This is a genomic window from Mycobacterium sp. NGS50, assembly GCF_059812545.1.
Map to the genome: position 1 here is coordinate 1 of NZ_JCALCW010000015.1, position 114459 is coordinate 114459.

The window sequence follows — 114459 nt, forward strand, 5'->3', positions numbered from 1 at the left end:
CAAGAAGGGCGCTGACCCGAGTGCAGCTAAAACAGCTGCGTTACAGCTATAATGCAGCAATGGTTGCGGTCACGATTCGCGATGTTCCCGCGCTGGTCCGCGACGAGTTGGCCGCACGCGCCGCACGGTCAGGACAGTCACTGCAGGAATATCTGCGCGACCTGCTCGTCGCAACCGCGGATAAGCCGACCGTTACCGATGTCGTTGCTCGCGCCCGGGCGCGACTAAATGCCACTGACGCCGGTATGGTCGCCCAAGACATCCTGTCCGCCAAGGACGCCGACCACCGGTGAGCGGGCGCATCGTTTGCGACGCGTCCGTAGTGGCGGCGATGTTGTTGGACTCCGGGAGCCACGGCCAGTGGGCCGCCGCGCAACTCACCGACGCGGATCTATTCGCACCCGCGCTGTTGCCTTTTGAGTGCGCCAACGTCATCCGGCGACTTGAACTGGCCGGATCGACCAGCCCCGACCATGCCGGACAGGCGCATGCTGACCTGCTCGATCTGCAAATCAACTTGTGGCCATACGAGGTGCTGGCAGCCCGATGCCGGCAGCTGCGGGCCAATCTGTCCAGCTACGACGCCAGCTATGTGGCGCTGGCCGAGCTGCTGGCCGTGCCGTTGGCGACGTTGGATCGACGGATTGGACGCGCGCCCGGAGTCAGGTGCCAGATCCTGTGTCCCGACCCTGGGTGACGCTACGGCGCCGCCGTACCGATCGGCAGGACGAACCGCATCTGCGCGCCGTGCTCACGCGGCACGCACATCAAGTCGCCGCCGTGCGCGCGGGCCAGCGCCCGCGCGATGGGCAAACCCAGGCCGGCGCCGCCGTGATCGCGGGTACGTGCCGAGTCCAATCTGACCAGCCGCTCGAAGATGCGCTCAGCGTCGCCCGGCGGAATTCCGGGTCCGGTGTCGGTCACGGTCACTTCCACGCTGGCGTCGTCGCGGCGCTGCACAACGACGCTGATCCGCCCGCCGGCCGATGTACACCGACGGGCATTGTCCAGCAGGTTGGACAGGATCTGCGCCACCCGCGTCGGGTCGGCCCGGACCGCCAGCGCCGCCGGCCCGGTGTGTTCAATCACCAGCTGCGGTGCCAGCATCGTGGCGCGGTCCACTTCGACGTTGACGATCGCCGCCAAGTCGGTGTCCTTCATCTCCAGTGGCAGCCCGGCGTCGATGTAGCTCAACTCCAGCATGTCGGTGACCAGCCGGGTCGCCCGCCGCGCATCGGCCAGGAGCAAGGTGGCCCGCCGGTATTGGCGCAGTGCCGCCTCATCGGCTTCGTCCTGGTCCACGTTGCTGGCGACCTGTTCGGCAGCGGCTTGGATTCCGGCGATCGGGGTGCGCAATTCGTGGGCGGCGTCGGCGAGGAATCTCCGAGTGGCGGCCTCGGCACGTTGGGCGCCGGCGGCGGCACGCTGGGCGCGCTGTTCGGAATCCTCCAGCGCATCCAGCATGTCGTCGAATGCGCTGGCGGCACGGCCGAGTTCGGTTTCGGCATTGGCGGGCCGCAGCCGTCGACCTCGATCCCCGGTGGTGATGTCCTTGGCCAACCCCGTCAGGCGCTCCAATGGTCGCAGCGCGGCGCGGCTGACCGCGAGCAGCAACACCGCCGCCACAACCAGGGTGGCCAGGCCGGCGCCGATCATCAATTGGCGCAACTGCCGGATCGTTTCCCGAACCTCGGTGGTGTCGGCGACCAGGATGACCCGCCCGCCGCCGGCCAACGGGTGCACGACCACCGTGGCGGTGTCGTCCGGTTCCAGCGGCTGCGGATCCGTGATCTGGCCGGCGGTAGTGTCCTCTTCGATCGCCGGGTCGCCGTAGCTGGTGCCATCCGCGGTGACGACCAGTGCGCGCACGACGCCGCTGTTGAGCTGATCCGCCAACTGTTCTGGCGAAATATTGATGGCGGCAAGGGAATCCGCACGGGTGATGGCAGCCGCCAAGCGGTCATGCAGGTTCTGGTTCGCCTGGGCGCCCAGGCTGGTGTCGATGACGATGCCCAACGCCAACAACAGCACCGCCATGAGCCCGACCATCATCATCGTCACCCGGCGCTGCAGCGACGGCGTCGGAGTGGCCACGTCTCCGGCCATTGCCCTCATGGACGTTGTGGCCGTAGCCGGTAGCCGATGCCGCGGACCGTGTGCAGGATTCGGGGGCCGTGCGCCTCCAGCTTGTGCCGCAGTCCGCTGATGTGCACCTGCACCAGGTTGGGGTCGTAGGCGTCATATCCCCAGACCCCGTTGAGGATCTGGCCGGCGCTGACGATCCGGCCGCGCTGTTCGACGAGGTACACCAGCAACCTCAACTCGGTGGCCGTCAGCTCCAACGGCCGCCCGGCGCGGCTGGCCACCCCGGCATCGGCATCCAGCATCAGATCCCCGAACTGCACCACCGAGGGCAACCGGCCGCGCCTGCGCAGCACCGCACCCACCCGCGACAGCAGCTCGGCGAGTTCAAAGGGCTTGACCACGTAGTCATCGGCGCCGCCGTCCAGGCCGCGCAGCCGGTCGGGCAAACCGTCGCGGGCCGTCAGCAGCACAATCCCGGCGTCACCCCACTGCAGGATCACCTCGAGCAGGGTGAAGCCGTCGCGGCCCGGCAGCATCAGATCCAACACCACCAGATCCGGCCGGAACCCGTCGAGGACCTCCTCGAGCCCTTCTCCGTCGGGACGGGCGTCAGCCAGATAGCCGGCGTCGGTCAGCGCCTCGCTGACCATCTCGCGGATGGTCTCCGAGTCCTCCACCACCAGCACTCGCGGAGTGCCCACGCTGAACGCATCATCCGCCGGTCGGCCCCGCCGGTCGATCAGCCGCGGATCAGTCATGCTCCATTGTTAGCACTGCGGCGGCAGCATGGTCACGTTTGCGCATCTTCAGGTTGATTTCAAGTTCACTGGCTAATTTCCCCAGCGGACATGAATTCTCTTGCCGGGTAGCGGTTCTCATTCGGCCAACTGGAGAGGAGTTTAACCATGACGACACCGTTCGTAACGGCGCAGCCGGAAGCATTGGCCGCCACCGCCAGCCAGCTCGCCGGGGTCGGTTCAGCGTTGACCTCCGCCAACACCGCCGCGGCGGGCCCGACCACCGGGGTGATCCCGGCCGCCGCCGATCCGGTATCGGCGCTGACGGCGCTGCAGTTCACCGCCCATGCCCAGCTGTATCAGTCGGTCGCGGCGCAGGCGGCCGCGGTGCATGACCTGTTTGTCCAGACCCTGGGGACCAGCGCGGGTTCGTATGCGGCCACCGAGGCCGCCAACGTTCTCGCAGCCGGCTGAGCGATCGGAGCATCAATGGATTTCGCGGCGGTGCCACCGGAGATCAACTCCGCCCGGATGTACACCGGTCCGGGCTCGGCGCCGATGCTGGCCGCTGCCACCGCGTGGAACGGGCTCGCGGCCGAACTGCATGCGGCAGGTGCGGGCTACCAGTCGGCGATCTCGGAGCTCGCCACCGGATGGTCGGGCGCGTCGGCCGCGTCGATGACCGCGGCAACCCAGCCCTACGTCACGTGGATGTATACCGCGGCTGCCGCGGCCGAACAGACCGCGACCCGCGCCAAGGCCGCCGCGGCAGCCTATGAGGCGGCGTTCACCATGACCGTGCCACCGCCGGTCATCGCGGCCAACCGCACCCTCTTGCTGTCGCTGTTGGCCAGCAACATCCTGGGCCAGAACACCGGGGCCATCGCGGCCACCGAGGCGCACTATGCCGAGATGTGGGCCCAGGACGCCACAGCCATGTACGGCTACGCCGGCAGTGCCGCGGCGGCCTCGGCCCTGACCCCGTTCAGCGAGCCACCACAGACCACCAACCCGGCCGGATCGACCAGCCAGGCCGCCGCCGTCGGCCAGGCCACCGCCAGCGCGGCCGGCAGCCAGGTGCACAACGCGGTCACCCAGCTTGCAGCCGTGCCGAATGCGTTGCAGTCGCTGACGTCGCCGACGGTGGCCGCCGCGGGCTCGGCGGCGTTGCCGAACGCGCTGGCATCGTCGCTAGCGGCCGACCCTGCCCTGGCGATGGCCGCCGCGGGGCTGGCGTCGAGCCTGTTCGGCACATTCGTCATCGATTCGGCCGGCACGTTCGGGATCGACGCCATCGGCACCTTCGGGATCGACATGCTCGGTGTCGAGATGATCGAGACCGCCGAAGGCCTGGTGCCGCCGCTGTTCATGCCCTTCATGGCGTCGTCGGCCGCGCCGGTCGCGGCAGGACTGGGGGAAGCCGCGTCGATCGGCGCGTTGTCGGTGCCGCAGGCCTGGACGGTGGCCGCACCGTTGGCGATTCAGAACCTCAGTGCGACGTCCGCCATGGGTGCCGTTCCCGCGGTGGCCGCCGGGGAGGCGGCCGTCCCGTTCGCCGAGATGGCCACCGCGGGTGTGGCCGGGCGGGCGCTGGCCGGGGTCGTCGGGCGCGGCCGCGGCGTAACGGGCGGCCTGACGGCCAAACAACGTGCGGCCGCACCCAAACCGCCGCCGACCAGCCGCGTCCAGTCCATCGGCGCCGACCTGCGTGAGCTGGCCGAACTGCGTGATGCCGGGCTGCTCACCGAGGACGAATTCGTCGAGGAGAAGCGCCGGCTGCTCGGTCCGGCCGAATGACCTAGTCCCCCGCGCTGTCCGGGCCCTTGGCGGTCATCACCGCATAGGTCAGCAGGAACGTCGCCGCCGGAATGGTATTGACCGGTTTGTCGCGCACCCGCAGGTGTGCACCGACCGCCAGCGCGAAGTACAGCGTCAGCATCGCCGTCGTCAGCCGCGCCAGCGCCGGGAATCGGCTCGCGGCCAGCAGACCGACCACCGAGGCGGCTTTGGAGGCCGGCAGGACCCACCGGATGTTCGGTGGAACACCCAGCGTGTCAAGGCTTTTCTCGATATAGGGAATCGGGATGCCGCATGCCACCGCATCGCCGGCCTGAAAGGCGGCCAGCGCCGCGTAGGTCTTGTTCGATGTCAGGGCGCTCATGGTCCAACCTTACGGCTGCGCCGGCGGGTAGGCCGCGGGTGGTGACAGTTCCGGAGCGGCCTGATGGCGCGGTGGGCCCGCCAACGCGTCGTCGACGGGTTTACGGGCGTCGGCCTCTGCCTTGGCGACGGCCTGCGCGGTCGCCGGATCGGTTTCGGTGGAGAACCAGTCGGCGACGTCCTCGTCGTCGACGGCCGCCGGAGCGACGTCGTCGACCGGCGAGGGCTGATACCGGAAAACCCCGTCATCGCCGGGGGCCCCGAGCAGCTTGGTGAAACCCTGCAGCGCCGAACCGAAGTCGCTGGGCACCACCCACACCTTGTTGGCTTCGCCCTTGGCCATCTGCGGCAGCACCTGCAGATATTGGTAGGCCAGCATTTCCGGGGTCGGCCGGCCGGCCTTGATCGCGGCGAACGTTTTCTCGATGGCCTTGGCCTGCCCCTGGGCTTGCAGGTAGGCGGCGGCCCGCTCCCCCTGGGCCCGCAGGATCCGGGACTGTCGTTCGGCTTCGGCCGCCAGAATCGCGGCCTGCTTGGCGCCCTCGGCGGCCAGAATCTCGGCCTGCTTCTGTCCTTCGGCCTGCTTGATCGCCGACTCGCGCGAGCCCTCAGCGGTCAGGATCATCGCCCGCTTTTCCCGGTCGGCTTTCATCTGCTTTTCCATCGATGCCTGGATCGACGGCGGCGGGTCGATGCTGCGCAGCTCCACCCTCGCCACCCGCAGCCCCCAGCGGCCGGTGGCTTCGTCCAGCACGCCGCGCAGTTGGCTGTTGATCACCTCGCGCGAGGTCAGGGTCTGCTCCAGCGTCATGCCGCCGACCACGTTGCGCAGCGTGGTGGTGGCCAGCTGCTCGACGCCGACGATGTAGTTGCTGATCGCGTACACCGCCGCCTGCGGGTTGGTGACCTGGAAGTACACCACCGTGTCGATGTTGAGGGTCAGGTTGTCCTCGGTGATCACCGGCTGCGGCGGGAACGACACCACCCGCTCACGCAGGTCCACCCGGGCGCGCACCCGGTCGATGAACGGCACCAACAGCGTCAGCTGCCCGCTGACGGTGCGACTGTAGCGGCCCAGGCGCTCGATTACCGCGGCCTCGGCCTGCGGGATCAGGGCGATCGACTTGGCCACCACGATGACCGCGAAGATCACCAGGACGGCCAGGAACACCAGCCCGCCTGTGTATCCCTCCATGAGACCTCCTTCTGCTAGCTCTTCCAGACCACCGCGGTGGCGCCGTCGATCTGCATGACGGTCACCTGCTCACCGGGTTCGAAGACGTCGTCGTCGTTGAGCGGCCGCGCCGTCCAGACCTCACCGTCGACCTTGACCTGCCCCTCGTGCCGGGCGACCCGGTCCAGCACCAGCGCGCTTTTGCCCTCCAACGCGGCGATACCGGTGGCGGTGTCCACCGGCGGCGTCAGGCGTCGCCGCAGACCGGGCCGGACCAACAGCAGCAACAGCAGCGAAACCACCAGGAACACCGCCCCGTCGGCCCACGCCGGCCAGTCCAGCAACCAGCTCGTGCCGGATGCGGCGAGCGCGCCGCCGCTGAGCATCAGCAGGAACATGTCGCCGGTCAACACCTCGGCGCCGGCGAGCCCGAGTGCGGCAATCAGCCAGATCAGCGCGGCGGGCATGTCGCCAGCCTAGCGGGGCGATCGCAAGCGCGGCAGAGCCGGGCGCAGCGGGTCGACCCATCGGACCCGTGTCTGGCGGCCTGCTGACGGCTGCGCTATTAGACTGCGACGTCATGTGGTGCCCAAGCGGAACGCTGTCGGTGTGGGCAAACGCGTGGCTCGCCGGACAGGCCGCCCCCGACGATGTCCTCGACGCGTTAATGCATTGGGCGTTACGGCAATCGGTGACCGCCTACGACGCCGTTGCGGCCGGGAATTCCGGGTTGCCGTGGCCCGACGTGAACACTGCCGGGACGATGTCGCTGTTGCAGACCGTGCGCGCCGCGGCCGGCGGGCGCGCGGAGCCGACCATCAGTGTGGTGTTGCCGGTCCCCGGTGATGTACGTGGGCTGCCGGCGGGCACCCAGTTCGCCCAGGATGCGCTGGCCGCCGGTGAGGCGATCCTGGTCACCGGCCCGCGCGGCGCCGCGATCGGGCTGGTTCCCGAGTACGACGAGTCCGAGGCGTTGTCCTGGATCGTCTACGCCCTGTCGGATGTGCCGGTTCCGCAGCAGCACGACCTCGGCCAAGCCGAACACGACCTGCGTTCGGCGGTGCGCGCTGCGGCCGACGCACTGTCCGCGCTGGGCGCGATCGGCGACCGCGTGGCCGACCCGCGCACCCTTGTCGAACAGGTGCTGGAAACCACGGCGCACCACCCGGTTCCCGAGCATGCGCCGTCGCGCGCGGTGCGGGTGCTCAACACCGCCGCCCACGTCGATGCGATCATCACGGTCACCTCAGAACTCGAGCCCAGCGGTGTGCGGTCGCTGTCGGAGGCTCAGCTCGCCGGAAATGCGCTGCGGCCGTTGGCCGCGGTGGTCCGGTCCGCGCGACTGGCCGCCGTCGACGCGATCCTGCAGTCCGCCTGGCAGGTCTAGAGCAACTCAGCGCTCAGCCACACAGTGCGGCGGCCGGCAGGGTGCGCCGTTGACACCGAATCCGCAGCCCGGCACCGGGCTTGGCCCGCTGACACGCGAAGGCTCACGGCCGTACCGCAGCTCGTCGATCAGGTCACGGGCCAGCTCGGCGAACCGCCGGTCCGCGTTGGGCGTCGCCGCGCGCGCGAAAGCCATTCCTGCGGCCTGCGCCTGCGCCCGTAATTCGTGGTCGAGGTCCCATGCCACCTCGATGTGGTCGGCGACAAACCCGATCGGACAGACGATTACCGCCTGGGTCCCGTTGTCCGCCAACGTGGCGAGGTGCTCGGCGACGTCGGGCTCCAGCCACGGGATGCGCGGCGGGCCCGAGCGTGACTGCCACACCTGGTCGTATTCGGAATACCCGGCGGCGGCGGCGACCAGCCCCGCGGCGTAGCCGACTTGGCGGCTGTAAAGCTGTGGGCCGTAACGCTGGTCGGCGGCCACCGGAATCGAATGCGCGGTGAACACCAGCCGGGCATCTGTCGGCACCGTGGCGGCCGCGGCTGCGATGGCGTCGGCGAACATCTCCACCATCAGCGGGTGGTCGAAATACTGTCGCAGCTTCACCAGCTCGGGTGCGTTGGCGCCGGCCGCGCGGCGAGCCCGCTCGATGTCCTCAACGTATCGCGTACAGCTGGATTCGCCGCCCCATGCCGAGGTGGTGAAGACCGCAGCACGGCGAACCCCGTTGTCGCGCATGGCCGCAACCGTGTCTTCGACGTAGGGTTCCCAGTTGCGATTGCCGAAATAGACCGGCAGGTCCAGTTCGGCTCGTAACTGTTCGATCAGGGCGCGGTTGATCCCGTTGATCGGCGATACCCCGCCGAAATGCAGGTAGTGCTCGGCAACCGCATCGAGTCGCTCCGGGGGGATGCCGCGTCCTCGGGTGACGTTCTCCAGGAACGGCCGCACCTGCTCAGGCCCTTCGGGCCCGCCGAACGACAGCAGCAGGACGGCATCAAAGTGCACCGCACTTCCCTACAGCAGCTGGGTGTGGGCGCCGCCGTCGGCGTAGACGACGGTCCCGGTGGTGGCCGGCAGCCAGTCGGAGAGCAGCGCGCACACCGTTTTGGCGACCGGGGTGGGATCCTTCATGTCCCAGCCGACCGGGGCGCGCTGGTCCCAGCCCTCCTCGAGCAGCCGCATCTGGTCGCCTGCCTCTTCACCCAGCGCGCCGCCGACGATGGCGCTCATCGCCAGGGTCCGGATCGGTCCGGCCGCAACCAGATTGGAGCGCACCCCGAATTGGCCCGCCTCGCGCGCCACGAATCGGTTGACCGACTCCAATGCGCTCTTGGCCACCGTCATCCAGTTGTAGGCCGGCATGGCGCGGGTCGGGTCGAAGTCCATCCCGACGATCGACCCACCCGGGTTCATGACCGGCAGCGTCGCCTTGGCCAGCGAGGCATACGAGTAGGCCGAGATGTGGATGCCCTTGGCGATGTCCTCATACGGGGCGTCGAAGAATGGGTTGATTCCCATCCCGGTCTGCGGCATGAAGCCGATCGAGTGCACCACACCGTCGAGCTTGTTGCCCTCGCCGATCACCTCGGTGATCCGGGCCGCCAACGAGTCCAGGTGCTCGTTGTTCTGCACGTCGAGTTCCAGCAGCGGCGCCGGCTCCGGCAACCGGTCCGCGATGCGCTGGATCAGCCGCATCCGGTCAAAGCCGGTGAGCACCAGCTGCGCGCCGGCCTCCTGTGCCACCTTTGCGATGTGGAACGCGATCGAGGAGTCGGTGATGATCCCGGTGACCAGGATCCGCTTGCCGTCGAGAAAGCCTGCCATGAAATGTCCTTCGCTCTGTCTTTAGTGGCCCATGCCCATGCCGCCGTCGACCGGGATCACCGCGCCGGCGATGTAGCTGGCGTCCTCGGAGGCCAGGAAGCTGACCGCACCGGCGACCTCGGCGGCCGTGCCGACCCGCTTGGCCGGGATGAACTCCAGCGCGCCCGCCTGGATCCGCTCGTCTAAGGCGCGGGTCATCTCGGTGTCGATGTAGCCGGGCGCGACGACGTTCGCGGTCACACCGGCCTTGGACAGCTCCCGCGAGATCGAGCGGGCCATGCCGATCAGACCGGCCTTGGCGGCCGCATAGTTGGCCTGGTTGCCGATCCCCCAGGTGCCCGAGACCGAGCCGATGTAGATGATCCGGCCGAAGCGCTTGCGCTGCATGCTGCGCGACGCGCGCTGGGTCACCCGGAACGCGCCGGTGAGGTTGGCGTTGATGACCTCTTGGAAGCGCTCCTCGGTCATCCGCATCAGGAACGCGTCCTTGGAGATACCGGCGTTGGACACCAGCACCTCGACGGGCCCCTGGTGCTCCTCGATCTGGGTGAAAGCGCGGTCCACGGCGTCGTTGTCGGTGACGTCGCACTCGACGCCGAACAACCCGTCCGGCGCCCCGGATCCCCGGTGCGTGACCGCCACCTTGTGGCCGTCGGCGGCCAGTCGCTGGGCGATGGCCAGACCGATCCCCCGGTTTCCGCCGGTGACCAGCACGGATCGGGACACGAAGGCGGGCTTGCCGCCAGCGGCTACGTCAGTCACGGCGCTAAACCTATCAGTGCGTCGACCCCGCACCGGCCAGGCCCGTGTTCAGTTCGACATCAGGATCATGTATTGAGCCGTGATCTTCTGATGGGCATCCTTCAACTGGCTGCTGTCCACCTCGATGGCGTAGCGGTCACCCACCGCCATACACCAGAACTGCGCGCCCGACTGCAGGCAGCGGCTTTCGGGAAGCCCTTTCACGCCGTCCGCCGATTTGAAGCCCCCGGTCTTGACCTCGGCAACGAACGTGTCGCGGATGCGCTGCGCGCCCTGAGCATCGGCAGCGCGGTAGACGGTGGCGTTGCCCTTGGACATCAGGTCCGTGCCGGTGTCTTTGAACAGCGTGGCGGTGGCAGCCGGGTCGGACTGAAAAAGCAGGGCTGCGTGCGGCCCGTACACCTGGTTGTTGACCACCGCGCGGTGCTCACTGTTGTCCGGCAGCGTTCGCGCGAGCAGACCACTCGGGTCGGCAGGCAGCTTGGCGAGGTCCTGTGGCGGCGTCGGCTTGAAGCCGGCGATTGCCGACGCCTGCAGGTCAAGAGTCTTCGCTACCAACGCCGCCCCCGAATCGATACCGAGGGTAGTTTCCACGCGCTGCAACAGCACAAAGGGCCCGTTGGCGGTGATCGCCTGAACGGTGGTCCATCCGTTGGCGCCGTAGGTGACGGCCGGGGCATCAGGATGCCCGGGAATCGATGTCGACACCGGGTCGTCGTTGATGATGGTTTCCGGGTCCAGCGCGCGCGCCGAGAAGTCTGCGGCTGCCGCAGCCGCCGCGGCCGGGTCGGGAAATTCCATCACCGTGTTGAGCAGCGACGTGTCGTTCGGTGCGGCATTGGCGCGTTGTGTGCCGAAGCCGGTGATGAAGCCGTGCTCGCCGGCCGCTGCCGCGATCTTCTGATGCAGGACGAGGACGACCGCGCTGGCATCTTTGAGGAGCATGGCGGCCCGGCGATCCGACTGGGTGAGTTTCGGATCGGCTTCCCATGGCCCCACAACGTAATCGGCGAGGCGGGCCGCCTCGACGAGCGCACCCTTGGCATTTGACCCGGCCTCACCCAGGGGCGGCTGCGGCTTGGTCGGGTAGTTCCCGCTGTCGAGCTGGGAGAAGTCCACCGCCGCGGTGGCGGAGGTCTGGCTGGCGGTCGTCGGTGTGCCGTCCACCGCCGTGGTTCCGCAGCCCGCCAGTGTCAGCGCCGCGGTGGCCAGACCCACTGCCCGAGTGATCGCTCGTAAACCATACCTACCCGACGTTGCGCTGTTTGGGCATCCCATACGGTGACAATACGATACCCAGCGGACCTCGAATGTCACCTAATCCGGCAGGCGGCGGTTGATCAGCAGGGCCGCCAGCGCGGACAGTGCCAACACCAGCGAACCCAGCCGCAGCCAGCCTGTGGAGGCATCGCCGCGGATCGTCTCGAACCCGATCTGGTCTTGCAGCGTCGAGTACACGTCCTTGAGCTGCTCCAGGCTGGAGGCGGTGTAGAAGCTGCCGCCGGACAGATCGGCGATGCGCTTGAGCGAATCGTCGTCGACGGGGACCGGTTGGCGCTGGCCGTTGATCTCCACGTAGCCGTAGCGGGTGCCGAAGGAGATGGTGGACACCGGCACACCCTGATCCTTGGCGGTGCGTGCCGCGGTGAACGCGCCCTTGGGGTTGTCCGGGTTGGACGGCACGGTCTCCTTGCCGTCGGACTCCAACACGATCCGCGCCGGCGGCGGGGTGTCGCCGCCGCCGATCACCGCGCCCACGGTGGCGATCGCTTGCAAAGCGGTGAAAATGCCCTCGCCGGTCGCGGTGCGGTCGGCGAGTTGCAGCTTGTCGATGGCCGCTTTGGTCGCCTCCCGGTTGGTGGTCGGCGAGACCAGCACCGTCGCGGTGCCCGCATAGGCGATCAAGCCGAGGTTGATACCGGGGGTCAGCTCGTCGGCGAACTGCTTACCGGCCTCCTGCGCGGCGGCCAGCCGGCTGGGTTCGACATCGGTGGAGCGCATCGACTGCGACACATCGATCACCAGCATCACCACCGCACGGTTGCGTGGGATGCGCACGTCGTGCGTCGGGCCGGCCATCGCGACGGTGAACAGCACCAACGAGGCCAGCAGCAGGCCCGCGGCCAGGTGGCGCAGCCGGCTCGGCTGTTTCGGGGCAACGCTTTCCAGCAGCTCCATGTTGGCGAATCGCAGCATCCGCTTGTGGCGGGACGCCTGCACGACGATGTACAGCCCCGCCAGCGCGACGACGACCAGCAGGAACAGGAAGAACCACGCGTGGGCGAAACCGGTCAGCGTCATGGGCCCGAGCAGCGGCAGTGTCATAAAAGGCCTGTCTCTTCGGTACGGGTCAGGGTGCTCTCCGGGTCACTGGTGCCCTGCCAGCGCCCCGCGACGGCGGGATTCGACGAACCGGACGATGTCGGCGATCCAGTCCCGGTCGGTCCTCAGCGACAACAGGGGTGCGCCGCAGCTGCGCAGCGTGCGGGCCACATCGGAGCGGTGGGCCGCGGCGGCGGCGGCGAAGTCGTCGCGCAGTTGTCCGTCAATCGTGAACTCGCGGGTGACGCCGGATTCGGTGTCCTGCAGGATGACATCGCCGACGTCGGGCAACGCGACATCGCGCGGATCGAGCACCTCGATGCCCAGGACCTCGTGGCGGGCGGCGATCGCCCGCAGCGGGCGCATCCAGTTGATCGGACCCAGGAAGTCGCTGATCACCACCGCCATCCCGCGCCGACGCTCGGGCCGCCGCAGTGCGTCGATGGCCAGCGCCAGATCCCCGCGCACGCCCAACGGCGCCTTGGGCATGGTCGCGATGGTGCGCAACAGGGTCTGCTCATGCTGACGCCCGGAGCGGGCCGGAACGCGAACGATCCGTTCCCCGTTGGCGATCAGCGCACCCAGCCGGTTACCGCCGCCGCTGTTGAGGTAGGTGATCGCCGCCGCGGCCGCCACCGCCAGATCCCGCTTCTCGCAGCCGGTGGTGCCGAAGTCCAGGCTGGCCGACATGTCGACCACCAGCCAGGTTTCCAGCTCGCGGTCGGCGATCATCTGCCGCACGTGCGGATGGTTGGTCCGGGCGGTGACCGACCAGTCCATCCGGCGGACGTCGTCCCCGGGCTGGTAGATCCGCGACTCACCGGGTTCGGAACCGGGGCCGGGGATCAAGCCGAGGTGATCGCCGTGCAGCACGCCGTCGAGCTTGCGTTTGACGGTCAGCTCCAGGGTGCGCAGCGCGGCAGCGAGTTTGGGGTCGTTGATATCGCCGCGCAGCATCGACGGCGGACTCACGCCCGCCGGTTGAGTCCGGGTGCCTGGATCGGTCACCGAGCGCTAGCCGTGGCGACGGTGGGCATCGACGATCCTTGCTGCGGAACGGCATTCACCTGTGGCAGGGCCACCGTCTGCAGCACCCGGTTGATGACGACCTCCGGGGTGATCTCGTCGGCCAGCGCGTCGTAGGTGAGCACCAGTCGGTGCCGCAGCACGTCGGGGATGACCTCGATGACGTCCTGCGGAATCACGTAGTCACGCCCCCGCGCCAGCGCCAGCGCGCGTGAGGACGCGATGATGCCCAACGAGGCGCGCGGCGAGGCACCGTAGCCGATCCACGCCTTGACGTCGGGCATGCCGAACTGCTCCGGGTGCCGGGTGGCAGCGACCACCCGGACCACGTAGTCGACCAGCGCGTGGTGCACGAAGTTGTTGGCCGCACGCTCCTGCAACCGCAGCAGGTCTCCCGCCTGCAGGATCTGCTTGGGCTCCGGCGGCTTGACGCCCATCCGGTAGATGATCTCGCGCTCTTCCTCCGACGACGGGTAGTCGACGTTGATCTTGAACAGGAACCGGTCGCGCTGCGCCTCGGGCAGCGGGTAGACGCCTTCGTGCTCGATCGGGTTCTGGGTGGCCATCACCAGGAACGGGTTGGGCAGCGGGAACGTCTTGCCGCCGATGGACACCTTGCGTTCCTGCATGACCTCCAGCAGCGCCGACTGCACCTTGGCCGGGGCGCGGTTGATCTCGTCGGCGAGCAGGAAGTTGACCACCACCGGGCCCAGCTCGGTGTCGAACTCCTCCTTGCCCTGCCGGTAGATGCGGGTACCGATGATGTCGGTGGGCACCAGGTCCGGGGTGAACTGGATGCGGGCGAACGTCCCGCCGACCACCTTGGCGAAGGTCTCCACGGCAAGGGTCTTGGCCACGCCCGGCACACCCTCGAGCAGCACGTGGCCCTTGGCCAGCAGCCCGACCAGGATGCGTTCAACGAGCTGGTCCTGGCCCACGATGATCCGTTTGACCTCGAAGATGGCCCGCTCCAGGGCGTGCACATCGGCCGCCAGCCCGTTTCCAGCGGCGGCAGACGGCTCCCCTGCCGCGCGCGTCTCCGCGCCGGAGAAACCGCTGGCGCCCGCCGGCGCTCCCTCTGATGACGTCATGGACTACCCTCCACAAGCTCTATCGGACACAACTGCTGACACGACCGGCGGCCGCGGGGCAGCGGCGTGCCCTCGTTTCACTATTCCAGGCGACTGGGATTCCGTCGACGTGGCCTCCGACCCGCCGCTGCCCAGCCGCGCTCAGTACTCGATGATCCGGGTCAGGTACGGCGTCATACCGCCGGTTCGCACCGGAGAGACGACGACCTTGCCGGCGCTGCCGGAAGCTTCCAGCATCTGGCCGTTGCCCAGATACATGGTGACGTGCTGGCCGCCGCCGGGACCGTAGAAGATCAGGTCACCGCGGCGGGCCTGGTCCCGGGGAATGTGCCGCCCGGCGTTGTACTGGTCGCCGGAGAACCGCGGGATCAGCACACCGACGCCGGCGAAGGCGTACCGCATCAAACCCGAGCAGTCGAAGCCGACGATGTTGGCGCCGTCGTCGACGCCTTTGCTCGGGCCGGTCAACGAGCCTCCGCCCCACGAGTAGGGCACGCCCATCTGCGAGCCGCCCCGGCGGATGACGTACTCGATGGCTTGCGGGCCGCGCACCCGCTGCCCGGGAGCGGTGCTGACCGGGGCGTCGGCGCCGCCGACGTTGAACCCGAGCCCGGACAGGAACTTGCGGCCCAGATCCATGGTGGTCTGGGTGGCCTGGGCGGTGGCCTGCAACGACGCGTTGGCCATCGCCACCGGATCACCGGGCGCCCCGGCGCTGATGATCTGCGGCAACGTCGGGTCCCACCCCGGGTCAGCCTTCGCCGGACCGGCCAGGCCCACCAGCAGCGGAAGCACTGCCAGCATCACCCAGATCAGTCTGCTGAGACGGGAAACCTGATGGTGCATAGGACCTTTCGTCAGTACTCGATGTAACGGATCACGTAAGGGGTCATGCCGCTGGTGCGCACCGGCGAGATCTTCACGGTTTGTCCGACGTCGGGCGCCTCCAGCATCTGGCCGTTACCCAGGTAGATCGTCACGTGCTGACTGCCGCCGGGGCCGTAGAAAATGACGTCGCCGCGGCGCATCTGAGCGGACGGGATCTTGCGCCCCATCTCGTACTGGGATCCCGAGTAGTGCGGCAGCTTGATGCCGACCCCGGCGAATCCGTAGAGCACCAGCCCCGAGCAGTCGAAACCGACGGTGCCAGAACCCGAGCCGATGCCCTTACTGGGTCCGGCGGCGTTCCCGCCACCCCACGAATAGGGCACCCCGATCTGCGAACCGGCACGCCGGATCACGTATTCGGAGGCCTGCCGGCCATAGACCCTCGGAATGGCGCCCGGGGTGTTGGTGTAGCCGGTCTGGGTGGGCAGCAGGCCCAGGCTCTGCATGAACTTGCGGCCCATGTCCTGGGTGACCTGCGCCGACGTCTGCGAATAGCCGAGCAGGGTATTGATGACGGCCACCGGGTCGCCGCTGACGAAGGCGCTGGGCACCTGCGGCAGCGTGGGGTCCCACTCCCCGTCCCAGCGGCGAGGACCCGACGGCTGCGCGGTCTTGGGATCCCATTGGTCGGCGGGAGCGGTGCCCGGCGGCGCGGCCGGGTCGGCGGCGCGCCGGGCGGCGGCGAGTTTGGCCTGGGCCTCGTTGCGACGGGCGGCCAACTGGTCGATCTGTTGCTGCTGCGCCCCGAAGGTGCGCTGGGTCTCGGCGAGCTTGGCGACCGCCGTGTCCTGACTGGACTGGGCGTCGGTCAAAGCCTGGTCGGCGCGCTGTTTGGCCAGCCGGGCCGCCGATTCCTTGTTGACCTGCTCGGTGCGCGCGGCCTGCAGCGCTGCCATCGCGTCGTCGGAGCTGGCCGCCAGGGTCTGGCCGGCGCTTGCGGCGGCCAGGATGTCGTCGGGGCTGTCCGCGGTCAGAATGCTGTCCGAGGGACCGTTCACGTAGCTGGCCACCGCGAACTTGTCGAAGCGCTGCTGAGCGGTGCTGATCGCGGCGTTGGCGTTGCTGACGGCCTGTTGGCTGGTGTCGACGTCGTTCTGGGCGGCGGCGACGTTGTCCCGCGCGGTCGCCACATCGACGACCGCTTTGTTGACGCTTTCCTTTTCTGCCTGGATTTGCGCTCCGAGGTCCTGCAGGCGCTGGTTGGCGTCGGCGACGTCGGCGATGAGAGCGGCCATCCCATCCGAGGCCGGCTCCGCGCCGGCCGACCCGGGTGCGAACAGCGGGCCGCACAGCAGCATGGCCGCGGCCGTCGCCGTGGGCCCGGCTTTGGTGACAGCCACGCGGAGCGCAGAGTCGCGGCGGGTGCGTCTCATTCGACTCGGGTCTCCTGATGGCTCAAACGGAACGGACCAGACGGCGCCAGGCCTCACTAATCACTCAAAGCACAAACGCAACACAGGCACCGTTTGAACCGTACGTCACATCAGACCCTCTGGAAACTTTCATCACAAACCACAGTCCTGTAATTAAGGGGGTTGTGACCGAATGGTGACCTGGGTATTCGCTACGACACCAGGTCTCGGATCCGCTGCTGACGCTGAATCAGCAGCTGGGAAGGCGAATTACGACGTTTCGTCCGCCGTCTCGGATCGTTTGCCGAGCTGTTGCAGCATCCGGGTACCGACAACCGCCGCAACCACGCCGATCAGCAGCACGATGGTGAATGCGGTCCAGGGAAATTCGGGGGTATTCAAATCGGCCACGAAGTGCTGCGCCGAGACCACCGGGTTCCCGGTTTTGGCGTGGTCCTCGGCCGCCTCGAGCTTGGCCCGGTCGAACTGTCCGCTGTAGCTACCGACATAGGACGGGCTGAGCACCAGCACCGTCGAATCCGGGAAGCCCTTGCCGACCACGGTGGCGACATCGCGCAGCATGGTGTCGGTGATCGGGTTGGCGTCGGTCACCACGATCTTGAGGTCGATCCCGTCCTGGCCGGCCTGCTGCACCACGGTCCGCAATGCGGGCACCTGATCCGGCGCGCTGACGGCGTCCTCGGCGATGTCCTTTTGCACCAGTTCCATGCAGACGTCCGTCGGCGTCGACGGCGCCAGCCCGACGGTGCGGCAGACAACGTCCGGGATCTCCGTCGGCGCATGCAGGATGGTCACGGTCAAAAACGGTACCGCGCGGACGACGATGCGGGCCGCACGGCCCGCTGAGGAGCCGCGCCATCCAACACCGCGGACGACGATGCGGGCCGCACGGCCCGCTGAGGAGCCGCGCCATCCAACACCGCGGACGACGATGCGAGCTGCACGGCCCGCTGAGTGTGACCGGTTGACTATGCGTGCACGGCGGCGACACGCCGAGCCAGCCCGCCGTAGACGCAGAGTCAAAACACTTATCGCCCTGAGCGCCCGGCCAACTCGGCCCACCGGGGCGCCAGTCCCGCAACCCCTGAATTGCAGGACAATCGTACTGTTAGAGTTGGAGGCGGCCGTCGGCTCAGCCCTGCCGACGGCGACAACTCAATCCCGGGGAGTTGATGTGACCACCACAGATTCCGTGAATTCGTTCGGAGCTCGCGCCACGCTCGAGGTCGGCGACAACAAATACGAGATCTACCGCCTCGACGCGGTACCCGGCACTGAGAAACTTCCCTACAGCCTCAAAGTCCTCGCCGAGAACCTGCTGCGCACCGAGGACGGCGCCAACATCACCAAGGACCACATCACCGCGATCGCCGGCTGGGATCCCGCCGCCGACCCCAGCATCGAGATCCAGTTCACCCCTGCGCGCGTCGTCATGCAGGACTTCACCGGCGTGCCCTGCATCGTCGACCTGGCCACCATGCGCGAGGCCGTCGCCGCATTGGGCGGGGACCCGGAGAAGGTCAACCCGCTGGCCCCGGCCGAGCTGGTCATCGACCACTCGGTGATCCTCGACGTGTTCGGCAGCCCGGACGCCTTCGAACGCAACGTGGAACTCGAGTACCAGCGCAACGGCGAGCGCTACCAGTTCCTGCGCTGGGGCCAGGGCGCCTTCGACGACTTCAAGGTGGTTCCGCCGGGCACCGGCATCGTGCACCAGGTCAACATCGAGTACCTGGCCCGCACCGTGATGGTGCGTAGCCGGGAGGAGGGCGGGAAGACCGTCAGCGTCGCCTACCCGGACACCTGCGTGGGCACCGACTCGCACACCACGATGGTCAACGGCCTGGGCGTGTTGGGCTGGGGTGTCGGCGGTATCGAAGCCGAAGCGGCCATGCTGGGCCAGCCCGTGTCGATGCTCATCCCCCGCGTCGTCGGTTTCAAGCTGACCGGTGAGATCAAGTCCGGCGTGACCGCCACCGACGTGGTGCTCACCGTCACCGACATGCTGCGCCGCCACGGTGTGGTGGGCAAGTTCGTCGAGTTCTACGGCAAGGGGGTTGCCGAGGTGCCGTTGGCCAACCGCGCCACCCTGGGCAACATGAGCCCCGAATTCGGCTCCACCGCGGCGATTTTCCCGATCGACGAGGAAACCATCAAGTACCTGCGTCTGACCGGGCGTACCGAGGAACAGCTGGCGTTGGTGGAGGCCTACGCCAAGACCCAGGGCATGTGGCACGACCCCGACCACGAACCGGCCTTCTCCGAGTACATCGAGCTGGACCTGGGCACGGTGGTTCCCTCGATCGCCGGCCCGAAGCGCCCGCAGGACCGTATCGAGCTCTCCGACGCAAAGACCGCGTTCCGCAAGGACATTCACAACTACGTGAATGAGGACGGCACCACCCCGCACAGCCATCTGGACGAGGCGGTGGAGGAATCGTTCCCCGCGTCGGACCCCGCGGCGCTGTCCTTCGCCGACGACGACGCGGTGCTGCCGTCTGCAGCCCGCAACTCCAATGGCCGCCCGAGCAAGCCGGTCAAGGTGGCCTCGGCCGAGCGCGGCGACCTCATCCTCGACCACGGTGCCGTCGTCGTCGCCGGCATCACCTCCTGCACCAACACCTCCAACCCGGAGGTGATGCTGGGTGCCGCGCTGCTCGCCAAGAAGGCCGTCGAGAAGGGCCTGACGTCCAAGCCGTGGGTCAAGACGAACATGGCCCCGGGCTCCCAGGTCGTCACCGACTACTACAACAAGGCCAACCTGTGGCCGTATCTGGAGAAGCTGGGCTTCTACCTGGGCGGCTACGGATGCACCACCTGCATCGGCAACACCGGCCCGCTGCCCGACGAGATCTCGGCCGCGATCAACGAGAACGACCTGTCGGTCAGCGCGGTGCTGTCCGGCAACCGGAACTTCGAGGGCCGCATCCAGCCCGACGTGAAGATGAACTACCTGGCGTCGCCGCCGTTGGTGATCGCCTACGCCATCGCGGGCACCATGGACTTCGACTTCGAAACCGAGCCGCTGGGGCAGGACACTGAGGGCAACGATGTGTTTTTGAAGGACATCTGGCCCAGCCCGGCCGAGATCCAGGAGACCATCACCTCCTCGATCAGCCGCGAGATGTTCACCAGCTCCTACGCCGACGTGTTCAAGGGCGACGAGCGGTGGCGCTCGCTGCCGACCCCGGAGGGCAACACCTTCGAGTGGGACGACAAGTCGACCTACGTGCGCAAGGCACCCTACTTCGACGGCATGCCCGCCGACCCGCAGCCGGTGACCGACATCACCGGCGCCAGAGTGCTGGCGTTGCTGGGTGATTCAGTGACCACCGACCACATCAGCCCGGCCGGCAGCATCAAGAAGGGCACCCCGGCCGCCCAGTATCTGGAAGCCAACGGGGTGCAGCCCAAGGACTTCAACTCGCTGGGTTCGCGGCGCGGTAACCACGAAGTGATGATCCGCGGCACGTTCGCCAACATCCGGCTGCGCAACCAGCTGCTCGACGATGTGTCCGGCGGCTACACCCGCGACTTCACCCAGGACGGCGGCCCGCAGGCGTTCATCTTCGACGCCGCGCAAAACTATGCGGCGCAGAACATTCCGCTGGTTGTGCTGGGCGGTAAGGAGTACGGTTCGGGCTCCTCGCGCGACTGGGCGGCCAAGGGAACCGTGCTGCTGGGCGTGCGTGCGGTGATCACCGAGTCGTTCGAGCGCATCCACCGGTCCAACCTGATCGGCATGGGCGTGATCCCGCTGCAGTTCCCCCAGGGCGAGTCGGCGGCGTCGTTGAAGCTCGACGGCACCGAGGTGTACGACATCACCGGCATCGAGGAGCTCAACAACGGCAAGACGCCGAAAACGGTGCACGTCAAGGCCACAAAAGACGACGGCAGCGTGACCGAGTTCGACGCGGTGGTACGCATCGACACCCCCGGGGAGGCGGACTACTACCGCAACGGCGGCATCCTGCAGTACGTGCTGCGCAACATGCTGAAGGCGAACTAGCCCGCCCAGCCGCGGTCACCTCATGCCCAGGGTCAGCGAGGATCACCTGGCGGCCCGGCGCCGCCAGATCCTCGACGGAGCTCGACGCTGCTTCGCCACGCACGGCTACGACAAGGCAACCGTGCGTCGGCTGGAGCAGAGCATCGGGCTGTCCCGCGGAGCGATCTTCCATCACTTCCGGGACAAGGACACGCTGTTCTTCGAGCTGGCCCGCGAAGACGCGCAACGGATGGCAGAAGTCGCCTCCCGCGAGGGCCTCATCCAGGTGATGCGGAACATGCTGGCCGCGCCGGAGCAGTTCGACTGGCTGGCCACCCGGTTGGAGATCGCCCGCAAACTGCGCCACGACCCCGAGTTTCAGCGCGGCTGGGCAGAGCGTTCCGCCGAACTGGCGGACGCGACCACACACCGGTTGCGCCGGCAGAAGCAGGCCGGGCGGGTCCGCGACGACGTCGCCAGCGACGTCTTGCACTGCTACCTGGATCTGGTGCTCGACGGGCTGGTGGCCCGGCTGGCCTCCGGCGAGGATCCGCAACGGCTGACCGCGGTGCTCGATCTGGTGGAAGATTCAGTGCGGCACCGCTCGTCGGGGTGACGTCACAACGGCGAGCGTGTACTCCGTGCGCGAACGTTCGGCGCGGGCGCCGACGACTATCGCGAACGGGTTCGGTGATTGGGGCCGCCGCGGCTGCGCATCGTGGTGCCCGATTCACGCAGCAGGCTGTGAATGGTTCCATACGACCGACCGGTTGACGCCACCAGAGTGCGGATACTGGCCCCGCCCTCGTAGGCGGTTCGCAGCTCGACGACAAGCTGGTCGCGCGGCGTCTTCGTCTTCGTCATCATTGCCTCCCCGGTGGCGCCGTCGGTCCTCAACGCACTCAGGGTAGAAAGCAACTGCCCACCGCGGGCGATTTTGCCGAACTACGTTGCGGCAGGCTCTAAGCGAGTTCGATCAGGTCGCGGTAATCCTGCGACCAGTAGTCCTCGGTACCGTCGGGCAGCAGCACGACCCGCTGCGGGTCGAGTGCCTCGGCGGCTCCCGGGTCGTGCGTTACCAGCACCACCGCGCCGGTGTAGCTGCGCAACGCGTCGAGCACCTGTTCGCGGGAGGCGGGGTCGAGGTTGTTTGTCGGTTCGTCGAGCAGCAGCACGTTCGCCGTCGACGCCACCAGCCCGGCCAGCGCCAGCCGGGTCTTCTCGCCGCCGGACAGGGTGCCGGCCGGCTGGTCCAACTGCGGCCCGGTGAACATGAACGCCCCCAGTAGGCCACGCAGATCCTGCTCGCCGGTGTCGGGTGCGGCGTGGCGGATGTTCTGCCAGACCGTGGCGGCGTTGTCGAGGGTGTCGTGTTCCTGGGCGAAATAGCCCAGTTTCATGCCGTGTCCCGGCTCGATGTCGCCGGTGTCGGCGGTCTCGACTCCGGCCAGAATCCGCAGCAGCGTGGTCTTGCCGGCACCGTTGAGACCCAGCACCACCACCCGCGATCCCCGGTCGATGGCCAGATCGAGGCCGGTGAACACCTCCAGCGAGCCGTAGGTTTTGGTCAATCCGGTGGCGACCAGCGGGGTCCGGCCGCATGCGGCCGGGGTGGGGAACTTGATCCGGGCCACCTTGTCGGCGACCCGCTCCTCATCGAGGGCAGCCATCATGCGGTCGGCACGGCGCAACATATTTTGCGCGGCAGTGGCTTTGGTGGCCTTGGCACCGAGTTTGGCGGCCTGGGTGCGCAGCGCGGTCGCCTTGCGTTCGGCGTTGGCGCGTTCGCGGCGCCGCCGCTGCTCATCGGTGGCGCGGGCATCGAGGTACTTCTGCCAGCCCATGTTGTAGACGTCGGCTTCGCCGCGCACCGCATCCAGGAACCAGACCCGGTTGACGACATCGGCCAGCAGCTCCACATTGTGGCTGATCAGCACCAGCCCGCCGGTGTGGGCCCTGAGGAATTCGCGCAGCCAGCCCAACGAGTCGGCATCCAGGTGGTTGGTCGGCTCGTCGAGTAGCAGCGTCGTGGACGAGCCCGCCCCGCTATCGGATGCTGCGAACAGGATGCGGGACAGCTCGACGCGGCGACGCTGACCCCCGGACAGCGTGCGCAGCTGTTGAGTGAGGGCGCGCTCGGGCAGGCCCAGGCTGGCGCAGATGCGGCCGGCTTCGCTTTCCGCGCCGTAACCGCCCAGTGCGGAGAACCGTTCCTCCAGCTGGCCGTAGCGGCGGATCGCGCGGTCACGTTCGGCGTCGTCGGCAACCTCGGCCATCAGGGCCTGCTGCTTCTCCAGCTCGGCCAGCAAGGTGTCCAGTCCGCGCGCGGACAGCACCCGGTCCCGGGCGGTCACGTCGAGATTGCCCTCTTTGGGATCCTGTGGCAGGTAACCGATCTCACCGGAGCGCGCGATAGTGCCGGCGTAGGGTTCGCCCTCCCCCGCCAGGATTCGCATGGTGGTGGTCTTGCCGGCGCCGTTGCGCCCGACCAGTCCGATCCGGTCGCCGGGCTGCACCCGTAGCGCCGGACCTTCAGTGGCGAGCAGGGTGCGCGCCCCGGCGCGGACCTCCAGGTCCGTAGCGGTAATCACGCGGACACTCCTGATCTAGTTACTTCTCGGCGGTACTGGGCTATTTGTCATCGGTGAAGGCCGCCGCACGCTTCTCGGCCCGCGCGGCGACAGCTTCTTCGAAATTGCTGGTCAGCAGGCGCACATACAGCTGTCCCAGCCCTTCGGCCTGCATATGTCCCTCTAGACTACCGGCATCGAGCCCACTCCAGAGTGTGCGCTTGGTCAACTCGATGCCGGGGCGGGAGAACGCCGCGATCCTCATCGCCATGCCATAGCAGGTCTCCAGCAGGTCGGCGTCGGGCACCGCGCTCGACACCAGCCCGATCCGCGCGGCTTCGCCCGCATCCACGTCCCGGCCGGTGAGCATCATCTCGAACGCCCGCGACGAGCCGATCGCCCGGGGAAGCAGGTAGCTGAGCCCCAGCTCGCTGGCGGTCAGCCCGTTGTTGATCCCGGCCGCCCGGAAATAGGCTCCCGACGCGGCGACCCGGATGTCGGCGGCCAGGGCCAGGCACAGCCCGCCCCCGATCGCGGCGCCGTTGACCGCGGCGATCACCGGCTGATGCAGCCGTCGCAGCGCGAGGATGACGTCGTCGAGCAGTTCCATGGACCGCAGCCCGTAGGACGGCCTGGTCAGGCCCGCGACGTGCGGGACGCTGCCCGCCGACTTGTGGTCCGCGCCGGAGGAGAAACCCTTGCCGGCCCCGGTGAGAACCACCGCGCGGACATCGTTGTCGTAGGTGATCTCGGTCAGCACCTGCTTGAGCGGGACCATGACGTCGAACGCCATCGAGTTCATTCGCTCGGGCCGGTTCAGGGTGATCAGCGCGACCCCGGGACGGGGGTGGTCGACGAGAACGAAGCTGTTCGCGGAAGTCACGGATGCACGCTATCGCGTGCCGGTCATCACACCTGTTCGGGCTTGTCCTGCGCGGCCAGCGCCGCCTCCACGTCGAGGTCCTTGACCTGCTTCACCAGGTCCTCCAACGCTGCCGGGGGCAGTGCGCCGGCCTGGTTGAAGACCAGATGCCCCTTCTTGAACGCCATCAGGGTCGGGATCGACCGGATGCTGGCGGCGGCCGCCAACTCCTGCTCGGCCTCGGTGTCGACCTTGGCGAACACCACGTCGGGGTGCTTCTCCGAGGACGCTTCGAAGGTCGGCGCGAACGCGCGGCACGGCCCGCACCACGACGCCCAGAAGTCGACCAGCACGACGTCGTTGTCGTTGACGGTGGCATTGAACTGTTCGGCGGTGAGGTTTTGGGTAGCCATGTCTGCCCCAACGTCAGGGCACGCCGCGGTGTTCCCGCGGCGGCGGGACCCCTCAGGTCAGGTGGTCGTAGTCACCGCGCACCCAGGCGGCGTGGCGGACCGCCGAACGCTGCACGGCGCCCTGCCCGTCGGTGTCGATGACGTTGCTGAACAGGCCGTAGATGCGGTCGAACCGCAGCCCGGCCAGGGTCTCGGCCATTCGTTGCACGACCGCGGCCGACAGCGGGATCCGGTTGGGGTAGCTGCGCAGGAAGCTGACGGTGCGCCGGTCCGGGTTGGGGAAGACTGTGTCACCGACCAGCAGCACCCCGCGGCCGTCGGCGCCGTCGCTCCAGCACGCCACCGCGCTGCCCGGAAAGTGCCCGCCGACCCGGATCACCGACAGCGACGGGGTCAGCGCAAGCGTGTCCGTCCATTGCCGAATGACCGGGTCGGGCCGCATCACCCAATCGGCGTCAGCGGCGTTGACGTAGACCGGGACACCACCGAGTCGGTGGCTCCACTCCACTTGGGCGCCGTACATGTGCGGGTGGCTGGCGATGATGGCGGTGACCGGACCGTGCTGCAGCACAGCGGCCACGGCGGCATCGTCGAGGAAGCCAGGCGGATCCCACAGCACATTGCCCCCGGGCGTGCACACCAGCTTGCCGAACTGACCGATGCCGAAGGGCGGGGCGCTACCGACACCGACCAGCCCGTCCTCGATGGACGTGAGTTCGGCGCGCATGCCCTCGGTGGCCAGCTGATCCAGCGTCACCCATTGCTGCCCCTCGCGGGGCACCCATTGCCGCTCGTCGGCACAGATCGCGCAGACATCCGTCCGGGTGGAGTGTTCGACACCACAGGTCCGGCACAACCAGAACACGACACAACTCTAGTGTTGGAGTGGGTGCACGGCGCTGCGCACCGTCTGCGCTGTGGATTCTGCCGCCACAACGGGTATCCGCACCCCAGCTTCGCGATCGGAGAAACGTCGATGTCTGCAACGTGTCCGAGCCACCTGACCCGGGTCGCGACCGCCATGCTCACCGCGGCCACCACCGTGGCGCTAGCGGCATGCGGGGCGAACGATCAGAACCCCGGAACGGCGAGCACCTCAGCACCCGCGGCCACCACCAGCACCACCACCGCGGCCAAACCACCGCCGCCCCCGATCGGCCACGACCACATCGAAGGCCTGGTCGATTCGGTAGCGGGCAACACGATCCGGCTCACCCAGCGCAACAGAACCGCGGCCACGGTCGACCTCGCACCGACGACGATGGTCACCGAACTGACCAAGGCTCAGCGGCCCGACGTCACCGTCGGCAGCTGCGTCGACGTGGCGGTCGCCCCGGCCGGCGCCGCGCCCGCCAACACCATCACCGCGCAATCCGTGGTGATCGACCCGGCTGTGGACGGCGGGTGTCCACCACCGCCGGGCCCGCCTCCGTCCGAGCCGGGGACGACGACCCATGTCTTCGGACCCGTCGATGCGGTCAGCGCCGACACCGTGACCGTCACCGATCCCACCGGCAAGGCCAAAGCCACCACGGTGACATTGACCGACGCGACCGACTACACCAAGCACGCCATCACCGGCCCTGAAGCGATCACCGCGGGCAAGTGCCTGGCGGCGCAGGGAACCGCCGGCGGCGGTGTGCTGCACGCGGCGACCATCGACCTCGAGCCGTGCCCGCCGCTTGGCCGCCCACACCATCACCTGCCGTTCCACATCCCGGCGATCCCGCATATCCCGCACGTCCCGCACATCCCCGCGATCCCGCACCGCTGAGGCAGCTGCCCGGCCGGGGCCGCGTCGCGGAGTGGCACGAGCTGGTGCGGCGCCGACCGCGGAAAACTAGACGGTGAAGCCGAGCGCCCGCAGCTGCTCGCGCCCGTCATCGGTGATCTTGTCCGGGCCCCACGGCGGATTCCAGACCCAGTTGACCGTCATCTCGCTGACCAGCCCGGAGCCGACCAGCGCGGTACGCGCCTGATCCTCGATCATGTCCTGCAGCGGACAAGCCGGGGAAGTCAGCGTCATCTCGAGCGTGGCGGCCGGCCCCTCCTCGCCGTTGCCGACCTGCAAGCCGTACAGCAGGCCCAGATCCACCACATTGATGCCGAGTTCGGGGTCGATGACGTCGTGCAGCGCCTCGTCGACCTCGGCGAGCAGGGCATCGTGTGCTGAGGCGATTTCGCTCATTGGTGCATCTCCTGTTTTTCCGCCCCGGTCTGACCGAGGGTTCGTCGTTCCGCCCTTGCCTGGTTCAGGGCATCGGTAAACGCCATCCAACCCAGCAGAGCACATTTCACCCGGGCTGGGTACTTGGAAACACCGGCGAACGCCACACCGTCGCCGAGCACGTCCTCATCGCCCTCGACCTGACCGCGCGAGGACACCATCTCGTGGAACGCGGCGAAGGTGGCCAACGCCTGCTCCACCGTCTCCCCGATCACCAACGTCGTCAACACCGACGTCGCCGCCTGACTGATCGAACATCCCTGACCGTCGTAGGAGACGTCGTCGACGCGCTCACCGTCCTCGGACAGCGCGACCCGCAATGTGATCTCGTCGCCGCACGTCGGATTGACGTGGAACACCTGCGCTCCGAACGGTTCCCGCAGCCCACGATGCTGCGGATGTTTGTAGTGGTCGAGGATCACGTCCTGGTAGAACTGCTCTAGCCGCACGCCGCCGTCACCCTTCACCGAAGAACTTGACTGCGCGTCGCACCCCCGCCACCAGGCGCTCGACCTCGTCGAGGGTGTTGTACACAGCGAACGATGCCCGCGCGGTGGCCGCGACCCCGAATCTGCGGTGCAGCGGCATTGCGCAGTGGTGGCCGACCCGGATGGCGACACCGTCGTCGTCGAGGACGTGCCCGACGTCGTGGGCATGCACCCCGTCGACGACGAACGACACCGGGGATCCGCGGTGCTGCAGATTCGTCGGCCCGACGATGCGGACGCCGTCGATGCTGGCCAGACCCTCCAGGGTGGCGGCGACCAACCGATGTTCGTGGGCGGCGACGGTGTCCATGCCGATCGCGTCGAGATAGCGGGCGGCGGCGGCCAGCCCGACGACCTGCGAGGTCATCGGGGTGCCCGCCTCGAAACGCTGCGGACGTGGCGCGTAGGTGCTGGCCGCCATGGTCACCCTCTCGATCATCGAGCCGCCCAACAAGAACGGCGGCAGTGCGGACAGCACCTCCCCGCGGCCGTACAGGACACCGATTCCGTTGGGCCCCAACATCTTGTGACCTGAGAATGCGGCGAAGTCGACATCCAGCGCGTGCAGGTCGACGGGCTGGTGCGGCACCGACTGGCATGCGTCGAGTACCGTCAACGCCCCTACCGCCCGGGCCCGCGCCACCAACTCGGCGACCGGGGCGATCGCGCCGGTGACATTGGAGTGGTGGCTGAACGCGACGACTTTGACCCGTTCGTCGAGTTGCAGCGAGTCGAGATCGATGCGGCCGTCGTCGGTCACCTCGTACCAGCGCAGGGTGGCACCGGTGCGCCGCGCGAGCTCCTGCCACGGCACCAGATTGGCGTGGTGTTCGAGCTCGGTGGTCACGATGACGTCGCCGGGCCCCACGGCTCCGGGGTACCGGTCGTCGCCGATGGCGTAGGACACCAGGTTCAGCGATTCGGTGGCGTTCTTGGTGAACACCAATTCGTCCGCGTCGGCTCCGACGAACGCCGCGATCGCGGCGCGGCCGTCCTCGTAGGCGTCGGTGGATTCCTCCATCAGCTGATGGGCGCCGCGGTGCACCGCCCCGTTGGAGGTGGTCAGGAAGTCACGCTCGGCGTCGAGCACCTGCACCGGGCGTTGCGAGGTGGCGCCGGAGTCCAGGTAGGCCAACCGGTTTCCGCCACGCATCACCCGGGACAGAATCGGGAAATCGCCACGGACGGCGTCGACGTCGAACTCCGTCACGTCACGCCCCTGCTGCCGCCGCCTGCGTGAAGCGCTCGTAGCCGTTCTCCTCGAGCTCGTCGGCCAGTTCCGGACCGCCGGACTCGATGATCCGGCCGCCGACGAACACGTGCACGAACTGCGGCCGGATGTAACGCAGGATTCGGGTGTAGTGGGTGATCAACAGGACACCGAGCTGGTCGCTTTCCATGGCACGGTTGACGCCTTCGCTGACAACCCGCAAGGCGTCGACGTCCAAGCCCGAGTCGGTCTCGTCCAGGATCGCGATCTTGGGCTTGAGCAGAGCCAGCTGCAGCACCTCGTGGCGCTTCTTCTCGCCGCCGGAGAAGCCCTCGTTGACGCTGCGCTCGGCGAACGCGGCGTCGATCTCGAGCTCCTGCATGGCGGTCCGCACTTCTTTGATCCAGTGCCGGAGCTTGGGTGCCTCGCCGCGCACCGCGGTCGCCGCGGTCCGCAGGAAGTTCGACATCGACACCCCCGGCACCTCGACCGGGTATTGCATGGCCAGAAACAGTCCGGCACGCGCACGTTCGTCGATGCTCATCGCCAGCACGTCCTGGCCGTCGAGGGTGATCGATCCGGAGGTCACCGTGTACTTGGGGTGACCGGCGACCGCGTAGGACAGCGTGGACTTGCCGGATCCGTTGGGCCCCATCAGTGCATGGGTCTCCCCCGAGCGCACCGTCAGGTCAACGCCCCGCAGGATCGGAATCGCATCGCCGGCGCCTTCGGTGGGGGCGACACTGACGTGCAGGTCCTTGATTTCCAGGGTGGTCATGAGGCTGTTGTGCTCGATTCTGTCAGGGCCAGTTCGTGTTCGATGGCCTCGGTGAGTCGCTCGCGGACGGCGGGGACGGCGATCTTGCCGATGATCTCCCCGAAGAAGCCGCGGATGATGAGCCGACGGGCTTGGTCCTCGGGGATGCCGCGGGCCCGCAGGTAGAACAGTTGTTGGTCGTCGAAGCGGCCGGTGGCGCTGGCGTGACCGGCCCCGACGATCTCGCCGGTCTCGATCTCCAGGTTGGGGATCGAGTCGGCGCGGGCACCGTCGGTGAGCACCAGGTTTCGGTTGACTTCGAACGTGTCGGTGCCGACGGCGTCGGCGCGGATCAACACGTCACCCACCCACACGGTGCGTGCGTCTGGGCGCGCCGAATCCGGATCGCCTTGCAGCGCACCCTTGTACATGACGTGCGAGCGGCAGTTTGGCTGTCCGTGATCAATCAGCAGCCGGGATTCCAGATGCTGACCGTCGTCGGCGAAGTAGAGCCCGAGCATCTCGGCGTCGCCGCCGGCGGCGTCGAACCGCACCCGGCCGGACAGCCGCACCAGCTCGCCGCCGAGCTGCACCGCAGTGTGCCGCAGCACGGCGTCGCGGCCCAACGCGGCGTGATGCATGGTGACGTTCACCGCGTCGTCGGCCCAGTCGGCGATCGATACCACGGTCAGATGCGCGCTGTCGCCGACCACGAATTCGACGTTGTCGGCGTAGGTTCCACCGCCGCGCTGGTCGATGACGACCACAGCACGGGCCAGCTCAGCGACACGCACCTGCAGATGCCCGAAGGCGGTCGCGCCCGCCCCCGGCCCGGTGACGGTGATCTCGATCGGTTCCTCGATGACGGTGTCCCGCGCCACGCTGACCACGGTCGCCGAGTTGAACGACGAGAACGCCTGAGCGGCAACACGGTCGGCGGGCACGCCGGCGGCACCCAGTCGGTCGTCGCCGCGGTGGACGACCTCCACGCTCACGCCGGGATGCTCGACGACCTCGATCGTCGCCGAACCGGTTGCGGCTGCGGACCCGTCGTGCAGACCACGCAGCCGGCGCAGCGGGGTGAACCGCCAGGCCTCGTCGCGGCCGTGCGGAACCTCGAAGGCATCCACATCGAATGAGGTGAACTGTTCGCCCTTGTTGACGGCCACCCCCGCGGTTCCTTCAACGGCCTCGGTCAGGTTGGTCACCACTAGCCCACCGCGCCTTCCATCTGCAGCTCAATCAGCTTGTTGAGCTCCAGCGCGTATTCCATCGGCAGTTCCTTGGCGATCGGCTCGACGAAGCCGCGCACCACCATCGCCATCGCCTCGTCCTCGGTCAGGCCGCGGCTCATCAGATAGAACAACTGGTTCTCGCTGACCTTGGAGACGGTGGCCTCGTGGCCCATGGTGACGTCGTCTTCGCGGATGTCGACGTACGGGTAGGTGTCGCTGCGGCTGACGTTATCGACCAGCAGCGCATCACATTTCACGCTGGAGCGCGACCCGTGAGCCCCCTTGTGGACCTCGACCAGCCCTCGGTAGGAGGACCGGCCACCGCCGCGGGCCACCGACTTGGACACGATGTTGCTCGACGTGTTGGGCGCCAGATGCAGCATCTTGGCGCCGGTGTCCTGGTGCTGGTCCTCCCCGGCGAACGCCACCGAGAGCACCTCGCCCTTGGCATGCTCACCGGTCATCCACACCGCCGGGTACTTCATGGTGACCTTCGAGCCGATGTTGCCGTCCACCCATTCCATGGTGGCGCCGGCTTCGGCGCGGGCCCGCTTGGTCACCAGGTTGTAGACGTTGTTCGACCAGTTCTGGATGGTGGTGTAGCGGCACCGGCCACCGGGTTTGACGATGATCTCCACCACCGCCGAGTGCAGCGACGCCGACGAATACACCGGCGCGGTGCAGCCCTCGACGTAGTGCACGTAGGCGTCCTCGTCGACGATGATCAACGTCCGCTCGAACTGGCCCATGTTTTCGGTGTTGATCCGGAAGTAGGCCTGCAGCGGGATGTCGACGTGCACACCGGGCGGCACGTAGATGAAACTGCCGCCGCTCCAGACGGCGGTGTTCAGCGCGGAGAACTTGTTGTCGCCGGCCGGGATCACGGTGCCGAAGCTCTGCTTGAAGATGTCTTCGTGCTCACGCAGCCCGCTGTCCGTGTCCAGGAAGATAACCCCTTGCTGCTCAAGGTCTTCCCGGATCTGGTGATACACCACCTCGGACTCGTACTGGGCCGCCACCCCGGCCACGTAGCGATTCTTCTCCGCTTCGGGGATCCCGAGCCGGTCGTAGGTGTTGCGGATGTCCTCGGGCAGGTCGTCCCAGCTCTGGGCCTGCTTCTCGGTGGACCGAACGAAGTATTTGATGTTGTCGAAGTCGATGCCCTCGAGGTCGGAGCCCCAGGTCGGCATCGGCTTCTTCATGAACGTCCGGTAGGCGCGCAGCCGGGTCGCAAGCATCCACTCCGGCTCGTTCTTCTTCGCCGAGATGTCGCGCACCACCGCTTCGGAGATCCCGCGCTGCGCGCTGGCACCGGCGTCGTCGGCGTCGGCCCAGCCGTACTCGTAGCGGCCCAGCGACGCGATCGCCTCTTCCTGCGACAGCGGTTCCCTGGTCAAGGGCTCGGACTGGTGAAGCTCGGGCGTGGTCGTCATTCGACCCTCCTTGCTTGCTCGTGGGTGGCTTCGACGCGAGCTGTGCGCCGAAGGTCGGTACTAGGGGTTGGTATCCGTCAGTGGAACGTGGGTGGTGCAGGCGCAGTTGCCGTTGACGATGGTCGCCAACCGCTGCACGTGCGTGCCGAGCACCTCGGCCATCGCCTGTTGTTCGGTTTCGCACAGCTCCGGGAATTCCTCGGCGACATGCGAGACCGGGCAGTGGTGCTGGCAGATCTGCACCCCCGGCAGCGGCCCGCGTACCCGCGTGGTGGACGCGGCGTACCCGGCCCGGGTGAAGGCCTCGGCGATCTGCTCAGCGGACGCCTCTACGTCACTGCCGGAGACGGGCTCGACGCCGGACAGGATGGTGTCGATGCGCTGGCGGGCGAAGGTTCGCACCGCATCGTCGCCGCCGATCTTGCGCAGCTGCCGCATCGCCGCCGAGGCCAGGTCGTCGTAGCTGTGCTCCAGCTTCCCGCGGCCCGCCGCGGTCAACCGGTAGCGCTTGGCCGGCCGGCCGCGACCGATCTGCCGCCAAGGTTCCGCGGCGTGCGCCTCAGCCTCACCCGCCTCGATCAGGGCTTCGAGGTGGCGCCGCACACCGGCCGCGGACAGGCCCAGGCTGTCGCCGATCTCCCCGGCGGTGATCGAGCCGGACTCCATCAGCAGCCGCACCACGGCGCGCCGGGTGTGGCCGTCGTGGCTGGCAGCCGCAGCGGCGGGGTCCGCACCGTGCCCAGACGGACCGGTGCGCGCACCAGCGTCGATCTCCGTCCGGATTTTCACAACACCAGTGTGACGCAATTCCGCCGACGGGTCTAGCAAGGCTAGCCTCAGTCACAGTTGCGCTGCTCACAGCGGTCGGGCAGTAACCCTGCGGTTACGCTGCTGGGATGGCAGCCCGCCAGCACTCGCTGAGCACCACGATCGCCCATTGGCACGGCGATGAACGGGCGGTGGGCTCGCCGCTGCAGCCGGCCGAACTGGTCGTCCTCAAGCGCACCCGGCTGTTCGGCGCCACCGGCACGGTGCTGATGGGCATCGGCGCGTTGGGCGCCGGGGCCCGCCCGGTGGTGCAGGACCCGACCTTCGGGGTGCGGCTGCTCAACCTGCCGTCCCGTATCCAGACGGTGTCGTTGACGATGACCACCACCGGTGCGGTGATGATGGCCCTGGCGTGGCTGATGCTGGGCCGCTTCGCGCTGGGCAGCCGGCAGATGTCGCGCAGCCAGCTGGACCAAACCCTGCTGCTGTGGATGGTGCCGCTGCTGGTCGCACCCCCGATGTACAGCAAGGATGTGTACTCGTATCTGGCGCAGAGCCAGATCGCCCGGCTGGGCCTGGACCCGTATGTGGTGGGTCCGGCACCAGGCCTGGGTCTGGGGCATGTGTTCACCCTTTCGGTGCCCAGCCTGTGGCGGGAGACGCCGGCGCCCTACGGGCCGTTGTTCCTGTGGATCGGGCGGGGCATTTCCGCGCTGACCGGTGAGAACATCGTCGCCGCGGTGCTCTGCCACCGGGTGGTGGTGCTGGCCGGGGTGGGCCTGATCGTGTGGGCGACCCCGCGGTTGGCCCGCCGATGCGGGGTGGCCGAGGTCAGCGCGCTGTGGCTGGGAGCCGCCAATCCCCTGCTGCTGATGCACCTGGTGGCCGGTATTCACAACGAGGCGCTGATGTTGGGCCTGATGCTCACCGGCACCGAGTTCGCCCTGCGCGGGGTCGAATCCGGCCGCCCCTTGATGCCGACACCGCTGCGCTGGCCCGGCGGCCGCGAGCAGTGGCTGGCGTGGGCGCCCACCGGCATGCTGCTGATCGGCGCGGTGCTGATCGCGCTGTCCTCCCAGGTGAAGCTCCCGTCGTTGCTGGCGTTGGGGTTCGTGGCGATGGCGCTGGCCTGGCGCTGGGGCGGAAACCTGCGCGCGTTCCTGCTGGCCGGCGGGTCGATGGCGGTGTTGGCGCTGGCCGTCATGGTCGTCATCGGGTGGGCGAGCCGATTGGGCTTCGGCTGGATCTACACGCTGGGCACCGCAAACGTGGTCCGCAGCTGGATGTCACCGCCGACGCTGATCGCGCTGGGCACCGGACAGGTCGGCATCCTGCTCGGATTGGGTGATCACACCACCGCGGTGCTGTCGCTGACCCGCGCGATCGGCGTCCTGATCATCGGGGTGATGGTGACCTGGCTGCTGGTGCTGGTGCTGCGCGGCCGACTGCATCCGGTCGGCGGTTTGGGCGTCGCGCTGGGGATCACTGTGCTGCTCTTCCCGGTGGTGCAGCCCTGGTACCTGTTGTGGGCGATCATCCCGCTGGCGGCCTGGGCCACCCGCCCGGGTTTCCGGATCGCGGTCATCGTCGTGACGATCATCGTCGGCGTCTTCGGTCCGACCGCCAACGGCGACCGCTTCGCGTTGTTTCAGATCGTGGACGCGACGCTGGCCAGCACCCTGGTCGTGCTGTTGCTGATCGGGCTGACCCAGCGCTGGCTGCCCTGGCGGCGGCTGCCGGTCGAGACACCGACCCCCGCGCAGACCCCCCGGCCAGAGGCCCAGCAACCGTCGGTGGCGCCGGACGCCTACGCTGAGTCCCCGTGAATTCGTCCGCGCAGATCCCCGTGCGGTTGCGCGGGGTGCGCAAACGCTACGGTGTCGGCTCCACCGCGACCGAGGCGGTTTGCGATCTTGACCTCGATGTGCACCCCGCCGAGGTGCTGGCGCTGCTGGGCCCCAACGGGGCCGGCAAGACGACAACCGTCGAGATGTGCGAGGGCTTTGTGCGCCCGGACGCGGGAACCATCGAGATCTTCGGGTTGGACCCGATCGCGGACAACGCCCAGGTTCGGGCGCGCATCGGGGTGATGCTGCAGGGCGGCGGCGGCTACCCCGCCGCGCGCGCCGCCGAGATGCTCAACCTCGTGGCCTCCTACTCGGCGAACCCGCTGGATCCGAAGTGGCTGCTGGACACGTTGGGACTCACCGATGCCGCGCGCACCACCTACCGGCGGTTATCCGGCGGGCAGCAGCAGCGGCTGGCGCTGGCGTGCGCGCTGGTCGGCCGACCCGAGCTGGTGTTCCTCGACGAACCCACCGCGGGGATGGACGCACACGCCCGGGTTCTGGTGTGGGAGCTCATCGACGCGCTGCGCCGCGACGGCGTGACCGTGGTGCTGACCACCCACCACCTCAAGGAGGCCGAGGAGCTCGCGGACCGCCTGGTCATCATCGACCGCGGGGTGCAGGTGGCCGCCGGAACGCCGGCCGAACTGACCCGCACCGGGGCCAAAGACCAGTTGCGGTTCACCGCGCCGCGCCGCCTGGACCTGTCGCTGCTGCTGGCGGCGCTACCGGAGGACTACCGGGTGACCGAGGTGACGCCCGGCGAGTATCTGGTCGAGGGCCGGATCGACCCGCAGGTGCTGGCCACCGTCACCGCCTGGTGCGCGCGCCTCGACGTGCTGGCCACCGACCTGCGGGTGGAGCAGCGCAGTCTGGAAGACGTGTTCCTGGATCTGACCGGCAGGGAGGTACGGCCGTGAACGCCCCGCATTTCGCACCCGGCACCTTCGCCGCCGACCCGCGGCCCAGCACGGTCCCGCGGATGCTGGCCGCCCAATACAACCTCGAATTGAAACTCCTGCTGCGCAACGGTGAGCAGCTGCTGCTGACCATGTTCATCCCGATCACGTTGCTGGTCGGCCTGACGCTGCTGCCGCTGGGCGAGTTCGGCGAGAACCGCGCGGGCACCTTCGTGCCGCTGATCATGGCGCTGGCCGTTATCGCCACCGCGTTCACCGGGCAGGCCATCGCCGTCGCCTTCGACCGTCGCTACGGCGCACTCAAACGACTCGGTGCCACCGCGCTGCCGGTATGGGGCATCATCGCCGGCAAATCGCTGGCGGTGGTCACGGTGGTCTTTCTGCAGTCGGTGTTGCTCGGTGCGATCGGTTTTGCACTCGGCTGGAAGCCGCAGATCGCCGGCCTCGGTTTGGGCGCGGTGGTGATCGCGATGGGCACCGCCGGCTTCGCCGCGCTGGGCCTGTTGCTGGGCGGCACCCTGAAGGCCGAGATCGTGTTGGCCGTCGCCAACCTGATGTGGTTCGTATTCGGCGGGTTGGGCGCGCTGACCCTGGAGAACGACACCGTGCCGACGGCGCTTCAGTGGGTCGCCCGGCTCACCCCGTCGGGGGCGTTGACCGAGGCGCTGTCGCAGGCGATGGAGCTGTCGGTGGACTGGTTCGGCTTCGCGGTGTTGACGGTCTGGGGGGTGCTGGCGGCGCTGGGGGCGTTGCGCTGGTTCCGGTTCTCCTGACCGCGCCGCAGCCGACGCCGTGAGATTGCACTGACGTACATCGCCACTCGCAGTTTCCCTACCACGATGCAATCTCGACGAAAACCCGGCGGCGCACGGACGCACCCCTACTACAGGATGTAGTTGCAGGTGGCCTACCATCGGTCGGTGCCCGTCGGACGGTTCCTGCTGCGAGTGGTGGACCTGCTGCCCTCCCCCAGCCTGCGTGTTCAGCGGCTGATCGCGGCGGCCGTCATCTTGACCCAGGGCGGCATCGCGTTCACCGGCGCCATCGTGCGGGTCACCGCTTCGGGACTGGGTTGTCCGACCTGGCCGCAATGCTTCCCGGGTAGCTACACCCCCGTCGCGATCGCCGAGGTCCCGCGCATCCACCAGGCGGTGGAGTTCGGCAACCGGATGGTGACGTTCGCGGTACTGGTCGCGGCTGCGGCAGCGGTGCTGGCCGCCACCCGCGCCCGCCGTCGCAGCGAAGTTCTGGTCTACGCCTGGCTGATGCCGGCATCGACGGTGGTGCAGGCCGTGATCGGCGGCATCACCGTGCGAACCGGGCTGCTGTGGTGGACGGTGGCCCTGCATCTGCTGGTCTCGATGGCGATGGTGTGGCTGGCGGTGCTGCTCTACGTCAAGGTGGGAGAACCCGACGACGACGCCGTGGTGCGTCGCCTGGTGCCTGCCCCACTGCGGGCATTGACGCTGTTGTGCGCGGTGACGCTGGCCGCGGTGCTGGTAACCGGCACCCTGGTCACCGCCGCCGGCCCGCACGCCGGGGACCGCAGCGCGGCCCGGCCGATCGCGCGCCTGCGGGTCGAGATCACCACGCTGGTACACGTGCATTCGTCGCTGCTGGTGGCCTTCTTGGCCCTGCTCATCGGGCTGGCTTTCGGGCTGCTGGCGGTGCGCGCCACCAAACCGGTGCTGCTGCGGATGGGTGTGCTCATCGCGCTGGTGTGCGGCCAGGGACTGCTGGGCACCGTGCAGTTCTACACCGGGGTGCCGGCCGCGCTGGTGGCCGCCCACGTCGCCGGTGCGGCGTTGTGCACCGCGGCCAGCGCCGCACTATGGGCGTCGATGCGAGAACGGACCCAGCCCGAGCCGCTCCACGGCTGACTCCACGGCCAGCGCGAACTCCCGCTGCTGAACATCGCGGGTGTAGTCGCTGAGCAGCTTCCAGCCCAGCGGCGGCGCGACCAGATCCAGGCTGACCAACCGCACCTCACCAGGGCCGCCGACGACGTCGGCGCGCGCGCACAGCAGCTCCGCGGCCGGGACGCCCGCCCGGGCGGCGGCCGTGTGCAGTGCGGCCCGGCCCACATCCCAGAGTTCGAAGTCGGGTTCGTCGACCTCGGCCCCGATCGCCGGACTGAATGCATACGCCTGAGCGCCCCCGAAGAAGACCAGCGCCGTCTGATCCGGATGCGTCGCCGGTCGGCGGCGGCGTGCCGGCGCGGTGGGGACGCCGGCCCAGTCGAGATCTCGCAGATAGTGCTCGTCGGTGTTCCAGGCGATCACGTCAGGATGGTTCAGCAGCACCGGGACCCGGCGAGCCCAGTCCAGCAACGCCGCAGCGCCGCAGCGTGCCTCGACGCCACGAAGAATCACCAAATCGGCGCGCAGGGTGGCCGGGTCGTCCCAGGACAGCCAGCGGGCGTGCAGACCCCGGTTGCGCAGTGCCGCGACAAGTCCGGCATCGTCACCGTCGCGTTCCTGACACCCGGGGCGGCCCGCGAAGACGATCCGCGGGTGAAACGCATCCGGTCGGCCCAGTTTCATACCAGCGGATGATATTGACTGGCGACCGGCTGCGTCACGGCGACATGATCGCGCACGCTTTACATTGGTCGGCATGCACGCCATCGAAGTCGCCGAGCTCGGCGGACCGGACGTTCTGCGCTACGTCGACCTGCCCCAGCCCTCGCCCGCACCCGGCGAAGTGTTGATCAAGGCCGATGCGATCGGCGTCAACTTCATCGACACCTACTTCCGGTCCGGGATCTATACCCGCGAACTGCCGTTCGTGGTCGGCCAGGAGGTCTGCGGCACGGTCGCCGCGGTCGGCGATGACGTTGCCGCGCTCACCGTGGGCGACCGGGTCGTCACCGCCGCCACCAATGCCGCCTACGCCGAATTCTGTACCGCTCCCGCCGATTTTGTCGCCTTCGTCCCTGACAGTGTCGACTCGGCGGTGGCGGCGGCAGTGCTACTGAAAGGCATGACCGCGCATTACCTGCTCAAATCGGTGTATCCGGTACAGGCGCGCGACACACTGCTGGTGCACGCCGGCGCCGGCGGGGTCGGGCTGCTGTTGACCCAGTGGGCGACCTCGCTCGGCGCCCGGGTGATCACCACGGCGTCCACGCCGGCCAAGGCCGAATTGTCGCGGCAGGCCGGCGCCGTCGAGGTACTCGACTATCCCGGCGACGACCCGGCCGAGTTCGGGGCGCGGGTACGCGAACTCAGCGACGGCCGGGGCGCCGCCGCGGTCTACGACGGGGTCGGTGCGGCCACCTTCGATGCCAGCCTGGCCAGTCTCGCCGTGCGCGGCACCCTGGCGCTGTTCGGCGCGGCCAGCGGGCCGGTCGCCCCGGTCGACCCGCAACGGCTCAACGCGGCCGGATCGGTATTCCTGACCCGGCCGACGCTGGCGCATTTCATCGCTACCGCCGATGAATTCAACTGGCGGGCAGGCGAAGTTCTCGATTCGGTCGCCGATGGATCGATCGAGGTGACGGTCAGTCAGCGATATCCGCTCGCCGACGCGGCCCAGGCCCACCGCGACCTGCAGGACCGCCGGACGGTCGGCTCCATCGTGCTGGTGCCCTAAAGCGCACCGGTTCGGTTTGGCTTACTCGTGGGCCCAGGTCCGTGGCAGTAGCGGCATGCTCGGTCCACCGTCGCGGTCGTCCCCGGACAGCATCGTCAGACCCGCTGCCGGCGTATCGCCCTGGGATTGCGCCCCGGTGAATCCCACCGTTCCCGCTCCCCGATCGGAGGCGACGCTCGCACTACCGGGCGGGGCGCCCCATTCCGGGTCGACCTCGACGTTCATGTTCACGAACTCGTCGCCCGCCGCGCGCCGGACGGCACGCCTTTGCCGCCGGGCGCGGGCCTGCTCGCGCACCGCGGTGCCCGCCGCCGCGGCGGCGCTTGCCGGTGCCGACGCCGTCCGCCGGGCGCCGGCCCGCGCGTCGCTGCTCATCCAACGGGTCGCGCCGGGAGGGCCGATCACGTAGGGAGGGAAGAATCCCGCAGCGCCGGGGGCCGGCGGCGCCGACGGCGGTGCGGTGCCGGCCGCCGCGGTCGCCGTGGGCGCCGGTGCGGTCGTCGGGGCCGGCGCCGGGGCCGGCGCGGGGCCCGTACTCGTCATCGGGACGCCTCCGGCTGCCGGCAACACCGCGGGCTGGGCGACGGGGGCACCGTCGTCGACCGGGGCCGACGGGGCCGGCTGAATGCCTGCCAGGCCGGCCAACCCGACCGCCCAGCCCACATTCGTCAACGCCAGGCCCAACGCCGGCTGGATCAGGGCCGGGGCGAATTGAGTCAACGTCGCGGCCAGCTGGCTGGCATGGAAGGTCAGGTCGGCGAAGATGACCGGAAGGTCGGTCAGCAGCGCGGCCGGATCTGTCAGCAGATCGTTGAGCACGATTTCGGCGTACTCCACCAGTTCGCCGCCGAAGTCCTGCCACCATTCCGGGTCGGTCGGGGTCAGGTCGCCGTCGTGGATGCCGTCCCCATGGTCGTGGTCGTGGTCGTGCTCGTCGCCGTGCACGATCGGCGGAGCTGCCGCGCTGGAGGGCGCGGCTGCCACCGCCGCGTCGGACTCGGCCTGGTAGGCGGTCATCGTGGTCGCGGCCTGAACCCACATCCGCACGTAGTCCGCTTCGTTGAGCGCGATTGGAATGGTGTTGATCCCAAAGAAGTTCGTTGCCAGCAAGGCACCGTGGGTGACGTGATTGGCGGTCAGCTCAGCCAGTGTCGGCATGACCGCCAGCGCGCTGGTGTACGCCCCGGCCACCGTCTGGTGCTGGGCCGCTGTGGCTGCACTGTCCGCGCTGGCCTGCGTCAGCCAGGCCAGGTAGGGGGCGTGCGCAGCCACGTACCGCTCAGCGGTGGGACCCTGCCAGGCCCCCGCCTGTACCCCGCCGAGGACCACGGTCAGTTCGTCGGCCAAGGACGCATACTGCGCGCTCAGTGATGACCACGCCCCGGCAGCGGCCACCAGCGCAGCCGGTCCCGGCCCGGTACTCAACAATGCCGAGTGCACCTCCGGCGGCGAGGCCATCCACACCGGCGCCGTCATCGGTCCGCTCGCGCAATCCCCGCCATGCCGACCCCTTCTCGCACTTATTGAATATGATTATCATTATCAATAAGTGGACCGGAGTGCAAGAAAATGGACAAGATTCGACCTCGCGTGGTGCGGTCGGCGGGGCCCAGGCGTGGCCGTCGACTCTGCGTTCAGGGCACAAAAGGTCGAGTGGGCGACGCCCTAGGCGCAGAATCAACAGGAGCGTCTAGTCCGCGTCGCCGCCGTCGGCCCAGGTCTCGGGGACCAGCGGGGTCTGCGGACTACCGCCGAACTCGTCGCCTGCCAGCATCGTCAAACCCGCTGCCACCGCCACCCGCGATCGACGGGCCGTCCCGGAAAACCCGAGCGGCCCGGCGCCGCGATCGGGCGCCGGGGTTGACCCCGGTCCGGCCCAGTCGGGCTCGACATCGACGTCCATGTCCATGAACTTGTGGCCGGAATCGTGTTGCACCTTGCGCCGACGCCGTCGCGCACGTGCCGCTTCGCGCGCTGCCGCGGAGGCTGCCGCGGCGGCACTGTCCGGGGCGGGCGCCTTCTTCTTGGCGCCGGCACTGGCGCTCGCACTGACACTGAGGCCCGCACCGGTCCCGATGCCCGGCGGTCCGACCAGGAACGGCGGGAAGAATCCGGCCCCACCGACCGGCGGCGGCCCCGCGGGTGGCGGTGCGGACCCGGCGACCGTCGTGCCGGCAGGCGCCGGGCTCGGGGCCGGCGCCGATGCCGGAGCCGCCCCCGCCCCGCCGAAGGTCGGCGCGGTGCCGGCGGCCGGAAACACGGTCGGCTCAACCGGCGCCGGAAGTGGGATCGCCGCCGCAGGCTGGATGGCGGCCAGCCCAGCCAGGCCGGCCAGACCCGGCACGGCCGCCACCGGCGCGACGGTGAGGGCGAGCGCGACCGAGAGCAGCTGCGGCGATTGACTGAGCCCGGTGACGATCTCCGCAATGTGGGTGGGCCAGTCGAACTCCATGAGCTGCACCAGGTACTGGAAGGCCAACGCGGGATTCTGCTGCAGGTAGACGCCGAACTGTTGGAAATCCTCCATCAGCTCCAGGCTCCGAACCAGCCAGAACATCGGCTGGGTCGGATCGGTGTATTGGTCGTAGGGAATCCCGTTCATCAAGGCGTGGGCGGGATCCCAGTTGATCTGGCCGTTGCTGATGTTGCGCAGGACGTCGGCGATGAACTCATCGAGCGGGCTGTCCACGGTGGGGTCGGTGCCGTGGTCATGCCCGCCCTCATCGGCCTGCACGATCTGCGGCGCCGCGACGCTGGTCGGGGTCGCCGCCGCCGCGCTTTCCGACACCGCCTCATAGGCGGTCATGGTGCTGGCGGCCTGGACCCACATCCGGGCGTAGTCGGCCTCATTCAGCGCGATCGGGATGGTGTTGATCCCGAAGAAGTTGGTCGCCAACAACACACCGTGGACGGTGTGATTGGTGGCCAACTCGGGCAGCGTCGGCATGGTCGCCAGCGCGGTGCTGTACGCCCCGGCGACCGTCTCGTGTTGGGCGGCCGTCGCGGCACTGTCGGCGCTGGCCTGGGCCAGCCACGCCAGATACGGCTGGTGGGCCACCGCATAGCTTTCGGCGCTCGGCCCCTGCCACGCGCCCGCCTGCACCGCGGCCAGCGTCGCCTGCAATTCGTCGGCCACCTCGGCGTATTCGGTGCTCAACGACGCCCACGACGCGGCGGCCGCCAGCAGTGGACCCGGTCCCGGGCCGCTGCTGAGCAGGGTGGAATGCACCTCCGGCGGCGAGGCCATCCACAACGGGCCCAGTGGGGCGATCACCGTCATAGCGGATCCTCCCCTGGTCGCGGGCTGCGCCGAACACACCGGCCTTAATGAATATGATTATCATTATCCGCGAGTCGGCGCAGCGCAAGTCCATACCGGCCATCGGCGCGCCGCGGCGGTGTGGCAGCCCAGAAGGTGGGCCGGGGAGGTTGGGTCAGAGCAGAGTGGGAAGATCCAGCGCCGAGTCGACGGCCAGCGCACAGAACACCACTGCCAGGTAGTTGTTCGACTGAAGGAACAGCCGTAGCGGCTGGACCGGCTGACCGTTGCGCACGCCGGCGTAGAGCTGATGGGCCATCACCAGGAACCAGGTGCCGGCCAGGCCCGCCACCGCCGCGTACAGCCACCCGGCCGCCGGTGCCAGGGCCAGCGTCGCCAGCACGGTCAGCCAGGTGTAGATCAGGATCCGCTGGGTGACCTGGCGCTCGGTCGCCACGGCCGGCAGCATCGGCACCCCGGCCGCCTTGTAGTCGTCCTTGTAGCGCATCGCCAGCGCCCAGGTGTGCGGCGGCGTCCAGAAGAAGATGATGGCGAACATCACCACCGCCGGCCAGGCGATGGTGCCGGTGACCGCCGACCAGCCGATCATCACCGGCATGCAGCCGGCCGCCCCGCCCCACACCACGTTCTGCGACGTGCGGCGTTTGAGCAGCAGCGTGTAGACGAAGACGTAGAACGCGATGGTGGCGACGGCCAGCACCCCGGACAGTAGGTTGGTCGCCCACCACAGCCAGCCGAAGGCGGCGATGCTCAGGACCAGCCCGAAGATCAGAGCCTGGCGCTGTGAGACGGTGGCCCGCGCCAGCGGGCGCCGCGCGGTGCGCTTCATCAGCTTGTCGATGTCGGCGTCGACGACACAGTTCAGCGTGTTGGCGCCGGCCGCCGCGAGGGTCCCCCCGACCAGTGTCTTGGCGATCAGCAGCGGATCCACCGTGCCGCGCTCGGCCAGCAACATCGCCGGTATCGTCGTCACCAGCAACAATTCGATGATCCGCGGCTTGGTCAACGCCAAATACGCCAGCAAGACACTGGATATTCTCGGCGCGACGCGCTCGCGAATGCTCACGCAGTAACTCCTCATTTCGCACCGGCGCGCAGCTTCTACTACAGATGATGGTAGACGGCGTCGGCCCCGCCGCCCCAATGCGGGTTCGAATCACCACTATTGCAGGCGGTGCCCACGGCGCACCAGCCTCTCCGGACACGCTTAGGGTGTACAAGAACCGCTCGTCGAACCCGAGGATCGCAGTGACCACACTCGAAGAAATCTCCGCGCTCACCCAACCGCACCACCCCGACGATTGGACCGAGCTCGACTCGACTGCCGTCGACACCGTCCGGGTACTGGCCGCGGACGCGGTACAAAAGTGCGGCAGCGGACATCCGGGAACGGCGATGAGCCTGGCCCCGCTGGCCTACACGTTGTTCCAGCGGGTGATGCGGCACGACCCGAGTGACCCGCACTGGATCGGTCGGGACCGTTTCGTGCTGTCCTGCGGGCATTCCAGCCTGACCCTCTACATCCAGCTCTACCTGGGCGGCTTCGGTCTGGAACTGTCCGATCTCGAGGCACTGCGCACCTGGGGATCCAAGACCCCGGGCCACCCCGAGTACGGGCACACCCGCGGGGTGGAGATCACCACCGGCCCGCTGGGCCAGGGCCTGGCCTCGGCGGTCGGGATGGCGATGGCGGCACGTTACGAGCGCGGGCTGTTCGATCCCGACGCCGAGAAGGGCGCCAGCCCGTTCGACCACTTCATCTACGTGATCGCCTCCGACGGTGACATCGAGGAGGGAGTGACCAGCGAGGCGTCATCGCTGGCCGGCACCCAGCAGCTGGGCAACCTGATCGTGTTCTACGACCACAACAAGATTTCGATCGAGGACGACACCAGGATCGCGCTGTCCGAGGACACCGCCGCGCGCTACCGCGCCTACGGCTGGCATGTGCAGGAGATCGAGGGCGGTGAGAACGTGGCCGGCATCGAGGCGGCGATCGCCGAGGCCAAGGCCGTCACCGACCGTCCGTCGTTCATCTCACTGCGCACCATCATCGGCTACCCGGCCCCGAACCTGATGAACACCGGCAAGGCGCACGGTGCGGCGTTGGGCGACGCCGAGGTGGCCGCCACCAAGACGGCGCTGGGATTCGACCCGGACAAGAGCTTCGACGTGCGCGACGATGTCATCGCCCACACCCGCGGCCTGATCGCCCGCGGTCAGGCCGCGCGCGAGAGCTGGCAGTCGGAGTTCGACGCCTGGGCCGAGCGCGAGCCGCAGCGCAGGGCACTGCTGGACCGGCTGGAGGCCGGGCAGCTGCCCGACGGCTGGGACGACGACCTGCCGCACTGGGAACCCGGCTCCAAAGCGGTGGCCACCCGGGCGGCCTCGGGCAAGGTGCTCTCCGCGGTTGGGCCGAAGCTGCCCGAACTGTGGGGCGGCTCAGCGGACCTGGCCGGCAGCAACAACACCACCATGGACGGCGTCGCTTCCTTTGGGCCGGAATCGATCTCGACGAGCGAATACACCGCCGACCAGTACGGCCGCACCCTGCACTTCGGGGTGCGCGAGCACGCGATGGGCTCGATCTTGTCCGGGATCGTGCTGCATGGCCCGACCCGCGCCTACGGCGGGACTTTCCTGCAGTTCTCCGACTACATGCGCCCGGCGGTGCGGTTGGCGGCGCTGATGAACATCGACCCGATCTACGTGTGGACCCACGATTCGATCGGGCTGGGCGAGGACGGGCCTACCCATCAGCCGATCGAGCACCTGGCGGCGTTGCGGGCCATCCCGCGGCTGTCGGTGGTGCGCCCGGCCGACGCCAACGAAACCGCCTACGCCTGGCGCACCGTGCTGGCCCGCGGGGCCGACAGCGGTCCGGTCGGGTTCGCGCTGACCCGCCAGGGGGTCCCCGTACTGGAGGGCACCGACGCCGACGGTGTCGCCAAGGGCGGCTACGTGCTGGGTGATGCGGGCGGCGAGCTACCCGACGTGGTGCTCATCGCCACCGGATCCGAGGTCCAGTACGCGGTCGAAGCCCAGAAGCTGCTGGCCGACAAGGACATCATCGCGCGGGTAGTGTCGATGCCGTGCGTGGAGTGGTTCGAATCCCAGCCCGTCGAGTACCGCGACTCGGTGCTGCCGCCCGCGGTGTCGGCGCGGGTCGCTGTCGAGGCCGGCATCGCGCAGTGCTGGCACAAACTGGTCGGTGACACGGGGCAAATCGTGTCGATTGAGCATTTCGGGGAATCCGCCGACTACGCGACGCTGTTCCGGGAGTACGGCTTCACCGCCGAGGCCGTCGCCGCCGCCGCTGAACGTGCACTGGACAACTAGAAACAACGAGGGCGGATGAGAGAGGTAGTAACCATGGCTTCCCAAAACCCCAATCTTGCCGCGCTGAGCGCCGCGGGTGTGTCGGTGTGGCTGGACGACCTGTCCCGAGACCGGTTGCAGTCGGGCAATCTGGCCGACCTGATCGCCACCCGCAGCGTGGTCGGCGTCACCACCAACCCCACCATCTTCCAGAAGGCGCTCGAGCAGGGCCACGTCTACGACGCCCAGGTCCGCGAGTTAGCCGCCCGCGGTGCCGATGTGGAAGCCACCATCCGCACCGTCACCACCGACGACGTCCGCGATGCCTGCGATGTGCTGGCGCCGCAATGGGAGGCCTCCGCGGGGGTCGACGGCCGGGTGTCGATCGAGGTCGACCCCCGGCTGGCTCACGACACCGACAAGACCGTGGCACAGGCCGTCGAGTTGTGGAAGATCGTCGACCGGCCCAACCTGCTGATCAAGATTCCGGCGACCAAGGCCGGCCTGCCGGCGATCACCGCCACACTGGCGGAAGGGATTTCGGTCAACGTCACCTTGATCTTCTCGGTGCAGCGGCACCAGGAGGTGATCGACGCCTACCTGGCCGGCCTGGAGGCCGCCAAGGCGGCCGGTCACGATCTGTCCCGCATCCACTCGGTGGCATCGTTCTTCGTGTCCCGGGTCGACACCGAGATCGACAAGCGACTCGAGGCGATTGGGTCCGACGAGGCGCTGGCGCTGCGCGGTCAGGCCGGTGTGGCCAACGCCCGGCTGGCCTACGCGGCCTACCAGGAGGTGTTCGACGGCGGTGCCCGCTACGCGGCGCTGGCCGCCGACGGCGCCCGGGTGCAGCGCCCGCTGTGGGCCTCGACCGGGGTGAAGAACCCCGACTACTCCGACACCCTCTACGTCACCGAGCTGGTGGCACCGAACACGGTGAACACCATGCCGGAGAAGACAATCGAGGCCGTCGCCGACCACGGCGAAGTCCGCGGCGACACGGTCAGCGGCACGGGATCGACGGCCCAGGATGTGTTCGATCGGCTTGCCGCGGTCGGTGTCGACCTGCCCGACGTGTTCACGGTCCTCGAAGATGAGGGCGTGCAGAAGTTCGAGGAGTCCTGGAACGAGCTGCTCCAGGCCACCCAGGCGCAGCTCGAGTCCGCCGCCCAGTGAGCGCCGCGGCCTGGCGCAACCCGCTGCGGGACAAGCGGGATAAACGCCTGCCGCGAATCGCCGGGCCCTGTGGTGTCGTCATCTTCGGGGTCACCGGAGATCTGGCCCGCAAGAAGCTGATGCCGGCGATCTATGACCTGGCCAACCGCGGACTGCTGCCGCCCACCTTCGCTCTGGTCGGTTTCGCCCGGCGGGACTGGACCGACGAGGATTTTTCTCAGATCGTCCACGACGCCGTCAAGGCGCACGCGCGCACCCCGTTCCGCGAAGCGGTCTGGGAGCGGTTGGCCGAGGGATTGCGGTTCGTGGAGGGCACTTTCGACGATGACGCCGCGTTCGCCCGGCTCGCCGAGACACTGGCGAAGCTCGACGCCGAGCGTGGCACCGGTGGCAATCACGCGTTCTACCTGTCCATCCCGCCGTCGGCGTTTCCGGTGGTGTGCGACAAACTGCACTCCTCCGGACTTGCCCGCCCCAGCGACGATCGCTGGAGCCGGGTGGTGATCGAAAAGCCGTTCGGCCACGATCTGGACAGTGCTCGGGAACTGAACGCCGTTGTCAACAGCGTGTTTCCGGAGGAGTCGGTCTTCCGGATCGACCACTATCTGGGCAAGGAGACGGTTCAGAACATCCTGGCGTTGCGGTTCGCCAATCAGCTGTTCGACCCGATCTGGAACGCCCACTACGTGGACCACGTACAGATCACCATGGCCGAAGACATCGGCCTGGGTGGCCGCGCCGGCTACTACGACGGAATCGGCGCGGCCCGCGACGTCATCCAGAACCACCTGCTGCAGCTGCTGGCGCTGACCGCGATGGAGGAGCCGGTCAGCTTCGGTCCCGCCGAACTGCAGGCCGAGAAGATCAAGGTGCTCTCCGCGACTCGGCTGGCGCAGCCGCTGGATCAGACCACCTCCCGCGGCCAGTACACCGGCGGCTGGCAGGGCGGTCAGCGGGTGGTCGGCTTGTTGGAGGAGGACGGCTTCGCCAGCGACTCGATCACCGAGACATTCGCCGCGATCACCCTGGAGGTCGACACCCGGCGCTGGGCCGGGGTGCCGTTCTATCTGCGGACCGGGAAACGGCTGGGCCGGCGGGTCACCGAGATCGCTCTGGTGTTCAAGCGCGCACCGCACCTGCCGTTCGACGCGACAATGACCGACGAACTCGGCAAGAACGCGCTGGTGATCCGGGTGCAGCCGGATGAGGGGATCACGCTGCGCTTCGGCTCCAAGGTGCCCGGACACCTGATGGAAGTCCGCGACGTCAACATGGACTTCTCCTACGGCTCGGCGTTCTCCGAGGACTCCCCCGAAGCTTACGAACGCCTGATCCTGGACGTGCTGCTGGGTGAACCGTCGCTGTTCCCGGTCAATGCGGAAGTCGAATTGTCTTGGGAAATCCTCGATCCCGTCCTGGAGAACTGGGCCGCCCACGGGACGCCGGATCCGTACCAAGCCGGGACCTGGGGCCCGGCATCCGCAGTGGAGATGCTGCGGCGCGACGACCGGGAATGGCGGCGGCCGTGATCACTTTCCCCGCCGAGATTGCAGTGATGTACCGGGTTACTCGCAGTTTTCGGACAATGATGCAATCTCGCGGGTTGGCTCGACGAACGTAGGGATGAACCAATGATCATCGACCTTCCGGATACGGACACCACCGCGATCAACAAGAAGCTGAACGAAGCGCGCGAGCGTGTCGGGGTGGTGACCATGGGCCGGGTGCTGACGCTGATCATCGCACCGGACAACGACTCGCTGCTCGAGGAGTCCGTCGCCGCGGCCAACGCCGCGAGCCAGGAACATCCCAGCCGGGTGATCGTGGTGACAACCGCCGATCCCGACGCGAAAGACCCGCGGCTGGACGCCCAACTGCGAATATTCGGCGACGCCGGGGCCGGGGAGGTCGTGGTCCTGCAGCTCTCCGGTCCGCTGGCCGCCCACGCCGACAGCGTCGTGGTCCCGTTCCTGCTGCCCGACATCCCGGTGGTGGCCTGGTGGCCCGGCGTCGCACCCGCAGTGCCCGCCGATGACCCGTTGGGTCGGCTGGCGCTTCGCCGAATCACCGATGCCACCAACGGCGTCGACCCGCTGTCGTCCATCAAGAGCCGGCTGCCGGGCTACACCGACGGCGACACCGACCTGGCCTGGAGCCGCATCACCTACTGGCGTGCGCTGCTCGCCTCCGCGCTCGACCAACCCCCTTACGAGCCGGTCACTTCGGCACTGATTTCGGGTCTGGAAACCGAACCGGCGCTGGATGTCTTGGCCGGATGGCTGGCCAGCCGGATCGACGGCCCGGTACGCCGCGCAGTCGGTGAACTCAAGGTCGAACTGGTACGCACCAGCGAGACGGTGACCCTGAGTCGTCCGCAGGACGGGGTGACGGCGACCCTGCGCCGAACCGACCGGCCCGACGCACTGGTCCCGTTGCCGCGCCGCGATGTCCCCGAATGCCTGTCCGAGGATCTGCGCCGGCTCGACCCCGACGAGATCTACCATGACGCGCTGCGCGGCATCGACCGAGTGGAGTACGTGTGAGTAGCACCAGCGTGCAGACCTACCCCGACGCCGATGCGTTGGTCGCCGCGGCCGGCGACCGGCTGCTGACCGCCATCGAGTCAGCGATCGCGGCCCGCGGCCGGGCGCTGATCGTATTGACCGGCGGCGGCACCGGTATCGGCCTGCTGCGCCGGGTCCGCGAACAGGCGGACCGCGTCGACTGGACCAAGGTGCGGGTCTTCTTCGGTGACGACCGGTTCGTGCCCGCCGACGACGACGAACGCAACGTCAAACAGGCCCGTGAGGCCCTGCTGGACCATGTCGACATTCCGGCTGCGAACGTGCACGCGATGGCGGCCAGCGACGGCGAATTCGGCGATGACCTCGACGTCGCGGCGCTGGCGTACGAACAGGTCCTGGCCGATCACGGCGCCGACGGGTTCGACGTCCACCTGCTCGGGATGGGCGGCGAGGGACACATCAACTCGTTGTTTCCCGACACCCCCGCGGTGCGGGAGACCGCCCGGTTGGTGGTGCCGGTGCACGACTCCCCCAAGCCGCCGCCGCGTCGCATCACCCTGACGCTGCCCGCGGTCCAACGATCCCGCGAGGTCTGGTTGGTGGTGTCGGGGGCGGCCAAAGCCGACGCGGTCGCCGCCGCCGTCGCCGGCGCCGCCGCGGTGGAACTGCCGGCTGCCGGGGCGCGGGGGCGCGAACAGACCGTCTGGCTGCTCGATGCGGCGGCCGCGGCGGGCCTGCCCGCCGACTGACCGCCACGCGAGCCGATACCGGCGATACTTCCGCTACGCGAGGCGTCATAATGATCGTCATGGCAGATAGATCCGGCACCGGCCCGGAGCGGCGACGGCTCAAGACACTGGCGCAGGCGGCGATGAACGCCGATGTGACGGTCGGGCAACTCGAGGGCGTGCTGACCGGCCTCGGGGACACCATGAACGAGCTCAACAGCTCCCTGGCCGGCTTGAACGCCACGGTGGAACGTCTGGGTAACGGACTGGATCACCTTGAGGCGACGATGGCCGGCCTGGACGACCTGGCCAAGCGACTGGCGACCCTGATCGAGCCGGTGGAAGCCATCGTGGATCGCATCGACTACATCGTCAGCCTGGGCGAAACGGTGATGTCACCGGTGTCGGCGGCCGAGCACGCGTTGCAGGGCTTCATGAACGTGGTGAACGCGCTGCGCAACCGTACCGCCGACTAGCTATCGGCGCCGCAGGGCGTCAGGCGGCGAATTTGATCCAGAGACCCATGCCCACGATGGACACCAGCCAGATGCCGATGATGAACAGGGTCAGCCGGTCCAGGTTCTTCTCCACCACGGTGGATCCGGACAGGCTCGACTGCACGCCACCACCGAAGAGCGTCGACAGGCCGCCGCCCTTGGCGCGGTGCAGCAGCACCAGCAGCACCAGCAGCACGCTGGTGATCACCAAGACAATCTGCAAGCCCAACACCATGGTTCACACCCTACCGGGTGGGGTCGGCCGCCCTGTAATCGAGCCGACTCGTCGCGAGAGTGCAGCCAGGCAGGAAAAGCCCGGGAAGGTCCCTACCTGACGGCACTCTCGGCAGCGCCGCGGCGATCAGGGCAGCGGGCCGCCGGCGGCGATGGCCGCCAACGTGGCGAACTGCTCACCATCCAGCGACGCCCCGCCCACCAGCGCGCCGTCCACGTCGTCCTGGGCGATCAGCTCGCCGATGTTCTTGGCATTCACCGATCCGCCGTAGAGCACCCGCACCGTGTCGGCGATCTGCGGCGTCGCCAGCGCGGCCAGCTCGCTGCGCAAGGCCGTGCACACCTCCTGAGCGTCGGCGGCTCCGGCGACCCGGCCGGTCCCGATGGCCCAGACCGGCTCGTAGGCGATGACGACCTGGCCGATCTGCTCGGCGCTCAAACCCGCCAGCGAGCCCCGCAGCTGGGCGACGCAGTGCTCGACGTGGTTGCCGGCTTCCCGGATCTCCAGGTGCTCGCCCAGACACACGATCGGGGTCAGGCCGTGCTTGAGCGCGGCCGCGGCCTTGGCCGCCACCAGCGCGTCGTCCTCACCGTGGTAGCTGCGCCGCTCGGAATGCCCGACCACGACGAAGCTGCAGCCCAGCTTGGCCAAAAAGGCGCCGCTGACTTCGCCGGTGTAGGCACCCGAATCGTGCTGCGACACGTCCTGCGCGCCGAAGGTCAGCCGCAGCTTGTCACCGTCGACCAGGGTCTGCACACTGCGCAGGTCGGTGAACGGCGGCAGCACCGTCACGTCGACCCGGTCGTAGTACTTGTCCGGCAGGGAGAATGCCACCTTCTGCACCAGCGCAATCGCCTCGAAGTGGTTCAGGTTCATCTTCCAGTTGCCGGCGATCAACGGCGTGCGGCTCATACCCACCCCTTAGCTGCTCAGTACTTGGATTCCGGGCAACGCCTTGCCCTCAAGGTATTCCAGCGACGCGCCGCCGCCGGTGGAAATGTGCGAGAAACCGTCCTCGGGCAATCCCAGGGCCCGCACCGCGGCCGCCGAATCTCCCCCGCCGACCACGGAAAACGCACCCTTACCGGTGGCAGCGACGATCGCCTCGGCGACGCCCTTGGTGCCGGCCGCGAACGCCGGGAACTCGAAGACGCCCATCGGACCGTTCCAGAATATGGTCGCCGCGTTGCTCAGCAGCGCGGTGAACCGCTGCACAGAACCGGGCCCGATGTCCAGCCCCATCTTGTCAGCCGGAATCTCATCGGCGGCAACAGTTTCCGGAGTCGCATCGGCGCTGAACTTGTCCGCGACGACGATGTCCACCGGCAACCGCAGCACGTCGGCATAGGTGTCCAGCAGCCGACGGCAGGTGTCGATCATGTCGCTTTCCAGCAGTGAGCTGCCCACCGAAAGCCCCTGTGCAGCCAGGAATGTGAAGCACATGCCGCCGCCGATCACGATGCTGTCGGCCTTGGTGGCCAACGATTCGATGACGGCCAGCTTGTCGGACACCTTCGAGCCACCCAGCACCACCGCGTAGGGCCGCTCGGTAGAGCTGGTCAGCTGCTCCAGCACGGCGATCTCGGCGGCCACCAGCGTGCCGGCGTAGTGCGGCAGCAGGGTGGCCACGTCATAGACCGAGGCCTGCTTGCGGTGCACCACCCCGAACCCGTCGGAGACGAACGCACCCGGGGAACCATCCGGTGCCGCCACCAGCTCGGCCAGCGCACGGGCGAGCTCAAGGCGCTGCGCGTCGTCCTTGCTGGTCTCGCGGGGGTCGAAGCGGATGTTCTCCAGCAGCAGCACGTCACCGTCGGTGAGGCCCTCGGCGCGGGCCAGGGCGTCGCCGCCGACCACGTCGCCGGCCAGCTGCACGTGTCGTCCCAGCTGTTCGCTCAGCGCGGCCGCGACCGGCGCCAACGACAGCGCCGGGTCGGGTTCGCCCTTGGGCCGGCCCAGGTGCGCGGTCACCACCACCTTGGCGCCGGCCTCGGCCAGCGCCTTGCACGTCGGCACCGAGGCGGTGATGCGGCCGGTGTCGGTGATCACTCCCTGGTCGTCGAGCGGAACGTTCAGGTCGGAGCGCACCAGCACTCCGCGACCCGAAACCCCCTCGGCGAGCAGGTCGTCGAGCGTCTTGTGAGCCACGGCCTTACAGCGACTTGCCGACCAGGGCGACCAGGTCGACCAGCCGGTTGGAGTAGCCCCACTCGTTGTCGTACCAGGACACCACCTTGGCCTGGTTGTCGATCACCTTGGTCAGCCCCGAGTCGTACAGCGACGAGTGCGGGTCGGTGACGATGTCGGACGACACGATCGGTGCGTCGTAGTACTTCAGGATGCCCTTCATCGGCCCCTCGGCAGCGGCCTTCATCGCGGCGTTGATGTCCGCGACGGACGCCGAGCGGGCCAGCTCGGCGGTCAGGTCGGTAACCGAGCCGGTCGGGATCGGCACCCGCAGCGCGTAGCCGTCGAGCTTGCCCTTGAGCTCGGGCAGCACCAGGCCGATCGCCTTGGCGGCACCGGTGCCGGTGGGCACGATGTTGACCGCGGCGGCGCGGGCCCGGCGCAGGTCGGAGTGCGGGCCGTCCTGCAGGTTCTGATCCTGGGTGTAGGCGTGGATGGTGGTCATCAGGCCCTTGACGATGCCGAACTCGTCGTGCAGGACCTTGGCCAGCGGGCCCAGGCAGTTCGTGGTGCACGACGCGTTGGAGATGATGTTCTGGCTGCCGTCGTACTTGTCGTCGTTGACGCCCAGCACGATGGTGATGTCCTCGTCGGTGGCCGGCGCGGAGATGATGACCTTCTTGGCGCCGGCATCCAGGTGGCCCTTGGCCTTGGCGGCGTTGGTGAAGATGCCGGTGGACTCGACCACCACGTCCACACCCAGGTCACCCCAGGGCAGTGCGGCCGGGCCCTCTTTGACCTCGAGCGCCTTGATCTTGGTGTTGCCGACCACGATGGTGTCGTCGCCCTCGAGGCTGACGTCCTCGGGCAGCCGGCCCAGGATGGAGTCGAACTTCAGCAGGTGCGCCAGCGACGCATTGTCGGTGAGGTCGTTGACCGCCACGATCTCGATGTCGGCGGCGGTGCCCAGCGCCTTCTGCGCAGCGAGCGCCCGGTAGAAGTTGCGTCCGATACGACCGAAGCCGTTCACGCCTACCCGGATCGTCACGTGTCTCTCCTTGTGTGTTGCCAAGTCTGTCTGGTGTGGTGCCGGCACGTCCAAGTGCTACCGGTCAGCCTAAACGGTCACCGACTGGCACTGACCGGGCGGTATGGCGCGGGAGTTGCCGGCACCGTCGGGAGGTATCAGCGGCGCCCGGGGGTCAGCGGCGGCGTGGCTGCTTCCGGCTCGTTCGCCGGCTCGGCCAGCTTGATCGGGCCGCGGCGCGGATGGGCGGGCTGCGGCGGTTCGGCCCACTGCGCGCCGGTGGCCTCGAACAACCGGGTGATCTCCGCGACGTGCATGTCGGCCAGGTCCCAGACGTCGGGCACCAGGTCGCGGTCGGCGATGAAACCGAAGTCCAACCGGTCCAGATAGCTGACCACGGTGATGTTGAGGCCCTGTCCGTCGGTGACGATCGACACCGGGAACTGATGACACAGCTTGGCCCCGGCGAAATAGAGCGGCTCGCGCGGACCGGGCACGTTGGAGACCACCACGTTGAACGGCAGCGTCACCCGGTCGGCCAGCCGCAGCCCCGACGCCAGCCGCATCGCCGCGGTGGCCAGCACCGGCGGCGAGTACTGGGTCAGGTCGACCAGCTCGGCGGCCGGAACCATGTCGTGGGTGCGCTTGGCGTCCTGCATCGCGGTACGGCAACGTGCCACCCGCTCCACCGGGTCGTCGCAATCGGTGGGCAGCTCGGCGAATATCGCCGACACCCGGTTGGTCCACGGATCGGCCTCGTCACCGGTGCGGATCGACACCGGAACCATCGCGCGCAGCGGCCGGTCCGGCAGCGCGTCGTGGGCCAGCAGATACGCGCGCAGTCCGCCGGCGCAGATCGCCATCACCACGTCGTTGACGGTGCCGCCGGTGGCCTCCTTGAGCCGCTTGACGTTCTCCAGCGAGGTGGTCCGCATCGCAAAGCGGCGATGCCCGCTGATCGCCTTGTTCCACGGTGTCGGTGGAGCGGTGGCCGCCGGCAACGACAGGCTCGGCCGGCTCCCGCTGCCGCGCTGGGCGACCCATTTGACCGCTGCCCCGGCCCGGCCGGCCGCGCTGGCCAGGCTGTGGATTCCGGCGGCGTCGGCGAGCCGGCCCACGATTCGCGCCTGCACCCGCATCGCGCGAAACGGGTGGCGGGCCAGCTGATTCATCGTCCGACGCAGCAATTCCGTGGTCGAGGGCACCGCCTCGGGTTCCCAGGACGGGCTGGGCCCCGGCGCGGGTGCGTCCGGGGTGGTGTCGGTGAGGATCTGCAGCATCAGCTGCCCGGACGCGCCGTCGATGGTGGCGTGGTGGTACTTGGTCAGCAGCGCCCATCGGCCGTCGACCAAGCCGTCGATGACGTAGACCTCCCACAGCGGCCGGCTGCGGTCCATCGGCCGACCAACGATGCGGCACACCTGTTCGGCCAGCTGATCGACCAGGCCCGGCCGCGCCAGATGCAGTTCCCGGACATGGAAGTCGAGATCGAAGTTCGGGTCGAAGACCCAGTAGGGGTGATCCAGCCCGAACGGCACCTCCACCACCCGGCGCCGCAGCGGCTCCAGCTCACCGATCAGCGAGGCGTACTTGGCGTACACCGCCGCGTAGGGGTCGTAGTCCGCATCGGGCCGCTCGAAGATCATCAGGCCGGTGACATGACCGAAGGTTGTCGCCGTCTCCATGAACAGAAAACTGGAATCCATGCCACTGAGTTGCTTCATGGAGTACTCACTTTCTTTGCCGGAGCCCATGGCGCCGCAACGCCGATTGGGCAGCGTTGTAGCCGCAGAGGCCGTGCAGCGCGGCACCCGGCGGGGTGGACTGCGAACACAGGAACACCCCGGGCACCCCGGTGCAATAGGGGTCGAGCGCGACGCGCGGGCGAAACAGCAACTGCAGCCCGTCGTTGGCGCCGCCGATAATGTCGCCGCCGATGCAATTCGGGTTGTAGGAATGCATTTCGGCGGTTCCCTTGCTTACCGTGGCGACGACGCGGTCACGGAATCCCGGCGCGAACCGCTCGATCTGGTCGGTGATGATGCCGGTGGCGTCGCCGTCATACCCGAACGGTACATGCGCGTAGGCGTAGATCGGGTTGACCGCTCCCACTGAGCGGGACGGGTCGGCCAAAAACTGCTGGCCCAGGATGATGAACGGTTGCTGCGACATCTTGCCCTGCGCGCGTTGGCGTTCCGAGTCGGCGATCTGGGTGAAGGTGCCGCCCAGGTGCACCGTGCCGGCGCGGCCGCAATCCGGGTTGGTCCAGGGGATATCGCCGTCGATGGCGAAGTCGACCTTGAACGCCGAGGAGCCGTACCGGTAGCGCTGATAGGACCGGCGGATCCGCCCCGGCATCAGATCGCCGTAGATCTGGCAGGCCGCAGCCGGGCTCAGGTCGAGCAGCACGATATCGGCGTCCGGGAGGTCGGCGCGGCTCGTGACGGTGACACCGGTGGTGATGCTTCCGCCGTAGTCGCCCAGCGCCGCGGCCATGGCCGCGGTGATTCTGCCCGATCCGCCTTCGGCGACCGGCCAGCCGTACCGGTGACCACCGGCCAGGAACATCAGCGCCATGGCCGCGACCAGCGGTCGATCCAGCCGGGTGTAACTGTGCGCGGCGGCGCCGCCGAACAACGCCCGGGCCGCCTCGGTGCGAAACCAGCGAGCCGCCGCGGTGGCGGGCAGCAGCGCGGGCGGGCCCAGCGCGGCCAGCCGGATCGGGTGTTGCGGCAGATGCAGCACCGGGCGCAGCAGGTCTTCGGCCAGCGCGTCGAATCCCGTGGCGAGCCGGCCCACCGTGCGCTGCCAGCGGGCGCCGTCGACGCCCAGGCCGGCGGCGGTCTGCTCGACCGACTGATACAGCACGCCCGCCGAGCCGTCGTCGAGCGGGTGCGCGCAGTCGATCTCGGGCCACTTCCACACCAGCCCGTAGCGCCCCAGGTCGACCTGCTGCCAGAACGGGGAGCCCACACCCAGCGGGTGAAACGCCGCGCAGTGGTCGTGAATGACACCGGGGACCGTCAGCTCACTGGAGCGCGCGCCCCCGCCGACGGTGTCCGAAGCCTCGAGCACCTGCACGTCAACACCGTTGCGCGCCAGCTCTATCGCGCCCGCCAGCCCATTGGGGCCGGCGCCCACTACGACCGCTCTCATGACTGACCGCTCTCCCCCGCAGGCGGGCGGTGCCTCGCCCTGCATCGGTCGCCGGCTGTCCTCACCGTGCGGCTTTGTCTGTGCCGCGCGCGGTGACATGCACCGGGAACTCGTCGCCCGGTTCGGGCCAGGGCTGGCGGGTCAACATGTCATCGACATTGACGTAACCGGCCTCGATCAGCCCGGAGTTTGCGTCGACGATGCGATAGGCCTGCTTCTTGGTGTGAATGGGTTGACCCTCCAGGATGATCACCCGCAGATCACCTTCGGCCAACTGGCAGCGCCGCTGCACCGCCTCGACCAGCTGCTCGTTGTGCAGGTGCCCTTCACCGAAGTTCCATCCGACCAGCGGCCCGGCGATGATCTCGCCCTCGCGGACGTGGTAGTCGGGCAGCTTGTCCGCACCGCCCAGCGCCCGGGGCAGCAACCCGTTGAGGGCGCGTCCGTGCAGGTGCATGGAGCGAAACGCGCCGGGCATCTTGTCGGCGACCAGTTCAGCGGTGGCGCGGTCGTAGAGTTTGGCCAACTGGTTGATCACCAGCGCCGAGCTTTTGACGACATTGGCTTCGATGGCGTCTTCGACACCGGGCTTGAAGCACCAGACGCTGGTGGCCCAGTTACCGGCGTAGTAACGCATCGCCGGAAGGAACGAAATCTGTTGCGGAAACATGTTTCCCGCTATCGGCACCACCAGCAACCCGGTCAACAGGATGGCCAGCAGCAGCGGCGAGTTCAAGTCGAAGACGCTGATCTCGGTGTGCTGCCCGAACAGGTAGAACAGCGAGAAGATGAAGAACACGTTCCACTCCAGCGGAACGCCCATCGGCAGGTTGGAAATGATGTTGAGGTGGAAAATCACCATGAACGCGATCAGAACCCAGCGCCACGGGTGATCGCCGGCGGCGAACACCAGCACCGCCGGAACGATGAATTCCGCTGTGGTGCCGCCGACATGCGCCATCAGGTTCGGTAGCCGGCTGGGCCGCAGGTCGTTGACGGGGTCGAGGTAGAGCCTGTCCTTGAACCAGTTGAACATCCTGGGACGCAGCAGTGCGTTGTTGCTGGACATCACCGCTACCACATACGGGAAGTGATGGTTCAGTTTGGATGTCGCTGCTCCCCACCACAACCCGAGCATGATGATCTTGAAAGCGGACATCTGGTCAATGTAGGGGAAGAAGAACACCAGCAGGCTCAGCCCGTAGTGCTCGGCACGCGCGGCCAGGAAGATGGTCTTGTCCCGCAGCCCCAGCAGCACCAGGGTGACGATGGTGGGAATCACCAGCATCGGGTCGATCAAGCCGACGTCACCGGTACCGGTGACCGAGCCTCCGTGGCCGGGCGCCAGCAACGCCCACACGCCGGAGGCCAGCACCGCGACATACAGCGCGACGTCGACCACGGTGCGGGTGTCACCTCGGGTGAAGGGAACTTTTCCCGGCCAGGGTGGCAGCCGAATCGTCTTGGGCCGCAACCAGTACAGCAGACCGCCGATCGGAGGCCAGAATCGCCCGGTCAGCGGGCCCGACCCGCAGCCCAGTCCGAGGACCTCGAACAGCAGGGTGAAAACGATGACCTTCTGGTACACGATTGGCTGCGTCCACCAATCGGCGATGCGCCCGAGCCCGCCCAGGCCGGGGGTCAGCGCGATGACCGCCGCGGCGCCGACAACGTAGCCGGCGATCTTGAGCAGGTAGAGCAGATAGATCGCCGACGGGGTGCCCAACCCGTGGCGCGCCCAGTGCCGGCTGCACACCTGAATCCGGCTGCGCCACGGCAGGGTTGACCAGGTGTCGGGGTCGACGTCCGGAACCGTCGGTGTGATGAATCCCATGATGACCTCGTTCTCAATTGCTGGACGTGATGAATCGGCGTCGTAGAGCCGGCTTGTCGATCTTGCCGACCGGGTTCTTGGGCAGCTCTGCCACGACGATGATCTCGGCGGGCAGTTTGTATTTGGCCAGCGATGCCGCGAGGTGCTGGTGCAGTTCGTCGGCGCTAGTCGCCGCGTCACCGTCACCGGTGACCACGAACGCCACCACCACCTCGCCGTACACCGGGTCGGGCCGGCCGACCACCGCGGCCTCCCGGACCGCGGGGTGGGTGTAGAGCACCGTTTCGATCTCTTTGGGGTAGATGTTCTCCCCGCCGCGGATGATCATGTCCTTCGCCCGGTCGATCAGCGTCAGATAGCCGTCGGCGTCGAAGAATCCGATGTCGCCGGTGTGCAACCAGCCGTCGACGATGGTTTTGGCGGTCTCCTCGGGCCGGTTGAGGTAGCCGCGCATCACCGTCGGGCCCGCCACCACGACCTCACCGGGCGACCCATCGGTGATGAGCGCACCGGCCGAGTCCATGATCGCGACTTGAATACCGGGCAGCGGCATCCCGACGGTGCCGGGTTTACGCACGCCCTCGATCGGGTTGGTGGTGGACGCGCAGGTCCCTTCGGACAGGCCGTAGCCTTCGACGATGGGGACGTTGTAGCGCTGCTCGAAGCGGCGGATCAGCTCGACTGAAGCCGGGGCGGCCCCGCATACCGCGTAACGCAACGAGCTGGTGTCGGGAGTGACCTCGGCCGGCAGGTTGGCCAACATGTTGTAGATCGTCGGGACCGCCGAGAACGTGGTGGGCCGGACCCGCTCGACGATGTCGAAAAACGTTCTCGGGTCGAAGCGCCCGGCCACGGTGGCCTGTCCGCCGGCCAGCAGTGGCGACAACACGCTGACCACGATGCCGTTGACATGGAACAGCGGCAGGATCAGCAGGCTGTGATCGTCGGCTCCCAACCCGGTGAACGCCACCATCGACTGCACCATCGCCATGATGTTGGTGTGGGTCAGCTCCACCCCCTTGGGCCGTCCGGTCGTGCCGCTGGTGTAGATCACCAGAGCCACCGCGGCATCCGACGGCTCGACCGCCGTCGCGGTCGATGCGCCGGCGGGCTGCGCCAGGTCGGCCAGTGTCAGCACCGTGCAGCCGGAGGGAGCGTGCTCCGCGGGCGCTTCGCAGACCAGAACCCGCGCCGACGAGTCGACGAGCTGGTAACCGGCTTCACTGGCCGTCAGCGCCGGGTTGACCGGGGTGGCGGCGGCCCCGACCCGCCACGCCGCGAACAATGCGACGATCAGCTCGATGCGGTTCGGCAGCTGAACCGCGACCATGTCGCCGACACCCACACCGGCCTCGGCGAACCGGGCGGCAGCGGTCTGCACCCGCTCCAGTAGTTGGGCATTGGTCAGCTGACCGTTGTGTGGATCAGCCAATGCCGGCCCGTCAGGGTCACGGGCGGCCCGCTCATCCGGCAACTCGGCGAAATGCATGGTGCCTCACTCAACTATGGCTATTCGGTGGTGATGTCAGTAACCGTATGCCCGGGCGGGTGACAGGCACCATATTTTCAGGAGCCGAAGTTGACGCCCGCGATTGTGCGCAGAGCACAACGCTCAACCAGCCGGCGCCCGCAGCACCGCGGGGGCCATCCACCGGCAGACCTCAAGCGCGATCTGCACCTGCACCACAACGTCCGGATCGTCGAAGCTGCGGCCGCACAACTCCATCGCCTGGGCCACCCGGTATTGAATGGTGTTGCGGTGCAGCACCATCGCATCCGCGGTCGCGACATGGCTGCGGCTGCGGGCCAGAAACTCTCGCAGCGTCTCACGCAGCCACCCAGTGCGCTCATCGTCGATGGCCAGCTCACCGAGCGCCGCAGCGACGAAACTGCGGAGTTCACCCATGTCGCCGGCCATCAGCGCGATCGGAACCACTTCGGCGTAGAACGCGATACGCGACCGCGAGCGCCCCCGACCCGCCAGGACCACCGCCTTCGCCCGCTCGGCCTGGCGCAGCGACCGGCGGAATCCGTCCAGGCCGCCGGCCACCTCCCCGAACGCCAGCGACGCGGCCAGCTTCGAGCCGTCGAACGCCGCGCGTATCGGTGCGGTTCTCGGCGCGGTCGCCGGCGGCGTGGAGAACCACAACCGCGCCTCCCGCTCATCGGTGGGCACCATCAGCGGACGCCCCACCGCACCCAGTTCCGCGGCGACGCGCCAGCGCACCTGATCGAACAAAGCGACCACGTCCCGGGTGGGCACCGTCATGTCCGCCCACACCACCGCCGCCACATGTGCGCCATCCAGCCGATACCGCAGCGCCTCTTCTGCTCGGTGCAGATCGACCGGTGCACCGGCCAGCAATTCGCTGACCCACTGCTGCCGCAGCCCACTGCGCCGACTCACCCAACGATCGCGCTCCTGCTCGTAGGCCACCCCGACCTGGTCGCACACCACGTCGATGAACCGGGCCGAGCGGTTCACCAGATCGACAATCGTGGGCACCTGCGCATCGGCCGTCAGCGCCGACGCGTAGCGCATGCCGGCTTCCAGGAACCGGGCATGCCCGATCCGGTAGGCCCGGATCAGCGCCGAGAGCGACACATCGCGCTGTGCCAGCGCCCGGGCGTAGGTCAGCGCGGCGTTGGGCGCCTGCACCGCGGTCTCCGGCCCGTCGAGATCCAGATAGTGGATACCCGCGACGACGACTTCGGTGATGCTCGCGGTCAGTAGCTCGACCATCCGGGTGTCGGGATCCAGGACCCGGATTTCGGACTTCGTGACGTCAACCAGTTCGGCGACGAACTCGTCGCGGTAGGCGTACATCTGTTGGGCCACCTGCGAAATGGGCTTGGTGCGCTCAGCCATGTATTACGCCCTCCTGCCCAGAAGGAGGGTGTCGACGCGTACGTTCGGTGCGCGCACCGGGTCGGTCATAGCGCCATCCTGCCGGTTGGCGGGACGCGCGACGACGGTTTCGGCTCGATCGTGAAGAGCGCGCACCCGCTCAGGTGGTGAGCAGGCCGCCTTCGACCGGCAGGGTGATGCCGGTGACGTAACTGCTGGCTTCGCTGGCCAGGAAAATCAGCGCGGCGCTGAGTTCATCGGGATGGCCCATCCGGCCGGCCAGAGTGCGCGGGAGGACCGTGGTGTCGATGTAACCGTCGTGGTACTGGTCGGTCATCTCGGACTCGAAGAATCCGGGCGCCAACGAATTGACCCGGATCCCCTTGCGCCCGGTCCACTGTTGGGCCAGGTCCCGGGTCAGTCCGATCAGCCCGGCCTTCGACGCAGCGTAGGCCGCCTGCGGCAGGCCCGCCGTGGTCAGGCCGAGGACGCTGCTGACATTGATGATCGAACTGCCCGGCCGCATCACCTTGGCGCAGGCCTGCGCCATCCAGTAACAGCCGTGCAGATTGATGTCGACGACCGAGCGGAACTCCTCGGGAGTTTCCCGGGTGGCGGGCACCGCGGTGCCGACGCCGGCATTGTTGACCAGAATGTCCACCCGGCCGAACGCTTCCATCGCGGCATCGACCAGGGCTTGGCACTGCTGCGGGTCGGTGACGTCGGTGCCTACCGCGACAGCCTTGCGACCGGCCGCCTCGACGAGCGCGCGGGTATCGGCCATCCGGTCGACGCGCCGCGCCCCCAACGCCACGTCGGCCCCGGCCTCGGCCAATGCCTGAGCGAACGCCACACCCAGACCGCTGGACGCACCGGTGACGATCGCGACCCGGTCCTCGATGCGGAAACGATCCAAGATGGTCATCCGAGGGCCTTTCGATAGGGGTTCAATTGAACGACGCCGCGAGATTGCGCTGAGGTACCGAAAGTTCGCGAGCCGGCGTACCCGGCTGCAATCTCGGCGTCCATGCGAGCCGCCCGTCGACGTCAGGCGTCATCGAGCAGATCGGGAGTGACGGCCGACTCGGTGTCGGGAATGCCGTCCTGCTTGGCTTTGCGATCGGCCATCGACAGCAGTCGCCGAATGCGGCCGGCCACTGCGTCTTTGGTCATCGGGGGATCGGCAAGCCGGCCCAGCTCCTCCAGTGAGGCCTGTCGGTGTTCGACCCGAAGCTTGCCCGCCTCGGACAGATGGTCGGGCACCGTGTCACCGAGGATCTCCAACGCGCGCTCCACCCGAGCCGCTGCGGCAACCGCGGCCCGCGCCGAGCGGCGCAGATTCGCGTCGTCGAAGTTGGCCAACCGGTTGGCGGTGGCCCGCACCTCGCGGCGCATCCGGCGTTCCTCCCACACCAGCCGGGTGGTCTGCGCACCCATCCGGGTCAGCAGCGCGCCGATCGCCTCCCCGTCACGCACCACCACCCGGTCAGCGCCACGCACTTCGCGAGCCTTGGCGCTGATGCCCAACCTGCGAGCCGCCCCCACCAATGCCAGTGCCGCCTCCGGACCCGGGCAGCTGACCTCCAGCGCCGACGAGCGCCCCGGCTCGGTCAGCGACCCGTGCGCCAGGAAGGCGCCACGCCAGGCCGCCTCCGCATCGCCGACGCTGCCGCCGACCACGTGGGCCGGCAGCCCGCGTACCGGGCGGCCGCGCAGATCGAGCAGGCCGGTCTGGCGCGCCAACGCCTCCCCGTCCTGTGCCACCCGCAACACGTAGCGGGTGCTCTTGCGGATGCCGCTCGCGGACAACACGTGCACGACGGCGTTGTAGCCGTACAGGTCGAAGATGTCCTTACGCAGCCGGCGCGCGATGATGCCCTGATCCACCTCGGCTTCCACCACCACCCGACCGGCCACGATGTGCAGGCCACCGGCGAACCGCAGCAACGACGCCACCTCGGCACGCCGGGCGCTGACCGCGCTGACCACCAGACGGCTCAGCTCGTCCTTGACATCGGCCGTCATCGCCACGCGTCGTCACCTCCCGGTCCGTCCCGGCGCGGTTCTGAGCCGGTGTGTTGTGCCTCCCCGGCAGCCGCTTGCGGCAGGCGGGTCGGCACGGTGGGCGGCGCCGCGCTGGGGGCACGTCCCAAAACCCCGTCCAGCGCCGCCGCCAGCTTGCCTGGGTCATGTAAAGGTGTACCAGGTCGCGCCACATCGACGAAGTGAATCTCGGCTTGTAGCAGTGCGGCCGTGCGGCGCAACTGCTCACGCTCACGCTCGCCGGGCACCCGTTCGACGTCGATGACGATGTCGTGGATCGTGAAACCGGGCGCATGCTGGGCCAGTACATGCAGGTGACGTTCCACCGAGAACCCTGCGGTTTCCCCCGGCTCAGCGGCCAGGTTGAGCACCAGAGCGCGCCGCGCCGACGTCGCCTGCAGTGCCTCGGCCAGCCCGGGCACCAGCACATGCGGGATGACGCTGGTGAACCACGATCCGGGACCGAGCACCACCAGGTCGGCGGACATGATGGCGTCGACCGCCTGGCGGGTGGCCGGCGGGTCGGCCGGCAGCAACCGGACCCGGCGCACCTTGCCCGGAGTGGTCGCGATCGCCACCTGCCCGCGGATCACCCGGAACATGCGGGGGTCGGACTCCAGCCCCGACACGTCGGCCTCGATCTGCAGTGCGACCGGGCACATCGGCAGCACCCTGCCCTTGACGCCCAGGATCCGGCCGAGTTCATCGAGTGCGGCCACCGGGTCGGCCAGTACCTCGGACAGCCCGGCCAGCATCAGGTTACCGATCGGATGCCCGGCCAACGCACCGTCGCCACCGAACCGGTGCTGGATGATGGTGGCCCACAATCGTCCGTGCGGACTGTCGGATGCTAACGCCGCCAAAGCCATTCGCAGGTCGCCGGGCGGAATGATGTCGAGTTCGCCGCGCAGCCGACCCGAGGAACCACCGTCGTCGGCAACGGTCACCACCGCGGTCACGTGCGGGGTCAGCCGGCGCGCCGCCGACAGCGTCGCGTGCAACCCGTGTCCACCGCCCAGCGCCACGATGGACGCGTTGGTGCTATAGGCGATTTCGGCACTCATTCGCGGCCCAGGTCTCGGTGCAGCACCCGCACCGACAACTCTGCAGTAGGCTCCTGCCCTTCCAGCAAGCGCGCCAGCGCCTCGGCGATCGCGACGCTGCGATGCTTGCCGCCGGTGCACCCGATGGCAACGGTCATGTAGCGCTTTCCTTCTCGGCGATAGCCGTCGAGCACCAGGTTCAGCAACCGATGGTAGGTGTCCAGGAACTCGGCCGCACCGGACTGGCCCAGCACGTAGTCGCGGACCGCGGGATGCTGGCCGGTGTGCGGCCGCAGCTCGTCGACCCAGTGCGGGTTGGGCAGGAACCGGACATCCATCACCATGTCGGCGTCCATCGGCAGTCCGTATTTGAAGCCGAACGATTCCATGGTGACGCTGATATGCGCGACGGCCTCGGTACCGAAGGCGCGTTCGATGCTTTCCCGCAGCTCCCGGACCGAGCGGGTCGAGGTATCGATCACCAGGTCGGCCGCCGCCCGGACCGGCGCCAGCATGTCCCGCTCGGCGGCGATCCCCTCGGCCAGCGTGTGCTCACCCTGCAGCGGGTGGCTGCGGCGGTTCTGCTCGTAGCGGCGAATCAACATGTCGTCGGAGGCTTCCATGAACAGCACCCGCGGGGTGATGCCGCGGGTCGCCAGCTCGGTGCGCACCGAATCCAGGTCGCCGGTGAACCCGCGCGAGCGGGCATCCATCACCACCGCGAGCTGGGTGATCCGCGAACCGGCCGCCAGGCCGAAATCCACCATCCGGGTGATCAACTCGGGCGGCAGGTTGTCGGCGACATACCAGCCCAGGTCTTCGAGCACTTTGGCCGCGGTACCACGCCCGGCCCCCGACAGTCCGGTCACCAGGACCACGTCGATGCCGGATTCGCCGGTGCTGTCCTCAGGGTCCCCCATGCCTTCTCCCGCTTCTTGCTCAGTCATCCCGATTCCCGTTCCGTCCCACCGACGATTCGGCCGGCTGCGGCCCCGACCCCAACGCCTCGCGCACCGCCGCGGCCGTCGTCGCCCCGATTCCGGGGACCGCGGTGATCTCCTGGACGGTCGCCGCCTTGAGCCGGGCCACCGATCCGAAGTGCGCGATCAGCGCCTTGCGACGATGTTCCCCCAAACCAGGCACCGAATCCAGCGCCGATGCCGTCATCCGCTTGGACCGCTTGCTGCGGTGGTAGCTGATCGCGAACCGGTGCGCCTCGTCGCGGATCCGCTGCAGCAGGTAGAGGCCCTCACCCTGGCGCGGCAGGATCACCGGATCGGGCTCGGCGGGCACCCACACCTCCTCGAGGCGTTTGGCCAGGCCGATGGTCGCCACATCGGTGATGCCGAGTTCGGAGAGCACCGCGGCAGCGGCATTGACCTGTGGGGCCCCACCGTCGACCACGTAGAGGTTGGGTGGATAGGCAAACCGTCGCGACTTGCCTTCGGCGGTCAAAACATCGGCGTTGAGATGACGCTGGAAACGGCGGCGGGTCACCTCGGCGATGGAGGCGACGTCGTCGGAACGTCCCTCCCCCGCCGCTTCCCGGATGGCGAAGTGGCGGTAATCCGATTTGCGCGGCAACCCGTCCTCGAACACCACCAGCGATCCCACCACGTCGGTGCCCTGCACGTGGCTGATGTCGACGCACTCGATCCGCAGCGGCGCATCCGCCAGTCCCAGCGAGTCTTGAAGGCTCTGCAGCGCAGCAGATCTGGCGGTGAAGTCTCCGGCACGCTTGAGCTTATGTTGCTGCAAAGCCTCCTTGGCGTTGCGCTGGACGGTTTCGGCCAGCACCCGTTTGTCACCGCGACGCGCCACCCGCAGACTCACCCGCGAGCCGCGCAGACCCGACAGCCAGTCGGTCAACTCCTCGGCGTCGGACGGCAGGCACGGGACCAGCACCTCGCGAGGCACCGGGTTCGTCGATTCGTCGGCCGCACCGCCGAGCTCGGCCTGATCGCCATAGAACTGGGTCAGGAACTGCTCGACCAACTGGTTCTCGGAATCTCCTGGATCACCCGACTTTTCGACGATCCACCCCCGCTGGCCACGGACCCTGCCGCCGCGGACGTGGAACACCTGCACCGCCGCTTCGAGCTCGTCATCGGCGAACGCCACCACATCGGCGTCGGTGCCGTCACCGAGGACGACGGCCTGCTTCTCCAGCGCCCGCTTCAACGCGGAGATGTCGTCGCGCAGTCGCGCGGCCCGCTCGAAATCAAGTTGCCCCGCGGCGGCGTTCATCTGCTGTTCCAGGTCGCGGACCAGCCGGTCGGTCTTGCCGGCCAGGAAGTCGCAGAAGTCGTCGACGATCTTGCGGTGCTGCTCGGCGCTGACCTTGCCGATACACGGCGCCGAGCATTTGTCGATGTAGCCGAGCAGACAGGGCCGGCCTATCTGGTTGTGCCGCTTGAATACTCCCGCCGAGCAGGTACGCGCCGGAAACACCCGGGTCAGCAGGTCCAGGGTTTCGCGGATCGCCCAGGCGTGCGAGTAGGGCCCGAAGTAGCGGACACCCTTGCGACGCGGCCCGCGATAGACCATCAGCCGCGGGTATTCCTCGTTCAGCGTGACCGCGAGCACCGGGTAGGTCTTGTCGTCGCGGTAGCGGACGTTGAAGCGAGGGTCGTACTGCTTGATCCAGTTGTACTCGAGCTGCAGCGCCTCGACCTCGGTGCTGACCACCGTCCACTCCACCTTGGCGGCGGTGGTGACCATCTGCCGGGTCCGCGGGTGCAGCCCGGCGATGTCGGCGAAGTAGGACGTCAGTCGGCTGCGCAGGCTTTTGGCCTTGCCGACGTAGATGACGCGGCCGTGCGGATCGACGAATCGGTAGACGCCCGGCTCGACCGGGATGGACCCGGGCGGCGGGCGGTACGTCGCGGGATCTGGCACGGCTACCAGGCTAGTGTTCTGCGGCGAGCAGACGTAAAAGTGCCCTTTCTGAAGCGAAATAGGGCACTTTTACGTCTGCTCGCCGGCAATCGGCCGGTAGCGGGCCGCCAGGGCCCGCACGGCGTCCATCGCGTCCACCGCGCGTTCGCCGTCGACGGACTGGATGGCCATCACCGGGATGTATTCGTCGTCGGGCAGGTCCACCTGCGCCCACCGCTTGCCCGCGGGAAACGACACACCGGCCACCTCCGACCACGGCACCAGGCGGTAGCCGAACAGGTTGCGTACCGACACTCCGGCCGCGCCCACCCGCAGCCGCGGGCGGACCAACAGCAGCACGCAACCCCCCAGGATCAGCCCGAAGCCGGCGAACGCCACCTGGTCGGCGGTTTGAAAGATCACCCCGCTGGTGCGGACCTTGAGCAGCAGCGCGACCGCGAGGTGGGCTGCCACGATGACCACCGCCGCGATCCAGGCGTAGATGGGCGTCCGGTACGGACGTACCACGACGTCCCAGCCGCCGGATGTCGGTGCTTCGCTCACGGTGCAGCGCGCAGCTCGCGCAGGGTCAGCGCGGTGCTCAGCGCCGCCGCGGCCGCCTGTGCACCCTTGTCCTCCACCGACTCCGGCAAGCCGGCGCGGTCCAGCGCCTGCTGCTCGGTTTCGGTGGTCAGCACTCCGTTGGCCACCGGCGTGGAAGCATCCAGCGACACCCGGGTCAGGCCTTGTGTCACCGCGTCACACACATACTCGAAATGCGGTGTGTCGCCGCGGATCACCACACCCAGTGCGACGACGGCGTCGTGGTTTCGGGTCAGCTCCTGTGCCACCACCGGGATTTCGATGGCGCCGAGCACCCGGGCCACGGTCGGGTTCTGCACGCCGCTGTCGGCAGCCACCTTGAGCGCCCCGTCCAGCAATGCGTCACAGATCCGGGTGTGCCAGGTACTGGCGACGATCGCCAGCCTCAGATCGGACCCATCGATCACCGGCAGGTCCGGTACACCGGCAGCTGGACTCACAGTGCCCCGCCGAATTCCCCAGGCAGATGGGCAGTTTCGTCGAAATCATCCAGCCCGGTCAGGTCGTGGCCCATCCGGTCGCGCTTGGTCATCAGGTAGCGGATGTTCTCGGCGTTGGCGCGCACCGGCAGCGGAACCCGCTCGATGATGTGCAGACCGTAGCCGTCCAGCCCGACCCGCTTGGCCGGGTTGTTGGTCAGCAGCCGCATCGACCGCACCCCGAGGTCGACCAGGATCTGCGCCCCGGTCCCGTAATCCCTTGCGTCGGCCGGCAACCCGAGTTTGAGGTTGGCGTCCACGGTGTCATCGCCGGCGTCCTGCAACTGGTAGGCCTGCAGCTTGTGCATCAGCCCGATGCCGCGGCCCTCGTGGCCGCGCATGTAGAGCACCACGCCACGGCCTTCGCGGGCCACCATCGCCAACGCGGCGTCCAGCTGCGGACCGCAGTCGCAGCGCCGTGACCCGAACACGTCCCCGGTCAGGCACTCCGAGTGCACCCGCACCAGCACGTCGTGGCCGTCGCTGTGCGGTCCGGCGATCTCGCCGCGGACCAGCGCCACATGCTCGACGTCCTCGTAGATGCTGGTGTAGCCGACCGCCCGGAAATCGCCGTGCCGGGTGGGGATGCGCGCCTCGGCGATGCGGCTGATGTGCTTTTCGTGCTTGCGCCGGTACTCGATCAGATCGGCGATCGAGATGAGCGAGAGTTGGTGCTCGTCGGCGAAGACGCGCAGCTCATCGGTCCGCGCCATCTCGCCTTCGTCCTTTTGGCTGACGATCTCGCAGATCGCGCCGGCCGGCTTCAGACCGGCCAGCCGGGCCAGGTCGACGGCGGCCTCGGTGTGGCCGGGCCGGCGCAGCACGCCGCCATCCTTGGCGCGCAGCGGGACCACGTGGCCCGGACGGGTGAAGTCGTCGGCGACGCTGGCGGGGTCGGCCAGCAGCCGCATCGTGGTGGCGCGGTCAGAGGCCGAGATGCCGGTGCCCACGCCGTCTCGCGCGTCGACGGTCACGGTATAGGCGGTGCCGTGCTTGTCCTGGTTCACCGCGTACATCGGCAGCAGGCCCAGCCGGTCGCAGATCTCGCCGTCCAGCGGCACACACAGGTATCCGGAGGTGTAGCGCACCATGAATGCGACCAGTTCCGGGGTCGCCTTCTCCGCCGCGAAGATCAGGTCGCCCTCGTTCTCCCGGTCCTCATCGTCGATGACGACGACGGCTTTACCGGCCGCGATGTCGGCAACCGCCTGCTCGACGGTGTCCAGCCTCGTCATCCGTGCACCTCAGTCCGTTCGCCGTCGGGAACGCCAATCAACAAAAACCCGCCCGTCCAGTATGAACCACCGGCTCGCCGCGGTTACCGGTCTGGTCTTACTCGGCGGGATGGCGCAGCAGCCGCTCGACATACTTCGCGATCACGTCGACCTCCAGATTCACCGGAGCACCCACCGGCGCGCGGCCCAGGGTGGTCAACTGCAGGGTGGTCGGGATCAGGGACACCTCGAACCAGTCGTCGCCCACCCCGGAGACGGTCAGCGAGATCCCGTCGACGGTGATCGAGCCCTTTTCCACCACATAGCGGGCCAGTGCGGCGGGCAGCGCGATCCGCACCACCTCCCAGTGCTGTGACGGGGTGCGGGCCAGCACCTGACCGGTGCCGTCGACATGGCCCTGCACGATGTGCCCGCCCAGGCGGCTGTTGACGGCGGCGGCGCGCTCCAGGTTGACCGGGCTGCCGGCGCCGAGTTGCGCGAGGCTCGACCGAGCCAGCGTCTCCTGCATGACGTCGGCGCTGAACCGTCCGTCGGGCAGCACCTCCACCACGGTCAGACACACGCCGTTGACGGCGATGGAATCGCCGTGGGCGGCATCGGTGGTGACGACGGGGCCCCGGATGACCAAGCGTGCGGCGTCGGCCAGGGTCTCCCGATCGACGACCTCGCCCAATTCCTCGACAATGCCGGTGAACACCCGCACCAGGGTAGTTCGTGGCCGTTGACGGCCCTTGCCCGATGGCCCCACCTGCTCTTTTTCGAGCACCCTTTACGATTGCCAGCATGCTGACGCGCCGCAGAGCCCTCGCTGTCGTATTCACCCTCCTCACCCTCACCGCCGGGCTGATCACCGGATGTTCCAAGAAGGGGCCGTCGGGCCCGCTGCCCGACGCGGCGACGCTGCTCAAACAGTCCAGCGCCACCACCAAGGCGGTCGGGAGTGCGCATCTGGTGCTGACGGTGGCCGGCAAGATCGCGAAGCTGCCGGTCAAGACGCTGACCGGCGACCTGACCAACAAGCCCGCCACCGCCGCCAAGGGCGACGCCAAGATCAACATCATGGGATCCGATGTCGAGGTGAAGTTCGTCGTCTTCGACAACGACCTGTACGCGGCGCTGTCCGGCGACACCTGGGACGACTACGGTCCGGCCTCGAAGATCTACGACGTCGGGGCGATCCTGAACCCCGACAACGGGCTGGCCAACGTGCTGGCCAACTTCACCGATGCCAAGGCCGAAGACCACCAGACCATCAACGGCCAGGACACCGTCCGGGTCTCCGGCAAGGTCAGCGCCGACGCGGTCAACAAGATCGCGCCGCAGCTCTCCGCCAAGGAGGCGATGCCGGCCAAGGCCTGGATCCAGGAGAACGGCGATCACCAGCTGGTGCAGATCGAGCTGGACCAGAGCTCGGACAACTCCATCACGATGACGCTGTCGGACTGGAACAAGCCGGTCACCGTCGACAAGCCGGCGGTGTGATGCGCTCCGGCCGTGGCGTAGCCATCGGCGCCGGGAGCCTGGCTGTCCTACTGGGTGCCCTCGACACCTACGTCGTGGTCACCATCATGCGCGACATCATGGCTCCGGCACCTGAGGGCGTCGGGATCCCGATCAACAAGCTGCAGCAGGTGACCCCGATCGTCACCTGCTATCTGCTGGGGTATATCGCCGCGATGCCGCTGCTGGGCCGGGCTTCCGACCGGTTCGGCCGCAAGCTGCTGCTGCAGGCCAGCCTGGCCCTGTTCGCCGCCGGCTCGGTGGTCACCGCGATGTCCACCGACCTGAACATGCTGGTGGTGGGGCGGGTCGTCCAGGGGGTGGCCTCCGGTGCGCTGCTGCCGGTGACGCTGGCGCTGGGCGCCGACCTGTGGTCACAGCGCAACCGGGCCGGGGTGCTCGGCGGGATCAGTGCCGCTCAGGAATTGGGCAGTGTGCTCGGTCCGCTGTACGGGATCTTCATCGTGTGGCTGCTGGGAACCTGGCGCGACGTGTTCTGGATCAACGTGCCGTTGACCGCGATCGCGATGCTGATGATCCAGTTCAGCCTGCCCGCGAAAGCCAAAGACGAGGGTCCGGCCGAACGCGTCGACGTCGTCGGCGGGGTTCTGCTGGCCATCACGCTGGGCCTGGCGGTGGTCGGGTTGTACAACCCGGAGCCCAGCGCCAAGCAGGCGTTGCCGTCGTGGGGTCTGCCGGTGTTGGCGGGTGCGCTGGTCGCCGCGGTGGCGTTCGCGGTGTGGGAGCGCTTCGCCCGCACCCGGCTGATCGAGCCTGCCGGGGTTCGGTTCGGCCCGTTCCTGGCGTCGCTGGGGTCCTCCCTGTGTGCGGGTGCGGCGCTGATGGTGACGCTGGTCGACGTCGAGTTGTTCGGTCAGGGCGTGTTGGGCATGGACCAGAACTCGGCGGCGGGGCTGTTGCTGCGCTTCCTGATCGCGTTGCCGATCGGTGCCCTGGCTGGCGGCTGGATCGCGACCCGGGTGGGTGACCGCGCCGTCGCGTTCGTCGGACTGCTGATCGCCGCGGCCGGCTACGGGCTGATCTCCAAATGGCCGGTTGACCTGCTGGACTACCAGCACCACTTCCTGGGCATCTCGTTGCCCGCCCTGGACACCGACCTGGCGTTGGCGGGTATCGGGCTGGGGCTGGTGATCGGGCCGCTGACCTCTGCGGCGCTGCGGGTGGTGCCGTCGACCCAGCACGGGATCGCCGCGTCCGGCGTGGTGGTCGCCCGGATGACCGGCATGCTGGTCGGCATGGCATCGCTGTCGGCGTGGGGCCTGTACCGCTTCAACCAGAAATTGGCGGAGCAGCACAGCGCGCACAGCGGCAGCCTGGCCGAGAAGCTCGCCGCGCAGGCCGACAACTACCGGCACGCGTTCGCCGAGATGTACGGCGAGATCTTCCTGATCACCGCGGGTGTGTGCGTGGCCGGGGCGGTGCTCGGGTTGTTGATCGGCGGCAGCGCCGAGCACGCCGAGGAGCCGGAGCCCGAGGCCCAAGCAGCCGTCTCCGGCTAAGGGGTGCCGCGCCCGGGGCGCTAAGGTTTGTCACGTCTCCGCGGGGGCGGGACCTGCACAGGGCGCTTAGGAGACCCGTTGACGGCCACGGAATCGCTGGAATCATTCGGTCGTTACCACCTCCTTGAGTTGCTGGGCCGCGGCGGGATGGGCGACGTCTTCCGCGCTCACGACACCGCCACCGATCGGGTCGTCGCGGTCAAGGTGTTACCCGCGCATTTGGCCAACAACCCGGAGTTTCAAGCACGCTTTCGCCGCGAAGCCCAGATCGCGGCCGCGCTCAATGACCCGCACATCGTGCCCATCCACAACTACGGCGAGATCGATGGCCGTCTCTACGTCGACATGCGGCTCATCGAAGGTCGCGATCTCGCCACGATCATCACGCAGGGTGGCGGCGGTATGGACCCGGAGCGTGCTGTGGCGATTATCGAGCAGGTCGCCTCGGCGTTGGACACCGCCCACCAGGCGGGGCTCGTGCACCGAGATATCAAGCCGTCGAATGTCTTGGTGACGACGCGCGACTTCGCATATCTGATCGACTTCGGCATTGCCCGTGCCGTCGCCGATACCGCGTTGACCAACACCGGACAAACCATCGGCACGTTTGCCTACATGGCCCCGGAACGGTTCAGCGGCACCGTGGATCCACGGGCCGACATCTACGCGCTGACCTGTGTGCTCCACGAATGCCTGACGGGCCAGCGCCCGTACCCCGGCGACAGCCTGGAACAACAGTTCATCGGCCACTACAACACGCCACCGCCACAGCCATCCCGTGACGCGCCGCACATCCCTCCCGGACTCGACACGGTCATCGCCCGCGGCATGGCCAAGGACCCCGAGCAGCGCTTTCAGAGTGCGACAGAGCTGGCTCGTGCAGCGCGCGACGCTCTGAACCCCGGATGGACGCCGTCCGTGCCCCCGCCCGCAGCGGATCTCGCCGTCCAACAGACTGTCCATCATCAGGCAGTCACCGTTCAGGCGAATTCACCTGCCGCGCAAGCAGCCTCGATCCCGACGCCGGTGCAACCGGCGCCTGCCGGCCCCCACGAATCGGAAGCCCGACGTCCTGCGCGTAACCGTCGTAAAGTCACGATCAGCATCCTGGCGGTGATCGCGATACTGGTCGCGGTCGGTGCCGTCGTCGCCTTGCGCGCACCTGGTGCGGGCATGAGCGCGGCACCGGACGCCGCGACCTTGGTCAGGGATGCCGCGACCACCACCAAAGCACTGACGAGTGCGCACGTGCTGATGTCGGTGTCCGGCACGGTTGCGGATCTGCCCGTCCAGGCGATGTCCTGCGACGTGACCAATCAACCCAGTCCGGCGGCTCAAGGGGATATGACGGTCACCATGGTCGGTAGCGACGTCGACACGAAGTTCGTGACCATCGACGGCACCTTCTACGCCGCGATCACCGGCGACACCTGGAATGACTTTGGACCGGCGTCGGATATCTACGACGCCACAACGATCCTGAATCCCGACACCGGGCTGGCAAACCTGCTGGCGAATTTCCGCGATGCCCGGGTCGACGGCCGGGAATCGGTCGCGACCGAACGAACCGTCCGGATCGTCGGCACCGTAACCGCCGATGCGGCCAACGCGTTCATGCCGCAGCTGGCTGCGACCAGTCCGGTGCCGACGACGTTATGGATTCGAGAGAGCGCCAATCACCAGCTGGTTCAGCTCACATTGGCGCCGAGCACGTCGAACTCCGTCAAGATAATCCTGTTCGACTGGGATAAGCCGGTCACGGTAAGCAAGCCCGCTGTCTGAGCTCGCACCCGGCGCAGGTGCGCGGTGGTACGGGTTTCGGGTCCAAAGGGTGTGACGGCGCACCCTGGCGGGTGTGAGGGCTTAGTGGGGCACCAGGCTGAGCAGCACGTCCGGGCCGAGCTGCTGGATCCCGTCGTACCGCCAGCGCAGCGCCCGCGCGATGGACGGCACGCCGACGTCGTCGACCGCGACGACCGGGCCGCCCAGCAGAATCGGCGCGACGTAAGCCAGGATGCGATCGACCGCCCCGGCCCGCAGGAACGCCCCGGCCAACGTGGGGCCGCCCTCGATCAGCACGTCGGTGCGATCCGACAATGCCCGCAGCACTTCGTTCACCTCGTGGGTACGGATCACCATGGTGCGCGAATCGTCGTTGAGAACCTTTGCCTCCGAAGATATTTCGCGCTCCCCCACCACGACGCGCAGCGGCTGGCGATCGGCCAGGGTGCCGTCGGGCAGTCGTGCGGTCAGCGTCGGGTCATCGGCGAGTACGGTGCCGGTGCCGACCACGATGGCGTCGGCGGCGGCGCGCCGGCGGTGCACGTCGGCCCGGGCGGCCTCACTGGTGATCCACTGGCTCGAACCGTCGGCGGCGGCGCTGCGCCCGTCGACGCTGGCGGCATACTTCCAGGTCACATGGGGTCGCCCGGTGCGCTGTTTGTGCAGCCATTGCCGCAGCGGTCCGGCGGTGACCGCCTCGGCCTGCACCCCGGTCACCACCTCGACACCCGCGGCGGTAAGGCGGGCCGCACCGCCGGCGGCGACCGGGTTGGGGTCGACGACGGCGTACACCACCCGGGCCACACCCGCGTCCAGCAGCGCTTCCACACACGGCGGGGTCTTGCCGTGGTGGTTGCAGGGCTCCAGGGTCACCACCGCAGTGCCGCCGGCCGCCAAACCCGCGGCGCGCCGCAGTGCCACCACTTCGGCGTGGTCCTCACCGGCCGGCTGAGTGCCACCCACGCCGACGACGCGGCCGTCGCGGTCCACGATGACCGCTCCGACCGGCGGGTTGGGGTAGGTCCCGCCCTTGACCTTGTCGGCCTGTTCGATCGCCAGCAGCATGGCGGCCTCGTCGCTGACGGCGACGGTGGCGCTCATGCGCGCAGGTGCGGCGACGCGGCGCCGGCCTGGCGACGCAAGGCCTCGACGGCCGCGGCCGGGTCGGCGGCGCTGTAGACGGCCGATCCGGCCACGAAACAGTCGACACCGGCCTCGGCGGCCTGCTCGACGGTGTCGGCGTTGATCCCGCCGTCGATCTCCACCAGGATCCGCAGCTCGCCGGAATCAACCAGTTTGCGCAGGGTGCGCACCTTGCCGAGGACTTCCGGGATGAACGACTGCCCGCCGAAGCCGGGCTCCACCGACATCACCAGCAGGGTGTCGAAGTCGCGCAAGATGTCCAGGTAGGGCTCCAGCGGGGTGCCGGGTTTGACGGACAGGCCGGCCTTGGCGCCGGCGGCCCGGATGTCGCGGGCCACCGCGACCGGGTTGTCGGTGGCCTCGGCGTGAAAAGTCACGTTGTAGGCGCCGGCCTCGGCGTAGGGCGGCGCCCAGCGGTCCGGGTCCTCGATCATCAGATGGCAGTCCATCGGGATGTCGGTGGCCGCCAGCAGGCTTTCCACCACCGGCAGACCCAATGTCAGATTGGGCACGAAATGGCCGTCCATGACGTCCACGTGCAACCAGTCCGCACCGGTGACCGCGGCAGCTTCGTCGGCGAGCCGAGCGAAGTCGGCGGACAGGATCGACGGCGCGATCATGGGTCGTGACATGGACTCAGATTACTTGTAGGGCCGCGGCGAACATGGCGTCGGTGCCGTGCCGGTGCGGCCACAGCTGCACGTAGGGTCCGTCCCCCAGATCGGCCGCCGGGGCGAACAACGGCCGGGTGTCCACGGTTCGCACCGGGTGCCGACGCAGCGCGTCGGCGATGACGCCGACGGTTTCGGCCAGGTGCGGGGAGCAGGTCGCGTACAGCACCACGCCGCCGGGCCGGGTCAGTGTGATCGCCGCCCCCAGCAGTTCGCGCTGCAGCTTGGCCAGCACCGGAACCTCGGCGGGCTGGCGGCGCCAGCGCGCCTCCGGCCGGCGCCGCAACGCCCCCAGCCCGGTGCACGGTGCGTCGACCAGCACCCGGTCGAACCCGGGCTGCAGCCCGGAGTCTCGGCCGTCGACGCACAACACCTCCACCGGGAGGCCGGCGGTGTTCTCGGTCACCAACCGGGCGCGGCTGGCCGACTGCTCGATGGCGGTGACCCGGGCCCCGGTCTGCTCCCCCAGCCCGGCCAGCAGCGCGGTTTTGCCGCCCGGCCCGGCACACAGATCCAGCCAGCGTCCGGTGTCGCCGTCCACCGGCGCCAAGGTCAGGGCGCGCGCCACCAGCTGGCTGCCCTCGTCCTGGACCAGCGCCTGACCCTCGCGCAGCGCGGCCAGCTGGCCGGGATCACCGCTGGGCAGGTACACGGCGTACGGCGAGTAGCGGCCGACGGTGCCGGACACCGCGGCAGCCAGGTCCGCGGAGCTCAGCACCCCGGGCCGGGCCGCCAGGTGCACCCGGGGCCGCTCGTCGTCGCTGTCCAGCAGCGCGGTCAGTTCACCGGCCCGCACGCCCAGCGCGTCGGTGAAGGCCTGGGCGATCCAGCGCGGATGGGCGTGGCTGAACGCCGCATACCCGATCGGGTCGGACCCCGGGTCGGGGGCCAGTTCCGACACCCAGGACCGCTCATCGCGGGTGCTGACGGTCCGCAGCACTGCGTTGACGAAACCCGCTCGGGCCGAGTCGAATTCGATTCCGGCCTGTTCGACGGTGGTGGAGACCGCGGCGTGCTGCTCGACGCGGGTGCGCAGCAGCTGATAGGTGCCCAACCGCAGCAGATCGAGCAGGACCGGGTTGATCTCTGTCGGTGTCCGCCCGGCGGCGGCGCCGATCACCGCGTCCAGCAGCCCTCTGGTGCGGCAGGTGCCGTAGGTCAGCTCGGTGGCGAAAGCGGCGTCGCGGCCGCTGATCCCGCGTCCGGCCAGCATCGGGGGCAGAACCAGGTTGGCGTAGGCGTCGCGTTCGGTGACCGCGCGCAACGCGTCGAAGGCGGCCCGGCGGGCCGGGTCCAGCGGTTTGCGGCGCGGTTTGCGGGATCCGGCCTGGGTACGCGGTGGTCGGCGCGACGGGTTGGTCATGACGCACGCACCCCGGCGTCCAGCCGCGCACCCCGTGCCCAGTCGGCGGCGTCCATGAGTTTCTTTCCCGGCGGCTGGATCTGGCCCAGCCGCAACGGAACCGAGCCGGTGCCTATCCAGACGTGCCGACGATCGACGTGGATGTCGCCGGGCGCCAACGCCGTCGGCGCTTCGTCGGCGATGCTGACCGGGCCGAGTTTGACCCGCAGCTCACCGATCTGGGTCCACGCACCCGGGTGCGGGGTGACGGCGCGGATGTTGCGCTCGATCACCGGCGCCGGCAGCTCCCAACGCACCCGGGCCTGCTCGACGGTGATCTTCGGGGCATAGCTGATCCCATCGGCCGACTGCGGCACCGCGGTCAGCGCGTCGAGGCCGTCCAGCGTGGCTTCCAACAGCGCCGCCCCCGACACCGCCATGCGGTCCAGCAGATCACCGGCGGTGTCCTCGGGCCGGATGGTCTCGGTGACCACGCCATAGACCGGCCCGGAGTCGAGGTCTTTCTCGATCTGGAAGGTGGTGGCGCCGGTGACCGAGTCGCCGGCGGCGATCGCACCCTGGACCGGGGCCGCACCCCGCCACGCCGGCAGCAGCGAGAAGTGCAGGTTGATCCAGCCGCGGGCCGGGACGGCGAGCAGCGCGTCGCCGAGCAGCGCGCCGTAGGCCACCACTGCGCAGCAGTCGGGTGCCAGCGCGCTGAGTTCGGCGACGAACTCTTGCGCGTTGGGTTTCGCCGGGCGCAGCACCGGAATGCCCTGGTCGAGGGCGGCCCGGGCCACCGGCGACGGCTGGTGGGTGCCCCGCCGCCCGGAGGCGGCGTCGGGCCGGGTGAGTACCGCGATCACCTCATGGCGTGCCGAATCGATCAGCCGTTGCAGCGACGGCAGCGCGGTCTGGGGCGTTCCGGCGAAAACAAGGCGCACCGCCACAGTCTAGGAAGACGGCTACGGCGTGATGGTGGTGCCTTCGTCGATATCCATGGTCGCCGGCACCACCAGGTCGAGCTGCTCTTCTAGGCAGTCGGCGCTCAACTGCATCAGATAGGTGCGCGAACCGGAGGCGATGATCACCGTTTTCTGTGCGACGCCGCGCTTTTGACCGTTGGGCGCCCAGGTCCCGCCGACCTGGTATGCCGGAAAACCGCTCAGGGTGGTGGAGGATCCGTCACTGAACGCGGTGAACCCGGGCAGATTCTTGAGTTGACCGGGAGCCAGGTCCAGCAGCTGCTGCTGGTCGACGTTGCCGGTGAGTTCGGTTACGAACGCGACGATGCTCGGCGTGTACTTCTGGGCTTGGGGACCGTGGTTGGTGATGGCGTAATACGCCGTCGGGGGTGCATCCGCGGCGGCATCGGTCCAGCCGTCGGGAATCGGCAACGTGATCACCGGCGCCCCCGGATCACCCGGATGGACGGGCGTTTGGGTGATGCCGTTGTGTGCGATGTAGCCGGCGATGGTCTGATTGGGTCCCGGCCCATCGGGCAGCGGCGCGATCTTGCCCTGCGGAGCCGCGGGCGCCGGGGCGCTCACCGACGCGGAGCTCGAAGCGGCGGCCGAGTTCGACGACTCACTGGGCGCCGCACTGTGTTTGCTGCCCCCGCAGCCGGCCAGCGCGGCCGCGACCGCCACCGCGGCGAGGATCGCCGGCAATCGTGTTGTCATCTTCAGGCGCCTTCCCTGGGTCCGAACGGTCGGCGCATCGTAACGCGCCTGCGCCGGTGTCCGGCGGCAAATGGTCTCCTCACCGTTGGTCAGCAAGCCTTGTGAAAACTATTGGTGCTCAGCTAGTTCCGCCCGGACCGTTGCGAAACCGCGCAGTCCGGCGCGAAAATGTGTTCCGCTACCTCGTTGCCGCTGCCGAAAGGGGCATGATCATGGATGCGCTCGTCGCCCATCAACGTGCACAGGATGTGTTCGCCGACGTGCTCGCGGCCGTCGGCCCGGACCAGTTGGGGGCATCCACGCCGTGCTCGGAATGGAACGTCGGCGATCTCATCGAGCATGTGGTCGGCGGCAATGAGGGCGTCCCGCGAGCCGTCGGAGCGGGTGCGGCTGCGCCGGGTCGGCCCGCCGGACTGCTCGACGCGCATCGCGCGACCGCGTCGGCCGCCCATCAGGCGTTCAGCCGGCCCGACGCGATGACGGCGCTGGTCCAGATGCCGTTCGGGCAGGTTCCGGGCAGCGTGTACCTCGGTATGCGCAGCACCGATGTGTTCACCCACGCCTGGGATCTGGCGGCCGCCACCGGTCAGTCGACCGATTTGGACTCGGAGTTGGCCGACTATTTCCTGGCCGCGGCCCGCGAACGCGTGCGGCCCGAGTTCCGCGGCCCGGGCCTGCCCTTCGCCGCCGAGGTGACGTGCCCCGCCGGCCGCCCGGCCGCCGACCAACTGGCCACGTTCCTGGGGCGCGACCTGCCGTAGTTCCGCTACCCGATCTGCAGCGGGTCGATCTGCACCCGCGCCGGCTGGTCGTTGCGGGCGCTGCAGCGATTGCCGGAATTATTCGTCTGCGGCCAGGTACGCCGCCGGCTCACCGCCGGCAGCGGTGAACGCCGTCAGCGCCTGCACCAGCCCACGACGTTGCGCTGACGGCATGCACTCCACGATGCGGGCGATCTCGGCGCGCCGCCGCCCGGTGACCTCTCGAACGACGCCGCGACCACGAGCGGTGAGAGCGGCCAGCAGCTCGCGGCGTGACGTGGGGTGCGGAAGCCGGTCGATCAGCCCGGCGCCGACGAGCCGGTCGACCATGCGACCAGCGGCCGACGGTTGTACACCCAGCAGCGCCGCCAACGTCGCGAGATTGATCGGGCCGCGATTGGACAGCAACACCAGGGTTCGGAATTGCGGGATAGTGATGGTTTCATCGACCTGCGCGATGGAATGCGCCGAAATCGCCACCAGCAGGCGCGAGGCGGTCAGCAGCGCGTCGGTGATCGCGTCGAGCGATTCCTCGGTCCCCGCCACGTCGTGAGCTGCCATGCCTCGTCCCCGCATTCGAACCGATCAATTGATGCCGCCCCATACAGGCGATACACAGAAGCCTATCAGCACTCAACTATTGCCTATAGCTACTATCTACTATTAATACTGTATTGAGCGGCTTGGATTCGTTCCGGAGCAGAGACGGGCCGCCACCGAATATGACGAAGTCACGTTCTCTGCCCGGTAGGAGGCCCCCATGCCCGTCGACAACCCAGCTGTCCAAGACACCCTCCGACGCGTACACCGCGCGGTGTGGGCGATGGGCGACTACGCCCTGATGGCCGAGGAAGTCATGGCGCCGATCGGCCCGGCGCTCGTCGGGGCGAGCGGTATCGGTGCTGGCGATCGCGTGCTCGACGTCGCCGCCGGATCCGGCAACATCTCCATTCCGGCCGCAAAGACCGGGGCCACCGTCGTCTCATGCGATCTCACCCCCGAATTGCTGCAGCGCTCCCAACTACGGGCCGTCGAACAGAACGTCGCCTTGGAGTGGCGCGAAGCTGATGCGCAGGCATTGCCTTTCGCAGATGGCGAATTCGACGCGGTGCTCTCCGGGATCGGGGTGATGTTCGCACCCGACCATCAGCGCGCGGCCTCCGAGCTGCTGCGGGTGTGCCGTCCCGGTGGAACGATCGCGCTGGCGAGCTGGACACCCGAAGGGTTTTTCGGCCGCATGCTGACCGCAATCAGGCCATACCGGCCAACCCAGGTGCCGGGGGTGCCGCCGGCGGCGCTGTGGGGACGCGAGGACTACCTGGAGAACCTGTTCGGCGGCGAGGTCAGCATCGTCAACACCCGGCGTTGCATGCTGCGGGTGGAGCGGTTCGTTGGCGCCCAGACCGTGCACGACTATTTCAAGAACAACTACGGCCCGACGATCGACGCCTACCGCACCATCGCGCACAACCCGGCCCTGATCGCCGCGTTGGACACCGAACTCGTCGAACTGGTCCAACGGCACCTCTATGAGGGCGTCACGGGATGGGAATACCTGCTCGTCACCGCACGGAAGCGATAGCGCGACGTGGCGAAAGGCAAAGAGCCGATGCAGCAGTCGCACGACATCAGCGACTGGGACCCCGAGGACACCGAGGCCTGGGAGGCGGGCAACAGCACCATCGCACGACGCAACCTACGCTGGATCATCGCATGCGATCACATCGCATTCGGGGTGTGGACGCTGTGGCCGGTACTGGCACTGTTCATGCCGCAGTCCACGTATGGATTCACCGCGAGCGACAAGTTCCTGCTCGGCGCCGTCGCCACCCTGGTGGCCGCGGCGTTGCGAATCCCCTATTCGCTGGGTATCGCCACATTTGGCGGCCGCAACTGGACCGTGGCATCGATCGCGGTGCTGCTTGTTCCCACCGCAGCAGCGATGGTGCTGCTGGCCCACCCGGGTCTGCCGCTGTGGCCGTACCTGCTGTGCGCCGGCCTGACCGGGTGCGGCGGAGCCAACTACTCCGCGTCGATGACCAACACCAATCGGTTCTATCCGCAGCGGCTCAAGGGCTCGGCGCTCGGACTCAACGCGGGTGCCGGCAACCTCGGCGTGCCGATGATCCAATTGATAGGGCTGCTGGTCCTGGCCATCATCGGACACCACGCCCCCTACTGGGTCTGTGCGGCCTACCTGGTGCTGCTGGTCGTTGTCGGTGCAGGCGCTGCCCGCTACATGGACAACCTCGAACACGCCACCAAACCCAGCCACCTTCGCGACGTACTGGCCAAGGCGGACACCTGGATCCTGGGGCTGCTGTACTTGGGTACCTTCGGCTCCTGGATCGGGTTCTCCTTCTCATTCGGAGTAGTGCTGCAGGCAAGCTTCACCGCAGGTGGTCAGACCGCAGCGCAGGCGGCGTTGCATGCGGCGCAGTTCGCCTTCATCGGTCCCGCGCTCGGATCGCTGGCCCGGATCTACGGCGGCAGGCTTGCCGACCGACTCGGCGGCAGCCGGGTCACCCTCGGGGTCTTCTCCGGGATGGTGCTGTTCACCGGCATGCTGGTCACCATCAGCGTCGCCAATGATCACCGTGGCGGCCACAGCACCTTGCTGATGGCGGCCTACATCGCCGCGTTCATCGTGCTGTTCATCCTCGCGGGGCTGGGCAACGGCTCGGTGTACAAGATGATCCCGTCGATTTTCGAGGCACGCAGTCACTCCATGAATCTTGGGGAACCCGACCGCCGGCGCTGGTCACAGGCCACGTCCGGGGCGGTTATCGGTTTCGTCGCAACCTTCGGTGCGCTCGGTGGAGTAGGAATCAACCTGGCGTTGCGCCAGTCCTACCTGCGTACCAATACCGAGACTGCCGCGTTTTGGGTGTTCGCCTCCTTTTATGTCGTGGCAGCCGCGCTGACCTGGACGCGGTACGTGCGCCGGCCCGCGTCCCACATGCCGGTGCCGACCCGACGCCATGAAGCGACGCAACAGGCTGTTGCACAACCGGATTGACGAGTACTGCCATCGTGGGGAGGGCGGCGAGCCGTCCAACTGGCGGCGGGGCGAGAAAGGGCCAGGCCCAACTGTTGCATCCGGTACCTCGGTACGGGTTTATCGTCGGTGTATGGCTGACGATTTCGCCGCCAGGGTGCCCGAGTTCTGCTCTTTGGCTACCGCCGAGCGGCAGTTTCGGGCGGCCGAGTTCGACCGATTATTCGCCGATTCGGTGACGCGCTGGGCCCGGGTGTCGTCCCGTCGCCTCGATCTGATCCTCAACGCCACTGCCGAGCTCACGGCACGAGATCTTGCGGCTCGCGAGGTCGACTGCTGCTCGTTCTTTACCTTTCGATTTGGTTCCACCCGAGCGGATGTGCTGATGACCATCGAGGTTCCGCCGGCGCAGACCCACCTGCTCGACGCACTCACCGAACGCGTCAGTGCCGTGATCGCAGCGAGGACACGCCGATGAGCGAGCCGGGACTGAGGAGCGGCGAACTCGCCGCCGCGGCAGGAGTGAACAAAGAAACGCTGCGGTACTACGCACGTCGCGGCCTCCTGCGCGAGCCACCACGCTCCCTGGGCGGACACCGGCTGTATCCGCCGGAAGCCGTCACGATGATGCGGGCTATCAAGGCCGCACAGCGCCTGGGGTTCACCCTCGACGAGATCACTGAGCTGATGGCAGCCACCCGGTTGGCCGGCCACCCCGATGGCGGACTGCATGCCCGCGCGGCAGCCAAACTCATCGAGGTCGATCAGAAACTCGCCGAATTGGAGACGGTGCGAGACACCTTGCGCGACGCGTTGGATGCTGGTTGCGATGACCTCATTTCCTGCGCTCAAAGTCCCTGGTGCCCATTGTCGTTCACCGCCGAAAGTAGCGAGCTACAGCGGTGACCCCCGCGCCCAGGGAGCTGACGTCGTGATCGAGTTCCTGTCGGAAAGCAGCGGCAACATCGTGGGCATCCGGTTCACCGGAAAACTGACCCGATCCGACTACCGCGATGTCCTCACACCGCGTGTTGACTCCTTGCTGAAGCGCTTTGCCGCGCTGCGGGTGCTGGTACTCATCGACGACGCATTCGCGGGCTGGACGCTTTCCGCGGCATGGGCCAACACGGCCTTCGACGTCAGGCATCGGCGGAACTTCGAGAAGATCGCAATAGTCGGCGCCCCGCAGTGGGAAGAGTGGTGTGCCCGAATCGCCGCGGCGGTGCTGGTGCGCGGTGAGCTGCGAACCTATCCCCACGATCGACTCGACCACGCCTGGGAGTGGCTTTCTGCGTGACGCGGCGACCACCGTTTGCGGGACCGCGCGGCCGGGTGCGGATGCTCAGCCGATCTGCAGCGGATCTATCTGAACCCGGGTGGGCTCGTGGTCGTGGCGGGTGCTGAGCACCCCGACGGCCCGGCGCAGCGCCGCCGCCAGGGCCAACCCCTGTTCGCGGCGCACCCGCACCAGTATCCGGGTCACCGGTGCGTCGCCGGTCATTCCTGCCGGCCGGCGGGCTCCGGGCGGTAAGTCGACGGCTCCGAGAATCTCCGCGCCCGCGGGCAGTTGCGTCGCGGCCAGCAGCGCCTCCACAGCGGCGGTGGCGCCGTCGAGCGCGGCCAAATGCACGCTCGGCGGCAAGCCCACCGCGACGCGATCGGCCAATTCGGATTCGGCGTGCCCCACCGGATCCCATCGGATCAGCGCCTGCACCGTCGGAATCTCCGCCTCGGCGACCACCGCCACCACGCCACCGTCACCGCGGGCACGTACCAGCGCCGCGGCCGCCATCCAGCGTCGCAACGTGTCCTCTGCTGCGCGCAGATCCTGCCGACCCAGCAGCGCCCAGCTGTCCAGCAGCAGCGCCGCCCCATACCCGTCCGGCACGCGGGGCTCAGCACCCGGGGTGGCGATCACCAGCGCTGGACCCCTGTCGATTTCGGTGACGACGGTCTCACCGGCGGACGTGACGACGGCGGCTCCGGGGAAAGCACGGCCGAGTTCCTCGGCGGTGCGGCGAGCCCCAACAACCACGGCTCGCACCGCATCGGATCCGCAGCGGCTGCAGCGCAGGGTCGGGTCGACGCGGGCACACCAGCGACAGACAGCGGCTCCGCCGCGTTCGGTCAGCGACAGCGGTCCGGTGCACTGCCGGCAGCGTGCGATCGCACGGCAGCGCCCGCAGGCCAGCGACGGCACGTAGCCGCGGCGCGGCACCTGCACCAGCACCGGTGTCTGCGCCTGCAGTGCCGCGCGCGCCGCGCGCAGCGCGACCGACGGGAGCCGCGCCGTGCGGGCGGCCGGGTCGCGTTCGTCGGCGTATCCGCCGTCGTCGAGCGCCACCACCCGCGGAGTGCGGCCACGAACCACAGCCCGGGGCGCCACCACATCGTGTGCCCATCCGCTTTGTACCAGCGCCTGGGCTTCGGCGGTGCGCGAGTAGCCACCGATCAATGCCGCGCAGCGCAGCTGGTGGGCCCGCAGCATCGCCACCTCTCGGGCATGCGGATACGGGGCTCGGGGTTCCACCAGGGTGTCGTCGCCGTCGTCCCAAACCATCACCAGGCCCAGCTCGGTCACCGGGGCGAAGACCGCGCTGCGCGTGCCGATCACCAACCGCGCGTGTCCCCGCAACACCGTCAGCCAGCGCCGGTAGCGGGCTGCGGGTCCCAGGCCCGCCGAGAGCGCCACCACCACCGATTCGTCGACGCGGCCGGTCGCCGCCTGCTGCAACGCGTCGACGTCGCGCTGGTCGGGAACGATTGCGAGCGCTGCGCGTCCGGTGCGCATGGTGGCCGCGGCGGCGTCGAGGAAGCGGTCCGTCCAGGCCTCGCCGGGCAGCGCCTGCCACACTGCCCGGGCGGCCCGCGATTCGCTGAGGGCGGTGAGGAATTGGGCACCGCGGCCGTAGGATTGCCAGCCGGCCGGGTCGACCGGCGCGATCTGCGGCAGCGGCGGCAGAATCGGCGTTTCGCGTTCCACCCGGGCGTGCCGCGGCGGAACGGCCAGCCGCAGCACATCGGGGCGGCTGCCCGCGTAGCGGGCCGCGACCGCCTCGACCAGTCGACGAACCTCCGAGGTCAGCACCGGCTCGGCGGACACCACCCGGTCCAGCCACCCGAGCTGGCCGGCGTGATCGGTGTCTGTTCGGCGTTCCAGGACGAACGCGTCGACCAACCGGCCGTGAAAGCGTACCCGTACCCGCACCCCCGGCTGCGCGTCATCGGACTGCTCCGCACTAACCAGGTAGTCGAACTCGCGGTCCAGGTGCGGCACCGACAGCATCGGCAGCACCCGCGCGATCGGTTCGTGCTCCGCGGCCTGCCGACTGGTGCTCACCCCGCAGGTGTAGCAGACCTTGCCGACACGCGCGGGCAGCGCCCCGGCGCAGGTGCGGCGAGCCGGCTACATCGGGTAATCGGGCAGTCCGATGTCGTCGTGAAACCCGCGCCGGATGATCCAATCGGCCAGCCTCGGCACGCCCAGCAGTTTGCTCGCCGCGTTGCGCACCCGCACCCCAAGCATCGTTTTGGGCGTAAAGGTGGCCGCGAAGTTGCGCGCGGAGCGCTGCCTGGCCTCGATCACCGGGCGTAGCAAACGCTCATAACGGTCGAACGCCTGACGATGGTCGCCACCTGCCGCGGCCAGCTCACCAGCAAGTACATATGCCTGCACCATCGCCAGCCCGGTGCCTTCGCCCGCCAACAACGACACGCACGGAGCTGCGTCGCCGATCAACGCAACGCGGCCGTTCGACCAGCGATCCATCACGATCTGAGCCACCTGATCGCAGTACACGTCCCCAGCCTGGTCCAGTCGCGACAGCACCTGGGTGCATTCCCATCCGGCGTCGCCGAACACTTGTCGCAGAACCTTTTTGGCGTCTACGGGGCCCTCGTGATCCGCGTGGCGTACGCCATCGTCGGCGTAGACGAACAAGAACATCGTGCGGTCATCACGCAGCGCAAACCGCCCCACCATCCGCCCCGGCGCGGTGTAGGACACATACACCAGCTCGTCACGCGGCCGGTACCCGCCGGCCTCGAACGCCGCAATCCGATAGCCGAGGTCGTTCTGGAAGCGGGCGTCGGGGCCAAAGGCCAGCGCGCGCACCGGTGAGTGAACACCATCAGCCCCTACCACCAGGTCAAACCTTCGTGATATGCCGCTTTGCAGACTGATTCGCACACCGTCGTCGCACTGCGCGATACCCGCGATGGTGTCGCCGAAGATCGCCTCGACGTCGCCGTCGATGGCCGCATAGATCAATGCCGCGAGATCTCCGCGCGGCAGGCTGGTGAACCGGCCGCCGAAGCTCCGCCGGAAGGCGGCGACCGGAAAACCGCCCACCGTGCCGCCGCTACGGTCCACCAAGCGGACTTCCTCCACGGCATAGCCTGCGGACGTCACCGCAGCTGTCAGCCCCATCCGTTCGGCGACCGCATAACCAGGGCCCCAGAAATCGACGACGTAGCCACCGGTCCGTAACCGCGGAGCCTTCTCGATCAATGTGGGCTCGTGTCCGCCACGCAACAGCCAGTAGGCCAGCGTCGGTCCGGCGATCCCGGCACCGCTGATAGCGATCTTCACGCGCGCCTCCGTCCCACGTCGCGAAACCAGCGCTCGGCAGCATGTCCGCCGCCCAGACAGGTGCTCTAGTACATAGTAGCACTAGGCAACAATATCTATGCTGAAGCGTGGAGTGTCACTTCGGATCGTTGCGCGGCTGACCTCGGCGTCGCTGATCAGCCCGCCGCGGTGAGGGCATCGCTTTCGGTATCCGACCGCCCGAAAAAGAACCCGGCCGTGATCAGGATCTGCGCCGCGGCATAGGTCCACCAGACGGGAACCGCCAGCGTCTCGTTGCCCAGCACGAACTTGCCGATGGCGATCATCGCGTCGGACACCGCGAAGCACACCGCCCCGATCGCCGTCCACCGCGGCAGCCGCGCCAGCAGGGCCGCACAGACCATCGCGCCGAGGACCCCGATGTAGACGATCACCGGCGCGACCAGCCCCTCGCGGACCAGACCCGGCCAGAACCAGACCAGCAGAGCCAGGCAGGCCGCGATCGTCACCGTGACGGCGACGAGTCGTCCCCGGGTCGGCGCCGCCAGGGGAATCAGCGCACCCAGGTAGCAAAGGTGGGCCGCCAGGAAGGCGCCCAGACCGCACACGAACGACATCTCCCACCACGGAATCGCCAGCAGCAGGTCCCCCAGTGCGGAGAACGCCAGCGCCGCCATCAACCAGCGCCGCTCGGCCAGCATCGGATGCGCGGCAGCGGCCACGGTGAGCAGTACCGCCATCGACGCCTTGAATTCCGGCTGCAGGCTCCACTGTCCGGTCAGGTCGGCGCCGGGCGCGGCGTGCAGCGCGATCACCGTCAGAAAGATCCCGTAGCCCGCACCGGCCCAGCCGGCGGCCAGCCAGGGGCCCGCCACCATCCGGGGTGCGTACGGTGTTGCCATGTCTGTTTCCGGTGACAAACCGCCCGTCGACGCCATTCTGCAGAAGGTACTGGACGCGGTGCCGTTTCGGTTCTCCACCGACGAAGGTGTCGAGGTCGCACGCCGGCAGCTGGCCGACCTGCCCCGCCGCCCGGTCCACCCCGAGTTGCGCAGCCACGACCGGGTGATCCCCGGCCCCGGCGGCGACATCCCGGTGCGCGTCTACTGGCCCGCCGACGACGACCTCACCAGACCGGTGGTGGTGTTCTTCCACGGCGGCGGTTTTGTGGCCGGCAGCCTGGACACCCACGACGGCACCGCCCGCCTGCACGCCGTCGGCGCCGACGCGGTGGTGGTGTCGGTCGATTACCGGCTGGCACCCGAGCACCCGTTCCCGGCGGCGGTGCACGACAGCTGGGCCGCGCTGCAGTGGGTGTTCGCCCACGCCGCCGAATTGGGCGCCGACCCCACCCGGCTGGCCGTGGCCGGCGACTCCGCGGGCGGCACGTTGTCGGCGGTCATCGCGCAACAGTGCCGCGATGACGGCGGGCCGGCGCCGGTGTTTCAGCTGCTGTGGTACCCGGGCACCATGTACGACGCATCGCTGCCGTCGTTCAGTGAGAACGCCGAAGCACCGATCCTCGACCGCAAAGCGGTGGCCGGATTCACCCGCTACTACGCCGGCGAAGTCGATCTGAGCAATCCGCCACCGCTGATGGCACCGGGGCGGGCCACCGACTTCGCCGGGCTGGCACCGGCCTATATCGCGGTCGCCGGCTACGACCCGCTGCGCGACGACGGACTCCGCTACGGGGAGCTGCTGGCTGCCGCCGGGGTGCCGGTGCAGCTGCATAACGCGCAGACGCTGGTGCACGGCTACCTGGGCTACGCGGGTGTGGTGCCCGCCGCCACCAAGGCCACCGACCGCGGGCTGGCCGCCCTGCGCGCCGCGCTGCACGACTGAGCCGGCAGCGAGGCTTACGGTGGGCAGATGACTGAATCGCCGACCACCCGATCCGAGATCGACCCCACCCTCAAAGCGGTGCTGGACGCGGTACCGATGACGTTCACCGCCGCCGACGGGGTGGAGGTCGCGCGGGCGAAGCTTCGCCAGCTGCAGGCTCCTCCGGAGATATTGCCGCAGATGCGGATCGAGGAGCGCACCATCGCGTCTGAGGTTCCGGTCCGCATCTATTGGCCGCCGATCGACGCGCACCAGGGCCTACCGGTGGTGGTCTTCTACCACGGCGGCGGCTGGTCGATCGGTGACCTGGACACCCACGACCCGGTGGCCCGGGCGCACGCGGTGGGCGCCGAGGCGATCGTGGTGTCGGTCGACTACCGGCTGGCCCCCGAGCATCCGTTCCCGGCCGGGATCGACGACTGCTGGGCCGCTTTGCAGTGGGTCGGTGAGCATGCGGCTGAACTGGGCGGCGACCCGGATCGGATCGCTGTTGCCGGTGATTCCGCGGGCGGCAATATCTCGGCGGTGATGGCGCAGTTGGCCCGTGACAACGGCGGTCCGGCGCTGACGTTCCAACTGCTTTGGTACCCCTCGACCACCGGTGATCTGTCGCTGCCGTCGTTCACCGAGAACGCCGACGCCCCCATCCTGGACACCGACGTCATCGAAGCGTTCCTGGCCTGGTACCTGCCGGGGATCGACATCCGCGAGAACCCGGCGGCACTGCCCGCCACGCTCGCACCGGCCAACGCCACCGACTTCACCGGGCTGCCACCGGCTTACATCGGCACAGCCGACCACGACCCGCTGCGCGACGACGGCGCCCGCTACGCGGAGCTGCTGCGCGCGGCGGGGGTCGACGTCGAATTGCGCAACGAGCCGACGATGGTGCACGGATTCATCAGCCTGGCGCTGGTGGCGCCGGCATGCGCGGAAGCCACCGCCCGCGGGGTCGCCGCGCTGAAAGCGGCCCTGCACCCCTAAACGCGCTTCGCGCCCGCGACCAGACACAAAATCGCACGTGTCGGAGCAGAAATGTGCGACTTTGTGTCTGCTCGGCGCACACTGGCGACGTGGATGTGAGCGAGGTTCCCGACCACCACACGCTGATCGTTGGCGCCGGCTTCTCCGGGATCGGGGCCGCGATCAAACTCGACCGCGCCGGGCTGGGCGATTACCTGCTCATCGAGGCCGGTGACGGTGTCGGCGGCACCTGGCACTGGAACACCTATCCCGGCATCGCCGTGGACATTCCGTCGTTCTCCTACCAGTTCTCGTTCGAGCAGAGCCCGCACTGGTCGCGCACCTACGCCCCGGGCCGTGAGCTGAAGGCCTACGCCGAACATTGCGTCGACAAGTACGGCCTGCGCTCGCGGATCCGGTTCAGCACCCGGGTGCTCAACGCCGCCTTCGACGAGGCGAATGATCTGTGGCGGGTGCAGCTGGACACCGGCGCATCGGTGACCGCGCGGTTCCTTATCAACGCCAGCGGGGTGCTGACCGAACCGAAGTCACCCGACATCGACGGCGTGGACAGCTTTGCCGGGGTCACCATGCACACCGCCCGCTGGGATCACGACCAGAACCTGGCCGGCAAGCGCGTCGCCATCATCGGCACCGGTGCCTCGGCGGTACAGGTGATCCCGGAGATCGCGCCGATCGTCGAGCAGCTCACCGTGTTTCAACGGACCCCGATCTGGTGTTTCCCCAAATTCGATGTGCCGTTGCCGGCGCCGGCTCGCTGGGCGATGCGGATCCCGGGCGGCAAGGCGCTGCAACGGGTGCTCAGCCAGGCCTACGTCGAGTTGACCTTCCCGATTTCGGCGCAGTATTTCACCGTCTTCCCGTTGGCCAGACAGGCCGCCAAGTACGGCAAGTCCTACCTGCGCCAGCAGGTCCACGACCCGGAGGTGCGCGATCAGCTCACCCCGCGCTACGCGGTTGGCTGCAAACGCCCCGGCTTTCACAACAGCTACCTGTCCACGTTCAACCGGGAGAACGTGCGGTTGGTGACCGATCCGATCGCCACGATCACCCGCACCGGGATCGCCACCACCGCCGGTGACGCCCACGATGTCGACGTGCTGATCCTGGCGACCGGTTTCAAGGTGATGGACACCGACAGCCTGCCCACCTTCACCATCACCGGGCGGGGCGGACAGTCATTGAGCCGGTTCTGGGACGAGCACCGTCTGCAGGCCTACGAGGGTGTCAGCATTCCCGGCTTCCCGAACCTGTTCAGCGTGTTCGGGCCGTACGGCTACGTGGGATCGTCGTATTTCGCGCTGATCGAGGCCCAGACCCATCACATCCTGCGGTGCCTGACCCGCGCCCAGCGCGAGCAGGCGACGCGGGTGGAGGTGACCGCCGAAGCCAACGACCGCTACTTCGCCGACATGATGCGGATGCGGCACCGGCAGGTGTTCTGGCAGGACAGTTGCCGGCAGGCCAACAGCTACTACTTCGACAAGAACGGCGACGTGCCGCTGCGGCCCACCACCACGGTGGAAGCGGTGTGGCACAGCCGGCGTTTCGCTCTCGACGACTACCGGTTCACGGCGTAGCCCGCGGGTCGTCGTCCGCATCCTCCGCCCACTGCGGCCGCGGGGCGTGCGGGCGGGGTCCGCCGATGGCCTCGCGGTAGGCCCGCGTGCCGTCGTCGGACCGACGGTCGGGAAGCCCCCGGGTCAGTATGCCGCGCAGGAACACGACCGATACGACACCCGCTGCGATGACCAAGAAGCTGATCAGCGCGATTTGACCGATGGTCGCCCACATCATGGCGCCCCCTCCGACAGCAGGGCACGCAGGTGGCGGCGGTAGGCGAACCGCCCGGCGGGGGTGAGCCCGAACCACCATTCACTCCCCTGCGGGTACACGACAATGTATTGGCCGCGAACAAGTTCCGCGGTCAGCGGGCCGAGGTCATGTTGGCTGACCCGCAGCGTGCGGGCCAGTAACCCGGCGCCCACCTGGCCGACGGCGGCCAGCGCGGCGCACGCCATCAGCGACGCCCGGGGCCCGATCACCGCATCCAGGCCCGCCGGGTGATCGGGGATGTCCCGCAGCAAGGGGCTGTCGATGCCATACGGATCGATGCGCCAGGCGACGGCATATAGGGAGGGCACGAACCCCACCAGGAGGAAAAACACCGACACCCCGAAACTCCACGACGGCAGCTCGAGGTAGCGGAACAGCACCCACCAGGCCAACATCGCGACCACCAGAAACGCGGCCAGCACCGTCTCGACGACCGTGACCCGGCGGGAGAACAGGTGCAGCACATGCGGGCGCAGTGGCCGGTCAGCGCGTGACGATAACCGGACCACGATGATGAGGGCCAGCATCATGATCCCCACGCCGAGGATGATCAATACGGCCCCGCCGCCGAAGCTGGAAACCAGCAGCGGTGTCATCACCGGGAATGCCGCCATGAACGCCGGAACGAGGTAAAGCACCGCCCGCTGTGGCCAAGGCTGCAGCACCGCCAACAATGCCCGGCGCGCGTCGCGCACATCGGCAAGCCCGCCGAGCTGCAGTGCAACAGTCACCCATCGAACCTAACGGTTGGTGACAGCCGTGGCGGACAGCAAATCCGACGTCGCATCCACCCTCAGCGTGCACAAGATGCCGGCAGCAGCGGCGTGTCGCCGCTACATTTGCACACGCTCGCGGCGCGGGAGCGCGGGAACTAGATCGCGCGCTTGAGGTCGTCGACCTTGTTCAGCTGCTCCCACGGCAGCTCGACGTCGGTGCGGCCGAAGTGCCCGTAGGCGGCGGTCGGCGCGTAGATCGGTTGCAGCAGGTTCAGGTCGCGAACGATCGCACCGGGCCGCAGGTCGAACACGTCGCCGATGGCCTTCTCGATCTTGATCGGGTCCACCGACTCGCTGCCGAACGTCTCCACGAACAGCCCGACCGGGGCGGCCTTGCCGATCGCGTAGGCGACCTGCACCTCGACCCGGTCGGCCAGGCCCGCGGCGACCACGTTCTTGGCCACCCAGCGCATCGCGTACGCCGCCGAGCGGTCCACCTTGGACGGGTCCTTACCGGAGAACGCGCCGCCGCCGTGGCGGGCCCAGCCGCCGTAGGTGTCGACGATGATCTTGCGGCCGGTCAGACCCGCGTCGCCCATCGGTCCGCCCAGCACGAACTTGCCGGTCGGGTTGACCAGCAGCCGGAAGTCGGAGGTGTCCATGGTGTCGTGTCCGAGCTCGGCGAGCACGGTGTTGACCACCTTCTCCCGGATGTCCGGGGCCAGGGTGTTGTCCAGGTCGATGCCGTCGGCGTGCTGCGTGGACAGCACGACGGTGTCCAGCCGGACCGGGATGTTGTCCTCGTACTGCACGGTGACCTGGGTCTTGCCGTCCGGGCGCAGGTAGCCCAGCACGCCGGTCTTGCGGACCTCCGTCAGCCGCCGGGCCAGCCGGTGTGCCAGGGCGATCGGCAGCGGCATCAGCTCCGGGGTGTCGTTGATCGCGTAGCCGAACATCAGCCCCTGGTCGCCGGCGCCCTGAGCGTCCAGCGGGTCCGCCGCGCCCTCGACACGCGCCTCGTGGGCGGTGTCCACACCCTGGGCGATGTCGGGCGACTGGGCACCGATGCCGATGTTGACGCCGCAGGTCGCGCCGTCGAAGCCCTTCTCCGACGAGTCGTACCCGATCTCGAGAATGCGTTCCCGCACCGTGTTGGTGATGTCGGCGAACGCCTGCTTGGCGGTGGTCGTGACCTCACCGACGACATGCACCTGCCCGGTGGTCACCAACGTCTCGACCGCGACACGTGAGCGGGGGTCCTGCGCCAGCAGCGCATCCAGAACCGAGTCACTGATCGCGTCACAGATCTTGTCGGGATGCCCCTCGGTCACCGACTCACTGGTGAACAGCCGACCGTTTTCGCTCACTACCTGGTCCTTCCAGTTTTACACCCAGCCGAAATTGGCCAGGCGAATTGTATTGTCACCGGGTCCCCGCCCAGCCCATCGGGTCCCCTACCCGCTGTGTCCGTCCAGCAACGTGACGATGGCGTCCACGATACGGCTCGCCATCAACGTCTTCGATCCGTGCTCGAGCGCTGACTCGGCGCCATCGGCGGTCAGCAGCCATCCGTCGTTGTGGTCCACCTCGAACGCCTTGCCGTCCCCGACGGCGTTGACGACCAGGAGGTCGCATCCCTTACGGATCAGCTTCGCCCGCGCGTGGAACAATACATCGCCCTGGGCGTCGCCGGTCTCGGCGGCGAACCCCACGATGGCCCGCATGTTGGGCAGCTGGCCCTCGGTGCGGGCTCGCACCGCCCCGGCCAGCACGTCGTCGTTGCGGACCAGCTCGATCGTCGGCGCCGCGGCGGTTTCTCCCGGCGCCTTCTTGATCTTGGCCGAGGCCACCTGGGCGGGCCGGAAGTCGGCGACAGCGGCAGCCATCACCAGCACGTGCGCCTCGGGGGCACGCTTGGTGACCGCGTCGTGCAACTGCTGCGCCGAGCTGACATGAATCACGTCGACCCCCGCAGGGTCGATGAGCCCGGCGGTGTGCCCGGCGATCAACGTCACGTCGGCACCGCGCTGAGCAGCGACCCGGGCCACCGCGTAGCCCTGCTTGCCGGAGCTGCGGTTGCCGATGAAGCGGACCGGGTCGATCGGTTCGCGGGTGCCACCCGCGGTGACCAGCACCTTGCGACCGGCGAGGTCGTAGCTCAAGGCGTCGGAGCGCTCCAACAGCAGGTGGGCGAGGGTGACGATCTCCTCGGCTTCGGGTAACCGGCCGGCGCCGCTGTCGGTGCCGGTGAGCCGGCCGGCGGCCGGTTCCAGCACCACCGCACCGCGGCGGCGCAGCGTGGCCACGTTGTCCTGGGTGGCCGGATGCAGCCACATCTCGGTGTGCATCGCCGGCGCGAACAGCACCGGGCATCGCGCGGTCAGCAGGGTCGCGGTCAGCAGGTCGTCGGCACGCCCGGCAACCGCGCGGGCCAGCAGGTCCGCGGTCGCGGGTGCCACCACGACGAGATCGGCCTGCTGGCCGATGGCAACGTGCGGAACGCGCGGCACGTCCTCGAACACCCCGGTGTGCACCGGGTGGCCCGAGAGTGCCTCAAAGGTGGCGGCGCCGACGAAACGCAGCGCCGACTCGGTGGGGATGACCCGTACTGAATGTCCGGCCTCCGCCAGCTGGCGGACCACGGTGCACGCCTTGTAAGCGGCGATGCCACCGGCGACGCCGACCACGATCCGCTTGCGGTCGCTCACGACGGCTCGCAGAAATCGCAGCGCCGGACGCTCATCGCGCCCCTAACCCTCTACTCGCCTTCGGTGTGTTCGAGCAGGTCGGAGTGGATCTCGCGCATCGCGATGGACAGCGGCTTCTCCTGCAGTCCCGGCTCGACCAGCGGGCCGATGTACTCCAGGATGCCGTCGCCGAGCTGGTTGTAGTAGTCGTTGATCTGGCGGGCCCGCTTGGCCGCGTAGATGACCAGCGCGTACTTGCTCGACGCGCGTTCCAGCAGCTCGTCGATGGGCGGGTTGGTGATGCCCAGCGGCGTGTCGTAGCCACCGACCGAGGCATCGAAGTGTTCGGCGGTCTGCGAGGTGCTCACGTAGATATTCTCCTGCCGGGTGGGCTGTCGAGCTAGATCTGAGATTTAGTGCTGGTGGAGTATGGTCCGGGGCGATTACGCCGTGTTCGGCGCGGTTCCCACCAGCAAGGATACCAATTCTGCGCAGGCAGTCTCCAATCGGGCGTTGACGACGACCTCGTCGAAGTCACCCTGGGCCGCCAGCTCGGCGCGAGCGGTGGCCAGACGGCGCTGCATCACCTCGGGGGTCTCGGTGCCCCGGCCGACCAGTCTGTCTTCCAGCGCCGCCCAGCTCGGCGGCGCCAGGAACACCGTGACGGCCTCCGGAAGCGCCTTCTTGACGGCCCTCGCCCCGGCCAGGTCGACCTCGATGAGCACCGGGCGTCCAGCGGCGGCGGCCGCACGAACCGGCTCGGCCGGCGTCCCGGAGCGATGCAATCCGCCGTGAATCTCGGCCCACTCCAGCAGCTCGTTCTGGTCGATCAGCTGGGCGAACGTGTCCGCGCTGACGAAGCGATAGTCCACGCCGTCGACCTCACCGGGCCGCGGGTCGCGGGTGGTCACCGACACGCTGAAATACAGGTCGGGAATGCGCTCCCGCAGGCAGCCGACCACGGTCGACTTGCCGACCGCCGAGGGGCCGGACAGCACGATCACCCGTGCTGTACCGGCCGACCTCGTCCGGTGGTGGCTTTCGCCGTCCGATCTCGCGCCCGGATTCACCGGGACTCCTGCGAGCCGGTCAGGAAAAGTCGAACTTTTCCAGCAGGGCCTTGCGCTGACGGTCGCCCAGGCCGCGCAGCCGGCGGGTGGGGGCGATCTCCAGCTCAGTCATGATTTCCTGCGCCTTGACCTTGCCGACCTTGGGCAGGGCCTCGAGCAGTGCCGAAACCTTCATCTTGCCCAAGACCTCGTCGGTCTCGGCGTCCTTCAGCACCTGCTTGAGGTTGGTGCCACCACGCTTGAGCCGGTCCTTGAGCTCGGCTCGCGCCCGACGTGCGGCAGCAGCCTTCTCCAACGCGGCCGCGCGCTGCTCATCGGTCAACTGGGGAAGGGCCACGATTCCTCCTCATCATCATCGATTCGCATCGATGTTTATTTGTCTCGGCCGGGTACTCCAGCCAGCGACGATGACCGTACCCACCCCCGCTGACGAAATCTAACCCCACCCCCTCCTTCACGCCACAAATGCCCAGCGTGCGGGGCAACCGGCACCGGCCGGGGTGACTCGCAACGCCGCCGCCGGCACGCCGTCGGCTGCCGACCTTTTGCCCGGAATACCCGTTCTATCAGGAGGTTTGGCTGCTCGACGCACGGAGACGTCCATCCGGCGACGTTCGGCGAGGGCGTCAGCGGTGATCGAGCACCCGGACGCACGCCCGTTAGTCATCTCTTAGAGATGACCGAGCGTGTCGCGCGCGTCCGCCGCCCGTCGCCGGCGACGACAGGGCGTAGAACGACGGTGCGTAGTAGGGCCGTTTGGGCCGCAAAACCCGGGGCGAAGCCGCGACACGTACGACGCGGACGGCCTGAGGCGGCTCGGCCCGGTGCGGATGCGACGCCGCCCGACAACGCCGTCGTGCCGTCATCGAGTACCACCTGAGGCCGCGGTCGGCCCGATCTACCGTGGCACCGATGCTGGCAGCCCGCTTAATTCGGACGCCGGCATAACCGGCCGCGATCACCGGCGGAGAATTCAGCTGCCGAACAGTTCCGGCGGACGAATTCCCCCTTTCCTGTCGGCGCATTGTCTTAGCGAACGAGTGGGATGAATTTCTTCTGGCTGCCCCCCAGTGATCGAATAGGACTTTCATCTGCATGCAGCCTGACGCCCATACATCCTGAGATTTTGCTGCGATAATCAGCGCTAACGGCGGGCGTGCCGACGGCGGAAGGCAAGGAACTCGGTGAATTGCCAGCTTCAGTTAAGCGAAATGAGAATTTGCGGTGTGCTGGTTACCTGCATAAGGTTTGCCCGGGGTGGATGGTCCACCCCGGGGGGTACTAAAGCGGGGGGTATGTCTATGAGCGTTTCCGCTGAATACCTGTTCGGTAGCGGAAGTGGGAATTGATGACGATGACGGGCAATCCTGGCCGATGGGTGCTGGCGGCGGCGACGGTTCTGTCGCTCGGCGGCTTCGGCGTCGGTGTGGCCAGCGCCGATCCGGACGGTGAGGTGAGCGGCGGAGCCGGCAGCAACAGCGAGATCGATGCCAACCTGGGTCCCTTCGGCGGCGGTGCCAGCACCGGCACCAACGGCGGCTTCAATGTCGGTCCGGAAGGCATCGGCGGCGGCGCCGGCGAGAACAACAGCGGCAACGTCAACCTGGGGCCCTTTGGCGGCGGTTACAACACCGGCACCGGCGGCGGCGTCAACCTCGGTCCCGACGGCATCGGCGGCGGCGCCGGCGAGAACAACAGCGGCAACGTCAACCTGGGTCCCTTCGGCGGCGGTTACAACACCGGCACCGGCGGCGGCGCCAACCTCGGTCCCGACGGCATCGGCGGCGGCGCCGGCGAGAACAACAACGGCAACGTCAACCTCGGCCCCTTCGGCGGCGAGGCCGGCACCAATACCGGCGGGCACGGCAACTTCGGCTGGTAACCGCGGTTCGAATGCCTGTGCGGGGGCCGTCGGCGACACCGCGGCACCCGCACAGGCCTCGATCGATCGTGGCTGCTCCCTCCCCGATCGGCCCGGTCCGGACCAGACGGCCGGTCAGGCCAGGAAGGCTACCGCGTCGCGCATCCGCTCCCCCGCCGTTCGCAGCGCCGAAACGTCGGGACCGGCCTGCAGCACCTCGCGGGACACCGCGGGCAGCAGCAGGCTCAGCGGTGCGCCGAATCCGGTCAGGGTTTCCGGCCGGCCGCCCTGGGCGCCGATGCCGGGCATCAGCACCGGACCGCCGAGCGCGCTGAGGTCGGGTGCCTCGGTCAGGGTGGCGCCGACGACGACGCCGACCGAACCCGGTTCGGGGTGCGCGGCCCGGTTGACGGCCGCCGCCTCGTCGACGATCGCCTGCGCGACGCTGCGATCACCGGCCTGGGCGCGTTGCACGCTGGCGCCCTCGGGGTTGGAGGTCGCCGCCAGCACGAATACCCCGCGGCCGTGGGCGGCCGCGGCGTCCAGCAGCGGTTGCAACGCACCGAACCCGAGATAGGGCGACGCCGTCACCGCGTCGGCGGCCAGCGGTGAGTCCCCGGCCCAGGCCGCGGCGTAGGCCGCCATCGTCGACCCGATGTCGCCGCGCTTGGCGTCGGCCAGCACCAGCACCCCGGCTTCCCGCAGGGCAGCCATGGTGCGTTCCAGCACGGTGTAGCCGGCGGCACCGTACGCCTCGAAGAACGCGACCTGCGGCTTGACGATCGCGAACCCGGAATACGCCTCGACACAGATGTCACAGAACGCCGCCAGGCCGTCGGCAGACACCGGCAGGTTCCAGGCCTGCAGCAGTTGCGGGTGCGGATCGATGCCCAGGCACAGCGGACCGCGGCGAGCCCTCGCCTCGGTTAGCCGGGCGCCGAAGCCGGCCACGGCTAGCGCGGCCCGATCGTCTGGTGCAGTTCCTGCAGTGAGCGGACCCCGATGTCGCCGCGCAGGCCCGCCTCGATGCCCTGGACGGCGGCCGATGCCCCCTGCACGGTGGTCACGCAGGGGATGTTCTTCGCGACGGCCGCCGAGCGGATCTCGTAGCCATCACGTCGCGGACCGGAGTTGCCGTACGGGGTGTTGATCACCAGGTCCACCTCGCCGGCCTTGATCGCATCGACCGCCGACATCGCCGGACGGTCCGGGGTCGCGTCCTCGAAGTGTTTGCGCACCACCTCGCAGGGGATACCGTTGCGTCGCAGCGTCTCCGCGGTGCCCTCGGTGGCCATCACCCGGAACCCCAAGTCGGCCAATCGCTTGACCGGGAACACCAGGGAGCGCTTGTCGCGGTTGGCGACCGATACGAAGATCGCCCCCGTCCGCGGCAGCGACCCGTAGGCGGCGGTCTGGCTCTTGGCGAACGCGCTGCCGAAGTCGCGGTCGATCCCCATCACTTCGCCGGTCGATTTCATTTCCGGACCCAGCAGGGAGTCGATACCGGACCCGTCGGCTGTCCGGAACCGGTGGAACGGCAGTACCGCTTCCTTGACCGCGACCGGGGCGTCCGCCGCGACCGCCGCCCCATCACCGCTCGGCGCCAGTATGCCCTCGGTGCGCAGCTGAGCGATGCTGGTGCCCAGCATGATTCGGGCGCACGCCTTGGCCAGCGGCACCGCGGTCGCCTTGGACACGAACGGCACCGTGCGGCTGGCCCGCGGGTTGGCTTCCAACACGTAGAGCACGTCGTCCTTGAGCGCGTACTGCACGTTGAGCAGCCCCACCACACCGATGCCATGGGCGATGGACTCGGTGGCGCGACGGACCTTCTCAATGTCGGTGCGGCCCAACGTGACCGGCGGCAGCGCGCAAGCCGAGTCGCCGGAATGGATTCCGGCCTCCTCGATGTGCTCCATGATGCCGCCGATGTACACCTCGGTGCCGTCGCACAGCGCGTCGACGTCGATCTCGATGGCGTCCTCGAGGAACCGGTCGACCAGCACCGGGTGCTCCGGGGACAGCTGGGTAGCCCGGGTGATATATCCCTTCAGCGTTTCCTCGTCGTAGACGATCTCCATGCCGCGACCGCCCAACACGTAGGAGGGGCGGACCAACACCGGATAGCCGATCTCGGCGGCGATCCGGCGCGCCTGCTCGAAACTGGTTGCGGTGCCGAACCGCGGCGCCGGCAGCCCGGCATTGGTCAGGACGTCACCGAACGCGCCACGATCCTCGGCCAGGTCGATCGCCTCCGGGCTGGTACCCACGATCGGCACCCCGGCGTCGGCGAGCCGCTGCGCCAGCCCCAGCGGGGTCTGCCCACCCAGCTGCACGATCACCCCGACGACACCGGGACCGCCGGAGCCGGACTGCGCCTCGGCGTAGTACACCTCGAGCACGTCCTCGAAGGTCAGCGGCTCGAAGTACAGCCGGTCGGCGGTGTCGTAGTCGGTAGACACCGTCTCCGGGTTGCAGTTGACCATCACGGTCTCGAAGCCGGCCTGGCTCAGCGTCGTCGCCGCATGCACGCAGCTGTAGTCGAATTCGATGCCCTGCCCGATGCGGTTGGGCCCCGAGCCCAAGATCAGCACCTTGGGTTTGTCGGTCTGCGGGGCGACCTCGGTCTCGGCGGCCGGATCGAGTTCGAAGGTGCTGTAGTGATAGGGCGTCTTGGCCTCGAATTCCGCCGCGCAGGTGTCCACCGTCTTGAACACCGGATGGATGCCCAGGCGCTGGCGCAGGATTCGCACCCCGTCTTCACCGGCGAGTTCCGGCCGCAGCGCCGCGATCTGGCGATCCGAGAGCCCGTAGTACTTGGCCCGCCGCAACAGTGATTCACCGAGCACCGCGGTGTCCAGCAGCTCAGCGCGCAGCTCCACCAATTCCCAGACCTGCGCGACGAACCACGGGTCGATGCCGGAGGCCTCGGCCACCTGCTCGACGCCGGCACCGAGCCGCAGCGCCAGTTCGACGTCGTAAAGCCGGCCCTCGGTCGGCGTGCGTAGCCGATCGAGGACAACATCGGCTGAATCTCCTGCGGGGTCCGGCTCGGTCCAGAACCCGGCCCGGCTGGTCTCCAGCGACCGCATCACTTTGCCGAGGGCCTCAACGAAGTTGCGGCCCAACGACATCGCCTCACCCACCGACTTCATCGTGGTGGTCAGCGTCGGGTCGGCGCCGGGAAACTTCTCGAACGCGAACCGCGGTGCCTTGACCACCACGTAGTCCAGGGTGGGCTCGAAACAGGCGGGGGTCTCCTTGGTGATGTCGTTGAGGATCTCGTCGAGGGTGTAGCCGATCGCCAGCTTGGCGGCGATCTTGGCGATCGGGAAGCCGGTGGCCTTGGAGGCCAGCGCGCTCGACCGCGACACCCGCGGGTTCATCTCGATCACGATCAGCCGGCCGTCTTTGGGGTTGACCGCGAACTGGATGTTGCAGCCGCCGGTGTCGACGCCGACTTCACGCAGGATCGCGATACCCAGGTCACGCAGCCGCTGATATTCCCGGTCGGTCAGGGTCATCGCCGGCGCCACGGTCACCGAGTCGCCGGTGTGCACGCCCATCGGGTCGACGTTCTCGATCGAACACACCACCACCACGTTGTCGCGGCCGTCGCGCATCAGCTCGAGCTCGTACTCTTTCCAGCCGTAGATCGACTCCTCGATCAGCACGTTGGCGCTCGGCGAGGCGGCCAGCCCGGCACCGGCCATCCGCTCGAGTTCCTCGATGCTGTGGGCCAGCCCCGACCCCAGCCCGCCCATGGTGAACGACGGGCGCACCACCACCGGCAGCCCCAGCTCGGTGACCGTCTCGGTGACCTCGTCCATCGTGTAACACACCCGGCTGCGGGCGGATTCGCCGCCGACCTTGGCGACGATGTCTTTGAACCGCTGGCGGTCCTCACCGCGCTGAATGGCTTCGAAGTCGGCGCCGATCAGCTCGATGCCGTAGCGCTCCAGCACCCCGTTCTCATGCAGGGCGACCGCCGTGTTCAGGGCGGTCTGCCCGCCCAGGGTCGCCAGCACGGCGTCGATCTTGTTGCCGCGCTCAGCCTGCTGCGCGATGACCTTTTCGACGAACTCCCAGGTGATCGGCTCGACGTAGGTGTGGTCGGCGTACTCCGGGTCGGTCATGATGGTGGCCGGGTTGGAATTGACCAGGCTGACCTCCATGCCCTCCGACTTGAGCACCCGGCAGGCCTGGGTGCCGGAGTAGTCGAATTCGCAGGCCTGCCCGATCACGATCGGACCGGAGCCGATGACCAGGACATGGTTGATGTCTGTCCGGCGTGGCATTATTCGCCGCCTTTCTCACCGCGAGCGTGCGCAGTTGTACACATTTCACGGCGTGTCGGCGTGCAACTGCGCACGCTCGCTGGCAAGTAGTTCACCGGCCGCCTTCCATCAGGTCGGCGAACTGATCGAACAGGTACTCCGCATCGTGCGGTCCGGCCGCGGCCTCCGGGTGATACTGCACCGAAAACGCCCGCCCGTCGGCGAGTTTGACCCCTTCGACCACACCGTCGTTGGCGCAGGTGTGGCTGACCACGGCGGGGCCGAAGTCGGTGTCGAACCGCTGACCGGCCTCGCCCTCCAGCGCGAAGCCGTGATTCTGTGCGGTGACGGCGACCCGACCGGTGGCGTGGTCGATAACCGGGATGTTGATGCCGCGGTGGCCGAACACCATCTTGTAGGTGGACAACCCCAGCGCGCGGCCCAGGATCTGGTTGCCGAAACAGATTCCGAACAGCGGGATTCCGGCTCCGAGCACCTCGCGCGTGACACCGACGATGTGGTCGGCGGTGGCCGGGTCACCGGGGCCGTTGGACAAGAAGACCCCATCGGGTTTGAGCTCGGCGATCTGCTCGAACGTCGCCGACGACGGGAGCACATGGCTGCGGATGCCGCGCAGCGCGAAGTTGCGGGGCGTGTTGGTTTTGATGCCGAGGTCCAGTGCGGCCACGGTGAACCGGTGTTCGCCTTGGGGCTGCACGGTGTACCCGGCGTCGGTGCTCACCTCGGCCGCCAGGTCAGCGCCCAGCATCGGCTGCTGGCCGCGCACCCGTTGCAGCAGTTCGTCGGTGTCGGCGAGTGCCGCACCGGAGAACACCCCGGCCTTCATCGATCCCCGGGTGCGCAGATGGCGCACCACGGCGCGGGTGTCGATGCCGGCGATCCCGACAATGTTCTGACGGACCAGTTCGTCGTCGAGCGTGCCGGTGGCGCGCCAGTTCGAGGCCCGCGGCGAGGGATCGCGTACCGCGTAGCCGGCCACCCAGATCCGCTCGCCGCGGCTCTCGCCGTCCTCGTCGTTCCAGCCGGTGTTGCCGATCTGCGGGGCGGTCGCCACCACGATCTGCCGGTGATAACTGGGGTCGGTCAGGGTCTCCTGGTAGCCGGACATGCCGGTGGAGAACACGGCCTCGCCCAGGGTTTGGCCGACCGCACCGAATGGTGTTCCGGTGAAGACACGGCCGTCCTCCAGAACCAGCACAGCCCTAGTCATTGGCGCCGCTCCTCCTCATCGCTTGCTCTGCATCGTCGCCGGCGCAGGTCATTGCTCCCCCTCCAGCCAGCGGGCATAGTCGCCGCGGTCGTCGGCACGGAATCCGGTGTCGATTTCGGTGCCGGACGGCAGCGTCCAGCGGATCGCCAGGATTCCGTCATATGTCAAGGCTTTGCCGACCATGCCGCGCTCGGTGCGAATGGCGCTGATGCTGTCCTGCGGGATCCAGATCGGCCGACCGGCGCTGCGTTGCACCATGATTCCCTCGGGGTAGCGGGTCAGCACCGCCTTGGTGCGATAGCCCAGATCCCCGACGGCGACCCGGTCGTGCCAACTGGGCGCCAACGTGCAGCCGATGTACATGCCGCGGGTGGCCGCGACGGTGGGCGGCCCGACCGTGTCCGGCACATCTGGCAGGGTGCCGATCAGCGTGGCCTGGCGTGCCGCCCGGTTCCGCCAGCCCCGCAACATCAGGTGACTCAGGAAAGCGATCAGCACCACCAGGATGGCGGCGAAGACCAGCGACCCGAGCAGCGTTCCGGAATTCATCGGACCACCCCCCCATCGCGGGCGGTCAGCTTGCCGCGCAACAACGTTGCGGTGACGGTGGCAGGCAGGCTCATCGACTCGAACGGGGTGTTGGCCGACCGGCTCGCCAACTCGGCACCCAGCACCGTCCAGCCGGCGTCGGGGTCGACGACGGTGAGATTGGCCGGCTCCCCGACCGCCAGCGGCCGGCCCTGATCGGGCAGGCCCACGATCTGGGCGGGCCGCTCGCTCATCACCCGCGCCACATCCCGCCAGCTGAGCAGTCCGGGAACGACCATGGTGGCCACCACCACCGACAGCGCGGTCTGCAGCCCCAGCATTCCGGGACGCGCAGCGGAGAATTCGCAGCACTTCTCATGCTCGGCGTGCGGGGCGTGATCGGTGGCCACACAATCGATGACGCCGTCGGCCAGCGCCTGACGCAGGGCGAGACTGTCGGAGGCTTCGCGCAGCGGTGGATTGACGCGGTTGACGCCGTCGTAGGCGGCCAGCCGGGAGTCGTCGAGCAGCAGGTGATGCGGGGTGACCTCGGCGGTGATCGCGATACCTTGGCCCTTGGCCCATTTCAGCAGCTCCACCGTTCCGGCCGTGGAGGCGTGGCAGATGTGCACCCGGGCACCGGCGTCGCGGGCCAGCAGCGCGTCGCGGGCGACGATGGATTCTTCGGCGGCACGCGGCCAGCCGGAGAGGCCGAGCCGCGCGGCGTTGGACCCTTCGTGGGCGACCGCACCGACCGTCAGCCGCGGTTCTTCGGCGTGCTGGGCGATCAGCACACCGAGCCCGGTGGCGTACTCCAGTGCGCGGCGCATCACCAGCGGATCATCCACGCAGACGCCGTCGTCGGAGAACATCCGCACCTGGGCCGCGCCGGCGGCCATCATGCCCATCTCGGTGAGTTCGGTGCCGGCCAGCCCGACCGTGATCGCACCCACCGGGTGCACGTCGACCAGGCCGACCTGCTGGCCGCGATGCCAGACGTGGTCGGTGACCACCGGGGAATCGGCGACGGGGTTGGTGTTGGCCATCGCGAACACCGCGGTGTAGCCACCGAGCGCGGCTGCCGCCGAACCGGTTTCGATGTCCTCAGCGTATTCGCGGCCGGGCTCACGCAGATGGGTGTGCAGGTCGACGAAGCCGGGTAGCAGCACCTGCCCGGGGGCGTCGATGACGGTGCTGTCCGCGGCTGACGCTCGGGATACCGCCAGACCCACACCGATCTCGGCGATCTGGCCGTCGTCGACCAGGACGTCAACCCGGTCTCCCTCGCCGTAGAGCCGCACCCCGCGGATCAGCACGCTCACGCCACCCCCTCCGTCGCCGACCCTGCGGGCTCGCCCCCCACCAGCAGATGGAAGAGCACCGCCATCCGCACGTGTACCCCATTGGAAACCTGCTGTAGCACAGCCGATTGCGGTGAGTCCGCGACCGAGGAGCTGATCTCCATGCCACGCAGCATCGGGCCGGGGTGCAGCACCACGGCATGATCGGGCAGCAGTGTCCGCCGGCGCTCGGACAAGCCGTAGCGCACCGAATACTCACGCGCCGAGGGGAAGAAGCCGCCGTTCATGCGTTCGGCCTGTACCCGCAGCATCAGCACCGCGTCGGCGGCGGGCAGCTCGGCGTCGAAGTCCTGGCTGACCGTGACCGGCCAGTCGCCCACCCCGACCGGCAGCAGCGTCGGCGGCGCGACCAGCACCACCTCGGCGCCCAGGGTGGCCAGCAGATGGACGTTGGAACGGGCGACCCGGCTGTGCAGGATGTCGCCGACGATAACGATGCGTCGGCCCTCGACGCCGCCGAGGCGTTGGCGGATGGTCAGCGCATCGAGCAGCGCCTGGGTGGGGTGCTCGTGGGTGCCGTCGCCGGCATTGATGACGGCCGGGCCGTCGTCGCCGCTGGCGGTCCAGTCGGCCAGCAGCTGCGCGGCACCCGAGGCCGGGTGCCGGATGATCAGCGCGTCGGCTCCGGCGGCACGCAGGGTGAGCGCCGTGTCGCGCAGCGACTCCCCTTTGCTGACCGACGAACCCGACGCCGACACGTTGATGACGTCGGCGCTCATCCATTTGCCGGCCACCTCGAACGACACCCGGGTGCGGGTGGAGTTCTCGTAGAACATGGTGATGACGGTGCGGCCGCGCAACGTCGGCAGCTTCTTGACCTCACGGCCCAGCAGGGCCTGCGCGAACCGGTCGGCGTCGTCGAGAATCGCGGTGGCCTCATCGCGGCTCAGGTCGCCGGCGGCCAGCAGGTGCCGTGGGCTCATCGTGAGATCACCACCCCGTCGCGGCCGTCGTCCTCGCTGAGCAGCACGTGCACGCTTTCGCCGCGGGCCGTCGGCACGTTCTTGCCGACGTAGTCGGCGCGCACCGGCAGTTCGCGGTGGCCGCGGTCGACCAGCACCGCCAGCTGCACGATGCGGGGCCGGCCCACGTCGCGCAGCGCGTCCAGGGCGGCCCGCACCGAGCGGCCGGCGAACAGCACGTCGTCGACGAGGATCACCAGCGCGTCGTCGATGCCGCCGGGCGGGATGGAGGTGTCCTCCAGCGGCCGGGGCGGCTTGGTCATCAGGTCGTCGCGGTACAGCGTGATGTCGAGTGCACCCCAGGACAGGTTGGGTGCCTGGCCGCCGCAGAATTCGGTGATCTTGCCGGCCAGCCGGCCGGCCAGGGTGGCGCCGCGGGTCGGGATGCCGAGCAGCACCACGCGGGGCGCTTCGGTGTCGGGGCCATCGAGGGCGGTCTTTTCGATGATCTGGTGCGCGATGCGGGAGATGGTGCGACCGACGTCAGCCGCGGACATCAATTCCCGGTCGTCAGTACCTGCAGCGCCCATGCGAGACCGCTGACCTCCTTCTCCGCCTCTCGGGACGGATCGTTAAAGGATGTCGAACTGGTCGGCAGCTTAGCATCGGCGGTTAGCCCGGCGGAAATGACAGGCGACCCGACTGCGCCCGGCTTCGTCGATCCCGATTAGCCTGATCCGGTGACTCTCGACCGCAATCGCGCCTCCATCCAGGAGGCCTGCGATGCCGGTCTGCTGGCCGGCGCTGTGACCGTCGTGTGGCAGCACGGGCAGATCCTGCAGGTCAACGAGATCGGCTACCGGGACGTCGAGGCTAATCTGCCGATGCAGCGCGACACGCTGTTCCGGATCGCGTCGATGACCAAACCGGTGACCGTCGCCGCCGCGATGACCCTCGTCGACGAGGGCAAGCTGGCGCTGGACGACCCGATCACGCATTGGCTGCCCGAACTCGCCGCCCCGCAGGTGCTGCTGAACGCGGCCGGCCCGCCGGACAAGACCTGCCCCGCCCAGCGGACGATCACCGTCGATGACCTGATGACGCACCGCAGCGGGCTGGCCTACAGCTTCTCGGTCGTCGGGCCGCTGTCACGGGCGTATGCCCGGTTGCCTTTCGGACGGGGCCCCGACGCCTGGATCGCCGAGCTCGCCACGTTGCCGTTGGCGCATCAGCCCGGGGACCGGCTGACCTACAGCCACTCCATCGATGTGCTCGGGGTGCTGATCTCCCGGCTGGAGGGCAAGCCGCTGGAGCAGGTGCTCGAGGAGCGGATTCTGGGCCCGCTCGCCATGACCGACACCGGGTTTTGTCTGTCGCCGGCCGCTCGCGGCCGGGCCGCCACCATGTACAGCCTCGGCGCCGACAACTCGCTGCGCCACGACGTGATGGGCCCGATGCCGATCGCTCCGCCGGCGTTCCCCCAGGCCGGCGGCGGGCTGATGTCCACCGCCGACGACTATCTGTCCTTCGCCCGAATGCTGTTGGCCGACGGCATGTTCGACGGCGTGCGGGTGCTTTCGGCGGAATCGGTGCGGCTGATGCGCACCGATCGGCTGACCACCGAGCAGAAGCGGTACCCGTTTCTGGGCGCCCCGTTCTGGGTGGGCCGCGGGTTCGGGCTGAACCTGTCGGTGGTGACCGATGCCGAGAAGTCACGGCCGTTGTTCGGGCGGGGCGGGCAGGGAACGTTCAGCTGGCCGGGAGCCTACGGCACCTGGTGGCAGGCCGACCCCAGCGCGGATCTCATCCTGTTGTATCTGATCCAGAACTTGCCGACCCTGGCCGCTGACACCGCGGCCGCGGCGATCGCCGGCAATACGTCGATCGCCAAACTGCAGACCGCGCAACCGAAGTTCGTGCACCGCACGTACCGGGCGTTGGATCTGTAGCCTTCCGCCGAGTGTGAAGCTGTGGCGGTTTTTCCTGCGATGTTGCGCCCAGAGTTCACACTCGGTGAGGCGGGTGGTCTCAGAGCATGGCGATGGGTGAGACCGGTACGCCGGCCTCCAGCGCGCCGGCCAGTTCGCGGGCGACGTCATAGTCGAAGACCACATGCCCGCAGATGATGTCGACGTCACGCTTGATCCGCTGCAACGGATGGTCCAGGAAATGCGCGCTGGCACCTGAGGCGCCCAGCAGATCGCCGATCACCGCCCGCGATTCGTGCACGATGTGCGCGGCGGATGCCCGGGCATCGGCACGGGCCGGGCGGCCCAACCGTTCACCGCGGCTGACGCTCTCCTGGATCGACGCCACCGTCTGCTCCAGCAGTCCGTGCAGGGCACGCAGCCGCACCCGCGCGTCGCCGAGGCGGATCTGGGCGGCGGGCTGATCTTTTTGTGCCGCGGCAGAATAGGCCAGCACCCGCTTGCCGAGCCGCTCGGCAAACAAATCGACGGTCCATTCGGCCGAGCCCAGCGCCGGCATCGCCGCCAGCAGTGCCAGCGCCGGAACCATCGGCCAGCGGTAGGTCGCCGCACCGTGCAGGGCGGCACCTGGCGCGGTGCCGCGGTAGACGTCGAGCACCTTGACCAGCCGATGTTCTGGCACCCAGACGTCGGTGACGGTCACATCGTTGGAGCCGGTCGCGCACATGCCCGCGGTGTGCCAGACGTCGTGAACCTCGACGTCGGCGGCCGGTAACAGCGCCAGCGCCGGATAGGGATCGGTGTCCGGTCCGCAGATCGCACCCACCATCACCCAGTCGGCATCCATCACGCCGGTGGCCCAGGACCAGCGACCGCTCAACCTGATTCCGCCGTCAGCCGGCACACCGCGCCCGGTCGGGGCCAGCGGCGCCGGGCACAGCACCGGGCCGCCGGCGAACACCTCGTCCTGGGCCTGTTCGCCGAACAGCGCCAGCATCCAGTTGTGCAGGGTGTAGAAGCCCAACGTCCAGGCACTGGAGGCACACCCATGAGCCATCCGCCGGATCGGGTCGAGAATCTCCGGGAACTCCGCCTGGCAGCCGCCGTAGCGGGCGGGCAGCAGCAGCGCCGCCAAGCCAGACCGCCGGTAGTCATCGACGGTGGCCTGCGGCAGCCGGCGCAGCCGTTCGGCGTCGCCGGCACGCTCCGCCAGCGCAGCAACAAAGTCCGCGGTGATCCCGGGCGCCGCCATCACGCTCCGGACCATACCATACCTTTTAGTATGGCAAGGGGTCGTCGGCCGCGCACTCGGCAGCGCGGCGATCAGCGCCGGAGCATCAAGTCGAGGAACTGTTCGCGCCTGCCGACCGCACGCGGGCTGGGACGCGAACCGGCCAGATGCAGGAACCCGATACCGGCGGCGAACGTCGCGTTGGCGCGCATGTCGGCGTCTTCGGCATCGAAGCCATCGTCGAGGAACGCCTGCCGAACCGCGGTCAGCACCCGCCGATCCGAGAGCCGCACCGCGGCGGCGACGGCGTCCTCCGAGCGCGCCCATTCCCGCATCGCTCGCTCCAGCATCCAATGCCGCGGTCCTACCAGCGAGGTCATCATCCGGATCAGCCGCTGGCGCGGCGGCAGCACCGCAAGGTCGTCGAAATCGTCGCGGTCTTCGTCGCGTAGCGCAGCCCAGGTGTCCACCAGCGCCGTGCGGTAGGCCTTCATATCGGTGAAATGCCAGTAGAAACTGCCCTTGGTCGCACCGACCGCGCGGCACAGCCGGTCAATGGTCAGCGCCTTGACGCCGTCCTCGGCCAAGACGCGGAAGCCGGCCTGCACCCAGTCCTGCACGGACAGTCGGGAATTAGCCGAGGCGCCGGTCATGGGGTGTAAGGGTACTTCGGCCACTGCCCCTGCGCGAGCGGCTACCCGAGTCGGAATTTCACGACGCGACACGCCGGTGTCGCGTCGTGAAATTCCGGGTCGCGAACAATCACCGCCTGAACCGGTGATTGGCCGACCTCTCAATGGGCGCCGGCCAGCGCGTGGCGGGCGTAGGCGCGAACGTCGGCGTCGCCGTCTTTGAGCGCGGCACTCAACGCGTCGCGGGCGGCGGTATCGGTACCGGCCCAGCGGGTCAGACCCAGCACCGCGGCCTTGCGCACATCCAGGTGTGAGTCGTCGATCGCCTGCGCCAGCAGGGGTATCGCGAGCGGCCCAGCCGCGCCGGCGAGGGCCCGCGCCGCGCCGACTCGTACCTGCCACGCCGACTCCCGCAACGCCGCCGCAATGCTCACGACATCACCTTCAGCGCAACCTATTTCGCCGAGCGCTCGCAGGGCCGCGGCTCGCACCAGCGGATCGGGATCGGCGCTGAGGGCACGCACATCCTGGGACCCGGCGCCCAGGGTGGCCAACGCGTTGGCCACCGCGATCCGTACTTCGCGGTTGCTGTCGCCGGTGGCCGCGGCCACCCCTGCCGCGTCGTCGACGGAGACCAGCGCCCGCACCGCCTCGATGCGGACCCGGTGGTCGGGGTCGGCCACTGCGCTGCGGTAGCGCGCCGGCTCACCCACCCGGCGCACCGCCAGCAGATGTAGCACCGCCGCCCGCACCAGCGGATCCGGTGATCCCAGATGCACGACGGCCGTCGCCGGATCCGGAAGCACCTCGACCAGTTCGCGAATGCCCTCCGCAGCGGTGCGACGCACCGCGGCGTCGGCGTCACCCAAGGCGTCGACCAACGCCGCGGTGTAGCCGTCGGGCGTGTGTTCGGTCACCGTGTCGACGGCGGTACGCCGCACTCTGGGATCCGGGTCGGCCAGGTAGCCGGCCAGATCCGTCAACAGCGGTTCAGTCAACGCCAGGACTTCGACGATCCGCGGCGACGGCGGCTGTGCCGCAACCGCCGCGGTGATACGCGACCGCGCGCTCGCCGGTGTCTGCCCACCCAGCAGCTCCGGCTGCTCCACCGCCTGCACGGACTGGTCGGCCGGTGGGATGGCGTCCAGTTCGGGTACCGACACCAGATACGGCGCCACCGGACGCTTCAGGAATTCCATGGCGCCGCCGGTGGTTTTGCGCACGTTGAGGTGATAGCCCCATTGCTGATCGTCGCGGGCCGGCAGGTCGGCGCGCTCGTGGTAGAGGCCCCACCGCGATTCGGTGCGGGTCAGCGACGAGCGGGCGGCCAGTTCGGCGCAGTCCCGGATGAACGACACCTCCACCGCCCGCATCAGCTCATGCGGAGTACGGGCTCCCAGCTGGGCGATCTCAGTGCGCATGCGCTCAAAGGTCTGCACGGCCAGGGACAGTTTGGCGGCGGTCTTGGGCGGTGCCACGTAGTCGTTGACGAATCGGCGCAGCTTGTATTCCACCTGCGGCTGCGGTGGCCCGTCGGGATGGTGCAGCGGGCGGTAGATCAGCTCATGTGCTGCTGCCAGCTGGTCGGCCGGAAGATCTTGCGGCGCACTCACCTCGGCCAGGGTCGAGGCGGCGTGTGCGCCGGCGAGGTCACCGAAGACGAACGCGCCGATCATGTAGTTGTGCGGGACGCAGGCCAGGTCTCCGGCCGCATACAGGCCGGGCACCGTGGTTCGGGCGTGTTCGTCAACCCACACTCCGGAGGCGGAATGCCCGGAACACAACCCGATTTCGGAGATGTGCATCTCAACGTCGTGGGTGCGGTAGTCGTGGCCGCGGTTGGCGTGGAAGGTGCCGCGGGTGGGCCGTTCGGTGGTGTGCAGGATGTTCTCCAACGCGCCCAGTGTCTCGTCGGGCAGATGGGACACCTTGAGATAGATCGGCCCGCGCGCGGATTCGATCTCGCTGCGGACTTCGGCCATCATCTGCCCGGACCAGTAGTCGGAGTCGACGAACCGCTCCCCCAGCGCGTTGACCTGATATCCGCCGAATGGGTTGGCGACATACGCGCAGGCCGGACCGTTGTAGTCCTTGATCAACGGATTGACTTGGAAGCATTCGATACCGGACAGTTCGGCACCGGCGTGATAGGCCATCGAGTAGCCGTCGCCGGCGTTGGTCGGGTTTTCGTAGGTGCCGTACAGGTATCCCGAGGCCGGGAGCCCGAGCCGCCCGCACGGCCCGGTCGCCAGGATCACCGCTTTGGCGCCGACGGCGACGAACTCCCCGGTGCGCGTGTGTAACGCAGCGGCCCCCACCGCGCGGCCGCCGGAAACCAGTACCCGAACCGGCATCAGCCGATTCTCGATGCGGATTCGCTCACGCATGCTGCGCTGCCGCAGCACCCGGTACAGCGCCTTCTTGACGTCCTTGCCGTCCGGCATCGGCAGCACGTAGGAACCCGACCGGTGAACACGACGAACCGCGTATTCGCCGTGCTCGTCCTTCTCGAATTTCACGCCGTAACGTTCCAACCGCTGAACCATCGCGAAACCGCGGGTGGCGGTCTGATAGACGGTGCGCTGGTTGATGATTCCGTCGTTGGCGCGGGTGATCTCGGCCACGTAGTCTTCGGGTTCGGCCTTGCCGGGGATGACGGCGTTGTTGACGCCGTCCATCCCCATCGCCAATGCGCCGGAGTGCCGCACATGGGCCTTCTCCAGCAACAGCACCTGCGCACCGTTCTCGGCCGCGGTCAGCGCCGCCATGGTGCCGGCGGTGCCACCGCCGATCACCAGCACGTCGCAATCCAGTCGCAGCGGCTCCAGGTCCGGGATCTGCATCATGCGGGCACCAAATCATGCAGAGCGGCCAGTATCTCGGCGCGGGCAGCGACCCGGGGCACATCGACGCGCGGGAGCGGAACCTCGATGAGGGCCCGCAACGGTTGCCCGGCGCGGCCCAGCACCGCGACCCGGTCCCCCAGCGTCAGCGCCTCGTCGACGTCGTGGGTGACGAACACAACGGTTGTCGGGTGCGCGGTCCAGGTCTCGATCAACAGCCGCTGCATCGCCGAACGGGTCTGGGTGTCCAGCGCACCGAACGGCTCGTCCATCATCACCGCCCGCGGTGCCCCGGCCAGGCCTCGGGCCAGCTGAACGCGTTGCCGCATCCCACCGGACAGGCTCTTGGGCAGGTAGTTCCCGAACCCGGTGAGGCCCAA

The 114459-nt window shown here is 68.4% G+C and carries 109 protein-coding genes (1 of these 109 only partly in view); 33 read left to right on the forward strand and 76 right to left on the reverse strand.

Translation table 11 applies throughout. From position 1 onward, the window contains the following. Window positions 1-293 (forward strand): FitA-like ribbon-helix-helix domain-containing protein (locus AC5Y36_RS12360; RefSeq protein WP_500041202.1); only part of this gene is annotated, 293 nt, incomplete at its 5' end. Beyond that, window positions 290-697: a type II toxin-antitoxin system VapC family toxin gene (locus tag AC5Y36_RS12365; protein ID WP_500041203.1), complete on the forward strand. Its 408-nt coding sequence runs from the start codon at window positions 290-292 to the stop codon at window positions 695-697. The genes AC5Y36_RS12360 and AC5Y36_RS12365, both read left to right, overlap by 4 nt. Before the next feature lie 2 nt (window positions 698-699). Here AC5Y36_RS12365 and AC5Y36_RS12370 read toward each other — a convergent pair whose 3' ends face one another. Next, on the reverse strand, window positions 700-2106 hold the full coding sequence (locus tag AC5Y36_RS12370) for a sensor histidine kinase (protein ID WP_500041204.1): 1407 nt from the start codon (window positions 2104-2106) through the stop codon (window positions 700-702). A gap of 5 nt (window positions 2107-2111) precedes the next feature. Next, on the reverse strand, window positions 2112-2843 hold the full coding sequence (locus AC5Y36_RS12375) for a response regulator transcription factor (RefSeq protein WP_500041205.1): 732 nt from the start codon (window positions 2841-2843) through the stop codon (window positions 2112-2114). Window positions 2844-2990: 147 nt separating this feature from the next. Here AC5Y36_RS12375 and AC5Y36_RS12380 point away from each other — a divergent pair, with 147 nt between their 5' ends. Continuing rightward, entirely contained in the window at window positions 2991-3296 is a 306-nt protein-coding gene (locus AC5Y36_RS12380; protein ID WP_500041206.1) for a PE family protein, read from the forward strand. Window positions 3297-3311: 15 nt separating this feature from the next. Then, a complete protein-coding gene (locus AC5Y36_RS12385) occupies window positions 3312-4619 on the forward strand; it encodes a PPE family protein, SVP subgroup (RefSeq protein WP_500041207.1) in 1308 nt (435 codons plus the stop codon). Window position 4620: 1 nt separating this feature from the next. Here the strand turns inward: AC5Y36_RS12385 and AC5Y36_RS12390 are convergent, their stop codons facing one another. Genes AC5Y36_RS12390 through AC5Y36_RS12400 form a run of 3 tightly spaced genes read right to left on the reverse strand, consistent with a single transcriptional unit; the run spans window position 4621 to window position 6623 of the window. Beyond that, entirely contained in the window at window positions 4621-4983 is a 363-nt protein-coding gene (locus tag AC5Y36_RS12390; protein WP_500041208.1) for a DoxX family protein, read from the reverse strand. Between the two features lie 9 nt (window positions 4984-4992). After that, window positions 4993-6177, reverse strand: a complete 1185-nt coding sequence (locus AC5Y36_RS12395; protein ID WP_500041209.1) for an SPFH domain-containing protein — start codon at window positions 6175-6177, stop codon at window positions 4993-4995. Between the two features lie 14 nt (window positions 6178-6191). Then, window positions 6192-6623, reverse strand: coding sequence for an NfeD family protein (locus AC5Y36_RS12400; RefSeq protein WP_500041210.1), 432 nt, complete (start codon window positions 6621-6623; stop codon window positions 6192-6194). A gap of 113 nt (window positions 6624-6736) precedes the next feature. Here AC5Y36_RS12400 and AC5Y36_RS12405 point away from each other — a divergent pair, with 113 nt between their 5' ends. Continuing rightward, entirely contained in the window at window positions 6737-7543 is an 807-nt protein-coding gene (locus AC5Y36_RS12405) for an Rv1486c family protein (protein ID WP_500041211.1), read from the forward strand. Between the two features lie 6 nt (window positions 7544-7549). Here the strand turns inward: AC5Y36_RS12405 and AC5Y36_RS12410 are convergent, their stop codons facing one another. The 10 genes from AC5Y36_RS12410 to AC5Y36_RS12455 form a co-directional block, all read right to left on the reverse strand. Further along, window positions 7550-8554 (reverse strand): ferrochelatase, encoded by a 1005-nt coding sequence (locus AC5Y36_RS12410; protein ID WP_500041212.1) that lies wholly within the window; start codon window positions 8552-8554, stop codon window positions 7550-7552. A 9-nt stretch (window positions 8555-8563) separates the two neighbouring features. Next, window positions 8564-9373, reverse strand: coding sequence for an NADH-dependent enoyl-ACP reductase InhA (gene inhA / locus AC5Y36_RS12415; protein WP_500041213.1), 810 nt, complete (start codon window positions 9371-9373; stop codon window positions 8564-8566). A 21-nt stretch (window positions 9374-9394) separates the two neighbouring features. Continuing rightward, window positions 9395-10135 (reverse strand): 3-oxoacyl-ACP reductase FabG1, encoded by a 741-nt coding sequence (gene fabG1 / locus AC5Y36_RS12420; protein ID WP_500041214.1) that lies wholly within the window; start codon window positions 10133-10135, stop codon window positions 9395-9397. A gap of 48 nt (window positions 10136-10183) precedes the next feature. Continuing rightward, on the reverse strand, window positions 10184-11353 hold the full coding sequence (locus AC5Y36_RS12425; RefSeq protein WP_500041215.1) for a DUF7373 family lipoprotein: 1170 nt from the start codon (window positions 11351-11353) through the stop codon (window positions 10184-10186). Window positions 11354-11452: 99 nt separating this feature from the next. Beyond that, window positions 11453-12460: a VWA domain-containing protein gene (locus AC5Y36_RS12430; protein WP_500041216.1), complete on the reverse strand. Its 1008-nt coding sequence runs from the start codon at window positions 12458-12460 to the stop codon at window positions 11453-11455. Window positions 12461-12502: 42 nt separating this feature from the next. After that, the gene (locus tag AC5Y36_RS12435) at window positions 12503-13414 is read right to left on the reverse strand and encodes a DUF58 domain-containing protein (RefSeq protein WP_500041318.1); all 912 of its coding nucleotides are present in this window, start codon (window positions 13412-13414) and stop codon (window positions 12503-12505) included. A gap of 47 nt (window positions 13415-13461) precedes the next feature. Further along, window positions 13462-14574: a chaperone MoxR1 gene (moxR1, locus tag AC5Y36_RS12440; RefSeq protein ID WP_500041217.1), complete on the reverse strand. Its 1113-nt coding sequence runs from the start codon at window positions 14572-14574 to the stop codon at window positions 13462-13464. A 141-nt stretch (window positions 14575-14715) separates the two neighbouring features. Beyond that, window positions 14716-15420 carry an NlpC/P60 family peptidoglycan endopeptidase RipB gene (ripB, locus tag AC5Y36_RS12445; RefSeq protein ID WP_500041218.1) on the reverse strand — a complete coding sequence of 235 codons (705 nt, stop codon included), beginning with the start codon at window positions 15418-15420 and terminating at the stop codon, window positions 14716-14718. A gap of 11 nt (window positions 15421-15431) precedes the next feature. Then, complete coding sequence (ripA, locus tag AC5Y36_RS12450) at window positions 15432-16835, reverse strand: NlpC/P60 family peptidoglycan endopeptidase RipA (protein WP_500041219.1); 1404 nt, start codon at window positions 16833-16835, stop codon at window positions 15432-15434. A 249-nt stretch (window positions 16836-17084) separates the two neighbouring features. After that, window positions 17085-17630: an Rv1476 family membrane protein gene (locus tag AC5Y36_RS12455; RefSeq protein ID WP_500041220.1), complete on the reverse strand. Its 546-nt coding sequence runs from the start codon at window positions 17628-17630 to the stop codon at window positions 17085-17087. Window positions 17631-18009: 379 nt separating this feature from the next. On the opposite strand from AC5Y36_RS12455, the gene acnA reads away from it, so the two are divergent. Both acnA and AC5Y36_RS12465 read left to right on the forward strand, forming a co-directional pair. Further along, a complete protein-coding gene (gene acnA / locus AC5Y36_RS12460; RefSeq protein ID WP_500041221.1) occupies window positions 18010-20844 on the forward strand; it encodes an aconitate hydratase AcnA in 2835 nt (944 codons plus the stop codon). 22 nt (window positions 20845-20866) lie between these two features. Continuing rightward, on the forward strand, window positions 20867-21439 hold the full coding sequence (locus AC5Y36_RS12465) for a TetR/AcrR family transcriptional regulator (protein WP_500041222.1): 573 nt from the start codon (window positions 20867-20869) through the stop codon (window positions 21437-21439). Between the two features lie 56 nt (window positions 21440-21495). On the opposite strand, the gene AC5Y36_RS12470 is transcribed toward AC5Y36_RS12465, so the two are convergent. From AC5Y36_RS12470 to AC5Y36_RS12490, 5 genes are all read right to left on the reverse strand, one after another. Continuing rightward, entirely contained in the window at window positions 21496-21687 is a 192-nt protein-coding gene (locus AC5Y36_RS12470; RefSeq protein WP_500041223.1) for a helix-turn-helix domain-containing protein, read from the reverse strand. 98 nt (window positions 21688-21785) lie between these two features. Next, window positions 21786-23414 carry an ABC-F family ATP-binding cassette domain-containing protein gene (locus AC5Y36_RS12475; protein WP_500041224.1) on the reverse strand — a complete coding sequence of 543 codons (1629 nt, stop codon included), beginning with the start codon at window positions 23412-23414 and terminating at the stop codon, window positions 21786-21788. A gap of 40 nt (window positions 23415-23454) precedes the next feature. Then, window positions 23455-24276, reverse strand: a complete 822-nt coding sequence (locus tag AC5Y36_RS12480) for an enoyl-CoA hydratase (protein WP_500041225.1) — start codon at window positions 24274-24276, stop codon at window positions 23455-23457. Between the two features lie 26 nt (window positions 24277-24302). Beyond that, on the reverse strand, window positions 24303-24668 hold the full coding sequence (gene trxA / locus AC5Y36_RS12485) for a thioredoxin (RefSeq protein WP_500041226.1): 366 nt from the start codon (window positions 24666-24668) through the stop codon (window positions 24303-24305). A gap of 52 nt (window positions 24669-24720) precedes the next feature. Beyond that, window positions 24721-25533, reverse strand: coding sequence for an MBL fold metallo-hydrolase (locus tag AC5Y36_RS12490; RefSeq protein ID WP_500041227.1), 813 nt, complete (start codon window positions 25531-25533; stop codon window positions 24721-24723). A 111-nt stretch (window positions 25534-25644) separates the two neighbouring features. On the opposite strand from AC5Y36_RS12490, the gene AC5Y36_RS12495 reads away from it, so the two are divergent. After that, window positions 25645-26442, forward strand: a complete 798-nt coding sequence (locus AC5Y36_RS12495; protein WP_500041228.1) for a DUF5666 domain-containing protein — start codon at window positions 25645-25647, stop codon at window positions 26440-26442. A gap of 66 nt (window positions 26443-26508) precedes the next feature. On the opposite strand, the gene AC5Y36_RS12500 is transcribed toward AC5Y36_RS12495, so the two are convergent. From AC5Y36_RS12500 to AC5Y36_RS12530, 7 genes are read right to left on the reverse strand one after another with little or no spacing between them, the layout of a single operon-like run. Continuing rightward, window positions 26509-26856: a metal-sulfur cluster assembly factor gene (locus AC5Y36_RS12500; protein ID WP_500041229.1), complete on the reverse strand. Its 348-nt coding sequence runs from the start codon at window positions 26854-26856 to the stop codon at window positions 26509-26511. Continuing rightward, window positions 26853-27344, reverse strand: coding sequence for a Fe-S cluster assembly sulfur transfer protein SufU (sufU, locus tag AC5Y36_RS12505; protein ID WP_500041230.1), 492 nt, complete (start codon window positions 27342-27344; stop codon window positions 26853-26855). Before sufU ends, AC5Y36_RS12500 begins: the two co-directional genes overlap by 4 nt. Before the next feature lie 7 nt (window positions 27345-27351). Next, entirely contained in the window at window positions 27352-28593 is a 1242-nt protein-coding gene (locus tag AC5Y36_RS12510) for a cysteine desulfurase (protein WP_500041231.1), read from the reverse strand. A 1-nt stretch (window position 28594) separates the two neighbouring features. Next, a complete protein-coding gene (sufC, locus tag AC5Y36_RS12515; protein WP_500041232.1) occupies window positions 28595-29371 on the reverse strand; it encodes a Fe-S cluster assembly ATPase SufC in 777 nt (258 codons plus the stop codon). Next, window positions 29368-30558: a Fe-S cluster assembly protein SufD gene (gene sufD / locus AC5Y36_RS12520; protein WP_500041233.1), complete on the reverse strand. Its 1191-nt coding sequence runs from the start codon at window positions 30556-30558 to the stop codon at window positions 29368-29370. The genes sufC and sufD overlap by 4 nt, the downstream gene beginning before the upstream one ends. A gap of 2 nt (window positions 30559-30560) precedes the next feature. Further along, window positions 30561-32018 (reverse strand): Fe-S cluster assembly protein SufB, encoded by a 1458-nt coding sequence (gene sufB / locus AC5Y36_RS12525; RefSeq protein WP_500041234.1) that lies wholly within the window; start codon window positions 32016-32018, stop codon window positions 30561-30563. Between the two features lie 60 nt (window positions 32019-32078). Further along, on the reverse strand, window positions 32079-32846 hold the full coding sequence (locus AC5Y36_RS12530) for a helix-turn-helix transcriptional regulator (RefSeq protein WP_500041235.1): 768 nt from the start codon (window positions 32844-32846) through the stop codon (window positions 32079-32081). Between the two features lie 68 nt (window positions 32847-32914). Here AC5Y36_RS12530 and mptB point away from each other — a divergent pair, with 68 nt between their 5' ends. From mptB to AC5Y36_RS12550, 4 genes are all read left to right on the forward strand, one after another. After that, a complete protein-coding gene (mptB, locus tag AC5Y36_RS12535; protein ID WP_500041236.1) occupies window positions 32915-34612 on the forward strand; it encodes a polyprenol phosphomannose-dependent alpha 1,6 mannosyltransferase MptB in 1698 nt (565 codons plus the stop codon). Further along, on the forward strand, window positions 34609-35553 hold the full coding sequence (locus AC5Y36_RS12540) for an ABC transporter ATP-binding protein (RefSeq protein ID WP_500041237.1): 945 nt from the start codon (window positions 34609-34611) through the stop codon (window positions 35551-35553). Before mptB ends, AC5Y36_RS12540 begins: the two co-directional genes overlap by 4 nt. Further along, window positions 35550-36326 carry an ABC transporter permease gene (locus AC5Y36_RS12545; protein ID WP_500041238.1) on the forward strand — a complete coding sequence of 259 codons (777 nt, stop codon included), beginning with the start codon at window positions 35550-35552 and terminating at the stop codon, window positions 36324-36326. The genes AC5Y36_RS12540 and AC5Y36_RS12545 overlap by 4 nt, the downstream gene beginning before the upstream one ends. A 174-nt stretch (window positions 36327-36500) precedes the next feature. Then, window positions 36501-37433, forward strand: coding sequence for a COX15/CtaA family protein (locus tag AC5Y36_RS12550; RefSeq protein WP_500041319.1), 933 nt, complete (start codon window positions 36501-36503; stop codon window positions 37431-37433). Here the strand turns inward: AC5Y36_RS12550 and AC5Y36_RS12555 are convergent. Further along, window positions 37383-38096: a DcsG N-terminal domain-containing protein gene (locus tag AC5Y36_RS12555; protein WP_500041239.1), complete on the reverse strand. Its 714-nt coding sequence runs from the start codon at window positions 38094-38096 to the stop codon at window positions 37383-37385. The genes AC5Y36_RS12550 and AC5Y36_RS12555 overlap by 51 nt on opposite strands. A 73-nt stretch (window positions 38097-38169) precedes the next feature. On the opposite strand from AC5Y36_RS12555, the gene AC5Y36_RS12560 reads away from it, so the two are divergent. Further along, window positions 38170-39147, forward strand: coding sequence for a quinone oxidoreductase family protein (locus AC5Y36_RS12560; RefSeq protein ID WP_500041240.1), 978 nt, complete (start codon window positions 38170-38172; stop codon window positions 39145-39147). A 21-nt stretch (window positions 39148-39168) separates the two neighbouring features. Here AC5Y36_RS12560 and AC5Y36_RS12565 read toward each other — a convergent pair whose 3' ends face one another. From AC5Y36_RS12565 to AC5Y36_RS12575, 3 genes are all read right to left on the reverse strand, one after another. After that, on the reverse strand, window positions 39169-40623 hold the full coding sequence (locus AC5Y36_RS12565) for a PPE family protein (protein WP_500041241.1): 1455 nt from the start codon (window positions 40621-40623) through the stop codon (window positions 39169-39171). A gap of 214 nt (window positions 40624-40837) precedes the next feature. After that, window positions 40838-42427, reverse strand: a complete 1590-nt coding sequence (locus tag AC5Y36_RS12570; RefSeq protein WP_500041242.1) for a PPE family protein — start codon at window positions 42425-42427, stop codon at window positions 40838-40840. Between the two features lie 154 nt (window positions 42428-42581). Continuing rightward, window positions 42582-43493 carry a heme o synthase gene (locus AC5Y36_RS12575; protein ID WP_500041243.1) on the reverse strand — a complete coding sequence of 304 codons (912 nt, stop codon included), beginning with the start codon at window positions 43491-43493 and terminating at the stop codon, window positions 42582-42584. A gap of 182 nt (window positions 43494-43675) precedes the next feature. Between AC5Y36_RS12575 and tkt the strand changes: the two genes are divergently transcribed. From tkt to AC5Y36_RS12605, 6 genes are all read left to right on the forward strand, one after another. Further along, on the forward strand, window positions 43676-45766 hold the full coding sequence (tkt, locus tag AC5Y36_RS12580) for a transketolase (protein WP_500041244.1): 2091 nt from the start codon (window positions 43676-43678) through the stop codon (window positions 45764-45766). A 33-nt stretch (window positions 45767-45799) separates the two neighbouring features. Further along, window positions 45800-46921, forward strand: coding sequence for a transaldolase (gene tal, locus AC5Y36_RS12585; RefSeq protein WP_500041320.1), 1122 nt, complete (start codon window positions 45800-45802; stop codon window positions 46919-46921). After that, window positions 46918-48450 carry a glucose-6-phosphate dehydrogenase gene (zwf, locus tag AC5Y36_RS12590; protein ID WP_500041245.1) on the forward strand — a complete coding sequence of 511 codons (1533 nt, stop codon included), beginning with the start codon at window positions 46918-46920 and terminating at the stop codon, window positions 48448-48450. The genes tal and zwf overlap by 4 nt, the downstream gene beginning before the upstream one ends. A 102-nt stretch (window positions 48451-48552) precedes the next feature. After that, entirely contained in the window at window positions 48553-49464 is a 912-nt protein-coding gene (gene opcA / locus AC5Y36_RS12595) for a glucose-6-phosphate dehydrogenase assembly protein OpcA (RefSeq protein ID WP_500041246.1), read from the forward strand. Next, the gene (gene pgl / locus AC5Y36_RS12600; protein WP_500041247.1) at window positions 49461-50195 is read left to right on the forward strand and encodes a 6-phosphogluconolactonase; all 735 of its coding nucleotides are present in this window, start codon (window positions 49461-49463) and stop codon (window positions 50193-50195) included. Before opcA ends, pgl begins: the two co-directional genes overlap by 4 nt. A 50-nt stretch (window positions 50196-50245) precedes the next feature. Next, window positions 50246-50650, forward strand: coding sequence for an ATPase (locus AC5Y36_RS12605; RefSeq protein WP_500041248.1), 405 nt, complete (start codon window positions 50246-50248; stop codon window positions 50648-50650). 19 nt (window positions 50651-50669) lie between these two features. Here the strand turns inward: AC5Y36_RS12605 and secG are convergent, their stop codons facing one another. The 18 genes from secG to AC5Y36_RS12695 form a co-directional block, all read right to left on the reverse strand. Continuing rightward, on the reverse strand, window positions 50670-50906 hold the full coding sequence (secG, locus tag AC5Y36_RS12610; RefSeq protein WP_500041249.1) for a preprotein translocase subunit SecG: 237 nt from the start codon (window positions 50904-50906) through the stop codon (window positions 50670-50672). Window positions 50907-51032: 126 nt separating this feature from the next. Continuing rightward, complete coding sequence (gene tpiA / locus AC5Y36_RS12615; protein WP_500041250.1) at window positions 51033-51818, reverse strand: triose-phosphate isomerase; 786 nt, start codon at window positions 51816-51818, stop codon at window positions 51033-51035. A gap of 9 nt (window positions 51819-51827) precedes the next feature. Further along, window positions 51828-53054: a phosphoglycerate kinase gene (locus AC5Y36_RS12620; RefSeq protein ID WP_500041251.1), complete on the reverse strand. Its 1227-nt coding sequence runs from the start codon at window positions 53052-53054 to the stop codon at window positions 51828-51830. Window positions 53055-53058: 4 nt separating this feature from the next. Next, complete coding sequence (gap, locus tag AC5Y36_RS12625; RefSeq protein ID WP_500041252.1) at window positions 53059-54081, reverse strand: type I glyceraldehyde-3-phosphate dehydrogenase; 1023 nt, start codon at window positions 54079-54081, stop codon at window positions 53059-53061. Between the two features lie 137 nt (window positions 54082-54218). Continuing rightward, a complete protein-coding gene (locus tag AC5Y36_RS12630) occupies window positions 54219-55784 on the reverse strand; it encodes a WS/DGAT/MGAT family O-acyltransferase (RefSeq protein ID WP_500041253.1) in 1566 nt (521 codons plus the stop codon). A 7-nt stretch (window positions 55785-55791) separates the two neighbouring features. Next, complete coding sequence (locus AC5Y36_RS12635; RefSeq protein WP_500041254.1) at window positions 55792-57216, reverse strand: phytoene desaturase family protein; 1425 nt, start codon at window positions 57214-57216, stop codon at window positions 55792-55794. Between the two features lie 61 nt (window positions 57217-57277). Beyond that, window positions 57278-59050: a DUF3556 domain-containing protein gene (locus tag AC5Y36_RS12640; RefSeq protein WP_500041255.1), complete on the reverse strand. Its 1773-nt coding sequence runs from the start codon at window positions 59048-59050 to the stop codon at window positions 57278-57280. Window positions 59051-59063: 13 nt separating this feature from the next. Continuing rightward, window positions 59064-60539 (reverse strand): class I adenylate-forming enzyme family protein, encoded by a 1476-nt coding sequence (locus tag AC5Y36_RS12645; protein WP_500041256.1) that lies wholly within the window; start codon window positions 60537-60539, stop codon window positions 59064-59066. Window positions 60540-60662: 123 nt separating this feature from the next. Next, complete coding sequence (locus tag AC5Y36_RS12650) at window positions 60663-61919, reverse strand: PucR family transcriptional regulator (protein ID WP_500041257.1); 1257 nt, start codon at window positions 61917-61919, stop codon at window positions 60663-60665. A gap of 139 nt (window positions 61920-62058) precedes the next feature. Beyond that, the gene (locus AC5Y36_RS12655; RefSeq protein ID WP_500041258.1) at window positions 62059-62823 is read right to left on the reverse strand and encodes an SDR family NAD(P)-dependent oxidoreductase; all 765 of its coding nucleotides are present in this window, start codon (window positions 62821-62823) and stop codon (window positions 62059-62061) included. 122 nt (window positions 62824-62945) lie between these two features. After that, window positions 62946-63923: a DNA-binding protein WhiA gene (gene whiA / locus AC5Y36_RS12660; RefSeq protein WP_500041321.1), complete on the reverse strand. Its 978-nt coding sequence runs from the start codon at window positions 63921-63923 to the stop codon at window positions 62946-62948. After that, window positions 63920-65005, reverse strand: a complete 1086-nt coding sequence (locus AC5Y36_RS12665) for a YvcK family protein (protein ID WP_500041259.1) — start codon at window positions 65003-65005, stop codon at window positions 63920-63922. The genes whiA and AC5Y36_RS12665 overlap by 4 nt, the downstream gene beginning before the upstream one ends. Further along, window positions 65002-65931 carry an RNase adapter RapZ gene (gene rapZ, locus AC5Y36_RS12670; protein WP_500041260.1) on the reverse strand — a complete coding sequence of 310 codons (930 nt, stop codon included), beginning with the start codon at window positions 65929-65931 and terminating at the stop codon, window positions 65002-65004. Before rapZ ends, AC5Y36_RS12665 begins: the two co-directional genes overlap by 4 nt. Then, window positions 65924-67882 carry an excinuclease ABC subunit UvrC gene (gene uvrC / locus AC5Y36_RS12675; RefSeq protein WP_500041261.1) on the reverse strand — a complete coding sequence of 653 codons (1959 nt, stop codon included), beginning with the start codon at window positions 67880-67882 and terminating at the stop codon, window positions 65924-65926. Before uvrC ends, rapZ begins: the two co-directional genes overlap by 8 nt. Window positions 67883-67951: 69 nt before the next feature. Continuing rightward, window positions 67952-68425 carry a PH domain-containing protein gene (locus tag AC5Y36_RS12680; protein WP_500041262.1) on the reverse strand — a complete coding sequence of 158 codons (474 nt, stop codon included), beginning with the start codon at window positions 68423-68425 and terminating at the stop codon, window positions 67952-67954. Beyond that, on the reverse strand, window positions 68422-68904 hold the full coding sequence (gene ribH, locus AC5Y36_RS12685) for a 6,7-dimethyl-8-ribityllumazine synthase (RefSeq protein WP_500041263.1): 483 nt from the start codon (window positions 68902-68904) through the stop codon (window positions 68422-68424). Before ribH ends, AC5Y36_RS12680 begins: the two co-directional genes overlap by 4 nt. Beyond that, window positions 68901-70178, reverse strand: coding sequence for a bifunctional 3,4-dihydroxy-2-butanone-4-phosphate synthase/GTP cyclohydrolase II (locus tag AC5Y36_RS12690; RefSeq protein WP_500041264.1), 1278 nt, complete (start codon window positions 70176-70178; stop codon window positions 68901-68903). Before AC5Y36_RS12690 ends, ribH begins: the two co-directional genes overlap by 4 nt. Before the next feature lie 97 nt (window positions 70179-70275). Then, window positions 70276-70875, reverse strand: a complete 600-nt coding sequence (locus AC5Y36_RS12695; protein WP_500041265.1) for a riboflavin synthase — start codon at window positions 70873-70875, stop codon at window positions 70276-70278. A gap of 86 nt (window positions 70876-70961) precedes the next feature. Between AC5Y36_RS12695 and AC5Y36_RS12700 the strand changes: the two genes are divergently transcribed. The 3 genes from AC5Y36_RS12700 to AC5Y36_RS12710 all read left to right on the forward strand — a co-directional run bounded on the left by AC5Y36_RS12700 (window position 70962) and on the right by AC5Y36_RS12710 (window position 74980). Then, window positions 70962-71660 (forward strand): LppX_LprAFG lipoprotein, encoded by a 699-nt coding sequence (locus tag AC5Y36_RS12700; RefSeq protein ID WP_500041266.1) that lies wholly within the window; start codon window positions 70962-70964, stop codon window positions 71658-71660. Further along, the gene (locus tag AC5Y36_RS12705) at window positions 71660-73198 is read left to right on the forward strand and encodes an MFS transporter (RefSeq protein WP_500041267.1); all 1539 of its coding nucleotides are present in this window, start codon (window positions 71660-71662) and stop codon (window positions 73196-73198) included. Before AC5Y36_RS12700 ends, AC5Y36_RS12705 begins: the two co-directional genes overlap by 1 nt. Window positions 73199-73294: 96 nt before the next feature. After that, window positions 73295-74980, forward strand: a complete 1686-nt coding sequence (locus tag AC5Y36_RS12710) for an LppX_LprAFG lipoprotein (RefSeq protein ID WP_500041322.1) — start codon at window positions 73295-73297, stop codon at window positions 74978-74980. An 81-nt stretch (window positions 74981-75061) separates the two neighbouring features. Here the strand turns inward: AC5Y36_RS12710 and ribD are convergent, their stop codons facing one another. Genes ribD through lpqN form a run of 5 tightly spaced genes read right to left on the reverse strand, consistent with a single transcriptional unit; the run spans window position 75062 to window position 79818 of the window. Continuing rightward, window positions 75062-76081, reverse strand: coding sequence for a bifunctional diaminohydroxyphosphoribosylaminopyrimidine deaminase/5-amino-6-(5-phosphoribosylamino)uracil reductase RibD (gene ribD, locus AC5Y36_RS12715; protein ID WP_500041268.1), 1020 nt, complete (start codon window positions 76079-76081; stop codon window positions 75062-75064). Further along, window positions 76078-76755 (reverse strand): ribulose-phosphate 3-epimerase, encoded by a 678-nt coding sequence (gene rpe / locus AC5Y36_RS12720; protein WP_500041269.1) that lies wholly within the window; start codon window positions 76753-76755, stop codon window positions 76078-76080. The genes ribD and rpe overlap by 4 nt, the downstream gene beginning before the upstream one ends. A gap of 4 nt (window positions 76756-76759) precedes the next feature. Next, window positions 76760-78157 (reverse strand): RsmB/NOP family class I SAM-dependent RNA methyltransferase, encoded by a 1398-nt coding sequence (locus tag AC5Y36_RS12725; protein WP_500041270.1) that lies wholly within the window; start codon window positions 78155-78157, stop codon window positions 76760-76762. After that, window positions 78154-79080: a methionyl-tRNA formyltransferase gene (fmt, locus tag AC5Y36_RS12730; protein WP_500041271.1), complete on the reverse strand. Its 927-nt coding sequence runs from the start codon at window positions 79078-79080 to the stop codon at window positions 78154-78156. Before fmt ends, AC5Y36_RS12725 begins: the two co-directional genes overlap by 4 nt. A 21-nt stretch (window positions 79081-79101) precedes the next feature. Then, complete coding sequence (gene lpqN, locus AC5Y36_RS12735) at window positions 79102-79818, reverse strand: envelope biogenesis lipoprotein LpqN (RefSeq protein WP_500041272.1); 717 nt, start codon at window positions 79816-79818, stop codon at window positions 79102-79104. A gap of 212 nt (window positions 79819-80030) precedes the next feature. Here lpqN and AC5Y36_RS12740 point away from each other — a divergent pair, with 212 nt between their 5' ends. Beyond that, window positions 80031-80579: a TIGR03086 family metal-binding protein gene (locus tag AC5Y36_RS12740; RefSeq protein ID WP_500041273.1), complete on the forward strand. Its 549-nt coding sequence runs from the start codon at window positions 80031-80033 to the stop codon at window positions 80577-80579. A 78-nt stretch (window positions 80580-80657) separates the two neighbouring features. Here AC5Y36_RS12740 and AC5Y36_RS12745 read toward each other — a convergent pair whose 3' ends face one another. Continuing rightward, a complete protein-coding gene (locus tag AC5Y36_RS12745; protein WP_500041274.1) occupies window positions 80658-81140 on the reverse strand; it encodes a MarR family winged helix-turn-helix transcriptional regulator in 483 nt (160 codons plus the stop codon). A 199-nt stretch (window positions 81141-81339) separates the two neighbouring features. On the opposite strand from AC5Y36_RS12745, the gene AC5Y36_RS12750 reads away from it, so the two are divergent. The 5 genes from AC5Y36_RS12750 to AC5Y36_RS12770 all read left to right on the forward strand — a co-directional run bounded on the left by AC5Y36_RS12750 (window position 81340) and on the right by AC5Y36_RS12770 (window position 84874). Next, the gene (locus AC5Y36_RS12750) at window positions 81340-82161 is read left to right on the forward strand and encodes a class I SAM-dependent methyltransferase (RefSeq protein WP_500041275.1); all 822 of its coding nucleotides are present in this window, start codon (window positions 81340-81342) and stop codon (window positions 82159-82161) included. Window positions 82162-82188: 27 nt separating this feature from the next. Then, complete coding sequence (locus AC5Y36_RS12755; RefSeq protein ID WP_500041276.1) at window positions 82189-83598, forward strand: nitrate/nitrite transporter; 1410 nt, start codon at window positions 82189-82191, stop codon at window positions 83596-83598. 112 nt (window positions 83599-83710) lie between these two features. Further along, window positions 83711-84055 (forward strand): hypothetical protein, encoded by a 345-nt coding sequence (locus tag AC5Y36_RS12760; protein ID WP_500041277.1) that lies wholly within the window; start codon window positions 83711-83713, stop codon window positions 84053-84055. Beyond that, window positions 84052-84483 (forward strand): MerR family transcriptional regulator, encoded by a 432-nt coding sequence (locus tag AC5Y36_RS12765; protein WP_500041279.1) that lies wholly within the window; start codon window positions 84052-84054, stop codon window positions 84481-84483. The genes AC5Y36_RS12760 and AC5Y36_RS12765 overlap by 4 nt, the downstream gene beginning before the upstream one ends. A gap of 25 nt (window positions 84484-84508) precedes the next feature. Next, on the forward strand, window positions 84509-84874 hold the full coding sequence (locus AC5Y36_RS12770; RefSeq protein ID WP_500041280.1) for a SpoIIAA family protein: 366 nt from the start codon (window positions 84509-84511) through the stop codon (window positions 84872-84874). A gap of 45 nt (window positions 84875-84919) precedes the next feature. Here AC5Y36_RS12770 and AC5Y36_RS12775 read toward each other — a convergent pair whose 3' ends face one another. The 3 genes from AC5Y36_RS12775 to AC5Y36_RS12785 form a co-directional block, all read right to left on the reverse strand. Beyond that, a complete protein-coding gene (locus tag AC5Y36_RS12775; RefSeq protein WP_500041323.1) occupies window positions 84920-86863 on the reverse strand; it encodes a primosomal protein N' in 1944 nt (647 codons plus the stop codon). Between the two features lie 120 nt (window positions 86864-86983). Beyond that, the gene (locus tag AC5Y36_RS12780; RefSeq protein WP_500041281.1) at window positions 86984-88168 is read right to left on the reverse strand and encodes an FAD-binding domain; all 1185 of its coding nucleotides are present in this window, start codon (window positions 88166-88168) and stop codon (window positions 86984-86986) included. A gap of 155 nt (window positions 88169-88323) precedes the next feature. After that, window positions 88324-89049 carry a lysoplasmalogenase gene (locus AC5Y36_RS12785; RefSeq protein ID WP_500041283.1) on the reverse strand — a complete coding sequence of 242 codons (726 nt, stop codon included), beginning with the start codon at window positions 89047-89049 and terminating at the stop codon, window positions 88324-88326. Between AC5Y36_RS12785 and AC5Y36_RS12790 the strand changes: the two genes are divergently transcribed. The 3 genes from AC5Y36_RS12790 to AC5Y36_RS12800 all read left to right on the forward strand — a co-directional run bounded on the left by AC5Y36_RS12790 (window position 89048) and on the right by AC5Y36_RS12800 (window position 92556). Next, entirely contained in the window at window positions 89048-89992 is a 945-nt protein-coding gene (locus tag AC5Y36_RS12790; protein WP_500041285.1) for an alpha/beta hydrolase, read from the forward strand. The genes AC5Y36_RS12785 and AC5Y36_RS12790 overlap by 2 nt on opposite strands. Before the next feature lie 27 nt (window positions 89993-90019). After that, window positions 90020-90976, forward strand: a complete 957-nt coding sequence (locus tag AC5Y36_RS12795; protein ID WP_500041286.1) for an alpha/beta hydrolase — start codon at window positions 90020-90022, stop codon at window positions 90974-90976. Window positions 90977-91071: 95 nt separating this feature from the next. Then, window positions 91072-92556 (forward strand): flavin-containing monooxygenase, encoded by a 1485-nt coding sequence (locus tag AC5Y36_RS12800; protein ID WP_500041324.1) that lies wholly within the window; start codon window positions 91072-91074, stop codon window positions 92554-92556. On the opposite strand, the gene AC5Y36_RS12805 is transcribed toward AC5Y36_RS12800, so the two are convergent. The 7 genes from AC5Y36_RS12805 to mihF all read right to left on the reverse strand — a co-directional run bounded on the left by AC5Y36_RS12805 (window position 92546) and on the right by mihF (window position 97622). Next, window positions 92546-92773, reverse strand: a complete 228-nt coding sequence (locus AC5Y36_RS12805) for a hypothetical protein (protein WP_500041287.1) — start codon at window positions 92771-92773, stop codon at window positions 92546-92548. The genes AC5Y36_RS12800 and AC5Y36_RS12805 overlap by 11 nt on opposite strands. Continuing rightward, complete coding sequence (locus tag AC5Y36_RS12810) at window positions 92770-93543, reverse strand: hypothetical protein (RefSeq protein WP_500041288.1); 774 nt, start codon at window positions 93541-93543, stop codon at window positions 92770-92772. Before AC5Y36_RS12810 ends, AC5Y36_RS12805 begins: the two co-directional genes overlap by 4 nt. Before the next feature lie 140 nt (window positions 93544-93683). Beyond that, window positions 93684-94895, reverse strand: a complete 1212-nt coding sequence (gene metK, locus AC5Y36_RS12815; RefSeq protein ID WP_500041289.1) for a methionine adenosyltransferase — start codon at window positions 94893-94895, stop codon at window positions 93684-93686. A gap of 87 nt (window positions 94896-94982) precedes the next feature. Beyond that, complete coding sequence (gene coaBC / locus AC5Y36_RS12820; protein ID WP_500041290.1) at window positions 94983-96236, reverse strand: bifunctional phosphopantothenoylcysteine decarboxylase/phosphopantothenate--cysteine ligase CoaBC; 1254 nt, start codon at window positions 96234-96236, stop codon at window positions 94983-94985. A 50-nt stretch (window positions 96237-96286) separates the two neighbouring features. Continuing rightward, window positions 96287-96583, reverse strand: coding sequence for a DNA-directed RNA polymerase subunit omega (rpoZ, locus tag AC5Y36_RS12825; RefSeq protein ID WP_500041291.1), 297 nt, complete (start codon window positions 96581-96583; stop codon window positions 96287-96289). Window positions 96584-96658: 75 nt separating this feature from the next. Then, the gene (gene gmk / locus AC5Y36_RS12830) at window positions 96659-97285 is read right to left on the reverse strand and encodes a guanylate kinase (RefSeq protein WP_500041292.1); all 627 of its coding nucleotides are present in this window, start codon (window positions 97283-97285) and stop codon (window positions 96659-96661) included. A 19-nt stretch (window positions 97286-97304) separates the two neighbouring features. Beyond that, window positions 97305-97622, reverse strand: a complete 318-nt coding sequence (gene mihF, locus AC5Y36_RS12835) for an integration host factor, actinobacterial type (RefSeq protein ID WP_003932123.1) — start codon at window positions 97620-97622, stop codon at window positions 97305-97307. 1011 nt (window positions 97623-98633) lie between these two features. Here mihF and AC5Y36_RS12840 point away from each other — a divergent pair. Continuing rightward, the gene (locus AC5Y36_RS12840; protein ID WP_500041293.1) at window positions 98634-99167 is read left to right on the forward strand and encodes a hypothetical protein; all 534 of its coding nucleotides are present in this window, start codon (window positions 98634-98636) and stop codon (window positions 99165-99167) included. Window positions 99168-99281: 114 nt separating this feature from the next. On the opposite strand, the gene pyrF is transcribed toward AC5Y36_RS12840, so the two are convergent. From pyrF to pyrR, 7 genes are all read right to left on the reverse strand, one after another. Beyond that, entirely contained in the window at window positions 99282-100097 is an 816-nt protein-coding gene (gene pyrF, locus AC5Y36_RS12845) for an orotidine-5'-phosphate decarboxylase (RefSeq protein WP_500041294.1), read from the reverse strand. Window positions 100098-100099: 2 nt separating this feature from the next. Beyond that, a complete protein-coding gene (gene carB / locus AC5Y36_RS12850; RefSeq protein WP_500041295.1) occupies window positions 100100-103444 on the reverse strand; it encodes a carbamoyl-phosphate synthase large subunit in 3345 nt (1114 codons plus the stop codon). 91 nt (window positions 103445-103535) lie between these two features. Beyond that, window positions 103536-104654 carry a glutamine-hydrolyzing carbamoyl-phosphate synthase small subunit gene (gene carA / locus AC5Y36_RS12855; protein ID WP_500041296.1) on the reverse strand — a complete coding sequence of 373 codons (1119 nt, stop codon included), beginning with the start codon at window positions 104652-104654 and terminating at the stop codon, window positions 103536-103538. A 48-nt stretch (window positions 104655-104702) separates the two neighbouring features. Continuing rightward, the gene (locus AC5Y36_RS12860) at window positions 104703-105203 is read right to left on the reverse strand and encodes a PH-like domain-containing protein (protein ID WP_500041297.1); all 501 of its coding nucleotides are present in this window, start codon (window positions 105201-105203) and stop codon (window positions 104703-104705) included. Then, entirely contained in the window at window positions 105200-106504 is a 1305-nt protein-coding gene (locus AC5Y36_RS12865; protein WP_500041298.1) for a dihydroorotase, read from the reverse strand. The genes AC5Y36_RS12860 and AC5Y36_RS12865 overlap by 4 nt, the downstream gene beginning before the upstream one ends. Continuing rightward, window positions 106501-107466, reverse strand: a complete 966-nt coding sequence (locus tag AC5Y36_RS12870) for an aspartate carbamoyltransferase catalytic subunit (protein WP_500041299.1) — start codon at window positions 107464-107466, stop codon at window positions 106501-106503. The genes AC5Y36_RS12865 and AC5Y36_RS12870 overlap by 4 nt, the downstream gene beginning before the upstream one ends. Further along, a complete protein-coding gene (gene pyrR / locus AC5Y36_RS12875; protein WP_500041300.1) occupies window positions 107463-108035 on the reverse strand; it encodes a bifunctional pyr operon transcriptional regulator/uracil phosphoribosyltransferase PyrR in 573 nt (190 codons plus the stop codon). Before pyrR ends, AC5Y36_RS12870 begins: the two co-directional genes overlap by 4 nt. A 150-nt stretch (window positions 108036-108185) precedes the next feature. Between pyrR and AC5Y36_RS12880 the strand changes: the two genes are divergently transcribed. After that, on the forward strand, window positions 108186-109394 hold the full coding sequence (locus tag AC5Y36_RS12880; RefSeq protein ID WP_500041301.1) for a serine hydrolase domain-containing protein: 1209 nt from the start codon (window positions 108186-108188) through the stop codon (window positions 109392-109394). A gap of 79 nt (window positions 109395-109473) precedes the next feature. Here the strand turns inward: AC5Y36_RS12880 and AC5Y36_RS12885 are convergent, their stop codons facing one another. The 4 genes from AC5Y36_RS12885 to AC5Y36_RS12900 form a co-directional block, all read right to left on the reverse strand. Then, a complete protein-coding gene (locus tag AC5Y36_RS12885) occupies window positions 109474-110625 on the reverse strand; it encodes an acyl-CoA dehydrogenase family protein (RefSeq protein WP_500041325.1) in 1152 nt (383 codons plus the stop codon). A 71-nt stretch (window positions 110626-110696) separates the two neighbouring features. Continuing rightward, the gene (locus tag AC5Y36_RS12890; protein WP_500041302.1) at window positions 110697-111257 is read right to left on the reverse strand and encodes a TetR/AcrR family transcriptional regulator; all 561 of its coding nucleotides are present in this window, start codon (window positions 111255-111257) and stop codon (window positions 110697-110699) included. Window positions 111258-111397: 140 nt separating this feature from the next. Further along, on the reverse strand, window positions 111398-114082 hold the full coding sequence (locus AC5Y36_RS12895; protein WP_500041303.1) for a fumarate reductase/succinate dehydrogenase flavoprotein subunit: 2685 nt from the start codon (window positions 114080-114082) through the stop codon (window positions 111398-111400). Beyond that, a protein-coding gene (locus tag AC5Y36_RS12900) for an ABC transporter ATP-binding protein (RefSeq protein WP_500041304.1) crosses the window boundary here: on the reverse strand, window positions 114079-114459 show its 3' portion. Its footprint extends 360 nt past the window's final position; the window shows 381 of its 741 coding nt (coding positions 361-741); the start codon falls outside the window, past its right edge; its stop codon occupies window positions 114079-114081. The genes AC5Y36_RS12895 and AC5Y36_RS12900 overlap by 4 nt, the downstream gene beginning before the upstream one ends.

Bases quoted from the DNA above. Each gene is read 5' to 3' on its own strand.
- AC5Y36_RS12370 (WP_500041204.1), bottom strand. From the start codon at position 2,106: ATGGCCGGAGACGTGGCCACTCCGACGCCGTCGCTGCAGCGCCGGGTG.
- AC5Y36_RS12375 (WP_500041205.1), bottom strand. From the start codon at position 2,843: ATGACTGATCCGCGGCTGATCGACCGGCGGGGCCGACCGGCGGATGAT.
- AC5Y36_RS12380 (WP_500041206.1), top strand. From the start codon at position 2,991: ATGACGACACCGTTCGTAACGGCGCAGCCGGAAGCATTGGCCGCCACC.
- AC5Y36_RS12385 (WP_500041207.1), top strand. From the start codon at position 3,312: ATGGATTTCGCGGCGGTGCCACCGGAGATCAACTCCGCCCGGATGTAC.
- AC5Y36_RS12390 (WP_500041208.1), bottom strand. From the start codon at position 4,983: ATGAGCGCCCTGACATCGAACAAGACCTACGCGGCGCTGGCCGCCTTT.
- AC5Y36_RS12395 (WP_500041209.1), bottom strand. From the start codon at position 6,177: ATGGAGGGATACACAGGCGGGCTGGTGTTCCTGGCCGTCCTGGTGATC.
- AC5Y36_RS12400 (WP_500041210.1), bottom strand. From the start codon at position 6,623: ATGCCCGCCGCGCTGATCTGGCTGATTGCCGCACTCGGGCTCGCCGGC.
- AC5Y36_RS12405 (WP_500041211.1), top strand. From the start codon at position 6,737: ATGTGGTGCCCAAGCGGAACGCTGTCGGTGTGGGCAAACGCGTGGCTC.
- inhA (WP_500041213.1), bottom strand. From the start codon at position 9,373: ATGGCAGGCTTTCTCGACGGCAAGCGGATCCTGGTCACCGGGATCATC.
- AC5Y36_RS12430 (WP_500041216.1), bottom strand. From the start codon at position 12,460: ATGACACTGCCGCTGCTCGGGCCCATGACGCTGACCGGTTTCGCCCAC.
- AC5Y36_RS12435 (WP_500041318.1), bottom strand. From the start codon at position 13,414: ATGCTGCGCGGCGATATCAACGACCCCAAACTCGCTGCCGCGCTGCGC.
- moxR1 (WP_500041217.1), bottom strand. From the start codon at position 14,574: ATGACGTCATCAGAGGGAGCGCCGGCGGGCGCCAGCGGTTTCTCCGGC.
- ripB (WP_500041218.1), bottom strand. From the start codon at position 15,420: ATGCACCATCAGGTTTCCCGTCTCAGCAGACTGATCTGGGTGATGCTG.
- ripA (WP_500041219.1), bottom strand. From the start codon at position 16,835: ATGAGACGCACCCGCCGCGACTCTGCGCTCCGCGTGGCTGTCACCAAA.
- AC5Y36_RS12465 (WP_500041222.1), top strand. From the start codon at position 20,867: ATGCCCAGGGTCAGCGAGGATCACCTGGCGGCCCGGCGCCGCCAGATC.
- AC5Y36_RS12470 (WP_500041223.1), bottom strand. From the start codon at position 21,687: ATGACGAAGACGAAGACGCCGCGCGACCAGCTTGTCGTCGAGCTGCGA.
- trxA (WP_500041226.1), bottom strand. From the start codon at position 24,668: ATGGCTACCCAAAACCTCACCGCCGAACAGTTCAATGCCACCGTCAAC.
- AC5Y36_RS12495 (WP_500041228.1), top strand. From the start codon at position 25,645: ATGTCTGCAACGTGTCCGAGCCACCTGACCCGGGTCGCGACCGCCATG.
- AC5Y36_RS12500 (WP_500041229.1), bottom strand. From the start codon at position 26,856: ATGAGCGAAATCGCCTCAGCACACGATGCCCTGCTCGCCGAGGTCGAC.
- sufC (WP_500041232.1), bottom strand. From the start codon at position 29,371: ATGACCACCCTGGAAATCAAGGACCTGCACGTCAGTGTCGCCCCCACC.
- sufB (WP_500041234.1), bottom strand. From the start codon at position 32,018: ATGACGACCACGCCCGAGCTTCACCAGTCCGAGCCCTTGACCAGGGAA.
- mptB (WP_500041236.1), top strand. From the start codon at position 32,915: ATGGCAGCCCGCCAGCACTCGCTGAGCACCACGATCGCCCATTGGCAC.
- AC5Y36_RS12555 (WP_500041239.1), bottom strand. From the start codon at position 38,096: ATGAAACTGGGCCGACCGGATGCGTTTCACCCGCGGATCGTCTTCGCG.
- AC5Y36_RS12560 (WP_500041240.1), top strand. From the start codon at position 38,170: ATGCACGCCATCGAAGTCGCCGAGCTCGGCGGACCGGACGTTCTGCGC.
- AC5Y36_RS12565 (WP_500041241.1), bottom strand. From the start codon at position 40,623: ATGACGGCGCCGGTGTGGATGGCCTCGCCGCCGGAGGTGCACTCGGCA.
- AC5Y36_RS12570 (WP_500041242.1), bottom strand. From the start codon at position 42,427: ATGACGGTGATCGCCCCACTGGGCCCGTTGTGGATGGCCTCGCCGCCG.
- tal (WP_500041320.1), top strand. From the start codon at position 45,800: ATGGCTTCCCAAAACCCCAATCTTGCCGCGCTGAGCGCCGCGGGTGTG.
- opcA (WP_500041246.1), top strand. From the start codon at position 48,553: ATGATCATCGACCTTCCGGATACGGACACCACCGCGATCAACAAGAAG.
- AC5Y36_RS12605 (WP_500041248.1), top strand. From the start codon at position 50,246: ATGATCGTCATGGCAGATAGATCCGGCACCGGCCCGGAGCGGCGACGG.
- secG (WP_500041249.1), bottom strand. From the start codon at position 50,906: ATGGTGTTGGGCTTGCAGATTGTCTTGGTGATCACCAGCGTGCTGCTG.
- tpiA (WP_500041250.1), bottom strand. From the start codon at position 51,818: ATGAGCCGCACGCCGTTGATCGCCGGCAACTGGAAGATGAACCTGAAC.
- AC5Y36_RS12630 (WP_500041253.1), bottom strand. From the start codon at position 55,784: ATGAAGCAACTCAGTGGCATGGATTCCAGTTTTCTGTTCATGGAGACG.
- AC5Y36_RS12635 (WP_500041254.1), bottom strand. From the start codon at position 57,216: ATGAGAGCGGTCGTAGTGGGCGCCGGCCCCAATGGGCTGGCGGGCGCG.
- AC5Y36_RS12640 (WP_500041255.1), bottom strand. From the start codon at position 59,050: ATGGGATTCATCACACCGACGGTTCCGGACGTCGACCCCGACACCTGG.
- AC5Y36_RS12645 (WP_500041256.1), bottom strand. From the start codon at position 60,539: ATGCATTTCGCCGAGTTGCCGGATGAGCGGGCCGCCCGTGACCCTGAC.
- AC5Y36_RS12650 (WP_500041257.1), bottom strand. From the start codon at position 61,919: ATGGCTGAGCGCACCAAGCCCATTTCGCAGGTGGCCCAACAGATGTAC.
- AC5Y36_RS12655 (WP_500041258.1), bottom strand. From the start codon at position 62,823: ATGACCATCTTGGATCGTTTCCGCATCGAGGACCGGGTCGCGATCGTC.
- whiA (WP_500041321.1), bottom strand. From the start codon at position 63,923: ATGACGGCCGATGTCAAGGACGAGCTGAGCCGTCTGGTGGTCAGCGCG.
- AC5Y36_RS12665 (WP_500041259.1), bottom strand. From the start codon at position 65,005: ATGAGTGCCGAAATCGCCTATAGCACCAACGCGTCCATCGTGGCGCTG.
- rapZ (WP_500041260.1), bottom strand. From the start codon at position 65,931: ATGACTGAGCAAGAAGCGGGAGAAGGCATGGGGGACCCTGAGGACAGC.
- AC5Y36_RS12690 (WP_500041264.1), bottom strand. From the start codon at position 70,178: ATGACGAGGCTGGACACCGTCGAGCAGGCGGTTGCCGACATCGCGGCC.
- AC5Y36_RS12700 (WP_500041266.1), top strand. From the start codon at position 70,962: ATGCTGACGCGCCGCAGAGCCCTCGCTGTCGTATTCACCCTCCTCACC.
- AC5Y36_RS12705 (WP_500041267.1), top strand. From the start codon at position 71,660: ATGCGCTCCGGCCGTGGCGTAGCCATCGGCGCCGGGAGCCTGGCTGTC.
- ribD (WP_500041268.1), bottom strand. From the start codon at position 76,081: ATGAGCGCCACCGTCGCCGTCAGCGACGAGGCCGCCATGCTGCTGGCG.
- rpe (WP_500041269.1), bottom strand. From the start codon at position 76,755: ATGTCACGACCCATGATCGCGCCGTCGATCCTGTCCGCCGACTTCGCT.
- AC5Y36_RS12725 (WP_500041270.1), bottom strand. From the start codon at position 78,157: ATGACCAACCCGTCGCGCCGACCACCGCGTACCCAGGCCGGATCCCGC.
- lpqN (WP_500041272.1), bottom strand. From the start codon at position 79,818: ATGACAACACGATTGCCGGCGATCCTCGCCGCGGTGGCGGTCGCGGCC.
- AC5Y36_RS12740 (WP_500041273.1), top strand. From the start codon at position 80,031: ATGGATGCGCTCGTCGCCCATCAACGTGCACAGGATGTGTTCGCCGAC.
- AC5Y36_RS12745 (WP_500041274.1), bottom strand. From the start codon at position 81,140: ATGGCAGCTCACGACGTGGCGGGGACCGAGGAATCGCTCGACGCGATC.
- AC5Y36_RS12750 (WP_500041275.1), top strand. From the start codon at position 81,340: ATGCCCGTCGACAACCCAGCTGTCCAAGACACCCTCCGACGCGTACAC.
- AC5Y36_RS12755 (WP_500041276.1), top strand. From the start codon at position 82,189: ATGCAGCAGTCGCACGACATCAGCGACTGGGACCCCGAGGACACCGAG.
- AC5Y36_RS12760 (WP_500041277.1), top strand. From the start codon at position 83,711: ATGGCTGACGATTTCGCCGCCAGGGTGCCCGAGTTCTGCTCTTTGGCT.
- AC5Y36_RS12765 (WP_500041279.1), top strand. From the start codon at position 84,052: ATGAGCGAGCCGGGACTGAGGAGCGGCGAACTCGCCGCCGCGGCAGGA.
- AC5Y36_RS12775 (WP_500041323.1), bottom strand. From the start codon at position 86,863: ATGCTGTCGGTGCCGCACCTGGACCGCGAGTTCGACTACCTGGTTAGT.
- AC5Y36_RS12790 (WP_500041285.1), top strand. From the start codon at position 89,048: ATGTCTGTTTCCGGTGACAAACCGCCCGTCGACGCCATTCTGCAGAAG.
- AC5Y36_RS12785 (WP_500041283.1), bottom strand. From the start codon at position 89,049: ATGGCAACACCGTACGCACCCCGGATGGTGGCGGGCCCCTGGCTGGCC.
- AC5Y36_RS12795 (WP_500041286.1), top strand. From the start codon at position 90,020: ATGACTGAATCGCCGACCACCCGATCCGAGATCGACCCCACCCTCAAA.
- AC5Y36_RS12805 (WP_500041287.1), bottom strand. From the start codon at position 92,773: ATGATGTGGGCGACCATCGGTCAAATCGCGCTGATCAGCTTCTTGGTC.
- AC5Y36_RS12840 (WP_500041293.1), top strand. From the start codon at position 98,634: ATGACGATGACGGGCAATCCTGGCCGATGGGTGCTGGCGGCGGCGACG.
- carB (WP_500041295.1), bottom strand. From the start codon at position 103,444: ATGCCACGCCGGACAGACATCAACCATGTCCTGGTCATCGGCTCCGGT.
- carA (WP_500041296.1), bottom strand. From the start codon at position 104,654: ATGACTAGGGCTGTGCTGGTTCTGGAGGACGGCCGTGTCTTCACCGGA.
- AC5Y36_RS12860 (WP_500041297.1), bottom strand. From the start codon at position 105,203: ATGAATTCCGGAACGCTGCTCGGGTCGCTGGTCTTCGCCGCCATCCTG.
- AC5Y36_RS12870 (WP_500041299.1), bottom strand. From the start codon at position 107,466: ATGAGCCCACGGCACCTGCTGGCCGCCGGCGACCTGAGCCGCGATGAG.
- pyrR (WP_500041300.1), bottom strand. From the start codon at position 108,035: ATGGGCGCTGCAGGTACTGACGACCGGGAATTGATGTCCGCGGCTGAC.
- AC5Y36_RS12885 (WP_500041325.1), bottom strand. From the start codon at position 110,625: ATGGCGGCGCCCGGGATCACCGCGGACTTTGTTGCTGCGCTGGCGGAG.
- AC5Y36_RS12890 (WP_500041302.1), bottom strand. From the start codon at position 111,257: ATGACCGGCGCCTCGGCTAATTCCCGACTGTCCGTGCAGGACTGGGTG.
- AC5Y36_RS12895 (WP_500041303.1), bottom strand. From the start codon at position 114,082: ATGATGCAGATCCCGGACCTGGAGCCGCTGCGACTGGATTGCGACGTG.